Here is a 115,343-nt window from a genome sequence, read left to right on the forward strand (position 1 = left end):
AAGGTCGGCGTACATGTCGGTGATCAGTGCAAGGCACTGCCGGGGATCGGCCTGTTGTTTGAGCTGGTCGAGCTCGAACGACAGGCGCGCGATGGGCGTGCGCAGTTCGTGGGAGACCGCGTTGGTCAACTCACGCTGGTTGGCGATCAGGCTCTCGATGCGTTCGGCCATCTGGTTGAAGTGCCCGGCCAGTTCGCGCACGGTGGAGCGACGCGGCAACAGGATGCGTGAGCCGAGGTCGTTATCGCCGAAGCGCTGGGCGGCCAGGCGGATATGCTCCAGGTCGCGCCAATGCGGGCGCACCCAAAAATACAGCACGATAGCCAGGCACAGCCCGAGAAGAACATAGGCCCAGAGGTATATCTTGGGTTCTTGCGGCAGTTTGATTTCCAGCAACTGCGCGCCACCGTCGATAGGAGTGATGAACTCGCTAAAGTCACCACGCACCAACAGCGAGCCGTCGGTCAGGAGTTTTTGTTCACGCTCGGTCAGCGCCAGAGCGTCCTTTTCAATCAGCTTCAGGTGCAGCCCATAATGGCGTTGCAACTCAGCCAAGCGGGCTTGCCGCGCTTCGCCGAGCAGCGGCCGCAGTTGTTCGACCAGACCATAGGCGGGGCCGCGCAGGATCTCGCGGCTATACGTTTCGTTAGCGTCGGGCAACAACTCGTCGAACGTGTAGTTGACCAGCCAGATCGCTCCCGCCAGGCCCAGGGCCAGAATCACATACAGGCGTAGAAACAGGCGCAGCATCTAGACCTCCCACGCAAACGGATTGAACAGATAGCCCTTGCCCCAGATGGTCTTGATGCACACCGGTTCACGGGGGTTATCGTTGAGCTTGCCGCGCAGTTTGCTGATGTACACGTCGACGCTGCGGTTCAGGCCATCAAAGGCGATGCCACGCATGCGGTTGAGGATGTCATCGCGCGAGAGGATCTTGCCGGCACTGCTGGCCAGCAACCACAACAGTTCGAACTCCATGGTGGTGAGGTCGATCTTCTCGCCGCCCAGGCTGACCACCCGGCAACTGCGATCAATGACCAGGCGCCCGAACTCGATGGCGCCGCGCACCGTCGGCTCCGGCGCCTGGCGCCGTTGCAACGCTCGCAGGCGGGCCAGCAGCACCGGCGGTTTGATCGGTTTGATCACATAGTCGTCGGCGCCGGACTCCAGGCCGAGAATGTGGTCCAGGTCGTCTTCCTTGGCGGTGAGGATCACGATCGGCGTGTCGGACACCGCGCGAATCGCGCGACACACATGCAAGCCGCTCTGGCCCGGCAGCATCAGGTCGAGCACGACAATCTTGGGCTTGAAGTCAAGAAAGGCCGCCAAGGCCGCATCACCGCGATGCACCGCCCGTACCTCAAAACCGTGCTGTGCCAGAAAGTGCGCGATCAGCCCTGCCAGCTTCTCATCGTCCTCAACGAGCAATACCTTGCCCAGCCCCAGGTTTTCCATAAGTTCTCAGTGCACAACGCGGATTGAAGTGCGCGCATTATAGGTGGCAAGTTGCCCGCCGGCAGCGCTTGGCCGGCCACACGCGATGAAGCTTCATGCTTTTAAGAGTTTTTAACAAATAGCCTGCAATTTTTAACGCCGTCACCGAGCGTTGTATGCGCAGCCGTCGCCTCAGGCTGGCACGCCACTGTGAAAGCGGAACTCGACGTCGGGGGACTCGATCAGTTCCTGCTCGGCCGCCCTCACCCGCTCGATCACCTGGGCAATATCCTTGGCCTCGCCATACTGATAAGCCAGTTTCAAGTAACCCTGGTAGTGCCGCGCCTCGCTTTTGAGCAGGCCGAAGTAGAACTTGCCGAGTTCTTCGTCCAAATGTGGCACCAGCGCCTCGAAACGCTCGCAACTGCGCGCCTCGATAAAGGCGCCGACCACCAGGGTGTCCACCAGTTTGACCGGCTCGTGGCTGCGCACCACCTTGCGCAAGCCCGAGGCATAACGCCCGGCGTGCAACTGACGCAGCGCGACCTTGCGCTTCTTCATCAGGCGCATGACCTGTTCGTGATGGACCAGCTCTTCCCGGGCCAGGCGCGACATCATATTGATCAAGTCAACATGGCTGTGATACTTAGCGATCAGGCTCAAGGCAGTGCTGGCGGCCTTGAATTCGCAGTTCTTGTGGTCGATCAGCAGGGTTTCCTGATCGGCCAACGCGGCCTGGACCCAGGCGTCAGGGGTGGGGCAACCGAGGAATTCGTGGATTTCGGGCAGGTTCATCGGGCTCACGGGCAAAGGATCACAAAAGGTCGCCGATTATACCGACCACGCCGCAGACCACCAGCCACTGGCCTTGATGTGCATCAACATGACGTCTGGCGGGCAGCAACTATAGTTGTTCAACGCCCCCTTTCTGGAGAGTCCCGACCATGCAAGCCATCCGCAGCATCCTGGTGGTCCTTGAGCCCGAGCATTCGGAAAGCCTGGCCCTCAAACGCGCCAAACTGATCGCCGGGACCACCGGCGCGCGCCTGCACCTGCTGGTGTGCGACAAGAAACATGAGCATTCGGCGCTGTTGAGCCTGCTCAAGTCCGGCCTGACCGAAGACGGCTACAGCGTCACCACCGAACAGGCGTGGAATACCAGCCTGCATGAAACCATCATCGAGGTGCAGCAGGCCGAAGGCTGTGGCCTGGTGATCAAGCAGCACTACCCCGACAGCCCGCTGAAAAAGGCGCTGCTGACCCCGGCCGACTGGAAGCTGTTGCGCTACTGCCCGGTGCCGGTGCTGCTGGTCAAGACAGCAACCCCATGGAACGACGGCGTCATTCTCGCCGCCATCGATGTAGGCAATACCGACACCGAGCATCGTGCGCTGCACCACATGATCATCGACTACGGCTTCGACATCGCCAGCCTGGCCAAGGCGTCACTGCATGTCATCAGCGCCCATCCATCGCCAATGCTCTCGGCCGGCGACCCGGTGTTTCAGCTCAAGGAAACCATCGAGGCGCGTTATCGCGAGCAGTGCAAGGCATTCCAGGCCACGTTCGATATCGACGACGCCCACCTGCATATCGAAGAAGGCCCGGCGGATGTGCTGATTCCCCATGCCGCCTACACCTTGAAAGCCGCAGTGACGATCATCGGCACCGTGGCACGCACCGGGCTGACCGGCGCGCTGATCGGCAATACGGCGGAAGTGGTGCTCGATGCGCTGGAAAGCGATGTGCTGGTGCTCAAGCCCCAGGCACTGACGGATCAACTGGAAAAGCTGGCCAACAAAGCCTGATCATCAGGCGCCCAACACATCCTTGAGAAACCCCGGCGCAATATAGCGCTGGTAGTGCGCCTCGGACAGGATGAAAAACTCACGGTCGATGGCATCGCGCAGCTGCGGCAGGTTCCACTCGCGGAACTCCGGCAGCAGCACCATGCCATAGGCCTCCAGGTTGGAAATCACCCGTGCCCCGCGGGCGATCAACTGGTAGGCCCAGCAGTACTCGGACTGGTGCGGCACAAAGCGGATCTTGCGTTGCTCCAGCTGGCTGCGCAGGGTCTTGGGGTCGAAAACCTCCAGCTTGCCGGCCATGACCTGCACCAACAATTGCTCGAGCCGCAGCCACACCGCACGTTTTTCTTCTTCGTTATAGCCGTTCCACTGGATTACTTCGTGGTGGAAACGCTTGCAGCCGCGACACACGAGGTCACCGTAAACCGTGGAGCACAGGCCTACGCAGGGGGTCTTGATGGTTTGGTTGGACATGGGCGGCAACACGCAAATCAGCGAAACAGGGCGCCATGTTAGCCCTTTGTCTAAGGTTGATCACCCAGCAAACTTGGCTTGGCAACTTACGTTTAGATTTTTTTTGCCGTAGAATCATCCGGCCTTATAAGGCGCCAATAATCCGCTGGAAGCTGTTTTCAAAGCGTCACGAGCACAGTCGTTCCTTCAGAACGGTGTTGGCGATGGTCAATGACCCGGCAGGTCAAGCCAGCGCCAACCCTCATCAGCTCCGTTCTGCAGGCGTAAAACTTTGAAAGCAGCTTCTGTGAGGAATGTCGGCAGCGCTGGCTTTGCGGCCCAAAAAGCCCCCGAGCGCATGCGTGCCGTTCATTTCTGGATGAGCGTCCCGTGGGACCACTGATGAGGGTAATAACTGTGCTTGAAGCCTACCGCAAACATATCGAAGAGCGTGCAGCCCTGGGTATTGTTCCCCAGCCGCTTAATGCCGAACAAACCGCAGGCCTGGTCGAGCTGCTGAAAAATCCCCCGGCTGGCGAAGAAGAATTCCTCGTTGACCTGATCACCAACCGCATTCCACCAGGCGTTGACGAAGCTGCCTACGTCAAAGCCGGTTTCCTGTCTGCCCTGGCCAAGGGCGAAGCCACTTCTCCCCTGATCGACAAGAAACGCGCCGTTGAACTGCTTGGCACCATGCAAGGCGGCTACAACATCGTGACCCTGGTCGAGCTGCTCGACAACGCCGAACTGGCGCCTGTTGCCGCCGCTCAACTCAAGCACACCCTGCTGATGTTCGATGCGTTCCACGACGTGGCTGAAAAAGCCAAGGCCGGCAACGCACACGCCAAGGCCGTGATCCAGTCCTGGGCCGACGGCGAGTGGTTCAAGAACCGTCCGACCCTGGCCGACAAGATCAGCCTGCGCGTGTTCAAGGTCTCCGGCGAAACCAACACCGACGACCTGTCGCCTGCGCCGGACGCCTGGTCCCGCCCTGACATCCCGCTGCACGCCCTGGCCATGCTGAAAATGGCTCGCGACGGCATCGTGCCGGACGAGCAAGGCAAGACCGGCCCGATGAAGCAGATCGAAGAAATGCGCGGCCAAGGCTTCCCGATCGCCTACGTCGGTGACGTGGTCGGTACCGGTTCGTCGCGTAAATCGGCCACCAACTCCGTACTGTGGTTCTTCGGCGACGACGTTCCTTACGTGCCGAACAAGCGTGCTGGCGGTTTCTGCTTCGGCAGCAAGATCGCTCCGATCTTCTACAACACCATGGAAGATGCTGGCGCACTGCCGATCGAATTCGACGTCACCAACATGAACATGGGCGACGTGATCGACCTGTACCCGCATGCTGGCAAAGTCTGCAAGCACGGTACCGATGAAGTCCTGACCACCTTCGAAATGAAGACCCCGGTGCTGTTGGACGAAGTCCGTGCCGGCGGCCGTATCCCGCTGATCATCGGCCGTGGCCTGACCGAGAAGGCGCGTGCCGAACTGGGTCTGCCACCGTCCGACCTGTTCAAGAAGCCGGAAGCTCCGGCCGAAAGCACCAAGGGTTTCACCCTGGCGCAGAAGATGGTCGGCAAGGCATGCGGCGTGACTGGCGTTCGTCCAGGCACCTACTGCGAGCCTAAGATGACCACCGTGGGTTCCCAGGACACCACCGGTCCTATGACCCGTGACGAACTGAAAGACCTGGCGTGCCTGGGCTTCTCGACCGATCTGGTGATGCAGTCTTTCTGCCACACCGCGGCGTATCCTAAGCCGATCGACGTGACCACCCACCACACCCTGCCTGACTTCATCATGACTCGTGGCGGCGTGTCGCTGCGCCCAGGCGACGGCATCATCCACAGCTGGCTGAACCGCATGCTGCTGCCGGACACCGTCGGCACCGGTGGTGACTCCCACACCCGTTTCCCAATGGGCATTTCGTTCCCGGCCGGTTCCGGCCTGGTAGCGTTCGCCGCAGCCACTGGCGTGATGCCACTGGACATGCCGGAATCGATCCTGGTGCGCTTCAAAGGCAAAATGCAACCTGGCATCACCCTGCGTGACCTGGTTCATGCCATTCCTTACTACGCGATCCAGGCTGGCCTGCTGACCGTAGAGAAGAAAGGCAAGAAGAACGCCTTCTCCGGCCGCATCCTGGAAATCGAAGGCCTGGACAACCTGAGCATCGAACAAGCCTTCGAGCTGTCCGACGCCTCGGCTGAACGTTCGGCTGCCGGTTGCACCATCAAGCTGTCGAAAGAGTCGATCACCGAGTACCTGAACTCCAACATCACCCTGCTGCGCTGGATGATCGGCGAAGGCTACGGCGATGCACGTACCCTGGAACGTCGCGCCCAAGCGATGGAAGCCTGGGTTGCCAACCCGGAGCTGATGGTGGCCGATGCCGACGCGGAATACGCCGAAATCATCGAGATCGACCTGGCCGACATCAAGGAGCCTGTGCTCTGCGCGCCAAACGACCCGGACGACGCCCGTCTGCTGTCCAGCGTTGCTGGCGAGAAGATCGACGAAGTGTTCATCGGTTCGTGCATGACCAACATCGGTCACTTCCGCGCTGCCGGTAAACTGCTGGATCAGGTCAAGGGTCAGCTGCCAACCCGTCTGTGGCTGTCGCCGCCGACCAAGATGGACGCTCACCAACTGACCGAAGAAGGCTACTACGGCATCTACGGCAAGGCTGGCGCGCGCATGGAAATGCCGGGCTGCTCGCTGTGCATGGGTAACCAGGCACGTGTAGAACCGAATTCGACCGTCGTGTCGACTTCGACCCGTAACTTCCCGAACCGTCTGGGCGATGGCGCCAACGTCTACCTGGCTTCGGCCGAGCTGGCGTCGGTGGCTTCGATCCTGGGTCGCCTGCCGACCGTCGAGGAGTACATGGAATACGCCGCGAAGATCAACACCATGGCCAGCGATGTGTATCGCTACCTGAGTTTCGATCAGATCGCCGAGTTCCGTGAAAGCGCTGCAAACGCCAACATCCCGGTGCTGCAAGCCTAAGGGTGTGTTGATGTAAAGGACGCCGCGTATCGCAAGATACGCGGCGTTTTTTTATGCCTGGGGATGGCTGTGCAACGCCAGTTGCACCGCACCATCGACGCTCAAGCCGCTGAGCAACACCTCGGGCGCCTGGGCCTCGGGCAGCGCCTGCAAGACTTCATGGGCGTCATGGCGCACCCGCGCCAGCACCAATTGCTTGCCCTCCCCGCGCACCTGGGCAAAAAAAGCGGCCAGCGCTTCGACGCTGGTGCCGTCGAGGTCGGGGGACTCTTCCAGGCTCAACACCACCGTCTGCGCGGATGACTGACGCATCAGGCGCAGGGCGGCGCCGAGGATGCGCTCGGCATTCGCAAAAAACAGCGCCTCGCTTGGCCGTATGATCAACACGCCGGGAACGGTCAGCGCATCGGCATGGTGTTGACGGTCCACGAAGTCATGAGTGTCGCCCAGGCGCCCAAGCACCTGGATATCCGCCGCCGACATCTGGCGCAACATCAACACCACGCTGATCCCGACCGACAACAACAAGCCATCCAGCACGCCGAGCACCAGCACCGCCGCCACCGCACACACCACCAGCAAACGGTCGCGTCGCCACAGGAAGTAACGCCCCAGGGGCTGCAGGCTCAAACCCCGGCCCAGGGCATAGATGACCACCGCCGCCAACACCGGCTCCGGCGTGAGCGCAACATACGGCAGCACCGTCAACACAATCGCCAGGATCACCAGCGCCGCGACGATCCCCGCCAAACGCGAATAGGCGCCAGCCGCCTCATTCGCCGAGGTCGCCGAATACCCGGCGCCCGTCGGCATGCCGTGGAACAACCCAGACACCAGGTTGGCCGCGCCCAGCGCCAGCAAGTCGCGGTTGGACGACACCCGGTCGCCGTGCTTGAGAGCGAACGAACTGATGGACCCGTAGGACTCAGCGTACAAAATCATGACCAACGCAAACGCCAACTCGCCCAGGCGCAGCCAATCGGCAAACGGCAGTACCGGCAAATGCCCCAGCTCCAGGCGCAGGTCGATCAGGCCGATCAGCGCGACGCCGTGGGCCTGCAGGTTCAGGCCCTGGCCGGCAATAACGCCGAGCACGATCACCACCAGCCCGCCGGGTAGGCGCGGAACGCGGGCGCATAACCACAACACCAGCAAGGCCACCGCAGCCACCAGCGCGGCGGGCCAGTTCCAGTGCGGCAGCTGCTCCAGCAACTGCGGCAGGAAGCGGATCAGGTTGTTATCGGTCAGGTGGACGCCCACCACACTGGCCAGTTGCTTGAGGATGATGGTCAGCGCCAGGCCGAAGGCAAACCCACGCAACACCGGCTTGGCAATAAACGAAGTGACGCCACCGAGCTTGAACAGCCCGGCCAGCAGAAAAAACACGCCAATGATCAGCACCAGCCCGAAGGCCAGGGACAGCCTCAGCGCCGGGTCATCCCCCGCCAGGCTGGCCGTTGCCGCCGCCAACACCGCCGCTGACGACGAAGTCGCCGAGACGATCGCGAAACGGCTGGTGCCGAACAGGCCGTAGCACACCAGCCCGGCAAACAAGGCAATCACACCGGCCTGGGGCGGGAGCGCGGCAATGCTGGAATAGGCCACCGCCTCCGGCAACAGCAAACCGGCAATCGATAAGCCGGCAATTATGTCCTGGGTTCGCTTCGACGCAACGACAACGGGCGTATCGGTTTCAGTGTTCAATCGGCCCCATCCATCCTGGCTAAAAATGTGTTCCAGCTTAGCGCCCATTGCCGCGCGGCGGTTGCGCCGCGTCAGGTTTTCCGAGCGAAAAAAAGGCCGACTCGCCACGCGTGCGAATCGGCCCTGTTCGGTGCAGCGTGCGGTCAGGAGAGCAGCGAGTAAATCAGCGCAGTAATCGCCACCAGGCCGACCGCCGTGACAAACACGTTGGACGCCTGCCCGCGGTACTTGGCCATCGCCGGCACCTTGCGGATCGCGTACATCGGCATCAGGAACAGGATCGACGCAATGATCGGCCCGCCCAATGTCTCGATCATGCCAAGGATGCTCGGATTGAGCGTGGCGACGATCCAGCACACCACCAACATGAAGGCGGCGGTCATGCGGTCCAGGGTCTTCGGTGCCGGACGCCGGCCGGTTTTCGCGACCAGGCCCTTGAGGCCTTCACTGGCGCCGATGTAATGGCCCAGGAACGACTTGGCAATTGCCACGAACGCAATCAGCGGCGCGGCGAAGGCGATGGTCCGGTTGTCGAAGTGGTTGGCCAGGTACGACAGGATCGACAGGTTCTGTGCTTTCGCTTCAGCCAGTTGCGCCGGCGACAGGGTCAGCACGCAACTGAACACGAAGAACAGCACCATCGCCACCATCAACAGGTGGGCGCGCGACAGGATCTGCGAACTGCGCTCATCGGCATGCGCGCCGTACTGGCGCTTCTGGTCCACCGCAAAGGCCGAGATGATCGGCGAATGGTTGAACGAGAACACCATCACCGGAATCGCCAGCCACAAGGTGTTGAGCAACGCCGAAGGTGCCGGCACCACGTTGGCGGTGCTGAGGATGCCACCGTTCCAGTGCGGGATCAGGTACACCGCCAGGAACAGCAAGGCGACGATGAACGGGTACACCATCAGGCTCATGGCCTTGACGATCGCCTGCTCACCGCAACGCACCACGGCCAGCAGGCCGAGGATCAGCACAAACGCCAGGATCGCCCGTGGCGGCGGCATGATGTGCAACTGGTGCTCCATGAAGCTGCCGACGGTATTGGTCAGCGCCACGCTGTAGATCAGCAGGATCGGGAAAATCGCCAGGAAGTACAGCAAGGTGATCAGCGCGCCGGCCTTGACGCCGAAGTGCTCTTCGACCACGTCGGTGATGTCGGAACCTTCACGGCCGGACAGTACGAAACGCGTCAGGCCACGGTGGGCAAAGAACGTCATCGGGAAGGCCAGCAGCGCCAGGATCACCAGCGGCCAGAAGCCGCCGAGGCCAGCGTTGATAGGTAGAAACAAAGTGCCGGCACCAATCGCCGTGCCAAACAAGCCAAGCATCCAGGTGGTGTCCTGACGACTCCAGCTTGTAAGGATTACAGGTGTCGTGACATAGCGTTCGTCGACGCTATTGGCCTGATCATTCATCCGGTCGGATCTCCGCATTTCCACAGCCGGCACGAGTCAGAAAAACCTGACAGGCAGCGCCCCGGCTATAACAGGGGCGCGATTGTCCGGGATTCTTTTAAATAAGCAAAGGCTTAGCTGAGGAATGGTTAAGCGGTGCAGAGGCTCAAGGACGAGGTTGTCGGCTATTTTTTGCGCATTTGGCGTGAAGAGCCCCCTGGGTATTCGCGTGTCAGACGAGTCCCTTGTGGATGCCCGAAACATCGTCACGCCTTATAAGAAGTTGCCCGCGACGCTTGACAGCCAAACTTATGCCCCAGCATGATCGGCCATGAACCTTTTTCAGCAGCACCTCACCCGCACCACCACCACGACCGCTTCTGGCGGGTCGTGCGGTTGCTGTGGGTGCTTGAACTAGACACCTCACGGATTCAACCCAAGGCCCCGCCAGCAATGGACGGGGCCTTTTTTATTGCGCCGCCATCCGGCACGCGAAAGGAGCAACACCATGGCTGACGCCCTGCTGATCATCGATATGCAAACCGGCCTGTACGCTGGCCCGGAGCACCCCTTCGAACGCGAACGGGTGCTGCAGACCATCAACCAACTGATCGGGCGCGCGCGCCACGCCGGCGCACCGATCTTCGTCGCCCGCCACACGGGCCCGGCGGGCTCCGCGATTGCCGCGGGCAGCCCGTATTGGCAGGTGTGGCATGAGCTGGATGTCGATGAGGCGCGTGACCAGTTCTTCAACAAAACCCGGCCCAGTTGTTTCCTCGGCACCGATCTGGCGCAGCGACTGCGCGCGATGCAGCTCAATGAGCTGGTGATTGTCGGGATGAAAACCCAGTTCTGCATCGATACCACTTGCCGCGTCGCAGTCGAACTGGGGTTCTCGGTGATACTGCCCGAAGACGGCCACACCTGCATGGACACTGCAACGCTGTCGGCGGCGGCGATCATCGAACATCACAATGCCACGTTGGCCGGGGCGTTTGTGCAACGCGTGAGCGCCGCCGCGATCAGTTTCTGACAACGCAAATACCGTAGGGGGCACGCGTCGCCCCCAACACCTGCAAGCTCGGCCCTACGACGATTTTTCTGCCACGGCAAAGCGATTTTGCTGACAAATCCCGCATACTCTTGCTCTCAAAACCTTCAGGAAGAGCCGTCCGATGACAACCACTGTTCTGGTCCTGGTCGAAACCATCAACGAATACCTGCCCATCATCGAAAGCAATGACTTTCATGTGATCCTGGCACCGACGCCCGCCGAACGCGCCCAGGCCATCAAGGCCCACGGCGGGCAGATCAAGGCTGTACTGACGCGTGGCCCGCTGGGCCTGTATGCCGAAGAAATCGCCGCGCTGCCGTTGCTGGAGATCATCTGCGTGATCGGTGCCGGCTATGAGCATGTCGACCTGCAGGCGGCAAGCAACCGCGGGATCGTGGTGACCAACGGCGCCGGGGTGAACGCGCCTTCGGTGGCGGACCACGCCATGGCCTTGCTGCTGTCATTGGTGCGCGGCATTCCGCAAACGGACGCGGCAGTGCGCCACGGCGAGTGGCCCAAAGTGATGCGCCCTTCCCTGGGCGGCAAGCAACTGGGGATTCTCGGCCTCGGCGCGGTGGGCCTGGAGATCGCCAAGCGCGCCGCCCTCGGGTTCGGCATGCAGGTGAGTTACCACAACCGCCAGCCGCGCGATGACGTGGACTACATCTATTGCTCGACCGCCGTAGAGCTGGCACACACCTCGGACTTCCTGATCCTGGCCACGCCCGGCGGCCCGGGCACGCGCCACTTGATCGATCGGCATGCCCTGGATGCATTGGGGCCGAACGGCTACCTGGTGAATATCGGTCGTGGCAGCGTGGTGGTGACCGCCGACCTGGTCGCCGCCCTGGAACAGCGCCGTATCGGCGGCGCGGCACTGGATGTGTTCGACGACGAGCCCAAGGTGCCCGATGCCCTCAAGCGCCTGAGCAATACCGTGCTGACCTCCCATGTGGCCGGGCTGTCGCCGGAAGCCGCGCACGATACGGTGCAACGGGTGGCCGACAACCTGCTGGAGTACTTCGCCGGCCGGCCGGTGCTGACGCCGGTCGCCTTGCCCCCGCCCGAAAAATGACCGATCAGGCACGCTGATCATCATCCAACACGCGAACCTATTAAGCCGCCCCGACCTTGTGGCCGGGCGGCTGGGCGCATTAGATTAGCCAATAGTCCGAGGCCTTTAGAATAAGCAGAAGGGATAAGCATGGCGCTGAACGACCAATCGACCCAGATCCGCCCAGGCGAAGAACTTGATGCCAGCCTGATCGATCCCTACCTCAAGGCCCATATCCCGGGCCTGAGCGGCACGCTCAAGATCAGCCAGTTCCCCGGCGGCGCGTCCAACCTGACCTACCTGCTGGAATACCCGGGCCAGGAATTCGTGCTGCGCCGCCCGCCGTTCGGGCACAAGGCCAAATCGGCCCATGACATGGGTCGCGAGTTCCGCATTCTCAATCAGCTGAAAGACGGCTTTCCCTACTGCCCCAAGGCCTACGTGCATTGCACCGATGAATCGGTGATCGGCGCCGAGTTCTATGTGATGGAGCGCGTCAACGGCATCATCCTGCGCTCCGACCTGCCGGCCGAACTGGGCCTGGACGCGAGCAAGACCGAAGCGCTGTGCAAAAGCTTTATCGACAAGCTCGTCGAACTGCACCAAGTGGACTACAACGCCTGCGGCCTGGCCGACCTGGGCAAGCCCGAGGGGTACGTGGAACGCCAGATCCGCGGCTGGAGCGACCGCTACGAAAAAGCCCTGACCCCCGACGCACCTCGCTGGGAGGCCGTGCGCGCCTGGCTCAACGACAAGATGCCAGCCGACCATCCCACTTCCAGCATCGTGCATAACGACTACCGCTTCGACAACGTGATCCTCGACCCGCACAACCCGATGCAGATCATCGGCGTGCTGGACTGGGAGCTGACCACCCTCGGCGACCCGCTGATGGACCTGGGCAACACCCTCGCCTACTGGATCGAAGCCGCCGACCCGGCGCCCGTGCAACTGATGCGCCGCCAACCGAGCAACGCGCCGGGCATGCTCACGCGTCGCCAGTTCGTCGACTATTACGCCGAGCGCGCCGGCCTTGATATCGACAATTTCGACTTCTACTACACCTACGGCCTGTTCCGCCTTGCCGGCATCGTGCAGCAGATCTACTACCGTTTTTTCCATGGACAGACCCAGGACAAACGCTTTGCGCAGTTCATTCAGATGAACAAGCTGCTGGAGCAGATGAGCCTGAATGTCATCGGCAAATCCGCCCTCTGATCGACCGAGCCAAGACCCACAAGGAACCCCCATGTCCAAGACCAACCTGTTCGACCTCGACGGCAAGATCGCTTTTGTCTCCGGCGCCAGCCGTGGCATCGGTGAGGCCATCGCCAAATTGCTGGCCCAGCAAGGCGCCCACGTGATCGTGTCCAGCCGTAAGCTGGAAGGCTGCCAGCACGTAGCGGATGCGATCATCGCCGACGGCGGCAAGGCCACTGCAGTTGCCTGCCATATCGGTGAAATGGAGCAGATCAGCCAGGTCTTCGCCGGCATCCGCGAGCAGTTCGGCCGCCTGGACATCCTGGTCAACAACGCCGCGACCAACCCGCAATTCTGCAACGTGCTGGACACCGACCTGGGCGCCTTCCAGAAAACCGTGGACGTGAATATTCGCGGCTACTTCTTCATGTCGGTGGAAGCCGGCAAGCTGATGCGCGAAAACGGCGGCGGCAGCATCATCAACGTGGCCTCGATCAACGGCATCTCGCCGGGCGTGTTCCAGGGCATCTACTCGGTGACCAAGGCCGCGGTGATCAACATGACCAAGGTGTTCGCCAAGGAATGCGCCGAATTCGGCATCCGCTGCAACGCCCTGCTGCCGGGCCTGACCGACACCAAGTTCGCCTCGGCGCTGGTGAAGAACGACGCGATCCTGAAAATGGCCCTGGCGCAGATCCCGCTCAAGCGCGTAGCGGACCCGAGTGAGATGGCCGGCGCGGTGCTGTACCTGGCCAGCGATGCATCCAGCTACACCACCGGGGTGTCGCTGAACGTGGACGGTGGTTTCCTGTCCTGACCACATAAGCAGCACAATCCGCAGGTGGGAGCAGGCCCGCTCCCACTTTTTTTATCGCGTTGTCATACAGCCCCTTTGGAGCAAACGTCGCCAGCGAGTAGTCTTGGACCGACTCAGCCCCTCAGGAAAAACATGGAACTGCACGTGATCATCAACGGCCGCAAGGACCTGGCCGAACAGCTTTACCAGCAACTGCGCGAAGCCATCGACTCCGGCCGCCTGGCCGCCGGGGCGCAATTGCCGCCCAGCCGCCTGCTGGCCGCGCAACTGGGCGTGTCACGCAAGACCGTGTCCGACACCTACGCCACCCTGACCTACGAAGGCCTGCTGGTGGGCAAGATCGGACGCGGCACCTTCGTCAACAGCCGCACTCCGCCGACCGAACGCCTGCAAACCGCCACCGACCTGGCCTGCGCCGCCAACCTGGCGAAGTGGCAGGCACTGCCCTCGCCCATGCATCACCCCACGCGCGACAGTGCCCTGCGCTACGAGTTCCTCGGCGGCGCCACCAGCCGCCACCAATTCCCCCAGGACGAATGGCGACGCTGCACCCAGGACGCCCTGCGCCGTATTGCCCAGAACAGTGGCCTCTACAGCCAGACCGAAGGCCTGCCGGCGTTGCGCAGCGCCATCGCCGGGCACATTGCGTTTTCCCGTGGGGTCAAATGCAGCGCCGACGACATCGTGGTCACCAACGGCGCGCAGCAGGCTCTCGACCTGATCGCCCGCGTCGTGCTGGAGCCGGGCAGCATCGTCGCCATGGAAGACCCCGGCTACACCCCGGCGCGCCAGTTGTTCATGGCGATGGGGGCAAACGTCATCGGGGTGCCCGTCGACGATCAGGGCATTCAGGTCGAGCGGATCCCCGACGGTGCGCGGCTGATCTATGTGACACCGTCCCACCAGTTCCCCCTCGGCATGCCCATGAGCCAGGCACGCCGCGAAGCCTTGCTGGCCCGTGCGTTCGAGCTGGGGGCGATGGTTATCGAAGACGACTACGACAGCGAATTCCGTTACGAAGGCCGTCCCACCGACTCCCTGCAAAACATGGACACCCGAGGCGTGGTGACTTACGTCGGCACCTTCTCCAAAACCCTGCTGCCGGAGTTGCGCCTGGGCTATGCGGTACTGCCGCCAGCCCTTTATGGCGCGGTGCTCAAGGCCAAGCAATTGACCGATCAACACAGCTCCACATTGCCGCAATGGGCGTTGGCCAAGTTCATCAGCGAAGGCTATCTGCTCAAGCATATTCGCCGCTGCCACAGCGTGTATGCCGGGCGCCGCGAGCGCATCCTGCAGCGCCTGGCGGGCGACCTGGCGCCGTGGTTCGAAGCGGTGCCCACCGTGGCCGGCTTTCATATGGCGGCCCTGTGCAAGGTGCCGGTGAATATTGCGTTGTTGATGCAGCTGGCACGTCAGGTCGACGTGGGCCTGTACCCGCTCGACGTGTTTTTTCACGACACGCCGGTACGCCCGGGCCTGATCATCGGTTTCGGCGCGATCGAAACCCTGGACATCGACCCGGCCCTGGACAAGGTGCGCGACATTCTCCAGCAGATTGGCTAGAGGTTTTTCGGCTGGATTGGTCATTGGTCGGCGGGAGCACGCGGCGTAGGGTGAAGACCTCTCGAACGACTCGGAAACTCGCCATGAAACGCTCACTCGCAACCGCCCTGATACTGGCCTCGTTCAGTGCCTTCGCCCATGAACCGGTGTACAACCAGGAGTCGATCAAGGTTCTGCAAGAGCACGCCCTGAGCAACGTGCCCGGTAAGAAAACCATCATGCTGAGCGTCGATTACGCCGCGGGCCAGGCCACCGTGCCCCACAGCCATACCGGCACTGCCGTGGCTTACGTGCTGGAGGGCGCGATCACGTCGCGGGTCAACGATGAACCGGCGATCACCTACACGGCCGGCCAGTCATTCTACGAACCGGCGGGCTCGCGGCACTTCGAGTCGAGCAATGCCAGCCAGACCCGACCGGCGAAACTGCTGGTGGTGATGGTGCTGGATGACAAGGCTGAGGTGCTCACCCCTCTGGCGCACGAATAGCACCGCTGCGAGACTCAAGGGCGATTGAATCGACGGCGCAGTGCTTCGATCGGCTCGCGGCAGGCACAGCCTTCAAGATGGTCATTGACCATCCCCGTCGCCTGCATCAACGCATACATCGTGGTCGGCCCTACGTAGGTCCACCCGCGTTTCTTCAAGGCCTTCGACAAGCGCACCGAAGCCGGTGATGTCGGGTTGGCGGTCCAATACGCCAGATCCACCCGCGCCGGGCGCTCGTCTGGCGTCGGTTCGAACGACCATAGCCATTTCGCCAACGAACCGCTTTCCGCCACCAACTCGCACGCCCTGCGCGCATTGTTGAGGGTCGAGACGATCTTCGCGCGGTTGCGCACGATGCCAGGGTCAGCCATCAGGCGTTCGATATCCGCTTCGCCGTACTGCGCCACACGGCGGAAATCAAAACCGTCGAACGCCCGCCGAAAATGCTCGCGCTTGCGCAGGATGGTGATCCACGCCATGCCCGCCTGAAACCCCTCCAGGCAAATCTTCTCGTACAACTGAATATCATCCGCCACCGGCACGCCCCATTCATGGTCGTGGTAGTGCGGATATTCCGGCGCAGCGGTACGCCAACTGCAATGGGTCAGCCCTGCGTCGTTGGTGCTCAGTCCTGGTTTGTCCATCCGTCACCTCGCGTACTCAGCGGCGGATGATAAGCGAAAAAATTTGCGCCCCGTCAACCGCTCAAGCACCGCCCTCGCAGAGCAACTGGTCAGACCGCAACCGGACAAGCCGCGAAAATCACTTGTGACCTGGAAAAAACCCAGCGTAGACTGGCCACGCACTGGACTTACCGGTATGACCACAACAATTAAGCCCTGGACCCACCAGGGCACCGAATAGAGATCCCTCCCATGTTCAGATGGTGCTCGCGTTCGATTTTCCTGCAAGTCGTGATCGGTCTGATGCTCGGCATCCTCTGCGGCCTGGCCCTTCCCGAATTCTCCTCGCAACTCAAACCCCTGGGTGACGGTTTCATCAAACTGATCAAGATGTTGATTGGCCTGATCGTGTTCTGCGTGGTAGTCAGCGGTATCTCCGGCGCCGGCGACTTGAAAAAGGTCGGGCGCATCGGCCTCAAGTCGGTGATCTATTTCGAAGTGCTGACCACCGTCGCCCTGGTGATCGGCCTGCTCATGGCCTTCAGCACCGGCATCGGCAGCGGTGCGAATATCCACCTGGAGCAATTGTCCTCCGCCGGCTTGCATGAACTGGCCGACAAGGGCCAACACATCAAGGGCACCAGCCAGTTCCTGATGGACCTGATCCCCAACTCGGTGATCGGTGCGTTTGCCGACAACAACGTGCTGCAAGTGCTGCTGTTCTCGGTGCTGTTCGGCAGCGCCTTGAACCTGGTGGGTGAAGCGGCGTCGGGCATTTCGCGGCTGATCAACGAGCTGAGTCACGTGATCTTCCGCATCATGGGCATGATCGTGCGCCTGGCGCCGATCGGTGTGTTCGGCGCGATCGCCTTTACCACCAGCACCTACGGCCTGGACTCACTGCAGCACCTGGGCAGCCTGGTAGGCCTGTTCTACCTGACCTGCTTTATGTTTGTCGGGGTGATCCTCGGCCTGGTGATGCGCCTGTCCGGCCTGCGCATGCTGCCGCTGCTCAAGTACCTGCGCGAAGAGCTGCTGATCGTGATGGGTACCGCCTCCTCCGACGCGGTGCTGCCACAGATCATGCGTAAACTGGAACACTTGGGCATCGGCAGTTCCACCGTGGGCCTGGTGATTCCGACAGGCTATTCGTTCAACCTCGACGGTTTCTCGATCTATCTGACCCTGGCCATCGTGTTTATCGCCAACGCTACCGGCACACCGCTGTCGATGACCGACTTGCTGACCATCCTGCTGGTATCGTTGATCACCTCCAAGGGCGCCCATGGCATTCCGGGGTCGGCGCTGGTGATTCTGGCGGCGACACTCACGGCCATCCCGGCGATTCCGGTGGTCGGCCTGGTGCTGGTATTGGCGGTGGATTGGTTCATGGGCATCGGCCGTGCATTGACCAACCTGATCGGCAACTGCGTCGCCACCGTGGCCATTGCGCGCTGGGAAAAAGACATCGATATCCAGCGCGCCAACAAGGTACTCGCCGGCCAGCAGGGTTATGCGTTCCAGGCTAAAAAGCCGGTAGTGCCCGCGCACCAGGAGTTCTGACCCATTGGCATGAGCGACACAGATCACCAGTGGGAGGGGGCTTGCTCTCTCCCACACTTAATCGTCGCCTTTGTGGCAATTGTATTCGCAAGATCAAGGAGCAATCGACGTGGTCACCCCCTCAACCGTCGTCAATTCAGTCGTAGAAAAACTCCGCGCCTCCCTGGCGCGGGGCCAGTGGCGGCGCGGTGAAATGCTGCCCGGTCAGCGTGAACTGGCCGAACAGCTGGGCATCAGCCGCCCCAGCCTGCGTGAAGCCGTGATCGTGCTGGAAACCCTCGGCCTGGTGCGCTCGATGCCCGGCAAAGGCGTGGTGGTGCTCGAAACCCACGTCAACGAGGCGCAATCGAGCGACGCCGTGGCCGACGCCAGCCTCGAAGATATCCTGCAACTGCGCTACACCCTCGAACCGTTTATTGTCGGCCTGGTGGCCCAATCCATCAGCAGCAAAGAGGTTGGCCAACTGCGCCTGACCCTGATGGACATGCGCGAAGCCCTCGACGCTGGCGACGCCGAAGCCGGGATGAATGCCTACATTGCCTTCCACGAAGAACTGTTCGCCCTCACCTCCAACCCGATCTTCCAGAACGTGGTGCAACAAACCAGCAACGCTCTCAAACAAAGCGCACAGGTGCTGCGCAACTCCCCGGAACACCTGGCAGAACGCCTGCAGGAAAACGATGCCGTGGTGCGCGCCATCCGCAACAAGAACAGCGCCCTGGCCAGTGCCGAAATGCGCAAGCACATCCTCCAGGAAGGCCTGCGCATGGGCATTCGCTTGACCATCCCGGACGACCATCTGGGCAGTTGATTTTTGGAGACCGGCCATGACCGCCCACGCCTTGCCACGCGACCTGCCCATCACCGGCCTGCCCGCCATGTGCCTGGTGGCCGGTAAAAAGCCCTCGGTGAATGACATCTACCCACGGCTGTTCGACGCCATTCTCGAACAGCGCATCGCCCCGTCCACCCGGTTGACCGAGGAAAGCCTGGGCCAAACCTTCGGAGTGAGCCGCAGCGTGATTCGCCGGGTGTTGGCCAAGTTGTCGCACCAGCACGTGATCATCCTGCGCCCCAACCAGCGCGCCCAGGTAGCCGCACCGGATGCCCAGCAGACGCGGCAGATTCTGGAAGCGCGGCGGTTGACGGAGATCACGGTGGTACAACTGGCCTGCGCCCAGGCCACACCGATGCAGATCCGCCAGTTGCGCGAGTTGATTGCCCGCGAGCGTGATTGTATTGAACGCGACCAGCGTGGGCCGGCGATTCGCTTGTCGGGGGAGTTTCATCTGCAATTGGCGGCGATGGCGGGGAATGCGCCGTTGGCGCAGTTTCTCAACAGCCTGGTGCCGTTGACGTCGCTGATCATTGCCCAGTACGAGGCGCAAGCCAGCAGCTATTGTGCGTGGCAGGAGCATGTGGCGATTGTCGATGCCATCGAGCAACGGGCCTCTGGCATTGCGGTGAACTTGATGACCCGGCACCTGGATCACCTGGAGACCCGACTACTCAAGGCACCACTGATCCCAAGTCGATGGTGCTCACAATGAAAAAGGGGGCTTGCCCCCGATAGTGGTGGATCAGTCATACCGGTGTTGACTGATCCATCGCTATCGGGGGCAAGCCCCCTCCCACAGTTGTTTACCGCTCGATCAAACCGATGCCAGCACCGACTGACCGCTCAACGCCAGGTCCAGCAACTCACGGTTGGCCACCGCGTACATGGCGTAGTCCGTGCCGACCGCGGCACGGATTTCCACCATCATTGCGCGCCAGCGATCGGCCATGTCCTGGTGCTGCTCAAGCCACAGGGCCACGCGGGCTTCCATGTCTTGTGGCGCTTCGGCCATTTGCAGTACGGAAATGGTGATCGCCCGTTGCTGCCAGTCCACGTCGTCGCGGAAGGCTTCGCGGGCCTGGGCCTGCCAGTTGTTGGCGACCGGCAGATCGCTGATCTGCTGCAGGTACCATGGCAAGTCCAGGGCGCTGCCGACGGCGAAGTAGGCCTTGGCCACTTCGGCGGCGTCATGCCCGGTCACGTCGGCGGCTTCGATGATCGGCAGCAAGGTGTACAGGTGCGTCGTGCCTGCAACCATGCGTGCCAACAACTCCGGTACACCGGCTTCGGTGTAGGCCTGGTAACGGGTCTGCCAGCCTTCGCGGGTCGGGCCTTCGAGCAGTTCGTCGAGTTTGAGACCCAGTGCGGCCAGGTGCGGACCGAAGTGCGCGGTGTCACGCCCGGCATCCTGCTCGTTGCGACGGCTGCGCAGGAACCAGCGCGTGGCACGACGGCCCAGGCGCATCAGCTCGTCCATCAGCTCCAGTTGCACGTCGGCGGAGACCTGGTGGTCCAGGGCTTCGATCTGACGGAACCAGTGCGGGAGATGGAAAATGTCGCGCACGATCACATAGGCGCCCGCCACGTTGGCCGGGCTCATGCCGGTCGACTCTTTGAGCCGCTGCACGAAGGTGATGCCCATGTGGTTGACCAGGTCGTTGGCGATCTGGGTGCTGACGATCTCGCGCTTCAGACGGTGGCGACGCATCGCCTCGCCGAACTTGGCCACCAGGCTCGGTGGGAACGCGGTCTCCATGTCACGGGTCAGGTACTCGTCATCCGGCACCTGCGACTTGAGCAGGGCTTCCTTGAGGTCGATCTTGCTGTACGAGATCAGCACCGACAGCTCCGGACGGGTCAGGCCCTTGCCGGTGGCGGCGCGCTCGGTGAGCTGCTCCTCGGTCGGCAGGTACTCGATGGCGCGGTCCAGCTTGCCACGGCTTTCCAGGTCGCTCATCAGGCGCTTGTACTCGGCGGCACGCTCGTAGGCACGGCGTGCGGCCAGGGACAGGGCCTGGGTCTGCTTGTAGTTGTTGCCCAACACCAGGCTGCCGACTTCGTCGGTCATGCTCGCCAGCAACTGGTTGCGTTGCTTGTCGGTCATGTCGCCGGCCTGCACCACTTCGTTGAGCAGGATCTTGATGTTCACTTCGTGGTCGGAGCAGTCCACACCGCCGGCGTTGTCGATGAAGTCGGTGTTCGAACCGCCGCCATTGAGGCCGAATTCCACACGCCCCAGTTGGGTCATGCCGAGGTTACCGCCCTCGCCCACCACCTTGCAGCGCAGTTCGTTGCCGTTGACGCGCAACGCGTCGTTGGCCTTGTCGCCCACATCGGCATGGCTTTCGGTGCTGGCCTTGACGTAAGTGCCGATACCGCCGTTCCACAACAGGTCCACCGGCGCCTTGAGCAAGGCATTCAGCAGTTCGGTCGGGGTCAGTTTGTCAGCCTGGATGTCGAAGCGTTCTTTCATCTGTGGCGAGATGGCAATGCTCTTCGCGCTGCGCGAGAAGATACCGCCGCCTTCGGACATGATGCTGGTGTCGTAGTCGCTCCACGCCGAACGCGGCAGCTCGAACATGCGCTGACGCTCGACGAAGCTGGTCGCCGGGTTCGGGTTCGGGTCGATGAAGATATGCAGGTGGTTGAAGGCCGCGACCAGTTGCAGCTTGTCGGACATCAACAGGCCGTTACCGAACACGTCGCCGGCCATGTCGCCGACGCCGACCACGGTGATGCTGTCTTCCTGCACGTTGATGCCGCGCTCACGGAAGTGACGCTGCACACCGACCCACGCGCCCTTGGCGGTGATGCCCATTTTCTTGTGGTCGTAACCGGCCGAACCGCCGGAGGCGAATGCATCGCCGAGCCAGAAGCCGTAGTCGATGGCGATACCGTTGGCGATGTCGGAGAACGTCGCGGTGCCTTTGTCGGCCGCGACCACCAGGTACGGGTCATCGCCGTCATGCCGCACGACGTTGACCGGCGGCACCAGGGCGCCGTCCTTGAGGTTGTCGGTGATGTCCAACAGGCCGGAAATGAAGATGCGGTAGCAGGCGATGCCCTCGGCCGCGATCTCGTCGCGACTACCGCCCAGTGGCAAGCGGCGCGGCAGGAAGCCGCCCTTGGCGCCCACCGGCACGATCACCGAGTTCTTCACTTGCTGGGCTTTTACCAGGCCGAGCACTTCGGTGCGGAAGTCTTCTTCACGGTCGGACCAGCGCAGGCCGCCGCGCGCGACATTACCGAAGCGCAGGTGGACACCCTCGACCCGTGGCGAGTAGACGAAGATTTCAAACTTCGGCACTGGCTTGGGCAGCTCGGGAATGGCCCGCGGGTCGAACTTGAAGCTGAAGTACGCCTTGTTCTGGCCGTTGGCGTCGGTCTGGTAGAAGTTGGTGCGCAGGGTGGCCTTGATCAGGTCGAGGTAGCGACGCAGGATGCGGTCTTCGTTGAGCACCTGAACCTCGTCCAGGGCGCTGAGGATCGCTTGTTCCAGGCGTTGCTGCTTGTCTTCCAGGTCGTCGGCGGTGAGCTTGCGCGCCAGGTAGAAGCGCGTCTTGAACAACCGGGTCAACTCGCGGGCGATGTCGGTGTGGTTGTTCAGGGTGCTGGCGATGTAACCCAGGTCGAAGCCCAGGCGGATCTGTTTCATGTAGCGCGCGTAGGCACGCAGCAGCGCCACGTCGCGCCACGGCAGGCCGGCGGTGAGTACCAGGCGGTTGAACGCATCGTTCTCGGCATCGCCGTGGACGATATGCACGAACGCGTCCTGCAGGGTGTCGTTGAGCTGCTGGATATCCAGGTTCACGCCTTCGGCGGCAATGAACGCGAAATCATGGATCCAGAACTCACGGCCATTGGCATGACGCAGGCGGTACGGGAATTCACCCAGCACGCGCAGGCCGAGGTTTTCCAGGATTGGCAATACGTCGGACAGCGCCAGCGGGGTGTCGGCATGGTAGAGCTTGCAATGCAGCTCACGCTGGCCGGACACCTGGCCCAGCGGCTGATAGAAGCTCATCACCAACGGGTTGGCTTCGGTGAGGCTGAGCAAGTGCTGCATGTCGACCACCGCCGAATGCGCAGCAAAACGCTCGCGGTAGCCGGCCGGGAAGCCTTTCGGGAAGTCCGCCAGCACGTTGGTGCCGTGGGCCTCGCCGAAGCTTTCGACCACCAGGCTGGAATAGTCGTCCTGCCAGCTGCGGCAGGCCTGCACCACTTCTTTTTCCAGTTGCAGCGGGTCGATGTCCAGGCGGTTCTTCGGGTCGACCCGCAGAATCAGTTGCACACGGGCCAGCACGGACTCGGAGAAGAACGTCCAGAATTCGCAGTCCGAGGCTTTCAGGCGATCCATCAGCACTTGCTGGATCTTCTGGCGCACTTCGGTGGAATAGATATCGCGCGGCACGTAGGCCAGGCAGTAGCAGAAACGCCCGTAGGGGTCTTTGCGCAGGAACACGCGGATCTTGTTGCGTTCCTGGATCTGCACGATCGACATCACGGTGCTGAACAGCTCGTCGACCGGGGTCTGGAACAGGTCGTCACGCGGCAGTACTTCGACCACCTGCGCCAGTTCCTTGCCCAGGTGCGCCTTGGCCTGGAAGCCCGAGCGACGTTCGATTTCCGCGACCTTGCGGCGGATATAAGGAATCACCCGCACGCTTTCGCCGTACACCGACGAGGTGTACAGGCCCATGAAGCGGCATTCCTTGATGACCTTGCCGTCGGCGTCGATCTCGCGGATCGACACGTAGTCCGGATAAGCCGGGCGATGCACGCGGCTCGGGTGGGCGGCCTTGGCGAACGACAACACGGTCGGCTCGCGCAGGTAGGACACGGCGTAGTCTTCGATGCGCAGGTCGTCGGCGGTGAGGCCGGCGCGCAGCAGCTTGGTCAGACCGAGGAAGGAGCCGGCGTCATATTCGATATGACCACCGTCCGCCTCGTCACGTACCACGAACTCTTCATAGCCGAGGAAGGTGAAGTGGTTGCCCACCAGCCATTCCAGGAAGTTCTTGATCTCGGCTTGTTCTTCGCCGTCGATGCTGAACCGGCTGGCGTCGATACCGACCAGCAGTTCCTGGACCTTGGCTTTCATCGGCTCGAAATCGGCCACGGCCACGCGCACTTCGCCCAGTACCTGCTCCAGCTCTTTGCTCAACACGTTCAGTTCGGCGGCGTTGGCGCAGCGGTCGATTTCCAGGTACATCAGCGATTCTTGCTGGATGCCTTCGCCCTGGGTGCCCTTGGCCAGAATTTCCAGCAATTCGCCCTTGCTGCCACGGCGCGTGCTGAGCACGGTGGTTTGCAGGGTGTGGATGCTGTAGCCGCGGCGGTTCAGCTCGGTACGCACCGAGTCCACCAGAAATGGCAGGTCATGGTGCAGCACTTCGACCGCGGTGTGGGTCGACTGCCAGCCATGACGTTCGTAATCGGGGTTGTAGACCCGCACCTGGGGTTCGGTGTGGTCGAAGCGCTCAAGCAGGCGCCAGGCAGACAGGGTGCAACCGGCCAGGTCGGAAAGGCGACGTTGGGTCAGTTCGTCCAGGGAAATGATGCCGAAAAATTGTTCAGCGAACAGCGCCACTTGTGGCAGTGCCTGTTCACTGATGTGCTGCGCCAGTGCCGCTTGCAGTTGATGCTGGAAGTCGGCCTTGCTGGCTGCGGTGAAGAACGCCATCTGTGGTACTCCGCTTGGGCTTGTTATTGATGGAAGCGTCGCGTGTTATCCCCTTTGGGGGAGACCGTCAGCCCTGTTCGCAGGTAACGATACAAGCACCATAAACGAATCAGGGTGACAGGTGGGTGAAGCTGGACAAGACGATCAGGTCACATACAACTTCCATTGGACATACACCTTGCCAGGCGACGGTGTGACGGGCAGGTCAGGCTCCCAGCAGTGAGCACATCCGTTGCGCAGCTTAACGAGTGTAGGAAGACAGCTGCTTGCGGCGCTGCGACATATTCGGTCATCGGCTGGCAACGAAGGGTTGCACAAAGGGCAACCACACACACCGAACGACAAAAAAGCCGGTCACCGGCGCTGATTTCAAGCCAATGATAGCTAACACACGCGAAGCCCGTCGGCACATACCTACGGCACATCAAGCAAGGGACCTCAAACATCAGGGAACTTTTCCTGCGCCAACCGCCAATCAAAAAAAACACAGGGAGCGTGGTTAACCGACTGTCATCTATGCAGGCCCGTCATGATTACGCCAACAGCCCCCTCGCCCATCATTTCGCAACCCACCTCGTCACCGGATAACATCAATCCGCCGATTTCGTTCGCCGACAGCGGCGTATATTCTGCGCAATGGGATAAATATAACCAGGCGGCCCCCAGGCCACAGCCGACAGGCGTGCCGCCGTTTAGATAGTCAACCTATAAAAAAGGCAAAATCGTTGTGCTCAAGCCATGACGCACTGATGAAATTCACACCGACATAAATATGGCGGCAGTGGCAAAATCCCCCTTTTGCGGCCAATAAACCCATAGGACTGCCATGCAATTGATCACTACCAACCTGATCGCCAACCCATGTGACGAAGAAGAAGACAACATGGCCATGCTCTGCTGCCATAGCGCTAAGGGCGAGATGTTCATACTGGCCCGTTACCCGGATGAAGACGAGGTGGAGCTGACCTGGGACGACGAACCATCGACCCTCGAGGGCCTGAAGGTCACGCTGAGTGACAGCACGTTGCTGATTGAGCTGGCGGCAGGCGATGCCGATGCACTGGGCGGCAAGGATCACCTGGAGATTCTGCACAGCACCGCCCCTGAGGATATGGCTGAAGTTGAAGAAACCCTGCAGAACATTCTCAGGGGCACAGGCACTTATATCCGTGCCTGAGGCTACTGACACACAAAATTCCTACACGTTTTGCGAAAAATACCCCGCGCGCCGTTAGTCGCCGCCCCCCCCGATGCATTAAAGTAAGCCCCCCAGGCCCGGCGTTTTTTCTCGACGCTCGGGCTCATCTCTCCAGGAACCGTCATCGATGGAACATCGTGAAGCGCTGCTTGCGCTGCGAACCTTTCTTTCTACGCAGATTCTCGGCCAGGAAAAACTCATCGAGCGCCTGCTGATTGCCTTGCTTGCCGACGGCCATATGCTGGTGGAAGGCGCGCCGGGCCTGGCCAAGACCAAGGCCATCAAGGAGTTGGCCGAAGGCATCGAAGCGCAGTTCCATCGTATCCAGTTCACCCCCGACCTGTTGCCCGCCGACATCACCGGCACTGAAATCTATCGCCCCGAAACCGGCAGCTTCGTGTTCCAGCAGGGGCCGATCTTCCACAACCTGGTGCTGGCGGACGAAATCAACCGCGCCCCGGCCAAGGTGCAATCGGCCTTGCTCGAAGCCATGGCCGAGCGCCAGGTCAGTGTGGGCCGCAGTACTTACGAGCTGTCGCCGCTGTTTCTGGTGATGGCCACGCAAAACCCCATCGAGCAGGAAGGCACCTACCCGCTGCCCGAAGCCCAGCTCGACCGTTTCCTGATGCACGTCAAGATCGGCTTCCCGGACGCGGCCGTCGAGCGGCGCATCCTGCAGCAGGCCCGTGGCGAGGCGCTCAACGGTGAAACCAAGCCCGAACGCCGCGTCAGCCAGCAGGCGATCTTTGCCGCGCGCAAGGAAATCCTCGGGTTGTACATGGCCGATGCGGTGGAGGAATACCTGGTGCAATTGGTCATGGCCACGCGCACCCCGGCCAAATTCGACCCGGAAATGGCCGAGTGGATCGCCTATGGCGCCAGCCCCCGTGGCTCGATCGCCCTCGACCGCTGCGCCCGCGCTCACGCCTGGCTGGCCGGGCGAGACTTTGTCAGCCCGGAAGACATCCAGGCGGTGCTGTTCGACGTGCTGCGCCATCGCATCATTCTGTCGTTCGAAGCCGAAGCCGCCGGGATCGACCAGGACCGCGTGGTACAACGCATTCTCGACGTCGTAGCCGTCGCTTGAAATCGATGAACGCCAGCGATGGAGTGCGCGTCACGCTCAGCGAATTGATTGAGATGCGCCACCGCGTGCGTGAAGTGCAGCTGTTTTCCACGCCGAGCCAGCGCAGCCCGCTGATCGGCCTGCACCACTCCAAGCTGCGCGGGCGCGGGGTCGACTTCGACCAGGTGCGTGTCTACCAGGCCGGCGACGATGTCCGCACCATCGACTGGCGCGTGACCGCGCGCACCCAGGAACCGCACACCAAGCTGTTCCACGAAGAGCGCGAACGCCCGATTTTTATCATGGTGGAGCAAAGCTGCCGGCTGTTTTTCGGTTCGGGGCAGATGTTCAAGTCGGTGCTCGCGGCCCAGGCGGCCAGCCTGATCGGCTGGGCGGCGCTTGGGCATAACGACCGCGTCGGCGGGCTGGTCTTCGGCGACAACGAGCACTACGAAATCAAACCGCGGCGCAGCAAACAGAGCCTGCTGCAACTGCTCAACCGCCTGGTGCGGGTCAACCAGAGCCTGAGCACCGAGAGCGGCCCCGAAACCGACGCCCTGGGCCTGGCCCTGCGCCGTGGCCGTGAAGTGCTGCGCCCCGGCAGCCTGGTGATCGTGATCTGCGACGAACGCGCACTGACCGAAGGCGCCGAACAACAGCTGAGCCTGTTGTCACGCCATTGCGACCTGTTGCTGCTACCGATCTCCGACCCGCTCGACCACGCCCTGCCCGCCGCCGGGCTGCTGCGCTTTGCCGAACGCGGTGCGCAACTGGAACTGGACACGCTGAACTTCGATTTGCGCCAGGCCTACAAGGCCCAGGCCGAAGCGCGCAGCGCCCGCTGGGAACTGCTCGCGCAGAAACTGCGGGTATTGCTGATGCCCTTGAGCACCCAGAGCGAAATGGTCGAGCAACTGCGCGAATACCTCAACCCGCAACGCCCGGTTAAAAAGCAATGAGCAGCCTCGACCAACTCCAACCGCTGATCGCCCCACCGGCGATCGGCTTCTGGCCGCCTGCGCCAGGCTGGTGGCTGTTGCTGCTGGTGATCCCGCTGCTGGGCTGGGGCGTGTGGTGGCTGCGCCGTTTCCTGCCCACGCGGCGTCCCGTGTCCCGCGCCGAACAACCGCTCGACCCGCTGCGCATCGCCGCCCTGGCCGAACTGGCGCTGATGCCCAGACCCTACGACGGCGCGCCCGCCGGGGCCTGGCTGCAGCAACTCAACGGCCTGCTCAAGCGCCTGTGCCGCAACGACTACCCCTACAGCCAGAGCCACACCCTCAACGGCCGCAAATGGCTGGCGTTTCTCGATAACCGCTGCCCCGCCGCCGGCCTCACACGCTGGATGGTGCTGGTGGAAGGCGCCTATAAGCCCGAATGCAAACTCGACGACAAAGCCATCGCCGGCCTGACCCAGGCCGTCGACACCTGGATTCGCAAACATGTTTGAGTTCGCCTGGCCGTGGATCTTCGCCTTGCTGCCGTTGCCCTGGTTGATGCGCCTGGTGCTGCCGGCGGCCGACAGCGGCGAGCCCGCGCTGAAAGTCAGCTACCTCAGCGACCTCGAAGGCCTGGCGGGCCGCCGCGCACGCTCGAACCTGCCCGGCTGGCGGCAACAGGCGCCTTTCGTCGTGCTGTGGCTGCTGCTGTTGACCGCCGCCGCCCGCCCGGAATGGCTCGGCGAACCGCTGCCGATTGCCGCCAGCGGCCGCGATTTGCTGGTGGCGGTGGACGTGTCCGGCTCCATGGATTTTCCCGATATGCAGTGGGAGGACGATGACGTCAGCCGCCTGACCTTGGTCAAACACCTGCTCGGCGACTTCCTTGAAGGGCGCGAAGGCGATCGCGTCGGCCTGATCCTGTTCGGCAGCCAAGCCTACCTGCAAGCGCCGCTGACCTTCGACCGCCACACGGTACGCACCTGGCTGGATGAAGCGCGCATCGGCATCGCCGGCAAGAACACCGCCATCGGTGACGCCATCGGCCTGGCCTTGAAACGCCTGCGCCAGCGCCCGGCGCAAAGCCGCGTGCTGATCCTGGTGACTGACGGCGCCAACAACGGCGGCCGGATCGACCCACTGACCGCCGCGCGTCTGGCCGCTGAAGAAGGCGTGAAGATCTACCCGATCGGTATCGGCGCCGATCCGGAACAAACCGGTTCCCTTGGCGTGCTGGGCGTCAACCCGAGCCTGGACCTCGACGAACCGGCGCTCAAGGCCATCGCCGAGGCCACCGGCGGCCGCTACTTCCGTGCCCGCGATGGCGCAGAGTTGCAAGCGGTCAAGGAAACCCTCGACCAACTTGAACCGGTCGAACAGCAACCGACCCAGGCGCGCCCGGCCCAGGCGCTGTACAGCGGCCCCCTGGCATTGGGGCTGATCCTCAGCCTGTTGCTGGTGGTGCAGGAGCGCTGGCCGAACAACGCGCTGCAACGGCTGTTCAACAAACTGTCGACCAAGGGGCATTTTCTGCAACAGCACCCAGAATGGCGCCAGCGCCTCAAACGCCTGCGTTTGCGGAGGCGTCGATGATCGACCTGTGGCCGCACTGGTTCCGTCCCTGGTGGCTGTTGCTGCTGCCGCTGCTCGGCTGGTTGCTGTGGCAGCTGTGGCACCGGCAAAAGCGCGCCGGGCGCTGGCAGATGATCCTGCCGCCGGCGTTCCATGCCGTGCTGCTCAGCGGTGGCAATGGCCGTGAAAGCAAATCGCCGTGGGTGCTCCTCGGTATTGCCTGGCTGCTGGCAGTACTGGCCTTGCTCGGCCCCAGTTGGCAACGGGTGGAACAGACCAGCCAGAAGCCTTCCGACCCCTTGGTGGTGCTGCTCGAACTGACCCCGGAAATGCTCGCCACCGACAGTCCGCCCAGCCGCCTGGAGCAGGCACGGCGCAAGCTGTATGACTTACTGCAGGCGCGCAGCGACGCACAAACCGCCATCGTCGTGTATGCCGGCAGCGCCCACACCCTGGTGCCGCTGTCGGACGACCTGGCCACCAGCCGCAACCTGCTCGAAGCGCTACGCCCCTCGTTGATGCCCGAGCCCGGGCACCGCGCCGACCTGGCCGTGGAGAAAGCCCTCGGCCTGCTCAAGCAAGGCGGCCTCGGCCAGGGGCGTCTGCTGCTGATCGGTTCATCGCTGTCCAAGCAGGAACGCCAGGGCATCCGCTTGCTGCTGCAAGGCGGCCAGGCGCCAAGCCTGTCGATCCTCGGCATCGGTAGCCGCGAAGGCACGCCGGTAACCCTGGAGAGCGGCGAATTCCTCAAGGACGACCAAGGCGCCATCCTCGTGCCGCGCCTCGACAGCCCGACGCTCAAAGCCTTCGCCAGCGAAATGGGTGGCCGCTACCGTGCCGCGCGCCTGGACGACAAGGACCTGCGCCAACTGGGCATGCTCGACGCGCCGCAAGCCCTGCGCAACGACGGCCAACTGCTGCACCTCGACACCTGGGCCGACCAGGGTTACTGGCTGCTACTGCCGTTGTTGCTGCTGGCCGCGTGCGCCGGGCGGCGTGGCTGGTTGTTCTGCTTGCCGTTGCTGCTGCTTGGCGCACCGCAGCCCAGTTATGCCTTCGAACTCCAGGACCTGTGGCTGCGCCCCGACCAGCAAGGCCAGTACCTGCTGAAGAAAAAACGCCCCGCCGAAGCCGCCGAACGCTTCCAAGACCCGCAATGGCAAGGCGTGGCGCTGTACGAAGCGGGTAACTACGCCGAAGCCATCAAGCGTTTTGCCGAGGGCAGTGACGCCTACTCTCACTACAATCGCGGCAATGCACTGGCCAGGTCCGGTGAGCTGGAAGCAGCCATCGATGCCTACGAACAGGCGCTGGAAGCCCAGCCCGATCTGCTGCCGGCCCTGAAAAACAAGGCCCTGGTGGAAAGCCTGATACAACAACAGGCGCAGCCCGAGCCGGCCCCGCCCGCAAAAAACGAAGATGACGAAACCACCCAACCCGGCCAAACTGCGCAACCGGGCGCCAGCGCGCAAAGTGCCACGGGTGGCGAGCAATCGCCGCAAAACCAGGGCGAAGCCGGCACCGCCGATACCCAGGCCGGCGCCACGCCACAAGCGGGCGGCAATGACGTGCCGGGCAGCGAGCTGGAGGACGAGCAAACCACCACCCCGCCGTTGCGCCCCAGCGGCGCCAGCCTGGACGACGAACATCGCCAGGCCCTGGAACAATGGCTGCAGGAGATCCCGGACAACCCCGGCGAACTGCTGCGGCGCAAATTCTGGTACGAACAGCAACAGCATCAGGACAAGACTCGATGAGCCGCCGCACCACCCTTCTGCTTCTGCTCGCGTTGTCGGCAAGCCACGCCCAGGCGGCGAACCTGGTCGCCAGCGTCGACCGCAGCCGCCTCAATTCCGGGGAAACGGTGGAGCTGACGGTGGAATCCGGCGACGTCACGCAGTTCGGCAAACCCGACCTGTCGCCGCTGGAGGCGCAGTTCGAAGTCAGCGGCACGCGCCAGATCAACCAACTCACCACCCTCGGCGGCGATAACCACGCCACCACGCGCTGGATCATTACCCTGCTGCCCAAGCAAAACGGCACCGTGGTGATCCCGCCGCTGCAAGTGGGCGAATACACGACCCAGCCGATCAGCCTGCAAGTGCTGGAAACCACCAGCCAGGACACCAACGCCGAACTCGCGCCGGTGTTCGTCGAATCCAACCTCGACCAGAACACCGTGTACGTGCAGGCCCAGGCCCTGTTGACGGTACGCGTGTATCACTCGGTGTCGCTGTACGACGACAGCAGCCTCACGCCGCTGCAGATTCCCGATGCGCGCATCGAGCAACTGGGCGAATCACGCACCTACGAGAAGGTCATCAACAGCATTCGCCACGGCGTGATCGAAACCCGCTACGCGATCTACCCGCAGCACAGCGGCAGCCTGACGATTGCCGCCCAGACCTTCAGCGCGACCCTGGTGGAATCGCGCCCGCCGCAGGAGAACACGCTGCAGGGCACCAAGCCGGGCAAGCTGATCCACGTCAGCTCCGCGCCCCTCGAGCTGACGGTCAAACCCAAGCCCGAGCTGTACCCCGCCGAGGCGCCGTGGCTGCCGGCACGCAGCCTGACCCTGAGCGAAAACTGGAACCCCGAGCCGGACCACGTGCAGGTCGGCGATTCCCTGACCCGCAGCCTGACGGTCAAGGCCGAGGGCCTCTCCAGCGCACAACTGCCGGCACTGCCGAGCACCGAAATCAATGGCCTGCGCCGCTATCCGGACCAGCCGGTAGTCGGCAACCAGAACAACGACCGTGGCCTGATCGGCAGCCGAGAAGACCGCGAAGCCCTGGTGCCCACACGCGCCGGCGCGCTGGACTTGCCAGCGGTGGAAGTGGTGTGGTGGAACACCCATGAGGACCACCTCGAACGCACCCGCCTGCCCGCCCGCACGCTGCAAGTGGCGAATAACCCGAGCCTGGTGGTGGACACGCCCGCGACACCGACCGTGATCACCGCCCCCGACGATAGCCGCCTGTGGCTGTGGCAACTGAGCACCCTGCTCCTTGCCTGCACCACGTTGCTGGGTTTCGGCCTGTGGTGGCGCGCACGCCGCCAACCGGCGGTGCAACGCGCGGCACAAACCGGCCCGAGCCCGCGCACCCTACTCGACGACCTCAAGCGTGCGACCCAGGCCAACGACCCCCAGGCCACGCGCCAGGCCCTCGACGCCTGGGCCCGGCAACAACCGGAAACCCTGGCCGACATGGCGGCGCGCTTCGTGCCGCTGTCCGACGCGCTGGATGGGTTGAACGGCGCGCTGTACAGCGAAAGCGGCCATTATTGGCTGGGTGAAGAACTGTGGCGTGCGGTAAAAGCCATTCCAATGGCCGAACGCGAGCAAGACCCGACGACCGACACCACCAGCTTGCCGCCGTTGTATCCCAAATAGCCCCCCTGATACGTCACGAATCGAGAGTCGGGACGGGGGGTGGGCCAGTCAACACCGAGCAAGCGGACCCACCACGCCGATAGCGGTGTATCAGTCAATTATGATGTCGACTGACACGCCGCCATCGGGGGCAAGCCCCCTCCCACACTGGACCTGCGTCGTCTGGTCGACATAGCCCGAACCTGTCCGACCGCGCCCTGGATTGCCTGCCAGCCAAGACATAACGCGTCCCCCTGTGGGAGGGGCTTACCCCCTCCCACACTGCACCTGCGTCGTCTGGTCGACATAGCCCGAACCTGTCCTTCCGCGCCCTGGATTGCCTGCCCGCCAAGGCATAACGCACACCGCATACCCCTGTGGGAGGGGGCTTGCCCCCGATAGCGATGGGCCAGACAACACTGCTCAAGCGGACCACCACCATCGCAGGCAAACCACCTCCCACACTGGATCTGCGTCGTCTGGAGCAGCGTGTTAGCAATACAGGTAAACTCCCCTCCTTTTCATCTTCTCCACGGAGCTCGCCTTGCGTCTGTTTCACACCTCCGACTGGCACCTTGGGCAAAACCTGCATGGCCAGGAGCGCGACTTCGAACACGCCTGTTTCCTCGAGTGGCTGCTGCGCCAGCTCGGCGCGCACGCGCCGGACGTGCTGTTGATCGCCGGCGATATCTTCGACACGGTCAACCCGCCGCTCAAGGCCCAGGAGCGGCTGTACGATTTCATCATCAGCGCCCACGAACAAAACCCCAACCTCACGATTGTGATGATCGCCGGCAACCACGACTCCGGCTCGCGCATCGAACTGCCCGCGCCGTTGATGCGCCGTTTGCGCACCCATGCCCTGGGTCGGGTGTTGTGGCTCGATGACGGGCAACTGGATACCGAGCGCTTGCTGATCCCGCTGCCCGGCGCCGACGGCAAGATCGCCGCCTGGTGCCTGGCGCTGCCGTTCCTGCGCCCGGCGGAAGTCACCGGGGCGCAACTGGGCGACGATTACCTGCGCGGTATCGGCCAGGTGCATGAGTGGCTGATTGCCGCAGCCAACGCCAAACGCGAGCCCGGCCAGGCGCTGGTTGCCATCAGCCATGCACATATGGCCGGCGGTTCGGTGTCGGAAGACTCCGAGCGCAGCCTGATCATCGGCAACGCCGAAGCGCTGCCCGCCAGCCTGTTCGATGCCAGCGTCAGCTATGTCGCCCTCGGCCACCTGCACAAGCCACAACGGGTCAACGGCGAGGAGCGCATTCGCTACAGCGGTTCGCCGATCCCGTTGTCGTTTTCCGAAATCGGCTACCAACACCAGATTCTCGACGTGACGTTCGACGGCGCAACCCTGCTCAGCGTCGAACCGCGCCTGATCCCGCGCGCGGTCAACCTGCAACGCCTGGAAGCCGCACCGCTGGCCGATATCCTCAAGCAGCTCGGCGACTTGCCGGACATCGACCTGCTCGCCGAAACCCAACGCCAGCCGTGGCTGGAAGTGCGCGTGCGCCTCGACGAGCCGCAACCCGACCTGCGCCAGCAAATCGAAACCGCCCTGCAAGGCAAGGCCGTGCGCCTGGTGCGTATCGCTGCCGAGTACGCCGGCAAACGCGGCAGCGACGACACCGACAACGAGCGCTTGATCGAACTCGACCAGCTCACCCCCCAGGAGCTATTCAGCCGCGCCTGGCAGGACAACTACGGCAGTGAAGTGGATGAACAGACCTTGAAGGACTTCGCGGTGCTGCTCCAGGAAGTGCAACAGGAGGGCGAACAGCCATGAAGATCCTCGCCATCCGCCTGAAAAACCTCGCCTCCCTGGCGGGCCCGTTTGAGATCGACTTTACCGCCGAGCCCCTGGCCAGCGCCGGGTTGTTCGCGATTACCGGGCCGACCGGCGCCGGCAAAAGTACTCTGCTCGACGCGCTGTGCCTGGCGCTGTTCGGTGCCGTGCCACGCCTGGGCGATACCGGCCAGGCCAAGATGCCCGACGCCGACAGCGATATTTCCATCGGCGACCCGCGCACGTTGCTGCGACGCGGCACCGGCGGCGGGTATGCCGAGGTCGACTTTGTCGGCGTCAACGGCCGCCGCTACCGTGCGCGCTGGGAAGCCAACCGCGCCCGCGACAAAGCCAGCGGCAAGTTGCAGAACAGCCGGCAAAGCCTGATCGACCTGGACAGCGACCAGTTGCTGGCGAGCCAGAAAACCGAATACAAGACCCAGCTGGAGTTGGCCCTGGGCCTGAACTTCGAGCAGTTCACCCGCGCGGTGCTGCTGGCGCAGAGCGAGTTCAGCGCCTTCCTCAAGGCCAACGACAACGAGCGCAGCGAACTGCTGGAAAAGCTCACCGACACCGCGCTCTACACCCAACTCGGCCGTCGCGCCTTCGACAAGGCCAAGGACGCCAAGGACGCCCACAAACAGCTGCAGGACCAGGCCACCGGCGTGGAACCCCTGGCCCCGCAAGCCCGCGCCGAGCTGGACCAACAATTGGCCCATGCGCAGCAACAGTTCAAGACCGAGCAAGCCCAGCTCAAGCAGCTGGAGCTGCAGCACACCTGGCTCAAGGAACTGCGCGAATGGCAGGAGCGCAAGCTCAGTGCCGTCGAACAGTTGCAGCAAGCCCAGCAACACTGGGACAGCCAAGGCCCGCAGCGCGAGGACTTGAGCCGCCTGGAACAGTTGGCGCCGCAGCGCCATCACTTCGCGCGCCAGGCTGAGCTCGACACCTTGCTCACGCCGCTGGCCGCGCACATTCAAGCGCAGATCGAGCAGCAAACCGATCTGCATGGCCGCCAGGAGCAAGCCCTACAACAGCAGGCATCGGCCCAAACAGCGCTGGCCGCGGCCCTGCAAGCTCAGGCCGACGCCGGGCCTTTGCTGCGCCAGGCCTTCGAGGAACAAAACACCCTCGCCCACCTGAACAAGGAACTGGCCAAGCGCAACGAGGACCAGCAACAGCACGAAACGGCCTGCGCCGAAGGTCAGGCCTTGCTCAAGGGCTTGCAGGAAAAACACACCCACGTCGCCGAGCGCCTGCAACGCCTGGCCGCCGGCCTGGAACGCAGCGCCGCCCTCGCGCCGTTGAGCGAGGCCTGGAACGCCTACCGCGACCGCCTGCAACAACTGATGCTGATCGGCAATCGCCTGAACAAAGGTCAGGCCGAACTGCCGCAGCTTGAACAGCGCGCCACCGCCGCCGCCGAGAAGTTCGCCCAACAACGCGATGCCCTCGACCTGCTGTACCAGGAGGCCGGCGCCGAACCTCACGCCGTCGCCGAGCAGATCCAGTTACTCGCCAGCCTGCTGCAAGACAATCGCAAGCAGCAACGCGCCTTCGAAGACCTGACCCGGCTGTGGGACAACCAGCAACAGCTGGACCAGCAAGCCAGCGTGTTGACGCAAAAACTCGCGGACGCGCAACAACAACGCGATCAGTTGAACCAGACCGGCCTGCACACCAAAGCCGAACTCACGCGCGCCGAACAGACCCTGACGGTGACCAAGCAACTGCTGGAGCGCCAGCGCCTGGCCCGCAGTGCCAGTGTCGAGGAGTTGCGCGGGCAATTGCAGGATGACCAGCCCTGCCCGGTGTGCGGCAGCCAAGCGCATCCGTATCACCAACCCGAAGCGTTGCTGCACAGCCTCGGTCGCCACGACGAAAACGAAGAGGCGATGGCGCAGAAAGCCGTCGACAGCCTCAAGGAAAAACTCACCGAGCTGCGCGGTGAAGTCGGCGGTTTGATCGCCCAGCAAAAGGAATTCCTGCAGCAACAGGAGCAACTGGCAATCCAACAGCAAGCCCTGGCGCCGAGCCTGGACGCGCACCCGCTGGCGGCCGCGCTGTTCAATCAGGAGGCGGCCCGGCGCAGCACCTGGCTGGCCCAGCAGCTCAGTCAACTGACGCAAAACATCACCCAGGACGAGCAACGCCAAGGCGCCCTGCTCAACCTGCAACAAAACGCCGGGCGCCTGCAGCAACAGCTGCAAGCCGCCCAGGACGCCAGCCAGCAAGCCCGCCAGTTGCTGATCGACCAGCAACGCGAACTGGCCAACGACCGCGAACGCCTCGACGAAGAACTGCAGGCGTTCGCCAGCCTGTTGCCGACCGAGACACTCGAGGGCCTGCGCAGCGAACCGGCGGCGACCTTCATGCAGTTGGACCAACAGGTTGGTCAGCGCCTCGAACAGTTGGCCCATCAGCGCGATGAACTGGCCGAGCAACAAGCGCGTCAGCAGGCGATCGAGAAAGAACACACCCATCAGCAACATCGCCAGCAGCAACTCGACGCATTGCGCCAGCAGGTCAGCGAACTGGCCGCCCAGCAACACGCGGCCCAGGAAAAACTCACCCGCCTGCTCGGTGAACACCCACGCGCCGAAGACTGGCAACAGCAACTCGAACAGGCCGTGGCGCAGTCTCGGCAAAGCGAAGCCGACGCCAATCAACAGCTGCAGGACATCCGCAACGCCTTGATCCAACTGGCCGCCGACCTCAAGGCCCAGCAAGACCGCCAGCACACGCTGCACGCCGAACAGCACGCGCTCGCGACGCGCTTGGGCGAGTGGCGCGCCCTGCACCCCGACCTGGACGACGCCGGGCTCAAGCGCCTGCTGGCCTTGGACGAGGCCCATGCCAGCGCACTGCGCCAGCAACTGCACAACAGCGAAAAAGCCGTCGAGCAAGCCCGGGTTCTGCTGCAAGAGCGCGAACAACGCCTGGCCGAGCACCAGGCGTTGCACAACGGCAACCTCGACGCCGAACAACTGGACGCCCAACTGGCCACGCTCAACCAGCAACTGGCCGAGGGCGAAAAACACTGCGCCGAACTGCGCGCGCGGCAATCCGAAGACCAGCGCCGCCAGGACGCCAACCACGCCCTGGCCGAACAGATCACCAAGGCTTATGAAGAATGGCAACGCTGGGCGCGCCTCAACGCGCTGATCGGCTCGGCCACCGGCGACACCTTCCGCAAGATCGCCCAGGCCTACAACCTCGATTTGCTGGTACACCACGCCAACGTGCAACTGCGCCAACTGGTGCGCCGCTACCGCCTCAAACGCGGCGGCAGCATGCTCGGCCTGCTGGTGATGGACACGGAAATGGGCGACGAACTGCGCTCGGTGCATTCGTTGTCCGGCGGCGAGACGTTCCTCGTATCCCTGGCGCTGGCGCTGGGCCTGGCATCGATGGCCTCGAGTACCTTGAAGATCGAGTCGCTGTTTATCGACGAAGGTTTCGGCAGCCTCGACCCGGAATCCCTGCAATTGGCCATGGACGCGCTGGACGGCCTGCAAGCCCAGGGCCGCAAGGTGGCGGTGATTTCCCACGTACAGGAAATGCACGAGCGCATTCCGGTGCAGATCCAGGTCAAGCGTCAGGGCAATGGTTTGAGCACCGTGGAGGTGAAGTGAGCGAGGCGCTGCTGTACTCGTTTCGCCGTTGCCCCTACGCGATGCGCGCCCGCCTGGCCCTGCGCTATTGCGGCGTGCCGGTGCGGATTGTCGAAGTCAGCCTCAAGGCCAAGCCGGCCGAGATGCTCGCGCTGTCGCCCAAAGGCACGGTGCCGGTGTTGAGCGTCGACGGTCGGGTGATCGACGAAAGCCTGGACATCATGCGCTGGGCCCTGGCGCAAAACGATCCGCAAGACTGGTTGCTACAGGGTGATCCCGCGGTGCAGGCGCTGATTGCCGAGAATGACCTGGGCTTCAAACATCACTTGAATCACTACAAGTATGCCGAGCGCTACCCGGAGCGGCCGATGGAAGCGTATCGGGCCGACGGTGAGGTGTTTTTGCAGAAGCTGGAGGCATTGCTGGCCGACCGCGCGTATTTGCTCGCCGATCATCCAAGCCTTGCGGATATGGCTGTGGCGCCGTTTGTGCGGCAGTTTGCCCATGTCGATCGGGAGTGGTTTGCGCGCACCTCATATCGACGGGTGCAGGCGTGGTTGCAGTGGTTTCTGGACTCGCCGCTGTTTATCGCGGTGATGGCCAAGCCTGAATCTGCCTGAATCGATGTGGGAGCGGGCGCGCCGGCTCCCACAGGGCGCTCAGTACTGGGTTTTGTGATCCAGTGCGGCGTAGAAGTTGGCACTCTGTTGCAGGTATTTCTGGGTGTAGGCGCTGGTGCTGGATTGTTTGCCGATGATGTTCACGCTGGCCGCAGCTGGCAGTGCAACAGTGGCGGAAACAGCGGAGGCGGCGATGATCGAGAAGAGATTGAAGTTCATGTCGGTAACCCTTGTGTTCGTTTGGTTGAGTGGCCGGGGAGGCCTTGGAGCTCAACTTACGCCCGAGGGTTGGGCCTTAGAAATGCTTTGAAACAGTAGCTGTTATTAATCGAATTAATAAAGAGGATCAGGCCCCGACGTGCGGGGCCTGTGGCTTATTGACGCACCAGGAACTTGAGGTCGCTGGGCGCATCGATCGGTAGTTTTTGCACGGTTTTGCCGAGCAGGCCGGTGTGTGGGTCGCGTTCGACCACCACGATTTCATTGCTTTTCTGGTTGGCGATCAGCAGGAACTTGCCGCTCGGGTCCAGGCTGAACTCGCGCGGATGGTCGCCGTCCACGGAACGGCGCTGCAGTTCCTTGAGATGCGCGGTCGCCGGATCGATGCTGAATACCAGCAACTGATTGGCCGTGCCGCGATTGCTCACGTACAGGAACTTGCCATCGCTGGAAGCATGCAGCGCCGCGCCGGCCTTGTCGGACACCGGTTGCCCGGCGGCGAAGTCCACCAGTTGGGTTTGGCTGAGCGTGCCGTCGTGGTAATCGAACACCGCGACCTGAGCGCTCATCTCGGTGGTCAGCCAGGCATGCTTGCCGTCCGCGCTGAACAGCAAATGCCGCGGGCCGCTGCCCGGCGGCAAGGGCACCGATGCCGGGTTGGCCGGGGTCAGGGGCTGCTCAGGGTTGGCCTTGGGATCGTAGCGGTAGGCAAACACCTTGTCCGCGCCGAGGTCCTGCACAAACACATACTTGCCATCCGGCGCCGGCACCACCGAATGCACATGGTTGGACGCCTGGCGTTGCGGGTTGACCCGGCTCGCCGGGTGCCCGCTCAACTGCACGGGCGCCGCCAGTTTGCCTTGGGCGTCCAGCGGCAGAATCGCCAGGCTGCCGCCCGGGTCTTCAAGCACCGAATAGTTGGCGACGAACAGGTAGCGGCCATCGGCGGCCACGCTGGAATGCGTCGGCTCGCTGCCCAGGCTTTGTACCTGGTTGATCAGCGTGAGCTGATGGTTCTGCGGGTCGATGCGGTAGCTGCTGACGCGACCGACCGCGTCCTGTTGGCCGGGGCCGTTTTCATTGACGACAAACAGATGCTGCTGATCCTTGGAGACGGTCAGCCAGGACGGGTTGGCCGTTTTTGCCGCCAATACCGGCTGGCCCTGGAACCGCCCGGTGCGGCTGTCGAATTGCAGGCGATAGATCCCTTCGCTGCTGCCGGCGGTGTAGCTGCCGACCAACAGTTCATGGGTGTCGGCCGGTGCGGCCTGTGCCGACATCGCCCCGACGCTGCCCGCGATCAACAAGGGCCAGAATTTACGCATCAGCATCCGCTTCATCCTCGTCATTGTTATTGCCGGTGAAGGCATTCACGCAGACCAGGCGGTGCTCGCCCACATCACCGGTCAGCGTCCAGCTTTGCAGAGTCTCATCGAAGACCGCGGCCTGCAGCTGTTCCAGACTGAAACTCCAGCGTTTTTGCGCACGGCCATCCATGGCGATGATCAGCAGCTTTTCTTCATCCAGTGCGAACTCGAAGGCATGCAGCCCGTCGATTTCAAGCATGTCGCTGGTGGCAAGGACGGCCGTCAAAGTAGTAGTCATCACAGTCTTTCATCAGGTTCAAAGGGCTAATGATAGGCCACTTTGCCGCCAGGACCTAAAACCATAACCGGCTACCGCATCGGCGCCACACCGCGGATTACCGTGCAAGGGCACGTCTTTATTCAACGTAAAGGAATACCCATGCCAGACCGCAATCCCCCCCTCGCCGCCGACCCGCTGCGGGAAGCGCTTGAAGCCCAGTTTCTCAAGCGCCCGACACTGCGCTCAGTCACCGCGCAGATGCTGGCGCGCAACCTGGCGGAGAAATATCCGCCGTTGACACACCCCCTCGCCGACCTGCGACTGGCCGTACCCCGTGACGGTGGCGGGCGGGCGTTGCTGCCGTTGCTGGAGGTCGCGCTGAACCATCTCGCCGACGGCAGCTTTCCCGATGTGTCGACGCGCCACGGCCTGGATAGCTACTTGAGCGATGCCAGCGGCACGCGGCTCGGTTATCCGGCCAATGGCACCCACGCCTATGATCTTGACGTCATCGAAGCCGTCATTCGCGAACTGCCGTCGCTGCTGTTTATCGGCTTCCAAGACGCCATGGCCACCTATTGGGGCGAAGACAGCGACGCCGGCGGCAGCCGCTGGAAATGGCTGGCCGACGTGCTGCAAGGCACGCTGCTCGACGCCGCCGCACGCCACGCCCAACCGCTGGACATCCTCAATACCCTGGCGCGCTACCCAGACCGTGCCACCCGCGCACGCCGCCCGGCCCCCGACAACGCGATTCATGCCTATACGCTAGAGGCGCACCTGACGCGCGCAGGCAGCCTGCTCACGCTGCAAGCGAGCGACCTGCTGGTGGTGTGCCGCGAGCAGGTGTTGCTGTGCCGTCTATCCGGCGCAATCGAGACCTACCCTGACCTGGACGCCTTCGGCCAGGCCTGGGCCGACCGCCTGCAACAGTGCTTCAGCGTCGACAGCATCACCTGGCAGCAGTACGAACCCGACGGCAATATTTTCGAGGTCCAGGCCGCGCTGATCCTCAACCAGCAATTGGAGGACCTCGCCGCCCTGCAACTCCCGGCCAACAGCACGGTGCAGGCCTTGGAACAACAGTTTGCCGCCATCACCCAACCGGCGCGGTTTTTCGCCCGCGCCCGCGGTACGGCGCTGGTCACCCTGGCGTCCCTCCAGGCCGCCCTGCCCGACTGGCTGCAACGCGCCAGCGCCGCCGACCGCCTGGCTTACCGCGAATGCCTGCTTGAACAGGCCGGGATCAAGCGCCAGACCCTCGGCGATTCCGACTTCGATGGCCTGGAAAGCCTGCATAGCTATGCCGCCGAGCACTTGAACCATCAACTGTGCCTGGATCGCGCTGTCGCCCTGGGCGGCCAGCGTACCTGCAACGACGCGGCACGCGCTGCCGGCTACCGGGCCGACGAGTTGACCCTGACCTTTCATGTCGCGGTGGGCAGCCTTGCAGGTGGTTACCTCGCGCCGGTATCCATGAGCCTGGTGGACCTGGCGCTGAAGAACCTGTCGGGAAGCCCCAGAGGCCGCATGACGCTCAGCCATCGCAGCGGCCGGGCGCTCGAAGCGTGGTTGACGCCCGCCTACGTGCTGCAACTGGTCCAGCGTGTGGACATCGGCAACAACTATCCCGCCTACCTGCGCCGGGAACTGATGGGCGACACCGCCGCCGCGCGCAAACGCCAGCGGCTGTTCAACCAACAGCGGCCCCTGCACCTGAAAACCCAGGCGCTGGAGCACGCGCTCCGCGGCGAAGCCGGCCTGACCGCGCGCGGCGCGCGCTGTGTGCGGGCACTGCTCGCAACCAACCCGCTGGCACGCCGGGTCGATGGCGACGAAATTGTCATCCGCCCCCTGGCCTTTCTGCGCACGCCGGCAGCCACGGCGGACGTGGCGCAGAACATGTTCATCATCGAACCGCTCGACACCCGGCTGGGGCCGCACCTGCTGTACCGTCCGGCCTATCGCGACGCGCTGCTCGAGTTCAGCAGCCGCGAACACCTGCTGGCGGCCATTGTGCAACCCGGTGCGCTACAGGACAGCGTGCTGACCTGGCTGCCCGACCCGGCCAGGGCGATCTACAGCAACGGCGGGTTCAGCCAGCCGCACATCCTGCGCATCGGCATCGGTTCGGAGTTCGACCGGCTGCCCGAGGTGCCCAAACCCGCAGAATTGGCGCCGGCCGGCGATGCGAGCGGCGACGAAATCCTCCAAGCGCTCAACCACGGCAGCCTGATGGACTATCTGTTCGGCTGCGAAACCCGCCAGTTGCTGGACCAGGCCGAGCGCGAATCGACCTCGAATGCGCAAAGCCGCTGGGCGTTGATCCTCGAAGGCATGCAATTGGGCTTCAACACCTTGTTGATGGCCGTGCGCGGGCCCCTGGCGACGATCGGCTGGCTGATCCAGGCGACGCAAAGCCTGACCCAGGACCTGCCGGCGCTGGAGAGCCCTGACCCTACGGCGAAAGAGCTGGCGTGGGTCGACCTGCTGCTCAATATCGGCATGCTGCTGGTGCATCAAGGCCCCCTCAGCGCGCACAGTGCCAGCCCGCCGCTCGACGAACAGCCCATCACGCGCACGCCCTTCCGACGCCCGCCCGGCCTGGCGACCCGCCATGCAGCGGCGGTCGAACGCGGCGTCATCGGCCTGCCCAGCGAACCACCCGGCGGTGGCCGCACGCCGTTGGACTTCGACCATTCGTTGGCCGGCGACACCGCCGCGGCCGCGCTGCTGGAGAAACTGCGCGCCGTCAACGTGCCGTGGCCCGTGCCCGCTCCCGCGCCACTCGACACCGGGCCTCACCAAGGCTTGTACCGCATCAACGGCCTGTGGCATGCCTCGGTGGCCGGGCTGTTATTCAGGGTCAGCATCGTCCCGGGTTTTGCTGACGTGTTCATCGTTCATCCGCAAAAACCCGAACATCCCGGGATTTTGCTGAGAACCGATGGCAACGGCCATTGGTCGCTGGACCGCGGGCTCAAACTGCTGGGTGGCGGGCCCAAGCGCCTGGCCGCCTTGCGCGAAGAAAACCTGCGCAAGAAACAAGAAGTGCTCGCCCGGGTGCAAGTGCTCAGTGAAGACATGCAGCACCTGATGGCGCCATTCCAGGCAGCGAGCACGCAGATATCACCCGCCCTGGACGCCTTGGTCAAACAACGCAAAACCGCGCAGTTGGTGTGGAACCTGCTGCAAAAAGCCAGCGACCAGCAAAGGCCCGCCCTGGAAACACGGCATCAGCGCGAAACCCTCAAGCATCAGCAATTGCGCACCGAATTCCAGATTCTGCTGGAGAACCTGGAATTGCTGTTTGCCCAATCACTCGCCCCGCGCCTGGAGATGGTCAAGCTCGGCGTAGAACTGGAAAAAGTCGGCGGCGCCGGCGTGCATGTGCATGACCGCGCGAAAATCCTCAAGACGGTCTGGGACCAACAACTGTTTATCCACGAGATGCTCCTGGGCCGGTTGAATGCCATGCGTTTTTCCGGCGCGGGCGAACCCATGGCACGAATGGCGCGCCGCATGTTCGTGAATAACTTGCTCGGCGACTCGACGGTCTACGACGAATACGTGCGCAACGCCACCGAGTCAGCAAACATCCGCCAGCACATGGCCGAGGTTTCCGTTGCCATGGAAACCACCCTGGAACAGCTGGAAAACGATTCGCTGGCGGGGCGCACGATACGCCAGGAGTTGCTGGCACAGATCGAATACCCGCAGAACTTTTTCCCCGACAACCTGCGGCTCAATGCCCTCGACTACCTGGCCGTCAGCAGCGTGGAGATGACCGATGTACGCCTGCCACCGCAGGAAGAGCTGTACGTCAAACGCCTGGAGCAAACCGACCTGAGCGCGGCGCTGCTGTCTCACGTCGAAGTGCGCAGCAGCACCGAATACACCCTGGTCGAACAACGGCAGGTGTACGAGAGCGTGCTGAAAAAGTACCGCCGTTATGAAGAGGCGATCCGCGTACTCAAGGCGCTCAACCCGAGCCGCCTGCGCCAGCAGGCCGAACGTCTGCTGGCGGGCCTCGAATACGCCCAGGCGCTGGCGAACAGCGAGCTGGAATCGGTGGTGCGCAAGCAGGAAGCGTTGGAGGTGGTGCTGCCGCTGTCGAAAACCCTGCGCGCCAAGGCGCCGACAAAGCGCGTGTTCAAGACCCGCAAAAAAGAGTATTTGATCGGCGAACTCAAGCCGGCCGATGCGCAGAACGCCGAGGAGCACTTCACCCTCACCGATACGCTGACCGGTGAAGCCGTTGCCTCTTTCAACAAGCACGCGGACGGCTGGGCGACCACCGCCGAACCGCCTTCCCAAGCCCCCACGCAGCCCCCGCGAGGCCGCACGCTGGCGACCCTCAAAGGTTTGGCCCAGACGCTGATCGAACAGCGCCGCGACATTGAACGCGTCATTACCGCCGACCGGCAAAAGCTCGACTCGCCGCGCACACGCCAACAGGTCAACCCGGGCGACTGGGATGAGCTGCTCAGCGGGCACGCGGACAAGCTCACCGCGCTGGCCGAGGAAATCCAGCGCGACCACCTCGACAAACCCTCGGCCCAGGACCTGATCGATGAGTACCAGGCCCAGGCCCGCGATATGCTGCGGCTGGCGGAACGGGTGTGCAGCGAGGGCTACAAGCGTCAATGGCCGACCCAGGAGAGCCTCGAGTATCTGTGGCAACACCAGCAGATCGATATCAACCTGACCAGCCTGGCCGACCCGCAACGGCCGACCCTCAGTGGCGATTTCTTCACCGAATACGCGGTGTATGACAAAGCGAAAAAACCGCCGACGGTACTGTGGTATGCCCACTTCCATTACGCCAGCGCCGACGCCCCGCCCGCGCGCTATACCCGCGCCCATCTGAAACTGGCGGAGCAGCGCAAATACACGCAGAAGGATTTGCTCAAGCAACACGTCCAGAGCAGCTTGCGCAACCCCCAGGAGCCGGGCGCCGAGCCGATCAGGCGGATTGTCTACGTATTGATCACGCCGCCGGTGGATCAGTTGTTCCTGGCGATCGCGCCCACACCGCGCGCAAGCCGGTGAGCGCAGCGTGACGTTGCCGGTGGGGGCGCAACCGCCCCCACCGCCGCACTCAGTGGGCGAACAGCGAATTGCCTTTCTGCCCGGCCAACTTCTCCGGTTTGATCAGGAACCGCGCCAGCGCCGGCAGCAGCCACAGCGCACCGAACATGTTCCACAGCAGCATGAAGGTCAGCATCAGGCCCATGTCGGCCTGGAACTTGATCGCCGAGAAGATCCAGGTACACACGCCAATCGCCAGGCACAACCCGGTGAACAGCACCGCCTTGCCTGTGGACTTGAGCGTCTGGTAGTACGCCTCTTGCAACGGCAGGCCAGCGCGCAGGAAACTTTCCAGACGGCTGTAGATGTAAATGCCGTAGTCAACGCCGATGCCCACGCCAAGGGCCACCACCGGCAAGGTCGCGACCTTGACGCCGATGCCCATGAACGCCATCAGCGCGTTGCCCAGCACCGAGGTCAGCACCAGCGGCAGCACGATGCACAGGGTCGCCGCCCAGGAGCGGAAGGTGATCATGCACATGGTCGCCACGCACAGGTACACCAGGATCAGGATGGTCAGCTCCGACTCCTTGATCACCTCGTTGGTAGCGGCCTCGATCCCGGCGTTACCGGCGGCGAGGATGAACTCCAGGCCGTCCTTGTTGTTTTCCTTGGCGAAGTCCTGCACCGCATGCACGGCGCGGTCGAGGGTTTCGGCCTTGTGGTCGTTGAGGAACACCAGCACCGGCGCCAGGGAGCAGTTGTTGTTGTACAGGCCATCGGCGCGGGCGATGGAGTTGTTCAGCACATCCGGGTTGCGCGACAGGGTTTCCCATTTCAGGTTGCCCTCGTTCATGCCCTTGATCATCTGCTTGGACACGGTCACCAGCGAGATCGCCGACTGCACGCCCTCGGTGTTCTGCATCTTCCACATCAACTGGTCGATGGGCGCCATGGCTTCATAGCGCGAGCAGCCTTCGGCCTTGGTCTTGACCATCACCACCAGCACGTCGGAACTGGTGGAGTAGTTGCTGATGATGAAGTTGTTGTCTTTGTTGTAGCGCGAATCCGGGCGTAGCTCCGGCGCGCCCTGGTCCAAGTCGCCGATCTTGAGGTGCTGGCTGTACCAGAGGCCGCCGCTGAACGCGACCAGCGCCAGGGCGACGGAAATCGGCGCGACCTTCGGGTTGGCGAAATTCGACAGCAGGCGCCAGAACGGGTGTTCGCGATTCGCGTCTTTCTTGCTCCTGGCCACGGCGCGCTTGCTGATGCCCGCGTAGGAAATCGCCACCGGCAGCAGGATCAGGTTGGTAAACACGATCACCGCCACGCCGATGGACGCGCCGATGGCCAGTTCCCGGATCACCCCGATGTCGATGATCAGCAGGGTAATGAAACCCACCGCATCCGCCAGAATCGCGATCATCCCCGGCAGGAACAGTTGCCGGAAGGTACGCCGTGCGGCAGTCAGCGCATTGTCCGCGTCGCTCGATTGCAGGGCGATACCGTTGATCTTCTGCACGCCGTGGGAAATACCGATGGCGAAGATCAGGAACGGCACCAGCATCGAATACGGATCGAGCCCGAAGCCGAAGAAGTGCATCAAGCCAAGTTGCCAGACCACCGCCACCAGCGTCGTGCTCAACACCGCGACGGTGCTGCGCAGGCAGTTGGTGAACCACAGCAACAGCACCAGCGTGATGACGAAGGCAACGCCGAAGAACAACACGACCATCACCAGCCCGTCGATCAGGTCGCCGACCTTCTTGGCGAAACCGACGATGTGGATCTTGACGTTGGGGTTCTGCGCTTCGAACTTGGTGCGGATCTTGTCTTCCAGTTCATGGGAGAACTGCCGATAGTCCAGCGCCAGCAACTTGCCCTGGTCCTGCGGGTCCGGGTAGGACTCCAGCAGCGGGATGTCGACAATGCTCGACTTGAAGTCGTTGGACACCAGGCGCCCGACCTGGCCGGACTTGAGCACGTTGTTGCGCAGTTGATCGAGGCTTTGCGGCGAGCCGTTGTAGCTCTGCGGGATCACTTCCCCGCCGGCAAAGCCTTCCTCGGTGACTTCGGTCCAGCGCACGCTGGGGCTCCACAGCGACTTGAGGCCCGAGCGGTCGACGCCAGAGATGTAGAACACCTCGTCGTTGATCTGCCGCAGGGTCTCCATGTAGTCCTTGGTGAAGATGTCACCGTCCTTGGCCTCCACCGAGATACGCACCGTGTTGCCCAGGTTGGCCAGGTCGTTGCGGTGTTCCATCATCTTTTCGATGAAGGGGTGCTTGAGCGGGATCATCTTTTCAAAGCTGGTGGAGGGGCGAATCAACGTCGCCTGCCAGAACAGGAAAATACTCACCAGCAGGCAGATGACGATCACTGCCGGGCGGTTGTTGAAGATCAGGCGCTCAAGAAAGGTCGCTTTATCGTTGTGATGACTGCTCATTCTTTCCCCGCCTTCTTATTGTTTTGTGGGTTCGGCGCCGGTTGGCGTAGCAACACGAACACCCCCCTGCCCGACCAGAATCAAGTTGCCATTGCCCGCCGCCGTCACCGCCGAGAGTGAAATACGGTCCGGGCGATTGAATACGCTGAAGGTCTGGCCGTCGTCATGGCTGACCACCACGCTGCCGCCGTTACCGACCACCACCAGCGCGCCGTCATCGAGCAAGGTCGCCCCGGACAAGCCGAACTCCAGGGCGCCGCGCGCCGCATTCAGTTCGACCTGCTCCCAGGTGCTGCCGAAATCCGTGGAGCGGTACAGGTTGCCACGCAAGCCGTAGGCCAACAGGGTGTGCGGCTGGGCGGTGCCGATCACGCCGAACAGTGAACCCTCGTAGGGGCCTTCGAGTTTTTCCCAGGTCTGGCCGTCGTCGCTGGAGCGGAACATGCTGCCCTGCTCACCGACGATAAACAGGCCGGCGTCCTTGATCTGGGCGATGGCGTTGAGGTGGAACTGGTCTTCGTTGTCGAGGCGTTCGCTGACGTCTTCCCAGGTTTTGCCACCGTCGGTGGTTTCGATCAGCGCCCCGTAGGCGCCGACGGCCAGGCCGTGGTTGGCGTCGTTGAACCAGACGTCGAGCAACGGCGCTTCGCGCTTGAGGTCCTGGTATTGCTGGGCCCAGGTGGCGCCGCCGTCGACGCTGGCGAGGATCTGCGCATCGTGGCCGACGGCCCAGCCGTGTTTGTCATCGACAAAAAACACCGCCGTGAGCAGTTGGCGGGTGGGGACTTTGGCTTGGGTCCAGGTGCTGCCCTGGTCATCGGAATAGAGGATGTGCCCGCGATCACCGACCGCCACCAGGCGCGAGCCCGCGTGGACCACGTCGATCATCAGGCCCTTGGCGGCCTTGGGGGATTCAATTGCAAACACCGGCTGTGCGGCGGTATCGCTGGCTGCCAACAGCGGTGGCGACAACGCGGCACCGGCCAGCAACGAGAGCGCTGTGGCCAGCAACGCAACCCTGCGTGCGGCGCGTGGGCGGCAAACAACCCAACCCATGACAGGCTCACTCATAGACCTTTCTCCCATTTATTATTGTTAGGTCGTCTTACCTTCCCGGGCTCTGAAACCTGCAATCTAGAGCGCCTGGAGGAAGTAGGGGCCATCCTATCGGGCTTTCGAATCGTCTGACAATCGGCGCTACGTTATCTTTTGTTAACTGGCGGCTTTTAACCCTGCGCTGAATATAACCACATCAACTGCAATGATATCGCCGCAGAAATGAATTATTTTTTCCACATATTGAATTATGAGAATTTATATTCCATTAATAGCCTCCCTGAAAACAATAATCCAAAGGACCACGGCTATGCGCAAACTCGGAATCGGCCTGATCGGCACAGGCTTCATGGGCCGCGCCCATGCCCTGGCGTTCAATAACGCCCGCACGGTATTCGAGCTGCCGGTCAGCCTCAAGCTGGCCGCCCTGGCCGATGCCGACACCGAACGCGCCCAGCGCTGCGCCGAGGCCTGGGGATTTGCCCAGGCCCATGGCGACTGGCAAGCGCTGGTCAACGACCCCACGGTCGATGTGGTGGCGATCACCACACCGAACCATTTGCACTACCCCATGGCCATGGCCGCGCTCGCGGCGGGCAAGGCGGTGTACTGCGAAAAACCGCTGGCGGTCAGCCTGGCGCAGGCCGACGCCATGCGCCACGCCGCGAGTGCGGCGGGCGTGGTGACGCGGGTCGGCTACAACTACCAGCACAACCCGATGATCGGGTGGGCAAAGCAGATCATCGCCAACGGCGAATTGGGCGAAATCATCAGTTTCCAGGGTGAGTTCAGCGAAGACTTCATGGCCGACCCGGCGTCACCCTGGTCATGGCGCTGTGACGTGGAACATGCCGGTGGCGCCCTGGCAGACCTGGGCAGCCACTTGCTGTCGATGGCACGCTATCTGGTGGGCGATGTGGTCAGCGTGTGCGCCGATACGCAGACCGTGCATGCACAGCGCCCCGCCGTCAAAGGCGGCGACACACTCAAGTCGATTGCCGTGGACGATCAGGTACACGCCCTGCTGCGTTTCGCCAACGGCGCGCGCGGCACGGTGAGCAGCAGTTGGCTCAAGCACGGTTACAAGAACCACCTGGCGTTTGAGATCAGCGGGACGCAAGGCACGTTGGCCTTCGATCAGGAGCGCTTGAACGAACTGCGCCTGTGCCGCAAGGGCCAGGACGGCTTCCAACGCCTGCTGGCCGGCCCCGCCCTGCCCGGCTACGCGGCGTTCAGCCCGGCCGCCGGCCATCAGTTGGGCTACAACGAATTGAAGACGCTGGAAGTGCACGAGTTGATTCTGGCAGTGACCGGCCAGGGCGCGGAGGGCAGCGACTTCGAGGCGGCGTGGGCGGTCGAGCGGCTGGCGACGGCGATTCGCGTGGCGGCTCGCGAACAACGCTGGGTCAATGTGAACTCGGTCTGAAATGTGGGAGGGGGCTTGCCCCCGATGGCGGTGGATCAGTCGATAGGCTCGGTGACTTCAACTCCGCTATCGGGGGCAAGCCCCCTCCCACATTTAGATCACCTAGAGATTCAAGTTAACGCAGCGCGCGGCGCAGCACCTTGCCCACCGTGGTCTTGGGCACCTCGGCGGTTTCCTTGGGCGGCGTGGGCGGTCGAGCGGCTGGCGACGGCGATTCGGGTGGCGGCTCGCGAACAACGCTGGGTCAATGTGAACTCGGTCTGAAATGTGGGAAGGGGCTTGCCCCCGATGGCGGTGGATCAGTCGATAGGCTCGGTGACTTCAACTCCGCTATCGGGGGCAAGCCCCCTCCCACATTTAGATCACCTAGAGATTCAAGTTAACGCAGCGCGCGGCGCAGTACCTTGCCCATCGTGGTCTTGGGCAGTTCGGCGGTTTCCTTGGGCGGCGTGGGCGCTCAAGCGGCTGGCGACGGCGATTCGCGTGGCGGCTCGCGAACAACGCTGGGTCAATGTGAACTCGGTCTGAAATGTGGGAGGGGGCTTGCCCCCGATGGCGGTGGATCAGTCGATAGGCTCGGTGACTTCAACTCCGCTATCGGGGGCAAGCCCCCTCCCACATTTAGATCACCTAGAGATTCAAGTTAACGCAGCGCGCGGCGCAGCACCTTGCCCACCGTGGTCTTGGGCAGCTCGGCGGTTTCCTTGGGCCGCGTGGGCGGTCGAGCGGCTGGCGACGGCGATTCGGGTGGCGGCTCGCGAACAACGCTGGGTCAATGTGAACTCGGTCTGAAATGTGGGAGGGGGCTTGCCCCCGATGGCGGTGGATCAGTCGATAGGCTCGGTGACTTCAACTCCGCTATCGGGGGCAAGCCCCCTCCCACATTTAGATCACCTAGAGATTCAAGTTAACGCAGCGCGCGGCGCAGTACCTTGCCCACCGTGGTCTTGGGCCGCTCGGCGGTTTCCTTGGGCCGCGTGGGCGGTCGAGCGGCTGGCGACGGCGATTCGCGTGGCGGCTCGCGAACAACGCTGGGTCAATGTGAACTCGGTCTGAAATGTGGGAGGGGGCTTGCCCCCGATGGCGGTGGATCAGTCGATAGGCTCGGTGACTTCAACTCCGCTATCGGGGGCAAGCCCCCTCCCACATTTAGATCACCTAGAGATTCAAGTTAGCGCAGCGCGCGGCGCAGCACCTTGCCCACTGTGGTCTTGGGCAGCTCGGCGGTTTCCTTGGGCCGCGTGGGCGGTCGAGCGGCTGGCGACGGCGATTCGGGTGGCGGCTCGAGAACAACGCTGGGTCAATGTGAACTCGCTCTGAAATGTGGGAGGGGGCTTGCCCCCGATGGCGGTGGATCAGTCGATAGGCTCGGTGACTTCAACTCCGTTATCGGGGGCAAGCCCCCTCCCACTTTTAGATCACCTAGAGATTCAAGTTAGCGCAGCGCGCGGCGCAGCACCTTGCCCACTGTGGTCTTGGGCAGCTCGGCGGTTTCCTTGGGCCGCGTGGGCGGTCGAGCGGCTGGCGACGGCGATTCGCGTGGCGGCTCAAGAACAGCGCTGGGTCAATGTGAACTCGGTCTGAAATGTGGGAGGGGGCTTGCCCCCGATGGCGGTGGATCAGTCGATAGGCTCGGTGACTTCAACTCCGCTATCGGGGGCAAGCCCCCTCCCACATTTAGATCATCTAGAGATTCAAGTTAACGCAGCGCGCGGCGCAGCACCTTGCCCACCGTGGTCTTGGGCACCTCGGCGGTTTCCTTGGGCGGCGTGGGCGGTCGAGCGGCTGGCGACGGCGATTCGCGTGGCGGCTCGAGAACAACGCTGGGTCAATGTGAACTCGCTCTGAAATGTGGGAGGGGGCTTGCCCCCGATGGCGGTGGATCAGTCGATAGGCTCGGTGACTTCAACTCCGCTATCGGGGGCAAGCCCCCTCCCACATTTAGATCACCTAGAGATTCAAGTTAACGCAGCGCGCGGCGCAGCACCTTGCCCACTGTGGTCTTGGGCAGCTCGGCGGTTTCCTTGGGCGGCGTGGGCGCTCAAGCGGCTGGCGACGGCGATTCGGGTGGCGGCTCGCGAACAGCGCTGGGTCAATGTGAACTCGGTCTGAAATGTGGGAGGGGGCTTGCCCCCGATGGCGGTGGATCAGTCGATAGGCTCGGTGACTTCAACTCCGCTATCGGGGGCAAGCCCCCGATGGCGGTGGATCAGTCGATAGGCTCGGTGACTTCAACTCCGCTATCGGGGGCAAGCCCCCGATGGCGGTGGATCAGTCGATAGGCTCGGTGACTTCAACTCCGCTATCGGGGGCAAGCCCCCTCCCACTTTTAGATCACCTAGAGATTCAAGTTAGCGCAGCGCGCGGCGCAGCACCTTGCCCACTGTGGTCTTGGGCAGCTCGGTGCTGCGAAACTCCACGTACCTGGGCACTTTGTACCCCGTCAGGTATTCCCGGCAATGGGCCAGGATCTGTTCCTGGGTCAGGTTCGGGTCTTTGCGCACCACGATGATCTTCACCCTCTCGCCGGTCACGCCATCTTCCACACCGATTGCCGCCACTTCAGCAACGCCGGGGTGCAGCGCCACCACGTCTTCGATTTCATTGGGGTACACGTTGAAGCCCGAGACCAGGATCAGGTCCTTCTTGCGGTCGACCAGGCGGATATAACCGCGCGTATCCATCACCCCGATATCGCCGGTCGACAGCCAACCCTCGGCATCCAGCACCTCGGCGGTTTCCTTGGGCCGCTTCCAGTAGCCCTGCATCACCTGCGGGCCGCGCACTTGCAATTCGCCCTGCTCGCCGAGGTCGGCCAATTCGCCGTCTTCGCGCATGAAACGCACCCAGGTCGACGGCAAGGGCACGCCGATGCTGCCGGTGAATTCCATCTCGCGCATGCGGGAAATGTCGATGGGGCTGATGCTCACCACCGGCGAACATTCGGTCAGCCCGTAGCCTTCGATGATCGGCAGCCCGGTGACTTCCTTCCAGCGCTTGGCCACCGCCGTGTGCGTGGCCATGCCACCGGCAATCACCATGCGCAGGTCGGAAAAGTCCCGCGCACAGAACTCCTGGTTCTCCAGCAAGCCGTTAAACAACGTGTTGACCCCGGCAATCCCGTTGAAGCGCTCCTTGCGCAGGATCATCTGCACGCGCTTCACGTCCCGTGGGTTGGCGATCAGGATGTTGCGCCCGCCCAGGCACATGAACATCAGGCAGTTCACCGTCAGCGAAAAGATGTGATACAGCGGCAACAAGGTGACGTTGGTTTCCTGCTTGTCCTGGTCCAATTGGTTGCCGACCCAGGCCTTGGCTTGCAGCAGGTTGGCGATGATGTTGCGATGGCTGAGCATCACGCCCTTGGCGTCACCCGTGGTGCCGCCGGTGTATTGCAGGAAGGCCAGGTCGTCGAGGTGCATGTCCACCGGGAAATGGGTATGCGCCCTTCCTTGCTTGAGCGCCTGATTGAAGCGTACCGAACCGCGCAGGTTGAACCTCGGCACCTGTTTCTGCACGCGGCGCAGGATGAAGTTCATCGCCGCGCCCTTGAAGGTGCCGAGCAAGTCGCCGATGGCCGCCACCACCACGCGCTTGACGCTGCTGCCGGGCATGGCTTTTTCCAGGGTGTGGGCGAAGTTCTCGAAGATCACCACCGTCTCCGCGCCGCTGTCCTTGAGCAAATGCTTGAGTTCATGGGCGGTGTACAGCGGGTTGACGTTGACCACCACCGCACCGGCCAGGATCGTTCCCAGCAGGCAGATCGGGTACTGCAAGCAGTTGGGCATCATCAGCGCCACGCGGTCGCCGGTCTTCACACCCTGGCCTTGCAACCAGGCGGCAAACGCGATGCCCTGCATGTGCCAGTCGGCATAGGTCATTTCGGTGCCGATGCTGACGTAGGCCACCCGTTCGCGGAATTTTTCCAGGTGCTCCAGGAACACCTCGCGCAGCGACGGGTAGTCCTCGATACCGGCATCGATGTCCGCCGGGACGCCAGGCAGGTAGGCGTTCAACCAGATGCGTTCGGTGTGTTCCAGGCTGATAGCGTTCATGGCAATTTCCTTGTTGTTGTTTTGGATAGCGCTACTTTTCGACGATGGCGGTAATGCCCAGCCCGCCCGCCGCGCAGATCGAAATCAGGCCGCGCCCGCCGCCACGCTCGTGGATCGCCTTGGCCAACGCCGCCAATTGCCGGCCCCCGGTGGCGGCGAAGGGATGCCCGCAGCCCAGGGAGCCGCCGTTGACGTTCATCTTAGCGCGGTCGATGGTGCCCAGCGGTGCGTCCAGCCCCAGCCGTTCGCGACAGTAGTCGGCGTCTTCCCAGGCCTTGAGCGTGCAGAGCACCTGGGCGGCGAACGCTTCGTGGATCTCGAAGAAATCGAAGTCGGCAAAGCCCAGGCCCTCACGCTTGAGCATGCGCGGCACGGCATAGGCCGGCGCCATCAGCAGGCCTTCGCTGCCGTCGACAAAGTTCACCGCCGCGGTCTCGCCGGTGCGCAGGTAGGCCAACACCGGCCAGCCGTGTTCGGCGGCCCACGCTTCACTGGCCAACAGCACCACGGAGGCGCCGTCGGTCAGCGGTGTGGAGTTGCCCGCCGTGAGCGTGCCGTTCTGGCGGTCGTAGGCCGGGGACAGGCTGGCGAGCTTCTCCAGGCTGGTGTCGGCGCGCAGGTTGTTGTCCCGCGCCAGGCCGCGATAGGGGCTGATCAGGTCGTCGAAGAAACCGCGTTGATAGGCGGCATCCAGGCGCTGGTGGCTGCTGAGGGTCAATTCATCCTGGGCCAGCCGCTTGATCTGCCAGCGCTTGGCCATTTCTTCGCAGTGCTCGCCCATCGACAGACCGGTGCGCGGTTCGCCATTGCGCGGCAGCAGCGGCTTGAAGAACATCGACGGACGCACCTTCAGCAGCGCCTTCACCTTGTCGCCCATGGCCTTGGCGCGATTGGCCGCAAGCAAGGTGTGGCGCAGCGCTTCATTGAGGCCGATGGGCGCGTCGGACGTGGTGTCGGCGCCACCGGCGATGCCCACGTCGATCTGGCCGAGGGCGATCTTGTTCGCCACCAGCAAGGCCGCTTCCAGGCCCGTGCCGCAGGCTTGTTGCAAGTCGTAGGCCGGGGTTTGCGCAGACAGCGTGGTCGATAACAGCGACTCACGCGCCAGGTTGAAATCCCGCGAGTGCTTGATCACCGCGCCCGCGGCGAACTCGCCCAGGCGCTGGCCATGCAGGTTGTAGCGGTCGACCAGGCCTTGCAGCGCGGCCACCAGCAAATCCTGGTTACTGTCGTGGGCGTACACCGTGTTGGAGCGGGCAAACGGAATGCGGTTGCCGCCGATGATCGCCACGCGGCGGGTCGGGGCCGGGTTGAAGCTGTAGTCATTCATTTAAGACGCTCGTTCCAGATAAAAAGCCCGCGCATGTGCGGTTTGTCACCGGCGAAATTGCGCACTTCGAACTCACGCCGCGGGCCGCTCACGGGGCGGCGCCACAGCGCGACCTGGCCGGGCAGGAAGATCGGCAGCTTGAAGTCGCAGTGCGCTTGCGCCTGATCCAGGCCGCCCGGCGGTTGCTCGGCGGCCAATGCGCGGCCCAATGTCCACATGCCGTGGGCGATGGCGCGGCGAAAGCCAAAGAGTTTTGCGCCGATCAGCGAGGTATGAATCGGGTTGAAATCCCCCGAGACCTTGGCAAACCGCCGGCCCAGGTCAGCGGGCAGCACCCAGCGCTGGGTGCGCAACAGGCCTTCTTCCTGCAAGGGCAGCACGTCCGCCCATGGCTCACCCACCGGGTTTTTCACGTCGCGCCGCAGGTACAGGCTGTCGCTTTCCCACAGCAGCGTGTCCGCACCGTAGGCCCGGGTGGCGATGCTCAGCGCCTGGCCCTTGGGGTGCGCCACCCAACGCTCGCAATACACCTCCAGGCGCAGGGCCTGGCCTGCGTGCAAGCGCTGGTGCTGACGAATGCGATTGGCCAGGTGGACCATGCCGCTGGCCGGGTACGGGAAACTCGGCCGGGTCAGCAGCATCAGGTGCAACGGGAACGCCAGCACCTGCGGGTAGGACAGCGGCATGCCCTGCTCATGCCGGAAACCACAGGCGCGGCCATACGCGGCGATGCCGGTGGCCGACAATTCCACCGCCGAACGCACCAGGCGCGCCTTGGGCAACTCAGGCGCGCCGTCGAGCTTGGGTTTGCGCAAGGCGCGCAGGCCGTCCAGCAACAACTGGGGCTGCGACGGCGGCGGGTCGATGATCTGCGTCATGTAGTCCATGGCTCAAGCTCCCAGCAGGCTTTGGCCGCACACGCGCACGACTTGGCCGTTGACGCCGCCGGACGCCGGGTGGGCCAGCCAGGCGATGGTCTCGGCCACGTCGATCGGCTGGCCGCCCTGGGACAGCGAATTCATGCGCCGCCCGGCTTCGCGGATCAGCAGCGGGATCTTCGCGGTCATCTGGGTTTCGATGAACCCCGGCGCCACCGCGTTCACCGTGACCTGCTGCGCCGCCGCCAGCGGTGCCAGACCGTGGACCAGGCCGATCACCCCGGCTTTGGAAGTGGCGTAGTTGCTTTGCCCGAGGTTGCCGGCGATGCCGGAAATCGACGACACACAGACGATACGCCCGCCCGGGTTCAGGCCCTGGCATTCCAGCAGCGCATGGCTCAGTTGCAGCGGCGCTTGCAGGTTGACCGCCAGCACACTGCGCCACGCCGCTTCGGTCATCTTGGTGATGGTCTTGTCGCGGGTGATCCCGGCGTTATGCACCACCACGTCGAAGGCGCCGGATTGGCTGACATGGGCCTGCAACAGCGAGGCCGCATCTGCTGCGGTAATGTCCAGTGGCAACGCCGAGCCACCGACGCTGGCGGCGGCATGTTGCAGCGCGTCCTCGGCTTGGGGCACATCCACGCACACCACATGGGCGCCGTCGCGGGCCAATACCTGGGCAATCGCCAAGCCGATGCCACGGGAGGCACCGGTAACCAGCGCGCGGCGGCCGGCGAAGGGGGTGTCCCAGTTGACCGTGACAGGGCCGTCCAGCGGTTTTTCCAGGCGCACCACTTGCCCCGACACATAGGCCGAACGACGCGACAGAAAGAAGCGCAGGCTGCTCTCCAGGGCGTCTTCGGCCCCCGGTGCGACGTAGATCAATTGCACGGTGATCGCCCGGCGCAGTTCCTTGGCCAGCGAACGCACCAACCCTTCGAGGGCGCGCTGGGCGATGGCCTGGGGCAAATCCCGACAGTCTTCGGGAGCAGTGCCGAGCACCACCACGCGGCCATGCTGGGCGAGGCGCTTGGCGTTGGCGTGGAAAAATACGTAGAGCTCATCGAGCTGCTGCAGGTCGACGACGCCAGTGGCATCGAACACCGCGCCCTGCACCTTGACCGTAGACGGCGCCTTGAGGGTCGCTGCAGTGGCGGCGACCGTGTCGGTGGCGCTGAAAATCTGTTGCACTTGCACAGCCAGGCGCCCTGCCCCGGCGACGATCACCGGGTTGGCCAGGCCTTGCTGGCCACGGCGATGACGTTGCAGCAGCAACGGTTGCGGCAGGCCGATGGCCTGGGCCAGGCGTCGGCCCCAGGGAGAATTGACGAACGATAGGTAGCTGTCACTCATATAAACATCCACTCACGATACGGTATCGGTATGAACGCCCGAGCCATGTAGGCGCGTTCATTCAGTGCCACTCAATTGACCGAAGCATTCTCGCCCTGGCTGGTACGACGCTGGGTAGATGGTTGCAACACGTGCTTACGCTGCTGCAACGCCTCGAGCAGACCGAAGTCCTGCGGGAAGTCGTCGACCTGGATACCGTGGTCGGCATATTCCACATAGCGCGCGAGCAAGGCGTCTTCATCGCTGCTGATCAAGTCCAGCGCCCGCGCCTTGACGCGCCAGGCGGCAAAGGCCGTGGCGGCGATCGGCATCGGTTCGAGCAAGCCCTGTTTGATCGCAGGCTTGAGCCGTGCTTCGATCAGCTCCACCTGCGGCAACAGGCGGAAAGCCAATTCGCCGTAGGCCAGCTTGTCGATTTCCGGACGTGGGATATAGGAATTGGCCAGCAAGCGCTCACGGGTTTCGCCGGAGGTCTGCACCACATCCGCCACCTGGGCCAACAGCCGGTCCGAGGGTTTACGCAGGGGAATACCGAACGGAAAACTCAAGCCGCGCACCACCGCCGCAGCGGCTTTCGACGGATAGTTATCGAGTGTTTCGGCGAGGGCTTCATGGGCGCGCAGCAACGCATCCTGGGCCGACCAATGCACCAGCGGCAAATCCGCCTGGGGCCGGCCGTCATCTTCAAAGCGCTTGAGCACGCAGGACAAGATGTACAACTGCGAAAGAATATCGCCCAGGCGCCCGGTGATACTTTCCTTGCGCTTGAGCGCACCGCCGAGCACACCCATCGAAACGTCCGAGATCAAAGCCAACACCACCGACAGTCGATTGGCCTGACGGTAGTAGGACGCCAACGCCGGCTCGGTCTTGGCGGGTGCGGAAATCAGGCGCCCGCCAGTGAGCGAATGCACTGCGGCGCGCACCGTATTGGCCAGCACAAAGCTCACATGGCCGAACATTGCGCTGTCAAACGCTTCAAGCGCCTTGCGCCGATCGGGGTTGCGCGCCGCTTCCATCTCGCGCAACACATAGGGATGGCAACGGATCAGGCCCTGGCCAAAGATGATCAGGCAGCGGGTCATGATGTTCGCGCCTTCTACCGTGATCGCAATCGGGCTTTGTTGATAAGCACGGGCCAGGAAGTTGTTGGGGCCCATGCAGATGCCCTTGCCGGCGACGATGTCCATGCCGTCGTTGACGATCACCCGCGCGCGCTCGGTGACGTGGTATTTGGCGATGGCGGAGATCACCGAAGGTTTCTCGCCGGCATCCAGCGATGCCACCGACACCTTGCGCACCGCGTCGCAGGCATACAAATGCCCGGCCATGCGCGCCAACGGGGCTTGCACGCCTTCGAACTTGCCGATGGGCAGGCCGAACTGTTTGCGCATCGCCGCATAGGCGCTGGTGCCGCGTACTGCGACCTTGCCCAGGCCGACGTTGGCCGACGGCAAGGAAATCGCCCGACCGGCCGCCAGGCATTCCATCAGCATGCGCCAGCCGTTGCCGACCTGTTCGCGGCCGCCGATGACCCACTCCAGGGGAATGAACACATCCTTGCCGGTGGTAGGACCGTTCTGAAACACCGCGTTGAGCGGCCAGTGCCGACGACCGCTGTTCACGCCCGGATGGGAGGTTGGGATCAACGCGCAAGTGATGCCCAGCGAACCCGGCTGGCCGAGCAGACCGTCCGGGTCTTGCGCACGAAACGCCAGGCCAAGCACTGTGGCAATCGGGCCAAGGGTGATGTAGCGCTTGTCCCAGGTCACGTTGAAACCCAGCACTTCCTCGCCTTCGTGCAGGCCTTTGCAGACGATGCCCAGGTCCGGAATCGCCCCGGCGTCGGAACCGGCATACGGGCTGGTCAGCGCGAAACACGGGATGTCTTCGCCACGCGCCAGGCGCGGCAGGTAGTAATTACGCTGGGCATCGGTGCCGTAATGCAGCAGCAATTCCGCCGGGCCCAGGGAGTTGGGCACCATCACCGAAATCGCCGCCGCCGAGCAGCGTGTCGACAGCTTCATCACCACTTGCGAATGCGCGTAGTGGGAGAAGCCTTTGCCGCCGTACTGCTTGGGAATGATCATGCCAAGGAAACCGGCGTCCTTGGTGTACTGCCAGCCCTCGGGGGACATGTCTTGCCAGACCTGGGTGGTTTCCCAGTCGTTGGCGATGTCGCACAGGGTTTCGACTTCGTTGTCGAGGAAGGCTTGTTCCTCGGCACTCAGGCTGGCCGGCGCGGCTTGCAGCAGGCGCTGCCAGTCGGGTCGGCCGCTGAACAGTTCGGCATCCCACCACACAGTGCCAGACTCGATGGCCGCGCGCTCGGTGTCGGACATTGCCGGCATAACTGTACGAAACAGGCTCAGAGCCTTGCTGGTCAACAGGCTGCGGCGCAGCGGTTTGATTGTCATCAGCAACGCCGGCAACACCACCAGCAGCGCCACGACGGTGGTGCCGAAAACGGCGACCACGTTGAACAGGTAGCCGGCCGCCAGCCAGGCCAGGCCAGCGCCCAGCCAGTGGACAGCGGCGGCTTGTCGATACGCCAGGGCAATCGCGGCTGCGAAACCCACCAATAACCAGATCACCATGGGGATACCTCTACTCGATTCAGGGCGTAGCAAACGCTGGCGCAGATCGATATGAACTGCGGCGTAGGGCAACACTACAAATTTGGAAAGCCAGATTCAAATTATGTTTTGAAATTTTTATTTAACTCCTGGGCAAAAAAATACTGGGCTGAGCACGTCAGCCTGGGTCACGAATACGAAAATCGGAATAGGTCACATGGCGACCCGTAAATGAGGGCAAACAGCAGGAAGAAGGCATTCAGATGCGCTTAGTGCCTTCCTCCATAGCCCTCGATATCTGTTAAAACTTGTAGGTGGCCGATACGCTGACCACATCGCCTGACGACTCAGCCTTGCCGTCCAGGCTGGCGCCACCCAAGCGGTCAACGTTTTTGGTTTTCAGCTTCACTTCCTGCACGAACTGATGGGAATACGCCAAGTCAAGACTCAAGCCCTTTACAGCCTTTACCTCGTAACCCGCACCGAACGACAAGAACGTACGATCACCATCCGGGATACGGGGGTCACGGGTCGAGTTGCGGGTTGGTGTCTGGTCAAGGGCCACACCGGCACGCAGCGTCAGTTCATCGGTGGCACGGAAGTCGCCGCCGAGGGAGTACATCCAGGAGTCCTTGTAGTTGTAGGGGATTGAGACGATGGTGATATCGCCGGACTTGAGCGTGAGGTCCTTGAACGACGACCACTGCGTCCAGTTCACACTTGCGCCCAAGGTGAATCGGTCATTGAACTGATGCACCCAGTCAAAGCCCGCAGTCGCGGGAATATCCAGTTGGGTACTGGCATGTGCGCCATCCGGGTACAACGCCAGCCCAGGATAAGCCGACCCAACCAGCGTGCCAGTGCCAGTGAACGGGTTCGGTTGAGTCATCAGGGCATAGCTGTACGAGTCTGAACGAATGTTGTACTTGCCCGTCATCTTGTTCTTGATCTTGGCGTGATAGTTCAGGCCCAAGGTGTCTTGGTCAGTGGGTTTCCAGGTAATACCGGTAAACCAGCCGGTGGAGATATTGTCGACCTTGACCCGTATCAGCGCGCCTCCGACACCTGCCGGCAAGTCAATACTGCCCAGTAATGGGTCCTGGGAGTTGGCAGCCGCCGCCAACAAATCGATGTTCTGACTCACAAACCCTTTACTGTGTTGAACAATAAGCCCACCGCCGATGGCGAACTGATCATTGACTTTGAACGAAAGCGAACCGGTCAATCCCACGGTTTCGATCTTGGTGTCTACAGCAAAATCGCGAAGTTTGGAGTCTTCGTCCCAAGTTGAGCGCATCCCTTGTGGCACCACTTGGCTCAAGCCAAAAGCGAATCGGTCCCCCAGGGGCATCACCATGAACCCGGTCGGCAACCAGGCAGTGAAACCACCCTCGCCACCATCATTGTTGTTGACCGTTGGCGATGAAAGGTCAGGGAAACCATCCGCACCTATTGGACTGTTCGAGACAGGGTTACCCAGATAATCATTAGCCGCGCCCTTATATTTGATTTTGATGCGCGCGTAGTCGACCGTCATTTGTGCGACGTTCTGGTCCACAAACGCCATCGCGGCGGGGTTGTTGTACGCCGAACTGGGGTCATTTTTGAACAACGAACCACCCCCGAACGCTCTCCCCCAGCCGGGAGCACCATAAGTTGGAGTTGAAAAGCCACCGGCCTGAACAGAGCCGGCCACGATCAAGCTGCTCAGAAGAGCAAACCCAGCGGTCACCCGCACCTGTTGTTTCTTATTATTCATGCTCCAATCCTTATTATTATCTGCCGCTCTACGCGTTGCCTTTGCGTCACCGCCCGGTAGGTGCCCGGTAAAAGGCACCCACTTTCTACGGGTGATCAGCCCTTTATGGAGTTACTGCATCAAGGAACAATGGTCAGACTTGGCGCCGTCACAGTCAGAGACTGCACAACGCAGTTCGGACTAGTGCCGGATGTGTGGCCAGTCAACGTCTGGTTGTTTGCGGTCAATGCGTGAGTACTGTTGTTCCAAGTCACGTTGATAGTGTCAGGGCCGCAATCAGTTAGCGGAATCAGTGGCTTGGTGATGGTGTAGCCAACGTTGGTTACTGTGCCGCCCGAAAGACTAGTGGCAGTCAATACCCAGCCAGGGGTGGGGATATTCTTCAGTACCGGCAAATCGCAAAGCCCCCCACCGGTGAGCTTCGCGTCGTTGATGGTCGCCACGCCAGATGTAACGTTCCCTTTAAAGGTAATACCGCAAGTCACTGCAGCACCAAATGAAGATGGCGACTTCACTACAATAGTACCGCTGGAGGTACTGAAAGCTCCATCTGGGCTAATGCTGACAGCATTAGCCATCGAGGCCGCACCCATGCACACGGCCAAAGCAGACAACGACACGAGAGTTTTCAAACTTTTCATTATTTTTCCTCACATGTTATGGCGAGTCATTCGCCAGGGGTAATGGCCATGAACGAGAGGTCACGGAGAAACTGCAGAACTTCCCTTTCCAGCCAAATTTCAATTCAATTACCACTGCAACTATCGGATATATCTATTCGACAACTTTGAAGTTGGCCGGCATCTTGATCGACACCGTCTTGATCTTGCAGTCTTCGCCAATCGGCACATTGACGGCTTCCAACTTGCCGGTGGCGTTATCCCAGGTGCCGTCGGCCGTGGAAGGGCCGCACTTGCCGCCCAGGCCGAAGGCGTGGACGTCCACGCTGATCTTCGACATCGAGCCGCTTTGGGTGTCTTTGGCCACCAAGATCCACGGCAGGTTGATCGCTTCGACCCGGCTGCACTTGAGGCCGCCGTCGAATTCGACCTTGTCGACATTGACGGACGAACCGTCGGCGGCAACCTTGCCCGCCACCTTGATGGTGCAGTCGGCACTGATCAGCTTGCCTTTGGAAAAACTGATGGGCCCTTGGGCAGTAAACGCACTACCGGCAGGTTCAATGCGGGCAGCCTGGGCTTGCTGATAGACAATCAGACCCAATGCCGCCAATAAGATATGGGCGGTGAACTTGGCAGGTGTTTGCATGGTGAACGTCCTTCCCTTGCTTTTATTTTTGTGGGGTCAAACAACTCTCTTGCAATGAAATCGATAAACGCTGGGCGATAAGAAACCGCGCGAGACAAAGATCCCGAGCACGCCAGGTAACTTTTTCAGTTCATCTCAGAACGTTTTGCTATTGCCGCCGTATTGTTTCAGATAGTGCAAACGCTTGGACGGTTGAAGATTGGTCAGGGTGATATCCCCGGCATAATGCCTGAGCACCCGATGGTCCATCCGTCGTCGCCACAAATATGGCACGTAAGCCCAGACAATCATGCTTGCATAACCGTAGGGAAGTTGCGGCGATTCATCGAAGTGACGCAACGATTGATAACTGCGCGTCGGATTGGCGTGATGATCGGAGTGCCGTTGCAGTTGGAACAGAAAGATATTGGTCACGATCCGGTTACTGTTCCACGAGTGTCGCGGCGAGCAACGCTCATAACGGCCGTTGGGCAACTTCTGGCGTTTAAGGCCGTAGTGTTCGACGTAGTTCACCACTTCCAGCAGCGAGAAACCGTAGATGCCCTGGATGATCAGGAACGGAATCACCGCCGCCCCCAACCAGGCAATCATCGCGCCCCACAACACCACGCTGTACAGCCAGGCGCTGAGCACGGCGTTTTTCCAGTGCCAGGCCGGCAGGCCGAGTTTGCGCAGGCGTTCGCGCTCCAGGTTCCACGCCGAGCGTGCGCTGAACCACACCGAGCGCGGCAGGAAAGCCCAGAAACTTTCCCCCAGCCGCGAGCTGGCCGGATCTTCCGGGGTGGCGACACGGACGTGATGACCCCGGTTGTGTTCGGTATAGAAGTGCCCGTAGAACGTTGGCGCCAAAGTGACTTTGGCCAGGAATACTTCCAGCGGCTTGGGTTTGTGCCCCAGCTCGTGGGCGGTGTTGATCGCGATGCCAGTCGCCGCACCCGTGGACATGGCCATGCCCAGGTACGTGAAGGCACTGACCTGGCCGTGCAGTTGGGTGCGCGAGGTGAGATAGGCGGCCGTTTTCGCCAGCCAGCTCGAAGGTTCCAGCGCGGCGGTGGCCTGGAGCAAACCGCCGTTGATGATCCAGTCGATACCCCCGGCAGCCAGCCAACCGGTGATCACCACCGAAGCGATGACGAACAGCACGCCGGTGTAGATGATCCAGCGGTAGTAGCGTTGCGATTCGAGGTGGTTGACGGCGGACTCGGGCGGGTTACTCACGTCTTCGCCCAACAGGCCATCGATCAGCGGGATGAGGCCGAAGATCACCAATACGCCAACCCACCACAGTTGTTGCACGCCGCTGGTGATTGCCAGTGTGCCGGCGAGTAAAGGCGTTGCCAGGGGCAGGATGCCGAGCCACCACAGGTGGCGTTTGCCGTCGGCCCAGACCTGCGGGGTGGCCAGAGTCTGATTCATGGCAACCTCCGGACGAGGCAGGTGCAAAACAGGTTCGAGGAGCGCGGAAGGCTCCGGGAAATCAACCATGCGATAAAAGACGTTTTTTTCATTGTTATTCGCTCTTAGGCATTTCAAAAATCATTTCAAAACAAACATTGAAATATTTTTTTAAATAAATAACGCGGAATCGTTAGGTCGTCAACTAGTTTATCGAGCCCTTTTTTGCGTGACCGAGCAGTCTCTTTTTCAGCTGGCTGGTCAGGTGTCTAGAGCGCGCATTGACGCCGTTGTGCCGCGACTCGGATGGCCCGATTATTTGTTCGCCAGGGCCAACGGTGGATGCAGGACGGTGGTGTTTTGCGGTGATCGGGCCCGTTTGGCCACCTGTTCCACCACCGCCACAACACGCTCCGTCGCGGTGATCGGCAACATATGGCCGCGCCCCTCCACCAGTTGCAGCTTGAGGCCGGGCACCCGGCTCGCGAGGGCCTGGCCGTGCTTTTGAAAGTCCAGCACCTTGTCCTTTGCGCCGTAGATCAGGCCGATGGGCAGGGTCAGTTGCGGGTAGCGCTTGACCATGCCCGGCAGGTGATCGTTGACCTGGTTGATCTCGGTGGAGGCCGCATAGAAGTTGGCCGGGCGCATGCCGAGCAGCCCGCCGCCGCGTGTGGCGAAGTCCGCTGGTGCAGGATCGGGGGCGAACACGCCCTTGACCACCGAGCCTTTGGTCAGCAGGCCGATCGGCATCGTCAGCGTGTGCGACAGCCAGCGACGCAGCCACGCCGGGCGCACCGCCAATGACAGGAACACCAGCGGCAACAGGCGCTGGGGATGGGTCAGCGGTGCCACCAGGATCAACCCGGAGACCGCATGGGGATGGTCGAGGGCCAGCGCCAGGGCCACCGCGCCGCCGAGGGAATGCCCCAGCACCAGCGGTCGATCCAGGCCCAGCGCCTGGATAAAAGCCGCGATTTGCCGGGCCTGGGCCGGCAGGTCCGCCGCCGTGCCGGGATGCCGGGTCGAATAGCCCGAGCCAGGCCGGTCAAGCGTGATGACCCGGAAATGCTCGCGCAACTGCCCCGACAAGGCGTAGGTCAGGTTGCGACTGCTGCCCATCAGCCCGTGAATCATCACCAGCGGTGGGCCCTTGCCCTCGTCGAGATAATGAAAGCGCTCGCCATCGACGTCCACAAAGCGCCCGTTACTTGGAACGGCCGCTTCGATGCGCCGTGTCATCCAGGCACTGAAGCCCCATGCCACCACGCTCGCACCGACCAGCACACCCGCAGCGATAACCCATTCGACAACCATAGCTCGGTCCTCTGCTTCCCTGCTGCCGACCGCCCGACCGGAATTGATCAAGGCCTCAGCCATCGCCCACACCCTGGACCTAAACTTCGTGCATACCGTCGCACATAAGGAGCCAGGGACTAGCCTAGGCGATATTTTCAGGTAGATTATTTAAAATCTTTTTTAAAATAAGTAATTCAATTTTCCTTTGCAATGGTGTTCTATCTAAAAAGACAAAACAAAAACAGGAGCACATCCGATGCCCACGCAGGCCCGCCTATGAATGCCCACAGTGATTCCATCGACATCGCCATCATCGGCTCAGGCTTCGCCGGCCTGTGCATGGCGATCAAGCTCAAGGAAGCCGGCTTTAGCGACTTCTTTATCGCCGAACAGGCCGAGACACTCGGCGGCACCTGGCGCGACAACCACTACCCTGGCTGCGCCTGCGATGTGCAGTCCCACGTCTATTCGTTTTCGTTTGCGCCCAACCCGGACTGGACCCGCCAATTCGCCGCGCAAGCGGAGATCCGCGCCTACCTGGAGCAATGCGCCCGACGTTTCGCGCTGGCGCCGTATCTGCGCTTCGGCATGGGCCTGCAACGTGCGGTGTTTGATGAGCAGCAACAACGCTGGCAACTGAGCTTCAGCAACGGGCGCCAGGTCAGCGCGCGGGTGCTGGTGTCGGGCATGGGCGGCTTGTCGCGCCCGGCGCTGCCGGATATCCCGGGGCTGGACAGCTTCAAGGGCCAGCGCTTTCACTCCCAGCAGTGGGACCACGCCTATGCCCTGAAGGGCAAGCGCGTGGCGGTGATCGGCACCGGCGCCAGTGCCATTCAGTTCGTGCCGCAGATTGCGCCGCAGGTCGCCCATTTGGACCTGTTCCAGCGCACCCCGCCATGGATCATGCCCAAGCCCGACCGAGCGATTTCCCGCGTTGAGCGCTGGGCATTCAAGCACCTGCCCTTCACCCAACGGCTGGTGCGCGGCGCCTTGTATTGGGCGCTGGAAGGCCGCGTGGTGGGCTTTGCCCGGCACCCACGGCTGATGAAAATGGTGCAGAAAGTCGCCCTGCGCCACTTGCACAAACACGTCACCCGCCCTGCCCTGCGCAAGGCGCTGACGCCGGACTACACCCTCGGCTGCAAGCGCGTGCTGATCTCCAACGACTATTACCCAGCGTTGTCGCGCAGCAATGTGCAGGTGGTGACCGACAGCGTGCTGCGCATCGAAGCCGATGGCGTGATCACCGCCGACGGCGTCAAGCACCCGGCCGATTGCCTGATCTTCGGCACCGGGTTCCAGGCCACCGACCCGCTGCCCCGCGACTGCATCATCGGGCGTCACGGCGTCGACCTGATGGACGCCTGGCACGACGGCGCCCATGCCTACAAAGGCAGCACGGTGCCGGGCTACCCGAACCTGTTCCTGATCATCGGCCCCAACACCGGCCTGGGGCATAACTCGATGATCCTGATGATCGAAGCCCAGGTCGCTTACATCCTCGATGCGCTGCAACAAATGCAGCGCCACCGCATTGCCACGGTGGAGGTCAAACCCGCGGTGGAACAAGCCTACAACCACCAATTGCAGGACAAACTCACGCGCACCATCTGGAACACCGGCGGCTGCCGGAGCTGGTACCTCGACCCTCGCACTGGCAAGAACACCACCCTGTGGCCCGGCTCGACCTGGCGCTTCAAGCAGATCACCCGGCATTTTGCACTCAAGGATTATGTCGCCAGCATGGCACCGATTGACGCGGCGCCCCGCGCAATGGCCGCGCCACATTCCACCGCAGAAGGGAGCCTGTCATGAAGTCATTCAACGGCCGCGTGGCGGCGATCACCGGCGCGGCATCCGGCATGGGCCGCGCATTGGCCCTGGCCCTGGCGCGCGAAGGTTGCCACCTGGCGCTGGCGGACAAGAACAGCCAAGGCCTGGACCAGACCGTGGCGTTGATTCAAACCGCCACCCTGGCGCCGGTGCGGGTGACCACCCAGGTGCTGGATGTGTCCGACCGGCACGCCATGCAAGACTGGGCGGCGCGCTGCGCTGCCGAGCACGGCCAGGTCAACCTGATCTTCAACAACGCCGGAGTGGCGCTGTCGAGCACCGTCGAAGGCGTGGACTACAGCGATCTGGAATGGATCATCGGCATCAACTTCTGGGGCGTGGTGTACGGGACCAAGGCCTTCCTGCCATATCTCAAGGCCAGCGGCGACGGCCATGTGGTCAACACGTCCAGCGTGTTCGGGCTGTTTGCCCAGCCCGGCATGAGCGGCTACAACGCCAGCAAATTCGCGGTGCGCGGCTTTACCGAAGCCCTGCGCCAGGAGTTGGACCTGCAACGTTGCGGCGTTTCGGCCAGTTGTGTCCACCCCGGCGGCATCCGCACCGATATCTGCCGTAGCAGCCGCATCGACGCCAACATGACCGGCTTTTTGATCCACAGCGAACAGCAGGCCCGCGCCGATTTCGAAAAGCTGTTCATCACCGACGCCGACCAGGCCGCCAAAGTGATCCTGCAGGGCGTGCGCAAGAATAAACGCCGCGTGCTCATCGGCCGCGATGCGTATGTTCTCGACCTGCTCACCCGCTGCCTGCCGGCGGCCTATCAAGCGCTGGTGGTGTTCGCCAGCAAGCGCATGGCCCCCAAACGCCCAACGCCGCTGTTTGACAGCAACGACGAGAGCCGTCTCTGAACAGGAGCAAGCCCCATGCTACCGATCCGTCGCGATATCCGCTTTGCCTTGCCGGCCGAACGCATCAAGGACTGGCACGAACAAGGTCCGTTCATCACGCATTTTTTCAATGCGTTGTCGCTGCTGTTTCCCCAGGGCGAGCTGTTTTTCATGGACAGCGTGCGCCACTACCGCCAACGCATCGATGACCCGGCGCTGAAACAGGAGATCCAGGGTTTTATCGGCCAGGAGGCCATGCACAGCCGCGAACACCTCGCCTATAACGACTTGCTGCAAGCCGCAGGCCTGCCGGCACATCGCCTGGACCGGCGCCTGAAATTCTTCCTCGACCTGCAGAAAAAACACCTGCCGCCGGCGTTCAACCTGGCGGTGACCATCGCCCTGGAGCATTACACCGCGATGCTCGCGGAAATCCTCCTGAGCGACCCTTCGCGCTTCGGCGATTCACTCAAGGGTTACCAGCAGATGTGGTACTGGCATGCCCTCGAAGAAACCGAGCACAAGGCGGTGGCGTTTGACGTGTGGAGCCGCGTGATCAAGCCGGGCCCCCTGCGCTACCTGCTGCGCACCGGGAGCATGCTGACCACGACGCTGCTCTTCTGGCTGGTGGTGTTCGACTTCCACCTGCGCCTGCTGATTGCCGACCGCAAGGCCGGCGGGCATGTGCAAGGGTTCTGGCGCATGCTCAAGTTTTTGTATGGACCCAAGGGCGTGTTCCCGCGGATGCTGCGGCCGTGGCTGCACTACTTCAAGCCGGGCTTTCATCCGTGGGACCACGACAACCGTGCACGCCTGGCGAGGATCGAGGGCTTGGTCGAAGAGATCGAACAGACCCAGCGCGAATACCAATCGGCCCAGGCCTAGACCCGCCGCGCACGCAACCTGGTACAGCACCACGGCCACCGTGATCGCCGTGGGTGCTCGGGTCGGCGTCGAGGCGCACCCCGCTGACGCCGAATAACACACAGAGCGCCCTCGCGGCCGGCGCGCAGCCCCTCGAAGACAGGGCCGGGAACACACCGGCCACCGCCACACATGACCAGGCACGGCGCGAAAAGCCGTTGCGGTCGCCCAGTTGATTTTTCAGGTTCCTCAGCACGCTCATGTGCGCGCTTGCGCTTTAGCGACGGAACTTTCTGATAAGAAGCAGCCCCTAAGCCTGTTTCAAGATGTAATATCTGCGACTTTTTCAGGGTTCCCGGATCGCGCAGCAAGGGAAACACGCTGAAATCGCCAGCAGCAAGGAGCTTGGCTTGAGATGCAACACAAACGGTCTAATACTATGCACCCACTGATGTTTAACGCACTGCTGTGGTTATGTGGGGTTGCCTTGCTCTACCTGGCCAAGGCGGTTATGGAGCTGTTTTTAGGGCCGATCAGCGAAACCTGGATCGACCTGACACTGGTGCTGACCGCGTACCTGTTACTTTTCGTCCTCGACCCCATACGCACCCGGATAAACCGCCGCATGCGCAAACGCGCCCGGCGTAGACAGGCTTGCCAAGACGCCGGCGCAGATGCCTGACTTTTTTTCGAGGAACCCACCTGTGTCCCAACCCGGCGATACCCATCAACTCGCGCTGGACCGATTTCTGCAGGCACACCCGGATGTCCTCACCCAACTGGACACTCTGAACCCGCTGGCCGCCCAGGCCAAAGGCGAAACCCTTGCGCAATACCGCGCCGAACGCCTGCATGAGGCGTTCGAAGCCGAAGCCGAGCGCCTGGGGCTATTTGCCTGGGAGCTGACCCTCAAGCTGACGGCCGAATCCGCCCAGGCATTCGAAGCGCAACGCCTCGAAGTGCATAAGGAAGTGGCGCAGATGGCGGGGATGAGTTGGGACGAATACTGCGAGTTGCATGGCGTGAGCGACTGACGCGGCACGCCCCATGCTGGTTTTATCGCCTCACACCATCGCCAACGGATGCTTGCGCTTGGGCGCTCCGAACACCCGGTCGATGGCGTCGAGGTCGTGTTCGTCCAGCACCAGTTGCGCGGCGGCGGCGTTGAGCCGCACATGCTCTAGCGTGACGGCCTTGGGGATGGCGATCATCCCGTCCTGACGCACTACCCAGGCCAGCGCGACCTGCGCGGGCGTCGCCTGATGCCGATGGGCGATCTGCTTGAGGGTCGGGCTGGACAGTAATTCGCCGCCTTGCGCGATCGGACAGTAAGCCATCAACGGCAAGTGATGTTGTTGCCACCACGGCAGCAGGTCGAATTCGATGCCGCGCTCCTGGATGTTGTAGAGCACCTGGTTGGTCGCGCAGGCCGGTGACGCAAGTTCCTGCAGGTCGGCCACATCGAAGTTGGAAACACCCCAGCGGCCGATCTTGCCGGCTTCGCGCAAGCGCTCGAACGCCTCGACGGTTTCTGCCAGCGGGTACTGACCGCGCCAGTGCAGCAGGTACAGGTCAATGTAATCGGTGCCCAGGCGCTGGAGGCTGGCATCGCACGCGCGCGGTACGCCCCGGCGGCTGGCGTTGCGGGGGTAGACCTTGCTCACCAGGAACACCTGCTCGCGCTTGCCGCGAATGGCCTCGCCGACCACGCTTTCGGCGCCGCCTTCGCCGTACATTTCGGCGGTGTCGATCAAGGTCATGCCCTCGTCGATACCGCACTGCAACGCCGCGACTTCGGCGCGGCGCCGCTCCGGGTCTTCGCCCATGCGCCAGGTACCCTGGCCGATGACAGGGACCGGAACACCGGCCAGATCGATGGTTCGCATGACAACCTCCTGATGCGTTCGCGGGTTAACAGTGTGGCATTCACCGGACAAACGGGTTCAATCGAAGTATGGTTGCCTTTTGCCAAATCGCCGGAAGGGCCTGCAATGCTGTTTGTCGTGATGCTCGGGGGCAAGCACCCACGGGCCAGGATCGAAGTCCATGACGTGGTATTCGCCGTGGCGGATACGCTGGAAGCCACCTACCCACAGTTACGCGATGCCTGGTTTGGCAGCCCCAAGGGCGTGCATATCGATTCGTGGATGGCGGTCGATGGCGTCGACGGTTGGAAAGTCGAACTCAGCCACCTGGCGCCCCAGGCCGGCGCGCAGCGCCTGTACTTCATCAACCTGGGCGGCTATGAGACCAACCGCTTTGGCGAGGCGCATCACTACCTGCTGGTGGTTGCCCGCGACAAAAAGGAAGCGACGGGCAAAGGCAAGCAACAACTGCTGCGTCACTGGTCACAGGCCCACACCGACGGCGTGCTGGACATCGACGACTGCCTGCCCATCGATCTGGCCGACGGCCGTTACCTTCACCTCGTCCAAGCCCCGCACCGGCCGGTGCTCCAGCAGAACGACTACATTGTGCTGGCGTGAACCGGCTTTACCCGCTCCGCCGACGCTCAACCGTCGGCACCGGATGAACCGCTGCCGAAACTCGATTTACCCTATGGGCACATAGACGATGCCCTGCATGATCGGCTCCACGCTCCCGGTCAACACCACGCCGCCCTGCCCGTCCCACTGCACGGTGACTGTGCCGCCGTCGCATTGCACCTCGACGCGGTCGTCGAGCAAGCCGCGGCGAATCCCATTCACCACCGCGCCGCAGCAGCACGAGCCGGACCCGAGCGGCACGCCGCCGCCGCGCTCCCAGATCCGCAGGCGAATATGCCCACGATCGATGACCTGGACAAAATGCACATTGGTCCTGGCGGGGAACAGCACGTGGGTTTCCAGGGCCGGGCCCAGGGTTGCCACGTCGACAGCGCCGAGGTCCGCGACAAAGAAGGTGCAATGGGGGTTGCCCATGCTGCACGCCGCCGGGTCGCCTTCGAGGGGCAAGTACAGTGTGTCCATCGACTCGGCCAGCGGCACCGCGGCCCAGGCCAGCGATGGCGCGCCCATATTCACCGACACCCGCTGCCCCGACTCACGCACACAGGTCAGCAAACCGCGGTCGGTACGCAGCACGATGGAATCGGTGCCGGCTTCATGCATCAGCCGCTCGGCTACACCGCGCGTGGCGCTGCCGCAGGTTTGCAGCGGCGTGCCATTGGGGTTCCAGAATTTGATCCGTGCGGCAGCGTCTGCGCAATCAAGCACCACCGCCAACTGATTGAAGCCGATGCCGGTGTGACGATTGCCGAGACGGCGAGCGACCTGCGCGCTGATCGGATCATCCAGACCACGGCGATCAATGATGAGGAAGTCGTCGCCATGGGCGTGCATCTTCACGAAAGACAGCGTCATGGCGTGTTCTGTGAGCGGTGACAAATCAGAGCACGCTCCCCATGGCTTTCATCAACAAGGGGTCGCGCCCGTAGATATCGGGCGCATACACCAACTCGCCCTGGCGATCCACTTCCACGGTCCAGTACCCGAGCAACACCGGCACCGGCGTCGCCAGGCGGAATTCATGGGTCACGCCGGTGGCCAGCAATTCATCGGTACGAACGCGCTCCGCCGGGCTCACCAGCAGGTCGCGCAGCAGCAACGGTTGTTCGACCCGCACACAACCCGAGCTGAACGCACGCGGGCCTTTGGTGAACAGCGGTTGGCTGGGCGTGTCGTGCAGGTACACCGAGTACGGGTTGGGGAAACGCAGCACGATCTTGCCCAGCGGGTTGCGCGGGCCGGCTTCCTGGCGCAGCAGGATGTTGCCGGGGCGGGCCCAGTCGATGTGTTCGGGGGCCAGCGGGCGCCCTTCGGGATCGAGCACTTGCAGGTTCTGCTGGCGCAGGTATTCGGGGTTGAGGCGGATGGCCGGGAGTTTGTCCTCGCGCATGATGGTGGGCGGCACGGTCCAGGTCGGGTTGAGGGTCAACCGGTTGATGCGTGATTTGAGCAGCGGTGTCTGGCGTTCGGCGCGGCCGACCTGCAAGCGGGTTTGCCACACCGGGATGCCACTCTGATAGACACTCAATTGCGCGGCGGCGACGTTGACCACCACGCCTTCAGGCTCCAGGTCCTGGCTCAGCCAGCGGAAGCGCTCCAGGTTGATACGCAACTGTTCGCGGCGCACCGCCGGGCTGATGTTGAGTTCGGCCACGGTGCCGGCGCCGATCACGCCGTCGGATTGCAATGAGTGACCGACCTGGAAGGCCTTGACCGCCTTGACCAGTTCGTCGCGGTACAGCTTGCCGTTGTCCTTGGGTTCGCTGGCGAGATAACCACCACGGTAGAGGCGCCGCGCCAGTTCCGGCACGCGCGGGTCTTCCATGCCGGGGCGCAACAGCGGCCCGCCGGCGACCGCGTCCCAATGCGGTAATGGCTGCTTACGCAACGTGGAATAGACGTTGCGCAGGCTGCGGTATAAATCCGTGCTGGGCCGGGCCTGGTCGAAGGCTTGCGCCATGTCGTGCAGCCCGGTGGCGGCGAAGGCCAGCACCTCGGTATCCAGGTCGCGGGTGGGCGGCTGGAAATGCCACAGCGGTTCGAAGCGCGATTGCTGCAGGCGTCCGTAATGCAAATCCTGCAGGGCTTGCAGGTACTGTTCGCTGCTGCCGATATCGCTGCACAGCACGTTGTCCGTGGCGTTCGCCGGGGGCAGGCTATAGTGGGTGGGGTCCAGGCCGTCGTCGGCCAGCATCAGCAACTGCGCTTGCAGTGCCTGGCGGCGTTCGGCGACCCACAGCGGCACATCGCCCTGCTGCCGATAGAACGCCTGCAGACGCGCCAATGTCGCCGCGTCGATGCGCGACGCAAGGCTGGGGCACACGCTGGGCAACTGCGCGAGGGCCTGTTGGACCGGGCTGGCTGGAATCACCGGTAACGTGCCCATCGGTACTTCGTCGGCTGTAGCGACCAGCGGTGCAACGAGCAAGCAAATGCTCAAGTAACATGCGTGTTTTTTGAACAATAGCTTTGCTCCAATCCACAGTGGGGGGATGTACTGTAGATGCTGACTTTTATGTGCCGCCTCGGCCTGATGACCTTGACCGTGGCTACGCTGAGCACCGTTGTGCTCGCCGCCGACGGCAACCCTGTTTCCTTGTATAGCAGCCTGGCGCGCTCGGCTCCAGAACTCAATCCCACTGTACTCAAAAGCGCGCTGAACGCGGTGCAGTGCGCGGTCAATAATGGTGAAGAGCGTTCCGAGCGCCTGGCCGTGATTGACTATTCCCAGCCTTCGACCGCTCGTCGGCTATGGATTTTCGATTTACGCAAAAAGACCCTGGTGCTGCGCGACCTGGTGGCCCACGGTGCGAAGTCCGGGGAAAACTTCGCCACCCAGTTCTCCAATCGTGAAGGCAGCCACCAGTCCAGCCTGGGCCTGTTCCGTACCCAGGAAAGTTACCTGGGCACCCATGGCTATTCGTTGCGCATGGACGGCCTGGAGCCGGGCTTCAATGATCAGGCGCGCGACCGTGCCCTGGTGATTCACGCCGCCGACTACGTCAACCCGTTGTGGAGCAAGCGCGAAGGCCGTATCGGCCGCAGCCAGGGCTGCCCGGCGGTGCGTCCGCAGGTGGCGCGCCAGGTGGTGGACAAACTCAAGGATGGGCAGTTCATGTTCTCGTGGTACCCGGACCAGCGCTGGCTGAAGTCTTCGACCTACCTCAACTGCAAACCCCAACAGGTGGCGAGTAGTCGTACAATCCGTGGCGGTTAGCCTGTCCCCACCGATAAAGAGAGCGTCGCATGCTTCTACATAAGTCCACCTGGATCGAGATCGGGCAGTTTCTGGAGCGCAGCCGCACGGTGGTGATCCCGATCGGCTCGAATGAGCAACACGGCCCCACCGGCCTGCTGGGCACCGACTGGATGTGCCCGGAAATCATCGCCCACCAAGCGCAGCTACACGCAGACATCCTGATCGGCCCGACCTTCAATATCGGCATGGCCCAGCACCACCTGGGTTTTCCCGGCACCATTTCACTGCGCCCTTCCACCTTTATTGCCGCGATTGGCGACTGGGTGCGTTCGCTGGCCGGGCATGGTTTCGAGAAGATCCTGTTTCTCAATGGCCATGGCGGCAACATCGCCACGATCGAAGCGGCGTTTTCCGAGCTGTATGCCGCCGCCAGCTTCGCCCGCCAACCGGCCGGGTTTGCGCTGAAGCTGGTGAACTGGTGGGATCTGGAAGGCGTCAACGAGTTGGCTCACCGGCAGTTCCCGGTCGGCCACGGCAGCCATGCCACGCCGTCGGAAATTGCCGTGACGCAGTGGGCTTATCCGGAGTCGATCAAGTCTGCCGATTATTCGCCGCAGATCGCCAACACCGGACCGATCCGTGAAGCGTTGGACTTCCGCGCGCGCTTCCCCGACGGGCGCATGGGCTCGGACCCGGCCCTGGCGACCGTGGAGAAAGGCGCTGAATTGGTGGCATTGGCGGCTCAAGGGTTGGTCAAGGTTGTCGACAGCTTCAGCCACGAAGCAACCCCTTGAGCCAACCCTCGCGCCCACCGAGTTAGGGGTGGCCTGCGGTTACTTGCACTCTTGCGCCGTCAATTCCAGGCGCGACGGCGTGATGGTCGACGCGAGCGGCTTGCGCTCATACAGGAACACCTTGGTGCCGTCCTGGCTCTTGTAGGCCTCCAGTACATCATCGGCGGCAACCTTGCTGGTCAACACCACCTTGGCGTGGCGCGAATTCTGCGTCACGGTCGAGGTGAGGTTGTGTTTTTCAAGCTTGGGCAACACGCATTGCATATAACCTTCGGGGGTCTTGGCGGTATGCAGGGTCAATGTCGGCGCATTCGGAGCGGAAACACAACCGGCCAGTAACAAAGAAGCGACAGCCAGGGCCGGGGCAAAAAAAGAGCGCATAGAAATCCTGAATATATAAAAGGAAAAGTTCACATCAACCCGCTCGGACTAATGCCTTGAGCGACGCATCAAATTGTTTCAAGGCATCGAGCTGTACATCGCGCTGCTGCTCGATCTGCGCGGCAATCTCCGGGGCCGCCTTGTCATGCGTCCACACCGACGGCACTTGCTTATGCACCGAGCCTTCGGCCTTGGCGATGTACTGCAGGTCCGCGTCATAGAAGCGCGCGATAAAATGCGCTTCGACCAGGTCGTTACGCGGGGTCAACAGTTGGTTATGGGTGTCGAGCATCACCACCACATCGGGGTGAGCCTGCACGAGCGCATCCAGCGTGTCGTAAACGGTCACCGACAAAAACGTGCCTTGCAACGAATTCATCAACCAGTCAATCGCCAACTCCGGGTCGGAACTGTTGACGAACGCCGCCCGGATGCGCCCATCAAGGGCATCTCTGGCGCCATTCAAGGCTGTGGCGTGGTAGCGTTCAAGGTAGCTGAGGTTGTCGACCGTGTTTTCACTGTACAGCACCCCCACTGACTGCTCGTGCCGCAGCGAGTCTACGCTAGCGCCGAGTGACAGCAAATGGCCTGCACGCAGTTCATCGGCGATTACCGGGTTGATCATGACCACAGTGCTCATCATCAGGGTCATTAAAGCCAGTTGAATAAACGTCCTCATCGCGCGATTTCCTTGAACTGCGTCTTGATGGGGAGATTTTCCGCCTTTGTGGAAAAAACAGAACTTGCAATCTCTGATGCTGACTATTATCTGAATCAATAGTGCTTACATAAAATCTATAAGGACCACGCTATGAAACCCCACCAGAAAACCTTCGACCGCATCCGCGAAGCCGTATTGCCGGATTTTCGCGATCGGGTCGCCGATTACCTGGTTGTCTATGAAGATGTGCTGCTGGACGAGGCCGCCGACCCGGACCAGGCCTACGCCATCGCCCAGCAATTGCTCGGTTACCTGCGCGGTTTGAACACCACCCGCGTGCTGGGCATGGCGGACTGGGAAGAGCTGGACCGACGCGTCGCGCAGGAATGGCCTAAAGCGCGGGCCTTGGCAGATTGACCCATTCCTGCACTGATGGCCGCTGCCATTGGCGCTGCGCATAGCTCACCAAGTCGGCCGGCATAGGGTCGCCGTTGAGGATCAGGCGGTTGAGCATCACCGCCAGGTCCACATCGGCAATTGACCACTCCCCGAACAAGTACGCCGGATTCCCCGCCAACAGCACCTGCGCCGCACTGATCAAGCGATGGGCGGCAGCTTCGGCCAATGGCGACAACGGCGGCATCTTCTGCCCATAGAACACCACCAACGTCGAACGCTCCTGGCGAATCGGCAGCAAATCGCTGCGCAACCACGCCTGGACCTGCCGCGCCCGCGCCCGCAGCTTCGGATCGGCCGGGTACACCGCCGTTCCGGGGTAGGCCTCATCGAGGTATTCGCTGATCGCCGAGGACTCCGACAGGGAGAAATCGCCGTCCACCAGCGTCGGCACGCGTTGGGTCATGGACAGTTGGGCAAAGCCCGCCGTCTGGTGTTGCGCGGCGTCGAGGTCGAGGGGCACGGTGTCGAACGCCAGGCCTTTTTCGCGCAGGGTGACGAACACCGACATCGCGTAGGGGCTGGTGAACAGCGAATCAACGTAGAGGCGCAGCGCAGCTTGGTTCATGGTGGATCTCCTTGAGTGAAACCCCACGCTACGAGATCGGCGGCGATAAAGACAATGCGCAGTTTTTATGGGGGCATTCCCCGGCGGAATAGCGCCTCAACCGGCAAACCCGCCCTGCTCCAGAAAGGCCCGTTCCGCCTCCGTGGTCGTCCTGGCCAGCACCTCATTGCGGTGGGGAAAGCGCCCGAAACGTTCGATGATCCGCGCGTGTTCCTTGGCCCAGCGGTAAGTGTTGGCATCCAACTGCTGGTTGAGGAGCAGGGAGCGTTGCTGGTCTTGCGCGTCTTCGGAATGTTCAAACGGCAGATAGCAAAACGCACGCAATGCCGGTTCGACCAATTGATCCAGCCCAGCATCCACCATGCGCCGCGCATACAGGCGCGCCAACGGGTCCGTGGCAAACATATGCGCCGTGCCGCGAAACGCGTTGCGCGGGTACTGATCGAGCAGGATCAGCAAGGCCAGCGCACCTTGCGCCGAGTCCAGCCAGCCCTCCAGCTCACGCCGCGCCGCTTGCAGATGAGTTGCGTTGAAGGTGTCGCGAAACACCGCGTCGAACGCGGCGTCCTTGGCGAACCAACGCTTGGGGCCGGCCTGCGTCCAGAAATCGACGACGGCGTGCGGGGTGTCGTTGTGTGGTTTGCTCATGATCAGCCTCTCCCGATGCCAGGCGCGAACCTGTTCGCTCTCGATGACTTCGCGCAGCGGCGCGCGCATACGTTATAGGATAACATCCGTTTTCCATCCTGCCCTTGTGATCCACGCCCATGACCGACGCTGCTCCCCTGCGCCAACGCCTGCTTTCCATCGACGCCCTGCGCGGCCTGGTGATCCTGTTCATGCTGCTGGACCACGTGCGCGAAACCTTCCTGCTGCACCGTCAGGTCAGCGACCCGATGAGCCTCGATAGCACCGAGCCCGCGCTGTTTATCAGCCGTACCCTCGCCCACCTGTGTGCGCCGGTGTTTGTGTTGCTCACCGGGCTGTCCGCCTGGTTGTACGGGCAAAAATACCAGGGCCGTGGCGATGTGTCGGCCTTTCTGTTCAAGCGCGGGCTGTTCTTGATCGTGCTGGAGTTCAGCCTGGTCAACTTTGCCTGGACCTTCCAACTGCCGCCCAGCGTCATCTACCTGCAGGTGATCTGGGCGATTGGCCTGAGCATGATCGCCCTCGCCGCGCTGCTGTGGTTGCCGCGCCCGCTGCTGATCAGCTTGGCACTGGTTATCATGGCCGGGCATAACCTGCTGGACGCGCTGCACTTCGCTCCAGGGACAGCGCTGCAGACTGTGTGGGCGCTCCTGCATGAGCGTAGTTGGATTGAGGTGTCCGATCACCTGCGATTGCGCATCACGTACCCGGTGTTGCCATGGATCGGTGTGATCGCGCTGGGTTACGGCCTGGGCCCATGGTTTGCCACGGCCATGGCGCCGGCCCTGCGCCAGCGTTACCTGTTGCGGGCGGGGCTCGGTGCGTTGCTGGGATTCGTGGTGTTGCGGGCGGCCAATGGCTATGGCGAGCAGCCGTGGCACGCGTATGACAGCGGCGTGCTGACGTTGATGAGCTTTTTCAATGTCACCAAGTATCCGCCGTCGCTGTTGTTCCTCGCGTTGACGCTGGGCATTGGCCTGTTATTGCTGCTGGCGCTTGAACGCGTGGGGCAGCGGCGCTGGATCGGCGTGCTCGCGGTATTCGGCGCAGCCCCGATGTTCTTTTATCTGTTGCACCTGTATGTGCTGAAGATGCTCTATGTCGCGTGCGTGGCGCTGTTGGGCCTCAACCATGGCGCCTACTTCGGCTTCGACGATGTTGGCGCGGTATGGCTGGTCGCGCTGCTCTTGCCGATGGCGCTGTATTGGCCGGTGCGCTGGTTTGCCGGGCTGAAGGCGCGGCGGCGGGATGTGGCGTGGCTTAAATACCTGTGACCGGTCACTGCGCCTGCGGTGAAAGGGCGCAAGCGCCCTCCCACCTTGTCAGGCCGTGTTACGCCAGTTCGGCGCGCAGTTGCCGCGCCGCCGCGACCATATGGATCAGGGCCGCTTCCGTCTCCGGCCAGCCGCGCGTTTTCAAGCCGCAGTCGGGGTTCACCCACAAGCGTTCTGCCGGAATGCGTTTGGCGGCCTTGCGCAGCAGGTTGGCCATTTCCGAGGCGTCCGGCACCCGTGGCGAGTGGATGTCATAGACGCCCGGGCCGATGTCGTTCGGGTAGGCGAAAGCTTCGAACGCGTCCAGCAGTTCCATGTCCGAGCGCGAGGTTTCGATGGTGATCACGTCGGCATCCATCGCCGCGATGGACTCGATCACATCGTTGAACTCGCTGTAGCACATGTGCGTATGGATCTGGGTTTCGTCACGCACGCCGCAGGCGCACAGGCGGAACACTTCGGTGGCCCAGTCCAGGTAGTGCTGCCACTGCGCCTGGCGCAACGGCAAGCCTTCACGGAACGCGGCTTCATCGATCTGCACGATCTGGATGCCGGCGGCTTCCAGGTCGACCACTTCGTCACGGATCGCCAGGGCGAGTTGACGCGCCTGCACTTCACGGCTCACGTCTTCACGCGGGAAGGACCACATCAGCATGGTCACCGGGCCGGTCAGCATGCCTTTCATCACCTTGCGGGTGAGGCCTTGGGCGTAGCGGATCCACGCCACGGTCATCGCCTGCGGGCGGCTCAGGTCGCCGAAAATCACCGCCGGTTTCACACAGCGTGAACCGTAGCTCTGCACCCAGCCGAAGCGGGTGAAGGCGTAGCCGTCCAATTGCTCGGCGAAGTACTCGACCATGTCATTACGCTCGGCTTCACCATGCACCAACACGTCCAGGCCGAGGTTTTCCTGCACCTCAACGGCGTGACGAATCTCGCTGTGCATCGCCTCGACGTATTCGGCTTCGCTCAACTTGCCTTGTTTGTAGGACTGACGCGCCAGGCGGATCGACGCGGTTTGTGGGAACGAACCGATGGTGGTGGTCGGGAACAGCGGCAACTTGAGACCGGCGCGTTGTGTCTCGATGCGCTGGGCAAACGGCGACTGGCGCTGGCTGTCCTGAGCGGTGATCGCCGCCACGCGGGCTTGCACCGCCGGTTTATGAATGCGCGGCGATGCGGCACGGGCCGCCTGTACGGCGCGGCTTTCGGCGAGTGCGGCGAGCACGTTCGGCGCGTCGGGCTGGTCGACGGCCTGGGCCAGCACGGCCACTTCGGCGCACTTCTGGACGGCGAACGCCAGCCAGCTTTTCAACTCGTTATCGAGCTGGTCTTCACGGCCCAGGTCGACCGGGCTGTGTAACAACGAGCAGGACGGCGCCACCCACAGACGCTCGCCCAATTTTTCATGGGCGTGCCGCAAGGTGGCCAGGGCATTGTCCAGGTCGCAACGCCAGACGTTACGCCCGTTGACGACCCCAAGGGACAACACCTTGTAGGCCGGCAGGCGGTCGAGAATGGTCGGGTACTGCTCCGGTGCGCGCACCAGGTCGATGTGCAGGCCATCCACCGGCAGGTTGGCGGCCAGGCCGAGGTTTTCTTCCAGGCCACCGAAGTAAGTCGCGACCAGCTTTTTCAGCGGGTCACGCTGGATCAGGTTGTAGGCACGCTCGAAGGCGTTTTTCCAGGCTTGCGGCAGGTCGAGTACCAGAATCGGCTCGTCGATCTGCACCCACTCCACGCCCAGGTCAGCCAGGCGCTGGAAGATCTGGCCGTACAGGGGCAGCAGGCGGTCGAGCAGCTCGAGTTTGTCGAAATCGCCGCCCTTGGCCTTGCCCAGCCACAGGTAGGTCAGCGGGCCGATCACCACAGGTTTGACGGTGTGCCCCAGGTCAAGCGCCTCCTTGACCTCGTCGAAGAGCTGGTCCCAGCCGAGGTGGAAGTGCTGGTCGACGCTGAACTCAGGCACCAGGTAGTGGTAGTTGGTGTCGAACCATTTGGTCATTTCCTGGGCGTGCGCCCCGCCGCAGCAATTGTCACTGACGCCACGCGCCATGCCGAACAAGGTCTGCAAGGTGGCTTTGCCATCGGCCGGGCGGAAACGCTCAGGGATCACACCGAACATCAGCGAATGGGTGAGTACCTGGTCGTACCAGGCAAAATCACCGACGGGCAACAGCTCGATGCCAGCCTGTTTTTGCAAGGCCCAATGCGCCTTGCGTAAATCGCGGCCGACAGCGTGCAGGCCGGCTTCGTCGAGTTCGCCCTTCCAAAACGCTTCCTGCGCTTTTTTCAGTTCACGATCGCGTCCAATGCGCGGAAATCCGAGGGAATGAGCGACTGCCATGACTTACAACTCCACTGTAGGTAGTAATGGCAGCCATTGTCGGCAGATGACGATAGTGAGACAAACTCATTTTATTCCTGATGATCACAAGATCTACTCATGTTAATACCGCGTTCACGGCGCCTGAACACCTGACCCTTGTAGGAGCGAGCTTGCTCGCGAAAAACCCAAGTGCGCCGCGTACCGTCAGGCAGCCCGCATGATCGTTGGCGTTCTTCGCGAGCAAACTCGCTCCTACAGGCTGTTACATCAATGGAATCGAATAACTCACGAACAGCCGATTCTGATCCTGGTCCCGCGCGACCTCACTGCGCGACATACCGTTGCGCCAGCCGAACCCGACGTTCTTGAAGGTGCCGCTCTGCACCACATAATCCAACGAGATATCCCGTTCCCACTCGCTGGCGTTGTTCCCGCTGGCGGTGAGGATATGGTCGCCTTTCAAATACATCATCGACGCCTTCAAGCCCGGCATGCCCAACGCCGCGAAGTCATAGGCGTACTGCGCAAAGGCCGTGCGTTCGCCGGCCTGGATAAAGGTTTGCACTGTCCGGTCGGTGTAGAGGTACAGGCTGGAGCCGCCCTCCCCTTTGTTCACTAGGCCGCCCTGGTTGAGTTGGGCAAAGTTGCTGTCATCGGACACTTGCTGGTAACCGGCAGTAATCGCGTGAGACCCCAGGGAGTAGATGAAGGCCGCACTCCAGGTGTTGTTGTCGATTTCACCGCTGCCGTTTTTGGTATAGCCGCTGAACTTGTAGCCTTCGGCGCGCCCGGCGGCGCTGCTGTTTTTGCCGTCGGAGGTGGTCTTGAAGTAACGCAGGTCGGTTTTCAACGAACCGTAGTCGCCCAGCGGCAATACATGAATCAAGCCGGCAAAGTGTTGTTGGTAATAGTCTTCGAGGTTGGCGTAGTAGTACTGGACCATCAGGTCCTTGGTCAGTTGGTAGTCGGCACCGGCGTAGGTGAATTTATTGCTTTCCTGGGTGCCGCCCGCCGCCGCCAGGCCGCTGCGGTCGCTGGAGCCGCGCCCGGTGGTGTGTTGAAGCTGACCGCCGATCAAGGTCAGGTTGTCGATGTCTTTGCTGGTGACCTGCCCGCCTTCGAACGATTGCGGCAACAGGCGGCCATCGTTGCTCACCAGAATCGGCAGGTTCGGGCGCAGGTAGCCGTAGCGCGCTTCTGTCTTGGCGAAGCGTGCCTTGGCGGTGGCGCCGCCGCGAGCCCAGTTGTCCACGGCCTTGCCGTCGTCGGTTGGGATCATCGAGCTGCCCACATGGCGGCCGGCGCTGCTGTCGAGGGTCATGCCAAGCATGCCGACCGCGTCCAGGCCAAAGCCGACGGTGCCGTCGGTGAAGCCCGATTGGTAATTGAGTATGAACGCCTGGCCCCACTCTTCAGTCTTCGACGGTGCGGCGCTGCCGTCACGGTTGTCGTTGTTGAAGTAGAAGTTGCGCATGCTCAAGTTGGCTTTGCTGTCGCTCAAGAAATCGGCCGACGCCAGGGGGCTCAGGGCGATGCCCAGGCTGCCGGTCAATAGGCTTAATACATTCAAAGTAGCTTTCATCAGGACGAACTCCGGCGCGGAATCCAAGTTCCGGGCGCTAAAAATGGACAGCAGGAAGCACACGGCCACACGTGAGTTGGCCGTTGCGTTAACTAACGTTCAGTTACTTGGTTGGGTGAAGTGAACCTCCGTAAAACCTCAGTCAATCAATCCATGAGCGTCATAAAACGGATATGGCCCCGGGTAGTCCCCGAATACGCCGTTGTGGCTGACCAACCCTTGTTGCGCATCCCAGCGATGCAACAAGTAACCCGCCGGTTCCAGGTTGAAATGCGCCGGTGCGGCGTCTTGCAGGTCCAGCACGATCTGATGGGACGTGCCAGGGCATACACAGCTCAAACTGCCGCCGAAACGCCGCTGCATCGACCGGTGCAAATGCCCGCACAGCAAGCGTTCCACCTGCGGGTGGCGCGCCACGATGGTTTCGAGGGCGGCGGCATTGATAAAGTGCTCGCGGTCCATATGGCCGATGCCGCTGATAAACGGCGGGTGATGCAGGATCAGCACGGTCGGCGCTTGCGGACGCAGTGCCAACTGTTGGTCGAGCCACTGCAACTGGCTGTCCAGCAGTTGGCCGCCATGGCCGCCGGGGATGGTGGAATCGAGGCCGATCAGGCGCAGGGGGTGGGCGTCGACCACCCAATCCAACGGGCCCGCCGCCGAACTCGGCAAGTAGGTGTGATCGCGGAACGCATCCAGCAACGGCCCGCGCGTGTCATGGTTGCCGGGCACCAGGTAGCAAGGCATCTGCAGGCGCGCCAGTTCAGGGTGCAGCACGGCGTATTCATCGGCGCGGCCGAAGTCCACCAAGTCGCCGCTGATCACCACGATATCGGGGCGTGGGTGGCTGGCGTTCAGATGGTCGACGGCACGGCGCAGCGCGCCCAAGGTGTCGACCACGCCGTAAGTCAGGCGCTGGCCGGCTTTAAGGTGCAGATCGCTGATCTGCGCAACAAGAAACGGACGGTTCACAAGGCAACTCTCACGCATTCAGGGTGAACAACATGTGCGGCGCGATGGCCAAGGCAATTGGCGCGCCGACGGCGTACAGCTGGTTGTCGCTGCTGTCGACCAGCAACGGTTGCGGGCCGCCCACATCCACCAGCAGGCGGCTTTGCGCGCCCTGGAAAAACTGCGCCAGCAGATGGCCGTGCAGATGCCCTTCGTGTTCCATCACCCGCAAGTGTTCGGGGCGGCAGTACACGGTGCCGGGCAACTGCGCTGCATGCCACGGCAATTCGCCGCCGCAGACTTTCAAACCATGGGGCGACGGCTCAATGACCTGGAAGGCATTCAGGTTGCCGACAAAGCCTGCGACGAAGGCGTTGGCCGGCTTCTGGTAGATGTCCCGCGGGCTGGCCAGTTGCGCGACGCGGCCGTGTTCCATCACCAGGATGCGATCCCCCAGGGCCATGGCTTCGCCCTGGTCGTGGGTGACAAACACCGAGGTGATACCGAGGCCGCGCAACAGTTGATTCAACTCACTGCGCAGGCGCTCACGCAATTGCGCATCGAGGGCGGCCAGGGGTTCGTCCAGCAACAGCACCTTGGGGCGCGGCGCCAACGCACGGGCCAAGGCCACGCGCTGGCGTTGCCCACCCGACAGTTCATGAATGCTGCGCTTGCCGTGGTGTTGCAAACCGACCAGTTCCAGCAGTTCCTCGCAGCGCTTGTTGCGCTCCGCTGGCGACACGCCGCGAATCTTCAGGCCATAGACGATATTCCCGGCCACATCCAGGTTGGGAAACAGCGCATAGTTCTGGAACACCATGCCCACATCGCGGCGCTCGATGGGCAGGCGCGTGACGTCCTGGTCGCCGAAGAACACCTGGCCCACATCCGGGCGCTCCAGGCCGGCGATCAAGCGCAACGTCGTGGTTTTGCCACAACCGGACGGGCCGAGGATGGCCAGGGTTTCGCCGCCTTCGACGGTCAGGTCCAAGTCATGCACGGCGACGGTGCCGTCGGCGAACGCCTTGCGGCAACCTTGCAGGCGGATAGTGATAGCGGTCATCGACGCTCTCCACGGGACAAACGAGCACTGATGGCCTGCAACGCAATCAGCAGCGGCACGATCATCAGCAAAAAGATAAGGGTGTAGGCGCTGGCGATTTCCAGGCGCGCCGAGGCGTAGCTGTCGGCCAGGCCCACCGGCAGGGTCTTGGTCATGGGCGTATGCAGCATCCAGGTCAGGTTGAATTCACCCAGCGACAAGGTGACCACCATCAGCACACCGGCGAGAATGCCCGCCCGGCAGTTGGGCACCACCACGCTGAAAAAGCGCTTGATGGGACCTGCCCCCAGGCTCGCCGCCGCCTCCTCCAGCACCGGCAGTTGCTGGCGTTGCATCACCGCCATCACCGGGCGCACCAGGAACGGCAAGGTGAACAGCACATGGCCGACCAAAATGAACAGCCAACTGCTGCGAAACGCGCCGAACTGGCCGTAGGTCAAGAGTAAGGCCAGCGCGCTGGCCAGCCCCGGCATCGCCACCGGCAGCACCATCAGTTCCTCGAAGGCGCGGCTGAAGCGATTGTTCATGCACACCAGGGCGTAGGCCGCCGGCACGCCGATCACGCAGACGCACACCGCGCAGGCCAGGGCCAGTTGCAGCGACAACCACACCGTCGGCGAATAGGCCTGCCAGACCTGAATCAACCAATCGAAGGTCAAGCCACTGGACAGGCCCACAAAGAAATTGCGCGTGAGCCCAGCCAGCAACGACATCAACACCGGCACCAACATGAAGGCGCACACCAGCAGGGTAAACAGCAGTTGCATCACGAACAGCGATGAGCGCTTCACAGGACGGTCCCCGCGTTTTTCACCCAGCGCCGGGTGAGCAGCAACACTGCCCAGGTCAGCGCGCCCAACACCACGGAAAGCGCCGCGGCGACGGCAAAGTTGGCGTAGTTGGTGAACACGTTGTAGATCGCCACCGGGGTCACGTTCAGCCGCGTGCCCAAGGTGAACGCCGTACCGAAGGCGCCCATGGACGTGGCAAAGCAGATCGCCCCGCAGGACGCCAACGCCGGTGCCAGGCCCGGCACGATCACATCGCACACCACGCGCCAATGCCCTGCGCCCAACGAGTGCGCGGCTTCTTCCAGGCTGCGGTCGAGGCTTTCGCAGGCGGCCATCACCGTGAGGATCACCCGCGGGATCGAGAAGTACAGATAGCCGATAAACAACCCGGCCAGCGAGTAAGCGAAGATCCAGCGCTCACCGGCCAACTGCAGCCCCAGGGACGCCAGCAGGCCCTGGCGCCCGGCCAACAGGATCACCAAAAAGCCCACCACGACACCCGGGAATGCCAACGGAAACGTCAGCAACGCAACCAGCGCCGAACGCCCGAAGAACTGCTGGCGCGCCAGGAATACTCCGCTGATGCCGCCGATCAGTAACGCCACAAGTGTGACGAACACCGCAAGCGCACAGGTTTGCGCCAGGCTGCCTAGATACTGCGCGCTGCTGAGGACCTGCCAGTAACCGCTGCCGTTGCTGTCGCGGCTCTCGGCGCCGAGCACCATCAGGTGCGCCAGCGGCAACAGCCAGAACGCGAGCAGCACCGCAAAGGCCGGGGCCAGGGCCCAGGCGGTATGTCTTGCCGATGCGGCCACTTACTTGACCTCGTTCAGGTAACGAGCGGCAAAGGCTTCCTGCACGGCGGCCATTTTCTGGTAGTCCACCACGCCGGCGCGGGCGTAATCGCTGTCGGGCAGGAACTGCGCGGCGACTTCGGCCGGCATCTGCACCGGGCGTATCGGGCGCAGGTAAGCCTTCGCCCACAGCGCCTGGCCGGCATCGGACAGCACGAAATCCAGCACTTTTTCGCCATTGGCGCGGTGCGGTGCGTTGGCCACCAGGCTCATCACGTAGGGCACGCTGATGCTGCCTTCCTGGGGAATCACGAACGCGACGTTGGCGTTGTCTTTGTAGCGTGCGCGGTAGGCGTTGAAGTCGTAGTCCACCAGGATCGGCAACTCACCGGACAACACCCGCGCATAGGCGGTTTGCTTGGGCACGATGGGAGCGTTTTTCGCCAGTTTCTGGAAGTAGTCGATGGCCGGGGCGAAGTTGTCCAGGTCGCCGCCCAGGGCGCGGTTGATTGCCACCGCCGACACGTAGCCGACGAAAGCGCTGGACGGGTCGAGGTAGCCGACCATGCCTTTGTATTCAGGCTTGAGCAGGTCGGCCCAGCTTTGCGGCACCGGCAAGCCACCCAGCGCATCGACGTTGACCATGATGCCCAAGGTGCCGGAGTGGATCGCGAACCAGTGGCCGGTCGGGTCTTTCAAGCCGGCGGGAATCTGCTCCCAGCCTTTGGGTTTGTAGCCATCGACCACCTCGGCCTTTTGCGCCTGCAGGCCGAAGGTCACGCCGTAATACACTACGTCGGCCACCGGAGCGGCTTTCTCCGCCACCAACTGCGCCAGGGACTGGCCGGAGTTCTTGTTGTCCAGCGGCACCTGCACGCCAGTGCTGGCGGCGATGGCCTTGAGCTGGGTGCCCCAGTCGGCCCAGTCCGGCGGGCAGTTGTAGCAAATCGCCGTGTCGGCGGCCTGGGCCAGGCTGGCCATGCCGCACAGCAGCACGGCGGCCAGGGTTTTACTGAATACGCGCATCAAGGGTCTCCTCATGGGGTTGAGTGCTTTCACCCGGCCGGATATGGCAAGGCAGGCAATGGGAAATCGGGGCGTTGCCGGCGATCTGCGCCAGCAACTGGTCAATCACGGTGCTGGCGAGCAAGGCGATGGGCTGCACCACGCTGCACAGCGTCGGGTGCATCTGGGTGCCGAGGGCGATGCCGTCGAAACCCATCACTGACAGTTGCTCGGGTACGTTCCAGGCGTTGCGGCGCAGCTCGGCGATCAGGCTGATCGCCAGGAAGTCGTTGGAACACACCAGCGCGGTCGGGGCATCAGGGCCGTTGAGAAACGGAGCGATGGCGGCGAATTCGGCCTGGGTATGGGCCGGCATTTCGATCACCGGGCGGGGTTGGAGGCCATGCTCTTTCATCCCATCGCAATAACCGGCGTAACGCAGACGTGCGCGGTCGGACTGCAACGCGGGGCCGGCGACCATGCTGATGCGCCGATGCCCCGCTTCGAGCAAATAGCGCGTTGCCTGGGCCATACCGGCGCGGTTGTCGACGGACACCGCGCTGTAGTCGGGGTTGCTCGGTTGGTGGTAGGCGAGCACGAACGGCGTCTGCTCGGTAGCCAGGCTGTGTAGCACGCTGTTGCTTTCGGCATCCGTCACCGTCAGCACCAGACCGTCGACGCGCTGGCGCAGCAACTCTTCCACCACAATGCTTTCGCGCTCACTGCTGTAGTCGGTGGTTGCCAGCAACAGGCTGTAGCCGCGCAAACGGGCCGCTCGCTCCATGGCCTGCAATTGCTCGGCGAAGACCGGGTTGAGCAGATTGGGCACCACCACGCCGATCAGGTTGGTGGTTTGCAGGCGCAGTTGGCGACCGAGCAAGTTAGGCCGAAAACCCAGCTCGCGGGCAGCGGCGAACACCTGTTCGCGGGTCGCCGGGCGTACCTGGTCGGGAGAGGCAAAGGTGCGGGCAGCGGTCGCACGGGAGACCCCGGCCAGCCGTGCAACGTCTTTCAAATCAGTCATGGTCACTCGCTTGAGATCGATCTCATTGGCGAGGACATTAGCGGCGCAATGTGGCAGGAACGTGGTGGACAGATGACGGTTTGATGTCAGCGCCCTGGACACACCGCGATCCGAATGTGGGAGGGGGCTTGCCCCCGATGGCGGTGGATCAGCTGGCCTATCGGGCGTCTGACACAACGCTATCGGGGGCAAGCCCCCTCCCACATTGGGTCGATGCATGCCGTTGGAGAGTCATATTCCGGGGCTATGCTTGGAAACCCGACGCGCAAAATCCGCCCGCTAACCTTTCGATCTGCTCCAAGTGCGGGCACAATGCGTGTCCTTTTTTGGCAGGCACCGCCGCAGGCTCTCAAAAATGATCAAAACGCCGTACTACCTCATCGATAAACAGAAACTTCTGATCAACATGCAGAAGATTGCTTACGTGCGCGAACAGTCCGGCGCCAAAGCGTTGCTGGCGCTCAAGTGCTTTGCCACCTGGTCGGTGTTTGACCTGATGCAGCAATACATGGACGGCACCACGTCGTCGTCGCTGTATGAATTGAAGCTCGGTCGCCAGAAATTCCAAGGCGAGGCGCACGCCTACAGCGTGGCCTGGGCCGACGATGAAATCGAAGAGATGCTGGAAAACTGCGACAAGATCATCTTCAACTCCATCAGCCAACTGCAGCGTTTTGCCGAACGTAGCGAAGGCAAGACCCGCGGCCTGCGCGTCAACCCGCAGGTGAGCAGTTCGGATTACCTGCTGGCCGACCCGGCGCGTCCGTTCAGCCGCCTGGGCGAATGGGACCCGGTGAAGATCGAAGGCGTGATCGAGCAGATCTCCGGTTTCATGTTCCACAACAACTGCGAAAACGACGACTTCAGCCTGTTCGACAAGATGCTCGGCACCATCGAAGAACGCTTCGGCGCGCTGCTGCACAAGGTCGAGTGGGTCAGCCTCGGCGGCGGCATCCATTTCACCGGTGAAGACTATGCCGTGGACGCATTCTGTGCGCGCTTGAAGGCGTTCTCCGAGAAGTACGGCGTGCAGGTGTACCTGGAACCCGGCGAAGCGGCGATCACCAACAGCGCCTCGCTGGAAGTCACCGTGCTCGACACGCTGTACAACGGCAAACACCTGGCCGTGGTCGACAGTTCCATCGAAGCCCACCTGCTGGACCTGCTGATCTACCGCCTCAATGCCAAGCTGGCGCCGAGCACGGGTGAACACACCTACATGGTGTGCGGCAAATCCTGCCTGGCCGGGGACATTTTCGGCGAGTATCAATTTGATCGTCCGTTGGCCATCGGCGATCGGCTGTCGTTCATCGACACCGCGGGCTACACCATGGTCAAGAAAAACTGGTTCAACGGCCTGAAAATGCCGTCCATCGTAGTGAAACAACTCGACGGTACAGTCGAGGTGGTTCGTGAATTTGGTTACGACGACTACCTGTCCAGCCTTTCGTAAGCTGGCGGATAAAGGAGAGATAAAGCAATTGAAAAAGAACGTTCTTATCATTGGTGCAGGAGGTGTCGCCAAGGTGGTGGCCCACAAGTGTGCGCAGCACAACGACGAACTCGGTCGTATTGCTATTGCGTCGCGCAACATCTCCAAATGCCAGGCCATCATCGACAGCGTCAAGGCCAAGGGTAGCCTCAAAGTACCCGCCGACATCCAAGCCTTCGCGCTGAACGCCCTGGACGTGGAAGCGACCAAGGCCCTGATCCGCGAGACACAATCGCAGATCGTCATCAACGTCGGCTCCGCCTTCCTCAACATGTCGGTGCTGCGTGCCTGCATCGATACCGGCGTGGCTTACCTCGACACCGCCATCCACGAAGAGCCGGGCAAGATCTGCGAGACCCCTCCGTGGTACGGCAACTACGAATGGAACCACCTGGAAGAGTGCAAACAGAAGAACATCACCGCCATCCTTGGCGTGGGCTTCGACCCGGGTGTCGTCAACGCGTATGCCGCGCTGGCGCAGCAACAGCATTTCGACCGCATTGATTCGATCGACATTCTCGACGTCAATGCCGGCTCCCATGGCAAATACTTCGCCACCAATTTCGACCCGGAAATCAACTTCCGCGAATTCACCGGACAGGTGTGGAGCTGGCAGAACAGCCAGTGGACCAGCAACACCATGTTCGAAGTCAAACGTACCGACGACCTACCTGTGGTCGGTTCGCAGAACCTGTACCTGACCGGCCACGATGAAGTTCACTCGCTGTCGAAAAACCTCGACGTGCCCAACGTGCGTTTCTGGATGAGCTTCGGCGAGCATTACATCAACGTGTTCACCGTGCTGAACAGCCTCGGCCTGCTCTCCGAAAAGCCGGTCACCACCGCCGAAGGCCTGCAAGTGGTGCCGTTGAAAGTGGTCAAGGCCGTGCTGCCCGACCCGTCTTCGCTCGCCCCCGGCTACACCGGCAAGACCTGCATCGGCGACCTGGTCAAAGGCACCAAGGACGGCCAGCCGCGCGAGGTGTTCATCTACAACGTGGCCGATCATGAAGAAGCCTACGCCGAGACCGACAGCCAGGGCATCTCCTACACCGCCGGCGTGCCGCCGGTCGCCGCTGCGCTGCTGGTAGCGCGTGGTGAGTGGGATGTGAAGCGCATGGCCAACGTCGAGGAACTGCCGGCTGAGCCGTTCCTGAAAGCGCTGGACGTGATGGGCCTGCCGACTCGGATCAAAGACGAGCACGGCGATCGGGCCTGGGATGCGATTGCCTGATAGGCGATAGCAGACCGAACCAAAATGTGGGAGGGGGCTTGCCCCCGATAGCGGTAGATCAGTCACAGCTGTATTGACTGACACACTGTAATCGGGGGCAAGCCTCCTCCCACATTTGGATTCGTGATGCTTCCTGCACACACGGGAGCGGCCTCAAAACACCGACCACCCAATCCGCTCACTCAACAATTCCAACGCCTTGATCCCCGCCAGCGAATTCCCCGCCGCGTTCAACTCCGGCGACCACACGCACACCGTGAACTGCCCCGGCACCACCGCGACAATACCGCCGCCGACCCCGCTCTTGCCCGGCAAACCCACGCGATAGGCGAAGTTCCCCGCCTCGTCATATAGCCCGCTGGTGGCCATGATCGAGTTGACCTGCTTGGTCTGGCGCGCGGTCAGGATCTGCTCGCCGTTGTGGGCACTCACCCCCTCGTTGGCCAGGAAACTGAACGCCCTGGCCAGGTCCAGGCAGCTCATCTGCAACGCGCAGTAGTTGAAGTAGCTGTGGAGCACCGCGTCGACGTCGTTATGGAAGTTGCCGAACGACTTCATCAGGTAGGCCATGGCCGCGTTGCGTGCGCCGTGTTGCGCTTCCGATTCGGCGACGACGCTGTTGACCAGGATCTGCGGGTTGCCCGACAGGCGCCGCACAAAGTCGCGCATCGACAGAATCGGCACGGCAAAGCGTGACTGGTTGATATCGCAGATCACCAGCGCGCCGGCATTGATAAAGGGGTTGCGCGGGCGGCCGCGTTCGAATTCCAGCTGCACCAGGGAGTTGAACGGTTGCCCCGAGGGCTCGTGGCCCAGGCGCTCCCAGATGGTTTCGCCGCCGTGGTCGATGGCTTGCACCAGGCTGAACACCTTGGAAATACTCTGCACCGAGAACAGGGTATCGGCATCTCCGGCGCAGTAGGCTGCGCCGTCGTTGCCGTACACGGCGATCCCCAGTTGATCGGCGGGCACGTCGGCCAGCGCGGGAATGTAGTCGGCGACGTTGCCGAGGCCGATCAGTGGACGAACTTCGTCGAGAATCGACTCCAACAGCGCCTGCATGTCTTGTCCTGTCATCGTTCTTTGAATCAGTGGTAAGCGGGGCGCGGAGGATACTTCAATGCGCTCGGCAGTCCCACTGGCGGGAGGCGGTGTATGGCTTAGAAATACGTCACATCCGACACCTGCTCATCCAGCACATCCCGCGCCAGCGCCCACGCCTGGTCATTGGACGCCACCATCAGCAGCGGATAACCCCAGGCATTGCCAAACGTCGCGGCGAACGGCTTGAGTGCCCGGCGCTTGGCCGCGCAGGGCTCCACCTGGATCATGCCTTTGACATACGCACGCAGGGCCTGCCGGTGTGTCTTCATCCAGTGCGAGGCGTGCCCGCGCTCTTCGTAGGAGTGCGCGTGATTCAGTTCGTCCAAGGCTTTTTCATACAGCAACACAAAAGATTGCTGACGTGCCAGCAGGCCTTCGAACATCACGAAGCTGTCCTGCGACCCGCCTTCATTCGGCGCATCAAAAACGATCTTCACCACGGGAAATGCTGAACTGTCGAGTCGCATGGCAGAGTTCCTTAATGAGAGGGAGTCTCACTATAAGGCTGGCGAAGCTGGACGGCATTGCACAGAATAGCCAGAATGTTTCGCAATTCAGCCAAGCTGCGAGCTCACCATGAAACGCCATCGCCTGGACCTGCATGATCCGTTGTTAGCCAAGGATGCCGATCTGGTCCCGCGTGCGGTGGTGGCCGTGAGCGCGACCAGTACGTCCGAGCGTTGGGAGCACGTTCAGCACACCCACCGCAAAGGCCAGTTGATGTACACGCTGCGCGGGGTGATTCATTGCGAAATCGAGGCCGGCATCTGGATTGTGCCGCGCCAGTGTGCGCTGTGGATTCCCGGCGGCATGCCCCACGCCGCGCGTGGCGCCGGCGAAGCTGAGTTGTATTGCCTGCTGATCGACCCGGAGGCTGCCGGCGCCCTGCCCTCGCAATGCTGCACCCTGTCGGTATCCGGCCTGTTGCATGAGTTGATCAGCAAGGCGGTGAGCTTCCCGCAGTTGTACGACGTGAACAGTGCGCAGGGGCGTTTGATCGACACGCTTTTGGACGAGCTGGCCCAGGCGCCCATCGAAGGCCTGCACCTGCCGATGCCCCAGGACCCGAGGCTGCGTCGCCTGGCCGACAGCCTGCTGGCCAACCCCGGCGACAAGGCCACGCTCGGCCAGTGGGCGGCGCGCATCGGCATGAGCGAGCGCAGCATGACGCGCTTGTTGCTGGAGGAGTCAGGCCTGAGCTTCGGCCGCTGGCGTCGGCAGTTGCATGTGATCCTGTCGTTGCAACGACTGGCCAGGGGCGAAAGCGTGCAGCGGGTCGCCCTGGACTTGGGCTATGAAAATGCCAGCGGTTTTATCACCATGTTCCGCAAGGCCGTGGGCCAGCCGCCAGCGCGTTACCTGGCGGGCCGCGTCGGGGTGTCGACGTCAACCGAGGCCCCGGCGGCCATCGCATTGCACTCGCTCCAGGCGCCCGATCAGCGCTGAACCGGAATGCGGATATCACCGTCCCGGCACTGGGTTTTCACGCTCTTGGGGCAGCCGGCAAAACGCAGTTCCTTGCTCAGACACACGCGCACTTCGGACAGCACCTTGCCCTTGCAGATCACCGCCACGCCATGGTTGCCCATGGCCGGGTTACTCTCGCGAAAGAGCGCCTCGATCTCCCGTGCCTCCAGGTAACCCGGCACGTTGAACGGCTGCAATTGCTGCGGGATCTGCACCGTGGCCAAGGCCGCATCGGTGGCTTGCAGGTAACGCGTGGCTTCCAGGCCGCTGCAGGTGCCATGTTTGGACCATTCATGCTTGAGCAATGCCTGCGTGGGGAATATCAACGCGCCTTTGGCCAACTCATCCGCCGACAGCCGCGACTGCGTATCGCACGACGCCGGCCAGCCACCCCGCGCGTATTGCGGCCATAGCCCATGCAATACAAACCCGTAGCCTTTGCCGCTGCATTGCTCGTTGTTCGGGTGCGCCAGGCAGAACGTCGGCGACCACGACAGCGACAGCACATAAAAATCAAAGTCCCCCGCCGGCCGTTGCTCACGTGGCGCCGCCTGCGTCGCCATGCTTGCCAGTACCCACCCCACGGCCAGCCAGGCTGCCTTGTATTTCATCCGTCTGTTCCTTGAAAAAAATAAGCCCGCATTGTGAGTGCAGGCCAGGGTCCGGCGAAAGTGGTGAATGCAACGCCGGCGCCAGGAAAACTACTCAGGATGATAGGGATTGCGTTGCAGCACCTTGTCCAGAATCCGGTCGGTCTTCAATGCCTCGATCGCCAGCGAGGGGTGCTCGGCTTCGCCGCGAATATGGGCGTTCATGCCCAGCACATGGTGCCACTGGATATGCGTGTGGCAAGGCACCTCCAGCACTTCGTCGACCGCCCCTTCAAGCCGCAACGGCTGGTCGTCGAACACCGCAAACGTGATCCGCCCCAGAGTGCCGATCAGCTCGACGCGATCTTCACGGCGGTCCGCGACAAAGTTCCAGCAGCCCATGCCCAGCGCGCCGGAGCTGAAAGTCCAGCAGGCGGTCACCGCGTCTTCCGCCGCATACTGTCCGGCCTGTCGCGCGCTAAACCCGGCAACCTCGACAATGTCGCCGGCCAGGTACTGGAACAGATCAAAGCCGTGGCTGGCCAGGTCGGCAAAGTAGCCGCCGCCGGCAATGGCCGGGTCGGTGCGCCAATTGGCGGCACTGGTGTCTTCGATGGCTGGCGGCTTGCACAGGGACCAGGTCAGGTGACGCAGTTGGCCGATGCGTCCATCGCGCAACCAGTCGCGCACTTGCTGGAAGCGCGGCAGCGAGCGGCGATAGTAGGACACAAACAAATGCAGCCCGGCACGTTCGAAGGTGCGCTGCATCAATGCACCCTGCTCGGCATTCAGCGCCATGGGTTTTTCGACACAACAGTGCTTGCCGGCGGCCGCGACCATCAGGCTGTATTCGAGGTGGCTGTCGGGCGGTGTAGCGATGTACACCGCGTCCACCTCAGGGTCGTTGATCAATGCCTGGGCGTCGGTATAGAAACGACCAATGCCGTGGCGTGCCGCATAATCGCGCACAGCCTCCTCGCGGCGCCCCATCACGGCCACCAGGGCCGAACCTGGCGCTTTGTAGAAAGCAGGTCCACTCTTTAACTCAGTGACGCTGCCACAGCCGATCATGCCCCAACGTACCGTCTTCATCTGCTCCCCTCGTGCGTTGTCGTCAATCGACCAGTATCTATATCCTCACGCAGATGCGCCACCACCACCCAGCATGACATTTGCATTACACTTTTATGACAGACATCTCGCTGCGGGGCACAGACGATGAAAATACGCGCAACGGTGATTTGCGAACACGAGGGGCATATCCTCTTCGTGCGCAAAGCCAGATCGAAATGGGCGTTGCCGGGCGGTAAGGTCGAACGCGATGAGCGCCCGGTCGGCGCCGCCGAACGGGAGCTGGAAGAAGAAACCGGGTTGAACGTCGACGGACTGCTGTACCTGCAGGAATTGAAAGCGCGCGACACGCTGCACCATGTGTTCGAGGCATCGGTGGTGAACATCGCGCAAGCACGGCCGTGCAACGAAATCATCGATTGCCGCTGGCACGCCTACAGTGCGATGGACGAGCTGGACACTACCGATACCACCCGGCACATCGTCAAATCCTTTCTGCGACGCCTGTAGTTCCGCGCTCTGTCCGGCGACCTGTGCAGATTCTGCGTCAGGGCGCTTCACTCGAATGTGCTCAGGCAGGTTATCGACTTGCTCGCCACCGAAATCGGTAATCTCATCCAGCGAGTTGGATGGAACAGTGTGATGCTCGAGTTTGCCGAGAACATCGACGAGTTGCTCGTACCAAGCCAAGCACAATGGTCGGATGCGCGCGGAGCTTGTTGATGCCGACAACAAATCCCAGGCAAAAAAAATCCCAAGTAGCTGATGGAAACTTGGGATTTAAAAAATGCATAAACCGTGGGAGGTGAACGCCCGGCTATAGTACCGATTGCCTAATTCCGTAACAAGATGGTTTTAATCCTTTCGTCGGAATAAAACAATCGTAAGTCCTTCAATAACCACACATTTATCAAGGTATGGAGGTATATAAGTGCCACTTTTTGGTGCAAATACCATCGCGACTTTGAAGTATTATTTCCCTTTATAAAGAAGGGTTATCAATCGATCTCGGCGTCAGACTTTTCGATGACTGTCCGCTCAACTGTTTGCACGTATCGCTAAGTTCAATCCTGTTTGCCGAGGCGGCACTGGCCACGCGCTCCACTTGCCTGCAGAGAGCCAGGTACTCGACGGTCTGTTCACGCTGGCGGTCGACTTTGGCATTGAGTTGTACGAAATAGATCCCCAGCAACACCGCAACGCACAACACCGCGACTGCGAAGTAGCGCAAGCTGTCGGGCGACCGGGGCTCCGGAGGGGTCATCATTTTAATGCGCCCTGCTCTTCTGGCAGCGAACGTCGGCGATCAGGAACAGCGCGGCGACATCATCCGACGTCGCCCCGGGAAAAAGCGTTTGCATACCAACCTCCTCAATGACGGGGGCAATTGTATGCAAATAGAAACACTGAGATTGTCGTGGATTTGTAAACCGCGCTGCTCGACCAGCAAGAAGCGCCTTATTTGCGCGCCACTTTGTAGCGCACGCAATCCTGATAGAAACTCTGGCGAATCGCCTCGGGCTTGAGCCGTGAACGGCTGTCATAGGTCTGCTCGGTGATGCCCATGGCCATCATCCGCATCCATGACTTGTTGAACTTGATGGTCTGGATCTTCTGCCGCGCGGCATACAGTGAAACGCCCGACAGCTTGAGTTCCTGTGCCCTGGCGGCCGTACCCGCGCCCCAACTGCACATGTACTTGTCGCCCTCGCGCAACTCCCGCGCCTGTACGGCAGCCGCGCCGCCGGCCAGGGAACAGGCGATCAGCATGATTCCTACATTGCGCATTTGCTTCCTCACCTAACCAGCTGAAAATAAAAGCGATTCTGGCGAGAATTTTGTTACAAAGGGGCCACTAAATTGCCTTATCGCACGGATTGAAGGATCGCCACAACGCGGGCTCAACTCGCCGGCCGATATCTGGAAACCGGGCGGCAAGACGAGTGGTTTTATTTGCGCGAACGATGACGGGCGGTCTCGCAATCGGTCGGATCGACTTTTTGGGTAGCCCTTTCAATTGCTTTTTCGCGGGATTTTCCCTGGGCGTGTCAGCCCCTTCTGATTTTTCCAGCCGTTCGTCCAGCGTCTTTTTTCCGCGGCAGACTCCGACGTCTTACCCTTTGCCGAGACGTCACGGATGACTAACGCTTCCCACATTGCCTTTATCACACCTGAGCTGGATGGCGTGCATCAACGCCGGGCCGAGTATCCCCAGCAGGTCAACGCCGGGTATGGCGCACTGGATTCGCTGAGGCTGACCGATGCCGCACTGGACGGGCTCCTGCCGTTCGAATGGACGCGGTGCTATCACCCCCGTGCGGTGGATGTGGACTGCGGATTGGGGGTTGGCTGGAGCCACTCGCTGGCGCATCGGCTGACGCTGACAGACGCCTCGGCGGTGTGGATCGACCATGAGCACCGATCGACCGCCCTGCCCTTGCCGACCGAGACGCGACCGACAACCGGCAATCGCCAGGCCGACGCCGCGATCTACCGGGGGGCGCGGTCGGATGAGCTGGTGCTGTGCCAGGCATCGCGCTTCTACCACTTCTGCCACGGTGTGCTGACCGCGATCAGCGATGCCTACGGCAACCGGCTGCGAATTGTCCGCGATGTGTTGGGGCACATTGAACGCCTGGATAACGGTGTCGGTCGCTCGCTGTTTTTCCGTTATGAGCGCGGCCGCTTGGTGGCCCTCGATTACCAGGTTCAGCGGCCCGAGGGCGGTGCGGCAGGGGATTGGATGACCGAACAGACCGTGGTTTCCTACACCTATGACGACATTGGAAGACTGGTTTCGGCGACCAATGCCGTAGGGGAAAGCGAGACCTATCGGTACGACGAGCAACACTTGATCCTTGAACGCCAGTTAGCCGGCGGCGCGCGCTTCTTTTGGGCTTGGGAACGGGCTGGCAAGGCGGCGCGATGTGTCCGGCATTGGGCGAGTTTCTTGCAGATGGACACGCGGTATGCCTGGGGGGACGACGGTAGCGTGACCCTTCACAACGCCGATGGGAGCCAGGCAACCTATGTTCGGGCACGGCGGGTGCAGCGGGTGGGTCCGGATGGCGCCAAGCATTTCAGATCCTATGACGACAAGGGCCGTCTCACAGTCGAGCAAGACCCCCTCGGCGCGGTAACGGCGTATCAGTACGACGACGCTGGATGCTTGGTCGCTTTTTTTCCGGGGGAAGATGAGCCAATGTCCTACGAGTATGACAATGGACTCTTAAGAGTTGTACGTCGTGGCCAGGCAGTTTGGAACTACGCACATAACGACCAAGGCAATGTCATCCGTCAGACCGACCCCGATGGCAACGTTACCGACTATAGCTACAACCAGTATGGCCAACTGATCGGGGTTTGGTTTCCCGACCATAGCTGCCTGCGGCGGTGGTGGAATGAGCGTGGGCAGTTGCTTGAAGAACACTGGCCAAACGGCAGTGTGAAGCGCTATCGCTATGACGATCTCGGGCGGAGGGTGGCGCAGGAGGACAAGCATGGGGTGGCGACCCAGTACCAGTGGGACGGTGTCGGACGATTGGTTCGTGTGGTCATGCCCGGCGGTGGCACGCGGGAATACAGCTACAACCCCTACGGAAGAATCACCGCCGAACGCGATGAACTGGGGCACGTCACTCGCTACGAATACACCGACGGTCTGCCCCTGATCAGCCGGCGCATCAATGCGGACGGCACCCAGGTCAACTACCGCTACGACCACGTGCGATTGTTGCTCGCCGAAATCGAAAACGAAGTCGGCGAAATCTACCGCTTCGACTATCACCCCAACGGCCGGCTCCAGCAGGAAATCGACTTCGACGGCCGACGCACCGCCTATGCCTACGACCTCAACGGTCAGCTGCTGGAAAAAACCGCACACGGCACCGACGGAAGTCAGCTCGTCACCCGTTACCGGCGAGACCACGCCGGCCGGTTGGTCAGGAAAACCCTGCCCGATGGCGGCATTGTTGAATATACCTACGACCGCCAGGGCAACCTCCTCAGCGTCGACGACGGCTACCGCCCGCTTACCTACGAATACGACCCGCAAAACCGCCTGATCGCCGAACACCAGGGCTGGGGCACACTCCGTTATGGCTACGACGCCTGCGGCCGACTCAAATACCTGCGCCTGCCGGACAACAACCAGCTAGGGTTCAACCATGACAAGGGCGGCCACCTTGCGACCGTTGAACTCAATGGCGCGCTGTTGACGTCTCACCTGTTCGACGCCGGCCGAGAACACCAACGCGCCCAAGGCAAACTGCTCAGCAGTTACCAATACGATGAGCATGCACGCCTGTTCAACCATGGCATCTGCGATATCGAAGGCACTCGCTACCGCCGCCAGTACAGCTACGACAAAGCCGGCAACCTCAGGTACTTGCTCGACACCCGCAAAGGCGAGCACCGCTACCACTACGACACGCTAAACCGCCTGGTCCGCGCTGATCATTCCCAGGCCCCACAGGAACGCTTCGCCTACACGCCGGCGGGTAACCGTCTGACGCTCCAGGATGACCGCCACTACGACTACGACGCCTTTGGCAATCTCATCCGCGAACGGCGTGGCCAGGCCCACTCTGTCGTTACCGAATACCGCTACGACTGCCAGCAGCGTCTGATCGGCCTCACCCGCCCCAACGGCCAAACTGTCCACTACCGCTACGACCCGTTTGGTCGCCGCATCAGCAAAACCGTCGCCGGCACGACCACCGAGTTTTTCTGGCAAGGCGACAGACTGATCGCCGAGCACCACGCGCAACGGCATCGCAGCTACGTCTACGAACCCGACAGTGTCCGCCCACTGGCCCTGCTGGAAGGCTTCGGCCCACAGCACACCACGCCTTTCCACTACCAACTGGATCACCTTGGCACCGCGCAGGAACTCACCACGCCCGACGGCGAAATCGTGTGGTCCGCGCACTACCGCGCCGATGGCCGGATCACACGATTGGACGTCGAAAAAATCGAAAACCCGCTGCGCTTCCAAGGTCAATACTTCGACCGGGAAAGCGGGCTGCACTACCATCGCCACCGCTACTACGATCCGGATAACGGTCGCTGCCTGACAGGTGGGCAGGATCAACGCCTATCGGTAAGCGCCCAAATCCACGGGGCGGGTCTGCAGGCGGGTGAAAGCTCGCTGCGCGATCAGGCGATCAACTCCACGCCACCACCAACAACCCGGCGCCCAACAACAGGCACAACGGCGAATAAAAATACGTATCCCACCGTGCAAACCGCGAACCACCGACCTTTTTGAAAAAACCCACCAGCTCCGAATCGCCGATTGCCCTGGCAAACATGATCACGGCAATCGCGCTGATGCCCCATTGCAATGCGCCATGGGACACCGGCGAAAAATACAGCCCGGCCCGCAGGCAAACGAGCAAGGCGATTGCCACCAGGCCCATCGCCACCAGCAAGGTGCCCAATGCCGAAGGCTTGAACGCCAGGCGGGGGCCGCTGGCGAATTCGCCGGGAAGTTGAGGGATGGCGGCGAGGCTGCCGAGCTTGCCACCGGCGGCCCAGTACAAATGCACCATGCTGACAAAGGTGAAAATACCGACGATCCATCGTGCGACGATAAAGCTCATGGCGGCCTCTCCCGGAATTTGTGCGAAGTAGGATAGTCCCCCTGAGATTTTTTGCAGGCATTTCGTCGGCGGCCGATGGTAAAGTGCCACCCCATGAAAATCACCCGTGCCGACCGCTCGCTCATTGCCTGGATGCTCTACTGCAGCGTCCTGTTCAATGTGTTCGCGTGCAGCATTGGTCATGGTCAGATGGTGGGCATGCAGCTCAACGGCATCGGCGGGCAGTTCTGTACCGTCGACCCGCGCACCCAGGCGCCCAAGCCGTCCACCCCCGCCGATGAAAGCCTGCCGACGCTGTCCAAGGCGTTTGGTTGCCCGCTGTGCTCGACCGGCGGCATGGGCCCGGCGCTGAACTCCAGCCTCAACGTCGCGGTGTTGCCGCAACCCCACGCACCGCCGCCGGCTATCGTACTGGCGGCTGACATTCCTGCCCGCTTCACCTGGCCCACGGCCCACCCACGGGCGCCTCCCGCCCTCGCCTGATCCTCGCGCTTTCTGATCTGCACTGACACCGTTTCCGTAAGGAAGTACGGGCGACTGTGCGTTGTTTTCAAGCAGGTTTTTCAGGATTCAAGCATGAAACATTTACCTCTGTTGGCAGGCCTGTTCGGCTGTCTGCCAGTCTGTGCCTGGGCGCTCGAACTGGCCCCGACCACCATCGATGGCGAACCCTCCCACGAACCCGGCCTGGCCCTGGACCAGTCCAGCGGCGTGGCGTCGCGGCTGGGGTTGAGCGTGCGCGAAACGCCCGCCTCGGTGGCGATCGCCAACCGCAATGACATCGAGCGCCATGGCGCCAAGACGTTCCGGGATGCAGCCAATACCTTGCCCGGTGTCAACGCCAGCGCACCGCCGGGGTTTGGGGGTTTTGTCTCGTATCGTGGGTTTACCAGCAGCCAGATCACCCAGATGTTCAACGGCATCAACGTCGCCACCGGCCTGGCCCGGCCGGTGGATGCGTGGATCTATGATCGGGTGGAACTGGTCGGCGGCCCCTCATCCTTGATCAACGGCGCAGGCTCCGTGGGCGGTTCGCTGAACTACGTGACCAAGCTGGCCACCCGCGAAGAACAGGCCGCCGAAGGCCAACTGACCTACGGCAGCTACGACACCGCCGGCATGGCATTCGGTCTGAACCACGCGCTGACCGACCCCAGCGCCGACGTGCAGCATTACGCACGCCTGGACGTCAGCCGCAACACCAACCACAGCTACATCGACCGCGACCAGCGCGACGCCTGGAGCGTAGCGTTTTCCCTGCTCAGCGACCTTACCCCCAACCTGTCCCATACCCTGGCCCTGGAATACCAGGACGAACATGAAGACAGCCCGTACTGGGGCACGCCGGTGCTGAACCCCAAGGCCGGCGAGCTGAAGATCGATAAACACAACCGTTTCAACAATTACAACGTCGCCGACGGTCGTTACGAACAGCGCACGCTCTGGGCGCGTTCGATCATCGACTACCGGATCAACGACAGCACCACACTGAAAAACACCCTGTATCACCTGGACAGCCAGCGCGATTACCGCAACCTGGAGACCTACCAGTACAACGCCGACAACAGCGCGGTGAACCGCTCGACCGCGTACCAGGTGCGTCATCAGGGTGAGCAGAACGGCAACCAGTTCGAGTTGCGCCACGACGACCGCGTCTTCGGCCTCGCCACCACCTGGTCCGGCGGCTTCGAATACAAGGTCAACAGCACGACCAACAGCCCGCTGAGAGCCGCAGGCAACAGCACGGTCGATCCTGACCATTACGACCCGGGGTACTTTTACGACATCCCAGGCACCCGACCGGGCTTTATCAGCGACAAGACCAACGAGGTCACCACCAAAGCGCTGTTCGTGGAAAATCGCCTGGGCCTGACCGATAAACTGACATTGCTGACGGGCCTGCGCTACGACGCTATCGACCTGGATGTCACCAACCATGGCGCGATAACCGCCAGCAGTCCACGGCACTTCACGCGCAGTTGGGAGCCGGTGACCGGGCGCGCGGGCCTGACCTACCAGTTCATCCCGACGGCCAACGTGTACGTGCAATACAGCACGGCCGCCGAACAGCCGAGTACCACCACCCAGGTATTCGACGTATCGACCGGCAAACAGTGGGAGGTGGGCAGCAAATTCGATTACCTGGACGGTCGCGGTTCGGCCACCGTCGCGGCTTACAAAATCGAGCGCAAGGACTTTGCCGTCACCGACCCGCTGGACCCCACCAACAGCATCCCGGTAGGCGCACAGTCGTCCAAGGGCATTGAGTTGGCCAGTTCGTTGCGCATCACACCGCGACTACTCGCCGAAGGCAACTTCGCCTGGGTGGACGCCGAGTACGACGAGTTCAACGAAAAAATCGCCAGCGGCGCGGTGGTCTCGCGCAAGGGCAATACGCCGACCAATGTGCCCAAGCGCGTCGGCAACCTGTGGCTGACCTATGATTTTTCCGAGGATTGGCAAGGCGGCGTGGATGCGCGGTATGTGGCCCAGGTGTATGCGGATAACGCCAACACCCAGACAGTGCCGGCCTACACCCTGTTCGGCACATTCCTGCGCTACAAGGTGGACGCCCACACCTCGGTGACCGGCCGCGTGCGCAACCTGACCAACGAGGTGTATGCCGAATTTGCCCATGTGTCGCCGGCGTATTACCTGGGGTCGCCGCGCACGTTTGAAGTGGCGGTGCAAACCCGCTTCTGAGCCTGGAATGCTAGCCAATGTGAAAGCGGGCACACGCTGACAAGCCCGCTTCCACATTCTTGCCCCGCGTTCTGCCGCAGGATGGGACGCTATTTCAGGCTGGCTTCAACCTTCTGTGCCACATCCTCCGTCAACCAGGCCTTCCACACATCAGGATGCGCCTTGAGGAACGCCAGCGCGACGTCGCGTGGCGCGGTGTGATTCTCGCTCATGGTCGCCAAGGCTTTGTTCAGCGGCTCGATCGGGAACTCGACTTTCTCGAAGAACCCGACAATCTGCGGATGTTCTTTCTGGAACGGCGTGGACACGCCGATACTCAACTTGGACGCCAAAGACCGTGTCGGCTTCGGATCGGGATTGTCCGCATCCGTCAGCGTCTTCCACGCCTCGGCATCGAACGCCGGCTCTTCCAGCTGGATCAATTTGTAGCGCCCCATCAAGGGCGTCGGCGACCAGTAATAGAACAGCACTGGCTTACCGCGACGAATCGAGGAAGTTATCTCGGCATCCAACGCCGCCCCCGAGCCACTGCGGAAGTTCACATAGCTGTCGTCCAGGCCGTAGGCCTTGAGTTTCTGCTTGTTGACCACTTCCGAAGTCCAGCCAATGGGGCTGTTGAGAAAGCGCCCTTTGCCTGGGGATTCGGGGTCCTTGAACACGTCCTTGTAACGTGCCAGGTCCGCGACACTTTTGAGGTCTGGTGCCAGGGGCTTAAGGCCTTTGGCGGGGTCGCCCTTGACCACGTACTCCGGCACCCACCAGCCTTCGGTGGCGCCCTTGACCGTATCGCCCACCCCGGCCACCTTGCCTTCGGCCTCGGCCTTGACCCACACCGGACTGCGGCCTGCCCATTCTTCGCCGATCACCTGGATGTCATTCTTCGCCAGTGCGGTTTCCAGGGTGATGGTGGTGCCGGGCAAGGTGTCGGTGGGCAGGTCATAGCCCTTCTCGACGATATAGCGCAGCACTTCGGTGATCAGACTGCCACTTTCCCAGTTCAGGTCGGCAAAATGCACAGGCGCCTGTGCAGCCGAAACCGGCAACGAAGCCACCGACAGACTCAGGCTCGCCAGGGACGCCGCCAACAGGGATCTCAATCCTTTCATGCCTTTGCACCTCACGTGTTCGCTGCAATAACGGACGGCTTGGCCGCCACTGCGCGAAGCCTCTGAATAGTTAAGTCAACTCAACTGTAGTAGAGGTTCCGGGAGATAAAGGCTGTTTGCTGTACGAGCGGGTTATTCGCTGGCCTTGAAGGTCACCAGTTCACCCTTGCGCCACTTGGCGGCCTTGCCGGTCACGGCCTTGAGGGTTTTGGTCAAGCCTTCCTGCAATTGTTCGTTGGCGGCAAACACCAGCATCACGCTGTGACCTTCCTTGAACACAATGCCCTGGCCTTCGGCCGAGGAAACAAAGGCATAGTCGCCCAAGCCATACACCGTCAACTTGATATCGCGGAACTTCAATTCAAACTTGCCACCTTCGCGACTGGGCAATACCGCGGCACGAAAATGATCACCGACCTTGAGTTCAAGGCGTTGTTTGTCATCCACGACCAATGCCGATTCTGTATCGATCTCGGCGATATAGATGCCTTCCGGTGTCTGTTCAGTGATGTAAACAAAACGGGATTGAAACTGCTTGACCAACTTTGCGCGCAAATCACCCAGCACGAATAACGCGTGCATATCCAGATTACTGACTGCCAAGGAAACGCCCCCAGATCAAAAAAAGCACTGTCCGCCGGAACGGGCAGCACAAAAAAGCGGCCATACCGGCACGCTGACACAACGCATTGATTAAAAACCCTGAAAAAACGCCCCTGCGGTGCCGTAAGACTAATACAGGCATACACGACGAGCCTTATGCAGGCCATCGATCTTCACAGCAAATCACAGGTTTAACAGCCCGAGAAGACGGGTCGACCAGCTTCAGAGAATAACCCAATTAAAAAGCGCAGTTTCCGACAACCTGCACAAAACAAAACACCTGGAATGGAACCGAGTACCGATTGCCGACGACAATATTAAAACAGCAACACGGGTCAAAACCACCCGTTCCGCTGCTGGCGGGCCAACCAGATCGATCGACAGGAGCTGACCATGCAACGACGTCAACACAACGCTACGTCTTCCAGCACTCACTCATCCTATCAAGACGAGCGCCAATACTACTGCTTGCACAGCCATGATGGGTACTCAAACTCCGTGCTTTATCAAGTTGTACCAGCCGGACGCAACTTCTTTCATATTCTGGAAGTCACCAGCGGCAGGATCAAAGGCTTTCGCAGCAACCATATCCGCGCCTGCGAACTGGCAAAAACCCTCGAGGCCGCCCTGCACGCCCCGCACGGCGGGATCGTTTCGTCACCTGGATGACTTTACCGCGCCGTCGCCCCTCAACAACTGCCATACTGGCCCGTCCATTGAAGTTTGCCCCGTGCGGGTCAGGTTTCATCAGTGCAGTTACCTTGAAGGGAAGGTTATACGTGACGGAATTTGATATTGGCGAATTTTTTATCCATGGCGAAGCCAAGGAAGTAGACGGAGAATTCCAAGCAGTTATCGTAATGCGTGCCAAGCCCCCCTTGACCACGATCACAATGCACCAAGTGGAAAAAGATCGTTGGTTCAAGACCGCGGACGCCGCCGCCGTCGCGGCAAAAGAAGCCGCCAGGGCCCTCAAGACAGCGGTGGACTCAGGGGCGTTGACCTCCTGAGAATCCGATAGAACTCTACTGCGCGACAAGCCTCCGATGCATACCCCCCCCAAAACCGGCATGGAGAACGATATGGATGCGCCAGTACCAACCCTTGAAACCCTGTTTGATCAACTGGGCCTGGATTCCACCCCGAAGGACATCGACGCGTTTATCGCTGCCCATCCTTTGGCCGACGACGTCAAGCTGATCGACGCGCCCTTCTGGACGCCCCAGCAGGCTCAGTTTCTCAAGGAAGAACTTCGGGAAGACGCTGAATGGGCGATGGCCGTGGATGAACTGAACCAGCGTCTGCACCAAGCGCAATAACGCCCCTCAATGCAGGCTGTCTGACTGTTCCATGCGCAACAGCGCTTGCCAGGCGGCCCTGCACTCCTCGGCTTCATCACGGCTGGCGAAGACGGTGCCACGCTGCTCACCGTTGAGCAGCACGACCCAACAAGCCTTCTGACCCAGCGCACGCAGGGTTTCGGGTACGCCACTGCCAATCATCACAGCGACATCGACTTTGTTTTGCATGGAGCTTCTCCGCAACAATCGTTAGCTAACTAACAACGGCGGCCATGCTACGTTTTTCCTACCCTCAGAAAAAGCTATCCCCTGGATAGCTCTATTGCGCAAACAGCAACAATCTCTAGTGCCTGGCCTTCGTGCCTTCGGGTTTATAGCCCAGGCGCAACCCGCCCCAATGCCGGCCCTTGACCATGATCGGCACCGACAAGTCGTGCATCAACTCACCGGTATCGCGGGTGTAGGTCTGCAACAGTACCGCTTGCTGATGGCTGCCACAGCGAATCCCGGTACGGTCGTCGAACTTGCGCTTGGTGCGATTCTGTAACGCATCCACCTGTACATCGCCGGTCAAGGGTTGGGAAAACGCCTTGTTGTGTGTCGGCACATACCCCTGTTGCGTACAGGCGATGGCAAATACCAAACCTTCGTGTCGCGGCAGCAGCGCCTCTTGAATCGCCGGCAAAACCTGATCGGTGTAGCTGTCAAAACGCGTGTGGTACTTGCTGGGGTGGGTGTTGGGGATCGCCGCGTAGTTGCGGTCGAACAGATCCTCCAGGCTGACGCGGCTTTGCAGTACATCGGCCTCGAACTGTTCGGCGATGCGGCTCGCGCCTTCGCGGGCGAGGTCGTAGACGCGCTGGTGATAGTCATCCAGCCCGACGGCGGCCAAGCGTTCGCTGATGGTTTCGGCCTGCCCTTCCATTTGCACGGCGGCATCGGCCAGTTGACGGGTTTGCTCGTCGCTCACCGTCAGGTCGCTGCGCATTTGCTCCACGGCATGGAACAGGCTGTCGAGTTGCGCCCGATTGGTCTCGGTGCCTTGGGCGATTTCGTTGACCTGCCCTTCGACATCCGCGGCCAGGCTGGCGATGTTCTGCAGTTGCTCACCGGCGTGCTCCACCTGCTCCACGCCGGTGTGCAGGTCCGCCGACAGTTGGCGAATCTGCTCCACCACCTGGCCGGTGCGTTGCTGGATATCGGCCACCATCACCCCGACTTCCTCGGTGGCGGTAGCGGTACGGCCGGCCAGCCCGCGGACTTCATCGGCCACCACGGCAAACCCGCGCCCATGCTCGCCGGCACGCGCGGCTTCGATGGCGGCGTTCAAGGCCAGCAGGTTGGTCTGGCTGGCGATGGACTGGATCACCAGGGTCACCCGCTGGATTTCCTCGCTGCGCTGGCTCAGGGCTTCAATCATCTCGCGGCTGGCATTCGCGCGCTGGCTGAGTTGGTGCATGCGGGTGATCGACTGGGCCAGCACTTCGCGGCCCTCGGTACTGCGCTGATGCGCCTGGCTGGCGGCGCCCAGCGCCTGGTGACTGAGTTGGGAGGTGACTTGTTCGGTGCCGATCATCACTTCGGCGCTGTTGACGATCTGCTGGGCAGCGCTCAACTGCGACTGCAGGCGCGCAGCCAGTTGCTTGACCGAATAGGCCACGCCGGCCGCCGACAATGCGTTATGGCTGGTGGTATAGGACAGGTCGCGGGTCAGGTCGCCAATCGCATCGACCGCTTCGGACGGCGCCGCGCTGGGCGTGCGTTTTTTCAGACGGGGCAGCCAGATCACCAGCAAGGCCAGTGTCAGGCAGAGATAAATCGGCAGGCTGGCAAACGCAAGGCCGAGCAGGACCAGCACCACGGCGGTGCTCTGCAAAAGCGGCGTCAGCCAGCCGGGCAACCCGCGCACCACCGCGTGCGGTGGCACTGCTGCGCCCATCAGAGATCCGTCTCCAGCCATCTTCGTCACCCCACTGCTTGTCATTATTGTCTCTGCATTAAACGCCACTATCAGGCCATTATCTATGGGCCTTTAGTGGGGGAGCTTGCAACAGATCAATATAGCGGGCGTAACGGATATTTTCCCTGGGGAGCGCAGTACTCGCCCCCCAGCTTCAGCGCATCAGGCTTGACGCTGGTGCTTGTCGATCTGCTCGTGGCGCTCTTGCGCTTCGATGCAGTACTTGGTGGTCGGGCTGATCAGCAGGCGCTTGAGGCCGATAGGCTCGCCGCTGTCATCGCACCAGCCAAAGGAATCTTCCTTGATGCGCTCCAGTGCGCGCTCCAGTTGCGGCAGCATGCGCTGGTCGCGATCAATGGCATTCACCAACCAGGTGCGCTCTTCTTCCACGGAGGCGGCATCCGCCGGGTCGGCCGGGGTGTCCAGGCTCTCAATGGCGATGCGGTTCTGTTCAATGCGCTCGTGGTGTTCCACTTTCATGTCTTGCAGCAACTGCTCGAAAAAAGCGTGCTGTTCGGCATTCATGTAGTCATCCGCCGGCATGGCCAGCAACTTTTCCTTTGTCATTGATTTCTCTATAAAAAATACGTGCATTAAGGCGAATAAGGGAGCGTTCCGGTCAACCTCTGCAGGTCTCGGAAAGGCGCCATCCATTCCAAGCGCCACCCGGCACTCAATTTACGAGGGGCGGCAGTCTAAGGCCGACTTGAGGGCGCAGCAACTGAAAAGACAGGCATTTTTTCCAAGATAACCCCCAAAGGCACCAGGACGGGCTTGGCGAATGGTCATCGGAGTGCGTTTATAGCAAGAAATTCAGTGTTGTGGAGCTATATAGAAGACAAACGGTTGGATCTGACGAATACAGGCCTGAATGTGGGAGGGGGCAGGCCCCTCCCACATTTTGCACTGCGTCAGCGTTTTAGCTTGCGCTTGTTGCGATATTGGTCGATCACCACCGCCGCCACGATAATCAGGCCCTTGATGATGTCCTGGATATACGCGTCGACCCCGACAAAGGTAAACCCGCTGGCCATCACCCCAAGGATCAGCGCGCCGATCACGGTGCCGGTGATGCGCCCTACTCCGCCGGCCAGGCTGGTGCCGCCGATCACCGCGGCGGCAATCGCATCCAGTTCGTAGGACATGCCCATGCCGGCCTGGCCGGTGGCGGCACGCGCCGAGGCCACCACACCGGCCAGGCCCGCCAGGAGCCCGGCGATGCTGTAGACGATGATCAGGTGGCGCTTGACGTTGATCCCCGAGGTGCGCGCCGCCTGCATATTGCCGCCGATGGCGTAGGTGTACTTACCGTACTTGGTGTAGCGCAGGGCGATATGGAAGATCACCGCCACCACCAGAAAGATGATCACCGGCATCGCGCCATGCCCGATGGCCGTGTAGGAATCCGAGAGCATGCTCACTGGCTGGCCTTCGGTGTAGTAACGCGCCAGGCCACGGGCCGACACCATCATCCCCAGCGTTGCGATAAACGGCGGGATACCGGTCACCGCGATAATGCTGCCGTTGATCGCGCCCGCCAGCAGCCCCACGCCGAGCCCCGCCACCACTGGAATCCACACCGGCAGGTCGGTCAGGGACGGAAACACCGCACGGGAAAAATCAGATGTTTGCGCAAGACTGGCAGCGATCATCGCCGATAACGCCAAGACCGAGCCGGAAGACAAGTCGATCCCGGTGGTGATGATCACCTGGGTCACACCGATGGCCAGCAGGCCGATGATCGACACTTGCAGGATCATCAGCACCAGACGCTGGGAGTTCATCAGGAAGCTCTGGTCTCGCACGATCCAGCCAAACAGCTCAAACACCAGGCCGATGCCGATCAGCACCAGGAAGATGCTCAGCTCGGTGGGCAAGCGCCGACGGTGCTTGACCGCTGCCGTGGCAGGCTTGTTGTCTGTTATTGCGTTCATAGCCAATCACCTTTTTATTCTATGGCGCAGGCCAACCGCAGGCCCGCGCGGCTGTTCGTCAGTGGACCGCGGTCATACCGGAGGCCAGCTGCATGACTTTTTCCTGGGTCGCGTCTGCACGGTCCAGGGTGCCCATCAGTTCGCCTTCATGCATCACCATCACCCGGTCGCTCATACCCAGCACTTCAGGCAGCTCCGAGGAAATCATGATCACCGCCATGCCCTCGCTGGCGAGGAACGCAATCAAACGGTAGATCTCGGCCTTGGCGCCGACATCGATGCCACGGGTCGGTTCGTCGAGGATCAGCAGGCGCGGGTTGGTCATCAGCCAGCGCGCCAGCAGGGCTTTCTGCTGATTGCCGCCGGACAAGGTGTCGATGCATTGCTCCAGGGACGGGGTTTTCACCCGCAGCTTCTTGCACATGTCTTCGCACAGCGCACGCAGGGCTTTCTGCTGGATAAACCCGTTGCCCGAGTAATGCGGCAACACGGCCATTTCCATGTTTTCCAGGACCGACAGGCACGGGAACAGCCCGCTGAGCTTGCGGTCTTCGGTCAACAGCGCAAAGCCTTTGTCGATGGCCATGTGCGGGTCGGTGATACGCAGCGCCTTGCCATCGAGGGTTATCTGCCCGCGAGTGCTTGGGCTGATGCCGAAAAGGGTTTCCGCCACGTTGGTGCGGCCCGAGCCCATCAGCCCGGCGATGCCGAGGATCTCGCCGGCATGCAGGTCGAACGAGACGTTGTTGAACACGCCGTCCAGGCCCAGGTCGCGCACCGACAGCAGCAACTCGCCGATGGGCGTTTCGCGCACCGGGAACAACTGGCTCAGTTCACGGCCGACCATCATCGAGATCAGGCTGTCGCTGTTCATGCTGTCGGCGCGCTGCAGGCCGATGTACTGGCCGTCGCGAAACACCGCCACTTCATCGGCGATGGCGAACACTTCATTCATCTTGTGCGTGATGTAGACGATGCCTTTGCCCTGGGCCTTGAGGTCGGCAATGATCGAAAACAGGTGGGCGACTTCCTTCTCGGTGATGGCGGACGTCGGCTCATCCATGATCAGGATGTCGGAATCGTAGGACACCGCCTTGGCAATCTCGACCATCTGCCGCTCGGCGATGCTCAGGTTGCCCACCTGCTCCTCGGGGTCGAGGTTGATGCGCAGGCGGGCGAGCAATTGGGCGGTGCAGCGGTGCATTTCGCGGTGGTTGACCATGCACAGGCTGTTGAGCTGCTCGCGGCCGATCCAGATATTCTCGGCGATGCTCATGTGCGGCATCAGGTTGAGTTCCTGGTGGATCATCGCGATCCCGGCCTTTTGCGCGGCCAGCGGCGTCTCAAACACAATCGGCTTGCCGCGCAGGCGGATTTCCCCGGCGTCGGGCTGGTAGATGCCGGCGATGATTTTCATCAGGGTCGACTTGCCCGCGCCGTTCTCGCCCATCAGCGCCAGCACCGAGCCTGGGCGCACACGCAGTTGTACATCGGCCAGGGCCACCACACCGGGAAAGCCTTTGCTGATGTTGAGGATTTCCAGCAGGTACGGTTCTTCCAGCAGCGACGGCTGGATACCGGGCGGCTGCGAGACAGTGGCTTGAGCAAGCATAGGGCGGTACTCCATCGACAGGGCGGGCACGACCGCCCTGCCGGCTTATTGTTGTGATGTAAGGGCTACTTGAAGTCTTTGACGTTGTCCGGGGTGATCAGCTTGAACGGGATGACAATGTTCTGCTCGATCGCTTCCTTCTTCGCCATCTTGCGCGCCGCCTCCACCGAGCCGACTGCCTGGCCCTTGGCATCCTGGAACACCGACACGGTCATTTCACCCTTGGTGATCGCATTCAAGCCGTCCGGCGTGCCGTCGACCCCCGCAATCAAGACGCTGCCCGGCTTGGTGCCGGCCGATTTCAACGCCATGGCCGCGCCAATCGCCATTTCATCGTTGTTGGCCAGCACGGCATTGAATTCGCGGCCCTGGGTCAACCAGTCGTTGACCAGGGTCATCCCGCGGTCACGCAGCCAGATGCCGGTCTGTTCCTGCTCGATCTTGATCTGCGGGTACTTGGCCAGGACTTCTTTGATGCCCTTGGTCCGGTTGGTGGTGGAGTTGTTCGCCAGGTCACCGAGCAGGATCACCACCTTGCCCTTGCCCCCCAGTTTTTCGGCGATGTACTGCATTTGCAGCCTGCCGGCCTCTTCATCATCGGAGGTCACGGCCGCCACGCCTTTGGGCAGGTCTTTCTGATCAGGTCGGCGGTTGACATAGACCAGCGGAATACCCGCCTCGAGCGCTGACTTGCTGATCCGCGCCGTGGACGCCGTGTCCACCGGGTTGACGATGATCGCGTCGACCTTCTGGCTGATGAAGTTCTCGACCTGGCTCAATTGCTTGACCACGTCGGCGCGCGCGTCTTCGAACTGCAGTTGCACGCCATCGCCCTTGGGGTAGGCCTTGGCTTGCTTGTCCATGTACTCACGCACATTGGTCAGGTAGGTGTCATCGAACTGCGACATGCTCACGCCGATCTTCAGATCGGCAGCCATGGCAAAACCGCTGGCCAGCAGCAGGGACAACGCCAGCGCGGTAAAACGGATCGGGGTCTTCATGAACGGTCTGTCTCCACTTTCTTGTTGGTTTTTTGGACGTTGCGTTTTTCAGAGCGAGGATGACGGCAGGCGGACGAGCGGTGCTCCCGGAATGCAGCACACCAGGGCGCCTTGGTTTTCGACGCACAGCACGTTGAGGAAGGAGAAGTAAAACGGCCGGGTGCGGGGCAGACCGCGTGGCGCAAGGGCTGGGCGTAAAACTCGCAGTACAGCGTTGAAGATTTTCATCTGACGGTACCTGGTTGTTTTTGATCTTGTTTTTGTTGAGTCGTCGGGATCGAGTCCGGAACGTACTTTATGCAACCTGGAAAAGACTTTATTGGAAAATAATTTCTATATCAACCTGTTTTAGAATTTTATTCTATTTTTGTCGAAACCACCTGCTGGCGCTCGGCGCTCAGGCGTGCGGCGTCCAATATCCTTGTGGTTTCCAGCGCC

General features: G+C 62.0%; 96 protein-coding genes and 1 pseudogene (2 of these 97 running past the window's edge). 43 read left to right on the plus strand and 54 right to left on the minus strand.

Going from position 1 to position 115,343, the window contains the following annotated elements:
* The 3 genes from PverR02_RS17365 to miaE all read right to left on the minus strand — a co-directional run.
* Window positions 1-750 carry the 5' portion of an ATP-binding protein gene (locus tag PverR02_RS17365; RefSeq protein ID WP_079444012.1) on the minus strand. It extends 525 nt beyond the left edge of the window, so the window shows 750 of its 1,275 coding nt (coding positions 1-750); its start codon is at window positions 748-750; its stop codon lies beyond the left edge, outside the window.
* Window positions 751-1,458, minus strand: coding sequence for a winged helix-turn-helix domain-containing protein (locus PverR02_RS17370; protein WP_017846464.1), 708 nt, complete (start codon window positions 1,456-1,458; stop codon window positions 751-753).
* Between the two features lie 171 nt (window positions 1,459-1,629).
* Window positions 1,630-2,232, minus strand: a complete 603-nt coding sequence (miaE, locus tag PverR02_RS17375; RefSeq protein WP_017846465.1) for a tRNA-(ms[2]io[6]A)-hydroxylase — start codon at window positions 2,230-2,232, stop codon at window positions 1,630-1,632.
* A gap of 149 nt (window positions 2,233-2,381) precedes the next feature.
* Here miaE and PverR02_RS17380 point away from each other — a divergent pair, with 149 nt between their 5' ends.
* Window positions 2,382-3,245: a universal stress protein gene (locus PverR02_RS17380; RefSeq protein ID WP_017846466.1), complete on the plus strand. Its 864-nt coding sequence runs from the start codon at window positions 2,382-2,384 to the stop codon at window positions 3,243-3,245.
* A gap of 3 nt (window positions 3,246-3,248) precedes the next feature.
* Here PverR02_RS17380 and PverR02_RS17385 read toward each other — a convergent pair whose 3' ends face one another.
* Window positions 3,249-3,719, minus strand: coding sequence for a DUF1289 domain-containing protein (locus PverR02_RS17385; protein WP_079444013.1), 471 nt, complete (start codon window positions 3,717-3,719; stop codon window positions 3,249-3,251).
* 396 nt (window positions 3,720-4,115) lie between these two features.
* Between PverR02_RS17385 and acnB the strand changes: the two genes are divergently transcribed.
* The gene (gene acnB, locus PverR02_RS17390) at window positions 4,116-6,716 is read left to right on the plus strand and encodes a bifunctional aconitate hydratase 2/2-methylisocitrate dehydratase (protein ID WP_017846468.1); all 2,601 of its coding nucleotides are present in this window, start codon (window positions 4,116-4,118) and stop codon (window positions 6,714-6,716) included.
* Between the two features lie 51 nt (window positions 6,717-6,767).
* Here the strand turns inward: acnB and PverR02_RS17395 are convergent, their stop codons facing one another.
* Both PverR02_RS17395 and PverR02_RS17400 read right to left on the minus strand, forming a co-directional pair.
* Window positions 6,768-8,420, minus strand: a complete 1,653-nt coding sequence (locus tag PverR02_RS17395) for a SulP family inorganic anion transporter (protein ID WP_079444014.1) — start codon at window positions 8,418-8,420, stop codon at window positions 6,768-6,770.
* A gap of 143 nt (window positions 8,421-8,563) precedes the next feature.
* On the minus strand, window positions 8,564-9,841 hold the full coding sequence (locus PverR02_RS17400) for a serine/threonine transporter (RefSeq protein WP_026139960.1): 1,278 nt from the start codon (window positions 9,839-9,841) through the stop codon (window positions 8,564-8,566).
* A gap of 487 nt (window positions 9,842-10,328) precedes the next feature.
* Here PverR02_RS17400 and PverR02_RS17405 point away from each other — a divergent pair, with 487 nt between their 5' ends.
* The 6 genes from PverR02_RS17405 (at window position 10,329) to PverR02_RS17430 (ending at window position 15,999) form a co-directional block, all read left to right on the plus strand.
* Entirely contained in the window at window positions 10,329-10,853 is a 525-nt protein-coding gene (locus PverR02_RS17405) for a cysteine hydrolase family protein (protein ID WP_017846471.1), read from the plus strand.
* Window positions 10,854-10,995: 142 nt separating this feature from the next.
* Window positions 10,996-11,949 (plus strand): 2-hydroxyacid dehydrogenase, encoded by a 954-nt coding sequence (locus PverR02_RS17410; protein ID WP_017846472.1) that lies wholly within the window; start codon window positions 10,996-10,998, stop codon window positions 11,947-11,949.
* 129 nt (window positions 11,950-12,078) lie between these two features.
* Window positions 12,079-13,146, plus strand: coding sequence for a phosphotransferase family protein (locus tag PverR02_RS17415; RefSeq protein WP_079444015.1), 1,068 nt, complete (start codon window positions 12,079-12,081; stop codon window positions 13,144-13,146).
* A gap of 31 nt (window positions 13,147-13,177) precedes the next feature.
* Window positions 13,178-13,945 carry an SDR family oxidoreductase gene (locus PverR02_RS17420; RefSeq protein WP_017846474.1) on the plus strand — a complete coding sequence of 256 codons (768 nt, stop codon included), beginning with the start codon at window positions 13,178-13,180 and terminating at the stop codon, window positions 13,943-13,945.
* A gap of 132 nt (window positions 13,946-14,077) precedes the next feature.
* On the plus strand, window positions 14,078-15,511 hold the full coding sequence (pdxR, locus tag PverR02_RS17425; protein ID WP_046490964.1) for a MocR-like pyridoxine biosynthesis transcription factor PdxR: 1,434 nt from the start codon (window positions 14,078-14,080) through the stop codon (window positions 15,509-15,511).
* Window positions 15,512-15,594: 83 nt separating this feature from the next.
* Window positions 15,595-15,999, plus strand: coding sequence for a cupin domain-containing protein (locus tag PverR02_RS17430; RefSeq protein WP_017846476.1), 405 nt, complete (start codon window positions 15,595-15,597; stop codon window positions 15,997-15,999).
* A 14-nt stretch (window positions 16,000-16,013) separates the two neighbouring features.
* On the opposite strand, the gene PverR02_RS17435 is transcribed toward PverR02_RS17430, so the two are convergent.
* Window positions 16,014-16,643 carry a DNA-3-methyladenine glycosylase I gene (locus tag PverR02_RS17435; protein WP_079444016.1) on the minus strand — a complete coding sequence of 210 codons (630 nt, stop codon included), beginning with the start codon at window positions 16,641-16,643 and terminating at the stop codon, window positions 16,014-16,016.
* Between the two features lie 216 nt (window positions 16,644-16,859).
* On the opposite strand from PverR02_RS17435, the gene PverR02_RS17440 reads away from it, so the two are divergent.
* From PverR02_RS17440 to PverR02_RS17450, 3 genes are all read left to right on the plus strand, one after another.
* Window positions 16,860-18,185: a C4-dicarboxylate transporter DctA gene (locus tag PverR02_RS17440; protein ID WP_173677810.1), complete on the plus strand. Its 1,326-nt coding sequence runs from the start codon at window positions 16,860-16,862 to the stop codon at window positions 18,183-18,185.
* Window positions 18,186-18,294: 109 nt separating this feature from the next.
* The gene (locus PverR02_RS17445; RefSeq protein WP_017846479.1) at window positions 18,295-18,996 is read left to right on the plus strand and encodes a FadR/GntR family transcriptional regulator; all 702 of its coding nucleotides are present in this window, start codon (window positions 18,295-18,297) and stop codon (window positions 18,994-18,996) included.
* A gap of 16 nt (window positions 18,997-19,012) precedes the next feature.
* A complete protein-coding gene (locus PverR02_RS17450; protein WP_079444017.1) occupies window positions 19,013-19,735 on the plus strand; it encodes a GntR family transcriptional regulator in 723 nt (240 codons plus the stop codon).
* A gap of 102 nt (window positions 19,736-19,837) precedes the next feature.
* On the opposite strand, the gene PverR02_RS17455 is transcribed toward PverR02_RS17450, so the two are convergent.
* Window positions 19,838-24,706, minus strand: coding sequence for an NAD-glutamate dehydrogenase (locus PverR02_RS17455; RefSeq protein WP_079444018.1), 4,869 nt, complete (start codon window positions 24,704-24,706; stop codon window positions 19,838-19,840).
* Window positions 24,707-25,532: 826 nt separating this feature from the next.
* Here PverR02_RS17455 and PverR02_RS17460 point away from each other — a divergent pair.
* The 10 genes from PverR02_RS17460 to PverR02_RS17505 all read left to right on the plus strand — a co-directional run bounded on the left by PverR02_RS17460 (window position 25,533) and on the right by PverR02_RS17505 (window position 38,873).
* Entirely contained in the window at window positions 25,533-25,883 is a 351-nt protein-coding gene (locus PverR02_RS17460; RefSeq protein ID WP_079444019.1) for a hypothetical protein, read from the plus strand.
* A gap of 148 nt (window positions 25,884-26,031) precedes the next feature.
* On the plus strand, window positions 26,032-26,991 hold the full coding sequence (locus PverR02_RS17465) for an AAA family ATPase (protein ID WP_003218556.1): 960 nt from the start codon (window positions 26,032-26,034) through the stop codon (window positions 26,989-26,991).
* A gap of 5 nt (window positions 26,992-26,996) precedes the next feature.
* Entirely contained in the window at window positions 26,997-27,929 is a 933-nt protein-coding gene (locus tag PverR02_RS17470) for a DUF58 domain-containing protein (protein ID WP_017846483.1), read from the plus strand.
* Complete coding sequence (locus PverR02_RS17475; protein WP_017846484.1) at window positions 27,926-28,420, plus strand: DUF4381 domain-containing protein; 495 nt, start codon at window positions 27,926-27,928, stop codon at window positions 28,418-28,420. Before PverR02_RS17470 ends, PverR02_RS17475 begins: the two co-directional genes overlap by 4 nt.
* Complete coding sequence (locus tag PverR02_RS17480) at window positions 28,413-29,501, plus strand: vWA domain-containing protein (RefSeq protein ID WP_079444020.1); 1,089 nt, start codon at window positions 28,413-28,415, stop codon at window positions 29,499-29,501. The genes PverR02_RS17475 and PverR02_RS17480 overlap by 8 nt, the downstream gene beginning before the upstream one ends.
* On the plus strand, window positions 29,498-31,237 hold the full coding sequence (locus tag PverR02_RS17485) for a tetratricopeptide repeat protein (protein WP_046383654.1): 1,740 nt from the start codon (window positions 29,498-29,500) through the stop codon (window positions 31,235-31,237). Before PverR02_RS17480 ends, PverR02_RS17485 begins: the two co-directional genes overlap by 4 nt.
* Complete coding sequence (locus PverR02_RS17490; protein ID WP_046383655.1) at window positions 31,234-32,874, plus strand: BatD family protein; 1,641 nt, start codon at window positions 31,234-31,236, stop codon at window positions 32,872-32,874. The genes PverR02_RS17485 and PverR02_RS17490 overlap by 4 nt, the downstream gene beginning before the upstream one ends.
* A gap of 523 nt (window positions 32,875-33,397) precedes the next feature.
* Window positions 33,398-34,639, plus strand: a complete 1,242-nt coding sequence (locus tag PverR02_RS17495) for an exonuclease SbcCD subunit D C-terminal domain-containing protein (RefSeq protein WP_046490942.1) — start codon at window positions 33,398-33,400, stop codon at window positions 34,637-34,639.
* Window positions 34,636-38,274, plus strand: a complete 3,639-nt coding sequence (locus PverR02_RS17500; RefSeq protein WP_079444021.1) for an AAA family ATPase — start codon at window positions 34,636-34,638, stop codon at window positions 38,272-38,274. The genes PverR02_RS17495 and PverR02_RS17500 overlap by 4 nt, the downstream gene beginning before the upstream one ends.
* A complete protein-coding gene (locus PverR02_RS17505; protein WP_079444022.1) occupies window positions 38,271-38,873 on the plus strand; it encodes a glutathione S-transferase in 603 nt (200 codons plus the stop codon). The genes PverR02_RS17500 and PverR02_RS17505 overlap by 4 nt, the downstream gene beginning before the upstream one ends.
* Before the next feature lie 39 nt (window positions 38,874-38,912).
* Here the strand turns inward: PverR02_RS17505 and PverR02_RS17510 are convergent, their stop codons facing one another.
* The 3 genes from PverR02_RS17510 to PverR02_RS17520 all read right to left on the minus strand — a co-directional run bounded on the left by PverR02_RS17510 (window position 38,913) and on the right by PverR02_RS17520 (window position 40,697).
* Window positions 38,913-39,092: a hypothetical protein gene (locus PverR02_RS17510; protein WP_046383659.1), complete on the minus strand. Its 180-nt coding sequence runs from the start codon at window positions 39,090-39,092 to the stop codon at window positions 38,913-38,915.
* Between the two features lie 155 nt (window positions 39,093-39,247).
* Entirely contained in the window at window positions 39,248-40,423 is a 1,176-nt protein-coding gene (locus PverR02_RS17515; protein WP_079444023.1) for a lactonase family protein, read from the minus strand.
* Window positions 40,410-40,697: a DUF5629 family protein gene (locus PverR02_RS17520; protein WP_079444024.1), complete on the minus strand. Its 288-nt coding sequence runs from the start codon at window positions 40,695-40,697 to the stop codon at window positions 40,410-40,412. The genes PverR02_RS17515 and PverR02_RS17520 overlap by 14 nt, the downstream gene beginning before the upstream one ends.
* Before the next feature lie 141 nt (window positions 40,698-40,838).
* Between PverR02_RS17520 and PverR02_RS17525 the strand changes: the two genes are divergently transcribed.
* The gene (locus tag PverR02_RS17525; RefSeq protein WP_079444025.1) at window positions 40,839-45,731 is read left to right on the plus strand and encodes a DUF6543 domain-containing protein; all 4,893 of its coding nucleotides are present in this window, start codon (window positions 40,839-40,841) and stop codon (window positions 45,729-45,731) included.
* A gap of 49 nt (window positions 45,732-45,780) precedes the next feature.
* Here the strand turns inward: PverR02_RS17525 and PverR02_RS17530 are convergent, their stop codons facing one another.
* Together PverR02_RS17530 and PverR02_RS17535 are read right to left on the minus strand one after the other, a co-directional pair.
* Window positions 45,781-48,156: an efflux RND transporter permease subunit gene (locus PverR02_RS17530; RefSeq protein WP_017846495.1), complete on the minus strand. Its 2,376-nt coding sequence runs from the start codon at window positions 48,154-48,156 to the stop codon at window positions 45,781-45,783.
* 15 nt (window positions 48,157-48,171) lie between these two features.
* Entirely contained in the window at window positions 48,172-49,212 is a 1,041-nt protein-coding gene (locus tag PverR02_RS17535) for a WD40/YVTN/BNR-like repeat-containing protein (RefSeq protein WP_169865359.1), read from the minus strand.
* Window positions 49,213-49,522: 310 nt separating this feature from the next.
* Here PverR02_RS17535 and PverR02_RS17540 point away from each other — a divergent pair, with 310 nt between their 5' ends.
* Window positions 49,523-50,638 carry a Gfo/Idh/MocA family protein gene (locus PverR02_RS17540; protein ID WP_079444026.1) on the plus strand — a complete coding sequence of 372 codons (1,116 nt, stop codon included), beginning with the start codon at window positions 49,523-49,525 and terminating at the stop codon, window positions 50,636-50,638.
* A gap of 2,351 nt (window positions 50,639-52,989) precedes the next feature.
* On the opposite strand, the gene PverR02_RS17545 is transcribed toward PverR02_RS17540, so the two are convergent.
* From PverR02_RS17545 to PverR02_RS17590, 10 genes are all read right to left on the minus strand, one after another.
* A complete protein-coding gene (locus PverR02_RS17545; protein ID WP_079444027.1) occupies window positions 52,990-54,693 on the minus strand; it encodes an AMP-binding protein in 1,704 nt (567 codons plus the stop codon).
* A 31-nt stretch (window positions 54,694-54,724) separates the two neighbouring features.
* Window positions 54,725-56,023: an acetyl-CoA C-acetyltransferase gene (locus PverR02_RS17550; RefSeq protein ID WP_017846499.1), complete on the minus strand. Its 1,299-nt coding sequence runs from the start codon at window positions 56,021-56,023 to the stop codon at window positions 54,725-54,727.
* The gene (locus PverR02_RS17555; RefSeq protein WP_079444028.1) at window positions 56,020-56,910 is read right to left on the minus strand and encodes a MaoC/PaaZ C-terminal domain-containing protein; all 891 of its coding nucleotides are present in this window, start codon (window positions 56,908-56,910) and stop codon (window positions 56,020-56,022) included. The genes PverR02_RS17550 and PverR02_RS17555 overlap by 4 nt, the downstream gene beginning before the upstream one ends.
* A gap of 3 nt (window positions 56,911-56,913) precedes the next feature.
* Window positions 56,914-58,257, minus strand: coding sequence for a 3-oxoacyl-ACP reductase (locus tag PverR02_RS17560; protein WP_079444029.1), 1,344 nt, complete (start codon window positions 58,255-58,257; stop codon window positions 56,914-56,916).
* A 71-nt stretch (window positions 58,258-58,328) separates the two neighbouring features.
* Window positions 58,329-60,854: an acyl-CoA dehydrogenase gene (locus tag PverR02_RS17565; protein ID WP_079444030.1), complete on the minus strand. Its 2,526-nt coding sequence runs from the start codon at window positions 60,852-60,854 to the stop codon at window positions 58,329-58,331.
* Window positions 60,855-61,134: 280 nt separating this feature from the next.
* Entirely contained in the window at window positions 61,135-62,592 is a 1,458-nt protein-coding gene (locus PverR02_RS17570) for an outer membrane protein transport protein (RefSeq protein ID WP_026139961.1), read from the minus strand.
* A gap of 119 nt (window positions 62,593-62,711) precedes the next feature.
* A complete protein-coding gene (gene praB / locus PverR02_RS17575; protein ID WP_079444031.1) occupies window positions 62,712-63,233 on the minus strand; it encodes an alkane oxidation protein activator PraB in 522 nt (173 codons plus the stop codon).
* Window positions 63,234-63,366: 133 nt separating this feature from the next.
* Window positions 63,367-63,861, minus strand: a complete 495-nt coding sequence (praA, locus tag PverR02_RS17580; RefSeq protein ID WP_017846505.1) for an alkane oxidation protein activator PraA — start codon at window positions 63,859-63,861, stop codon at window positions 63,367-63,369.
* Window positions 63,862-63,996: 135 nt separating this feature from the next.
* Window positions 63,997-65,277, minus strand: a complete 1,281-nt coding sequence (locus tag PverR02_RS17585; protein ID WP_046383671.1) for an alkane 1-monooxygenase — start codon at window positions 65,275-65,277, stop codon at window positions 63,997-63,999.
* 294 nt (window positions 65,278-65,571) lie between these two features.
* Complete coding sequence (locus tag PverR02_RS17590) at window positions 65,572-66,570, minus strand: alpha/beta fold hydrolase (protein ID WP_174630483.1); 999 nt, start codon at window positions 66,568-66,570, stop codon at window positions 65,572-65,574.
* A 258-nt stretch (window positions 66,571-66,828) separates the two neighbouring features.
* Here PverR02_RS17590 and PverR02_RS17595 point away from each other — a divergent pair, with 258 nt between their 5' ends.
* The 5 genes from PverR02_RS17595 (at window position 66,829) to PverR02_RS17615 (ending at window position 71,131) form a co-directional block, all read left to right on the plus strand.
* On the plus strand, window positions 66,829-68,367 hold the full coding sequence (locus PverR02_RS17595) for a flavin-containing monooxygenase (protein WP_079444033.1): 1,539 nt from the start codon (window positions 66,829-66,831) through the stop codon (window positions 68,365-68,367).
* Window positions 68,364-69,254: an SDR family NAD(P)-dependent oxidoreductase gene (locus PverR02_RS17600; protein WP_017846509.1), complete on the plus strand. Its 891-nt coding sequence runs from the start codon at window positions 68,364-68,366 to the stop codon at window positions 69,252-69,254. The genes PverR02_RS17595 and PverR02_RS17600 overlap by 4 nt, the downstream gene beginning before the upstream one ends.
* 15 nt (window positions 69,255-69,269) lie before the next feature.
* On the plus strand, window positions 69,270-70,118 hold the full coding sequence (locus tag PverR02_RS17605) for a metal-dependent hydrolase (RefSeq protein WP_079444034.1): 849 nt from the start codon (window positions 69,270-69,272) through the stop codon (window positions 70,116-70,118).
* A 418-nt stretch (window positions 70,119-70,536) separates the two neighbouring features.
* The gene (locus tag PverR02_RS17610; RefSeq protein ID WP_390898375.1) at window positions 70,537-70,779 is read left to right on the plus strand and encodes a hypothetical protein; all 243 of its coding nucleotides are present in this window, start codon (window positions 70,537-70,539) and stop codon (window positions 70,777-70,779) included.
* A gap of 22 nt (window positions 70,780-70,801) precedes the next feature.
* Window positions 70,802-71,131, plus strand: a complete 330-nt coding sequence (locus PverR02_RS17615; protein ID WP_079444036.1) for a DUF6388 family protein — start codon at window positions 70,802-70,804, stop codon at window positions 71,129-71,131.
* Between the two features lie 30 nt (window positions 71,132-71,161).
* Here PverR02_RS17615 and PverR02_RS17620 read toward each other — a convergent pair whose 3' ends face one another.
* Window positions 71,162-71,983, minus strand: a complete 822-nt coding sequence (locus tag PverR02_RS17620; RefSeq protein ID WP_079444037.1) for an aldo/keto reductase — start codon at window positions 71,981-71,983, stop codon at window positions 71,162-71,164.
* 105 nt (window positions 71,984-72,088) lie between these two features.
* Here PverR02_RS17620 and PverR02_RS17625 point away from each other — a divergent pair, with 105 nt between their 5' ends.
* Window positions 72,089-72,583 carry a DUF1543 domain-containing protein gene (locus tag PverR02_RS17625; protein ID WP_057004674.1) on the plus strand — a complete coding sequence of 165 codons (495 nt, stop codon included), beginning with the start codon at window positions 72,089-72,091 and terminating at the stop codon, window positions 72,581-72,583.
* 66 nt (window positions 72,584-72,649) lie between these two features.
* Here PverR02_RS17625 and dapF read toward each other — a convergent pair whose 3' ends face one another.
* Window positions 72,650-73,459 carry a diaminopimelate epimerase gene (gene dapF, locus PverR02_RS17630; protein WP_079444038.1) on the minus strand — a complete coding sequence of 270 codons (810 nt, stop codon included), beginning with the start codon at window positions 73,457-73,459 and terminating at the stop codon, window positions 72,650-72,652.
* Between the two features lie 25 nt (window positions 73,460-73,484).
* A complete protein-coding gene (locus tag PverR02_RS17635) occupies window positions 73,485-75,068 on the minus strand; it encodes a L,D-transpeptidase family protein (RefSeq protein ID WP_079444039.1) in 1,584 nt (527 codons plus the stop codon).
* Between the two features lie 39 nt (window positions 75,069-75,107).
* On the opposite strand from PverR02_RS17635, the gene PverR02_RS17640 reads away from it, so the two are divergent.
* Window positions 75,108-75,821 carry a murein L,D-transpeptidase catalytic domain family protein gene (locus PverR02_RS17640; RefSeq protein ID WP_017846517.1) on the plus strand — a complete coding sequence of 238 codons (714 nt, stop codon included), beginning with the start codon at window positions 75,108-75,110 and terminating at the stop codon, window positions 75,819-75,821.
* A gap of 29 nt (window positions 75,822-75,850) precedes the next feature.
* Window positions 75,851-76,597, plus strand: coding sequence for a creatininase family protein (locus PverR02_RS17645; protein WP_017846518.1), 747 nt, complete (start codon window positions 75,851-75,853; stop codon window positions 76,595-76,597).
* A gap of 39 nt (window positions 76,598-76,636) precedes the next feature.
* Here PverR02_RS17645 and PverR02_RS17650 read toward each other — a convergent pair whose 3' ends face one another.
* Together PverR02_RS17650 and PverR02_RS17655 are read right to left on the minus strand one after the other, a co-directional pair.
* Window positions 76,637-76,978, minus strand: a complete 342-nt coding sequence (locus PverR02_RS17650; RefSeq protein WP_046383680.1) for a hypothetical protein — start codon at window positions 76,976-76,978, stop codon at window positions 76,637-76,639.
* Between the two features lie 34 nt (window positions 76,979-77,012).
* The gene (locus tag PverR02_RS17655; protein ID WP_026139963.1) at window positions 77,013-77,657 is read right to left on the minus strand and encodes a hypothetical protein; all 645 of its coding nucleotides are present in this window, start codon (window positions 77,655-77,657) and stop codon (window positions 77,013-77,015) included.
* Between the two features lie 132 nt (window positions 77,658-77,789).
* Between PverR02_RS17655 and PverR02_RS17660 the strand changes: the two genes are divergently transcribed.
* Window positions 77,790-78,056, plus strand: a complete 267-nt coding sequence (locus PverR02_RS17660) for a hypothetical protein (RefSeq protein WP_017846521.1) — start codon at window positions 77,790-77,792, stop codon at window positions 78,054-78,056.
* On the opposite strand, the gene yfcF is transcribed toward PverR02_RS17660, so the two are convergent.
* The gene (gene yfcF, locus PverR02_RS17665; protein WP_079444040.1) at window positions 78,031-78,663 is read right to left on the minus strand and encodes a glutathione transferase; all 633 of its coding nucleotides are present in this window, start codon (window positions 78,661-78,663) and stop codon (window positions 78,031-78,033) included. The two genes, PverR02_RS17660 and yfcF, sit on opposite strands and share 26 nt — an antisense overlap.
* 96 nt (window positions 78,664-78,759) lie before the next feature.
* Complete coding sequence (locus tag PverR02_RS17670; RefSeq protein ID WP_079445019.1) at window positions 78,760-79,311, minus strand: DUF924 family protein; 552 nt, start codon at window positions 79,309-79,311, stop codon at window positions 78,760-78,762.
* Between the two features lie 119 nt (window positions 79,312-79,430).
* Between PverR02_RS17670 and PverR02_RS17675 the strand changes: the two genes are divergently transcribed.
* Entirely contained in the window at window positions 79,431-80,585 is a 1,155-nt protein-coding gene (locus PverR02_RS17675) for a DUF1624 domain-containing protein (RefSeq protein WP_079444041.1), read from the plus strand.
* Window positions 80,586-80,643: 58 nt separating this feature from the next.
* On the opposite strand, the gene metE is transcribed toward PverR02_RS17675, so the two are convergent.
* From metE to PverR02_RS17715, 8 genes are all read right to left on the minus strand, one after another.
* Window positions 80,644-82,932 (minus strand): 5-methyltetrahydropteroyltriglutamate--homocysteine S-methyltransferase, encoded by a 2,289-nt coding sequence (gene metE / locus PverR02_RS17680; protein ID WP_017846525.1) that lies wholly within the window; start codon window positions 82,930-82,932, stop codon window positions 80,644-80,646.
* A gap of 244 nt (window positions 82,933-83,176) precedes the next feature.
* The gene (locus PverR02_RS17685; protein WP_079444042.1) at window positions 83,177-84,496 is read right to left on the minus strand and encodes an OprD family porin; all 1,320 of its coding nucleotides are present in this window, start codon (window positions 84,494-84,496) and stop codon (window positions 83,177-83,179) included.
* Window positions 84,497-84,634: 138 nt separating this feature from the next.
* Complete coding sequence (locus tag PverR02_RS17690; protein ID WP_079444043.1) at window positions 84,635-85,468, minus strand: phosphodiesterase; 834 nt, start codon at window positions 85,466-85,468, stop codon at window positions 84,635-84,637.
* A 10-nt stretch (window positions 85,469-85,478) separates the two neighbouring features.
* The gene (locus PverR02_RS17695; protein ID WP_046484481.1) at window positions 85,479-86,510 is read right to left on the minus strand and encodes an ABC transporter ATP-binding protein; all 1,032 of its coding nucleotides are present in this window, start codon (window positions 86,508-86,510) and stop codon (window positions 85,479-85,481) included.
* Window positions 86,507-87,301, minus strand: coding sequence for an ABC transporter permease (locus tag PverR02_RS17700; RefSeq protein ID WP_017846529.1), 795 nt, complete (start codon window positions 87,299-87,301; stop codon window positions 86,507-86,509). The genes PverR02_RS17695 and PverR02_RS17700 overlap by 4 nt, the downstream gene beginning before the upstream one ends.
* On the minus strand, window positions 87,298-88,116 hold the full coding sequence (locus tag PverR02_RS17705; protein WP_017846530.1) for an ABC transporter permease: 819 nt from the start codon (window positions 88,114-88,116) through the stop codon (window positions 87,298-87,300). The genes PverR02_RS17700 and PverR02_RS17705 overlap by 4 nt, the downstream gene beginning before the upstream one ends.
* Entirely contained in the window at window positions 88,117-89,121 is a 1,005-nt protein-coding gene (locus tag PverR02_RS17710; RefSeq protein ID WP_017846531.1) for an ABC transporter substrate-binding protein, read from the minus strand.
* Window positions 89,105-90,124 (minus strand): LacI family DNA-binding transcriptional regulator, encoded by a 1,020-nt coding sequence (locus tag PverR02_RS17715; protein WP_046383687.1) that lies wholly within the window; start codon window positions 90,122-90,124, stop codon window positions 89,105-89,107. The genes PverR02_RS17710 and PverR02_RS17715 overlap by 17 nt, the downstream gene beginning before the upstream one ends.
* A 355-nt stretch (window positions 90,125-90,479) precedes the next feature.
* On the opposite strand from PverR02_RS17715, the gene PverR02_RS17720 reads away from it, so the two are divergent.
* Complete coding sequence (locus tag PverR02_RS17720; protein ID WP_079444044.1) at window positions 90,480-91,577, plus strand: carboxynorspermidine decarboxylase; 1,098 nt, start codon at window positions 90,480-90,482, stop codon at window positions 91,575-91,577.
* A gap of 28 nt (window positions 91,578-91,605) precedes the next feature.
* Window positions 91,606-92,850, plus strand: a complete 1,245-nt coding sequence (locus PverR02_RS17725; protein ID WP_017846534.1) for a saccharopine dehydrogenase family protein — start codon at window positions 91,606-91,608, stop codon at window positions 92,848-92,850.
* 153 nt (window positions 92,851-93,003) lie between these two features.
* On the opposite strand, the gene glsB is transcribed toward PverR02_RS17725, so the two are convergent.
* Window positions 93,004-93,912: a glutaminase B gene (glsB, locus tag PverR02_RS17730; RefSeq protein WP_079444045.1), complete on the minus strand. Its 909-nt coding sequence runs from the start codon at window positions 93,910-93,912 to the stop codon at window positions 93,004-93,006.
* 98 nt (window positions 93,913-94,010) lie between these two features.
* The gene (locus PverR02_RS17735; RefSeq protein WP_079444046.1) at window positions 94,011-94,421 is read right to left on the minus strand and encodes a hypothetical protein; all 411 of its coding nucleotides are present in this window, start codon (window positions 94,419-94,421) and stop codon (window positions 94,011-94,013) included.
* 109 nt (window positions 94,422-94,530) lie between these two features.
* Between PverR02_RS17735 and PverR02_RS17740 the strand changes: the two genes are divergently transcribed.
* A complete protein-coding gene (locus PverR02_RS17740; RefSeq protein ID WP_057004683.1) occupies window positions 94,531-95,400 on the plus strand; it encodes an AraC family transcriptional regulator in 870 nt (289 codons plus the stop codon).
* On the opposite strand, the gene PverR02_RS17745 is transcribed toward PverR02_RS17740, so the two are convergent.
* Both PverR02_RS17745 and PverR02_RS17750 read right to left on the minus strand, forming a co-directional pair.
* Window positions 95,391-96,032, minus strand: a complete 642-nt coding sequence (locus tag PverR02_RS17745; protein WP_046383691.1) for a ribonuclease T2 family protein — start codon at window positions 96,030-96,032, stop codon at window positions 95,391-95,393. The two genes, PverR02_RS17740 and PverR02_RS17745, sit on opposite strands and share 10 nt — an antisense overlap.
* Window positions 96,033-96,122: 90 nt before the next feature.
* Window positions 96,123-97,103, minus strand: a complete 981-nt coding sequence (locus PverR02_RS17750) for a Gfo/Idh/MocA family protein (protein ID WP_079444047.1) — start codon at window positions 97,101-97,103, stop codon at window positions 96,123-96,125.
* A 126-nt stretch (window positions 97,104-97,229) separates the two neighbouring features.
* Here PverR02_RS17750 and PverR02_RS17755 point away from each other — a divergent pair, with 126 nt between their 5' ends.
* On the plus strand, window positions 97,230-97,592 hold the full coding sequence (locus PverR02_RS17755) for an NUDIX hydrolase (RefSeq protein ID WP_046383693.1): 363 nt from the start codon (window positions 97,230-97,232) through the stop codon (window positions 97,590-97,592).
* Between the two features lie 948 nt (window positions 97,593-98,540).
* Here the strand turns inward: PverR02_RS17755 and PverR02_RS17765 are convergent.
* Complete coding sequence (locus tag PverR02_RS17765; protein WP_026139966.1) at window positions 98,541-98,870, minus strand: hypothetical protein; 330 nt, start codon at window positions 98,868-98,870, stop codon at window positions 98,541-98,543.
* Window positions 98,871-99,330: 460 nt separating this feature from the next.
* Here PverR02_RS17765 and PverR02_RS17770 point away from each other — a divergent pair.
* Window positions 99,331-102,159: pseudogene (locus PverR02_RS17770) on the plus strand (DUF6531 domain-containing protein); the annotation flags it as partial.
* A gap of 88 nt (window positions 102,160-102,247) precedes the next feature.
* On the opposite strand, the gene PverR02_RS17775 reads toward PverR02_RS17770, so the two are convergent.
* The gene (locus PverR02_RS17775; RefSeq protein ID WP_046383694.1) at window positions 102,248-102,685 is read right to left on the minus strand and encodes a DUF3995 domain-containing protein; all 438 of its coding nucleotides are present in this window, start codon (window positions 102,683-102,685) and stop codon (window positions 102,248-102,250) included.
* 93 nt (window positions 102,686-102,778) lie between these two features.
* Between PverR02_RS17775 and PverR02_RS17780 the strand changes: the two genes are divergently transcribed.
* Both PverR02_RS17780 and PverR02_RS17785 read left to right on the plus strand, forming a co-directional pair.
* Window positions 102,779-103,168 carry a DUF2946 domain-containing protein gene (locus PverR02_RS17780; protein WP_046383695.1) on the plus strand — a complete coding sequence of 130 codons (390 nt, stop codon included), beginning with the start codon at window positions 102,779-102,781 and terminating at the stop codon, window positions 103,166-103,168.
* Between the two features lie 93 nt (window positions 103,169-103,261).
* Complete coding sequence (locus PverR02_RS17785) at window positions 103,262-105,388, plus strand: TonB-dependent receptor (RefSeq protein WP_046383696.1); 2,127 nt, start codon at window positions 103,262-103,264, stop codon at window positions 105,386-105,388.
* Between the two features lie 89 nt (window positions 105,389-105,477).
* Here the strand turns inward: PverR02_RS17785 and PverR02_RS17790 are convergent, their stop codons facing one another.
* Both PverR02_RS17790 and PverR02_RS17795 read right to left on the minus strand, forming a co-directional pair.
* On the minus strand, window positions 105,478-106,494 hold the full coding sequence (locus tag PverR02_RS17790; RefSeq protein WP_046383697.1) for an ABC transporter substrate-binding protein: 1,017 nt from the start codon (window positions 106,492-106,494) through the stop codon (window positions 105,478-105,480).
* Window positions 106,495-106,626: 132 nt separating this feature from the next.
* Window positions 106,627-107,076, minus strand: a complete 450-nt coding sequence (locus PverR02_RS17795) for a hypothetical protein (protein ID WP_017846547.1) — start codon at window positions 107,074-107,076, stop codon at window positions 106,627-106,629.
* A gap of 414 nt (window positions 107,077-107,490) precedes the next feature.
* Between PverR02_RS17795 and PverR02_RS31920 the strand changes: the two genes are divergently transcribed.
* The 3 genes from PverR02_RS31920 (at window position 107,491) to PverR02_RS17805 (ending at window position 108,416) form a co-directional block, all read left to right on the plus strand.
* The gene (locus PverR02_RS31920) at window positions 107,491-107,766 is read left to right on the plus strand and encodes a hypothetical protein (protein WP_081610137.1); all 276 of its coding nucleotides are present in this window, start codon (window positions 107,491-107,493) and stop codon (window positions 107,764-107,766) included.
* Between the two features lie 110 nt (window positions 107,767-107,876).
* A complete protein-coding gene (locus PverR02_RS17800) occupies window positions 107,877-108,107 on the plus strand; it encodes a hypothetical protein (protein ID WP_017846549.1) in 231 nt (76 codons plus the stop codon).
* A gap of 72 nt (window positions 108,108-108,179) precedes the next feature.
* Window positions 108,180-108,416, plus strand: coding sequence for a DUF2789 domain-containing protein (locus PverR02_RS17805; RefSeq protein WP_017846550.1), 237 nt, complete (start codon window positions 108,180-108,182; stop codon window positions 108,414-108,416).
* 6 nt (window positions 108,417-108,422) lie between these two features.
* Here the strand turns inward: PverR02_RS17805 and PverR02_RS17810 are convergent, their stop codons facing one another.
* From PverR02_RS17810 to PverR02_RS17845, 8 genes are all read right to left on the minus strand, one after another.
* Complete coding sequence (locus PverR02_RS17810) at window positions 108,423-108,626, minus strand: hypothetical protein (RefSeq protein ID WP_017846551.1); 204 nt, start codon at window positions 108,624-108,626, stop codon at window positions 108,423-108,425.
* Window positions 108,627-108,741: 115 nt separating this feature from the next.
* Window positions 108,742-110,382: a methyl-accepting chemotaxis protein gene (locus tag PverR02_RS17815; RefSeq protein ID WP_407691828.1), complete on the minus strand. Its 1,641-nt coding sequence runs from the start codon at window positions 110,380-110,382 to the stop codon at window positions 108,742-108,744.
* Between the two features lie 138 nt (window positions 110,383-110,520).
* Entirely contained in the window at window positions 110,521-110,925 is a 405-nt protein-coding gene (locus tag PverR02_RS17820; RefSeq protein WP_010564800.1) for a TraR/DksA family transcriptional regulator, read from the minus strand.
* 344 nt (window positions 110,926-111,269) lie between these two features.
* Window positions 111,270-112,292, minus strand: a complete 1,023-nt coding sequence (locus tag PverR02_RS17825; protein WP_017846553.1) for an ABC transporter permease — start codon at window positions 112,290-112,292, stop codon at window positions 111,270-111,272.
* Window positions 112,293-112,350: 58 nt separating this feature from the next.
* The gene (locus tag PverR02_RS17830) at window positions 112,351-113,904 is read right to left on the minus strand and encodes a sugar ABC transporter ATP-binding protein (RefSeq protein ID WP_079444049.1); all 1,554 of its coding nucleotides are present in this window, start codon (window positions 113,902-113,904) and stop codon (window positions 112,351-112,353) included.
* Between the two features lie 65 nt (window positions 113,905-113,969).
* Entirely contained in the window at window positions 113,970-114,905 is a 936-nt protein-coding gene (locus PverR02_RS17835) for a sugar ABC transporter substrate-binding protein (protein WP_017846555.1), read from the minus strand.
* Window positions 114,906-114,953: 48 nt separating this feature from the next.
* Window positions 114,954-115,133, minus strand: coding sequence for a hypothetical protein (locus PverR02_RS17840; protein ID WP_079444050.1), 180 nt, complete (start codon window positions 115,131-115,133; stop codon window positions 114,954-114,956).
* 128 nt (window positions 115,134-115,261) lie between these two features.
* Window positions 115,262-115,343 carry the end of a Gfo/Idh/MocA family protein gene (locus tag PverR02_RS17845; RefSeq protein ID WP_057004688.1) on the minus strand. 947 nt of this gene lie beyond the right edge of the window, so only the last 82 of its 1,029 coding nucleotides appear in the window; the start codon falls outside the window, past its right edge; the stop codon is at window positions 115,262-115,264.

The organism is Pseudomonas veronii (assembly GCF_002028325.1).
Taxonomy (GTDB): Bacteria; Pseudomonadota; Gammaproteobacteria; order Pseudomonadales; family Pseudomonadaceae; genus Aquipseudomonas; species Aquipseudomonas veronii.

Excerpts from the sequence above, each read along its gene's own strand:
- PverR02_RS17370 (WP_017846464.1), bottom strand. The coding sequence starts at position 1,458 with ATGGAAAACCTGGGGCTGGGCAAGGTATTGCTCGTTGAGGACGATGAG.
- miaE (WP_017846465.1), bottom strand. The coding sequence starts at position 2,232 with ATGAACCTGCCCGAAATCCACGAATTCCTCGGTTGCCCCACCCCTGAC.
- PverR02_RS17380 (WP_017846466.1), top strand. The coding sequence starts at position 2,382 with ATGCAAGCCATCCGCAGCATCCTGGTGGTCCTTGAGCCCGAGCATTCG.
- PverR02_RS17385 (WP_079444013.1), bottom strand. The coding sequence starts at position 3,719 with ATGTCCAACCAAACCATCAAGACCCCCTGCGTAGGCCTGTGCTCCACG.
- PverR02_RS17400 (WP_026139960.1), bottom strand. The coding sequence starts at position 9,841 with ATGAATGATCAGGCCAATAGCGTCGACGAACGCTATGTCACGACACCT.
- PverR02_RS17405 (WP_017846471.1), top strand. The coding sequence starts at position 10,329 with ATGGCTGACGCCCTGCTGATCATCGATATGCAAACCGGCCTGTACGCT.
- PverR02_RS17410 (WP_017846472.1), top strand. The coding sequence starts at position 10,996 with ATGACAACCACTGTTCTGGTCCTGGTCGAAACCATCAACGAATACCTG.
- PverR02_RS17415 (WP_079444015.1), top strand. The coding sequence starts at position 12,079 with ATGGCGCTGAACGACCAATCGACCCAGATCCGCCCAGGCGAAGAACTT.
- PverR02_RS17420 (WP_017846474.1), top strand. The coding sequence starts at position 13,178 with ATGTCCAAGACCAACCTGTTCGACCTCGACGGCAAGATCGCTTTTGTC.
- pdxR (WP_046490964.1), top strand. The coding sequence starts at position 14,078 with ATGGAACTGCACGTGATCATCAACGGCCGCAAGGACCTGGCCGAACAG.
- PverR02_RS17430 (WP_017846476.1), top strand. The coding sequence starts at position 15,595 with ATGAAACGCTCACTCGCAACCGCCCTGATACTGGCCTCGTTCAGTGCC.
- PverR02_RS17435 (WP_079444016.1), bottom strand. The coding sequence starts at position 16,643 with ATGGACAAACCAGGACTGAGCACCAACGACGCAGGGCTGACCCATTGC.
- PverR02_RS17450 (WP_079444017.1), top strand. The coding sequence starts at position 19,013 with ATGACCGCCCACGCCTTGCCACGCGACCTGCCCATCACCGGCCTGCCC.
- PverR02_RS17455 (WP_079444018.1), bottom strand. The coding sequence starts at position 24,706 with ATGGCGTTCTTCACCGCAGCCAGCAAGGCCGACTTCCAGCATCAACTG.
- PverR02_RS17460 (WP_079444019.1), top strand. The coding sequence starts at position 25,533 with ATGCAATTGATCACTACCAACCTGATCGCCAACCCATGTGACGAAGAA.
- PverR02_RS17465 (WP_003218556.1), top strand. The coding sequence starts at position 26,032 with ATGGAACATCGTGAAGCGCTGCTTGCGCTGCGAACCTTTCTTTCTACG.
- PverR02_RS17470 (WP_017846483.1), top strand. The coding sequence starts at position 26,997 with ATGAACGCCAGCGATGGAGTGCGCGTCACGCTCAGCGAATTGATTGAG.
- PverR02_RS17475 (WP_017846484.1), top strand. The coding sequence starts at position 27,926 with ATGAGCAGCCTCGACCAACTCCAACCGCTGATCGCCCCACCGGCGATC.
- PverR02_RS17480 (WP_079444020.1), top strand. The coding sequence starts at position 28,413 with ATGTTTGAGTTCGCCTGGCCGTGGATCTTCGCCTTGCTGCCGTTGCCC.
- PverR02_RS17485 (WP_046383654.1), top strand. The coding sequence starts at position 29,498 with ATGATCGACCTGTGGCCGCACTGGTTCCGTCCCTGGTGGCTGTTGCTG.
- PverR02_RS17490 (WP_046383655.1), top strand. The coding sequence starts at position 31,234 with ATGAGCCGCCGCACCACCCTTCTGCTTCTGCTCGCGTTGTCGGCAAGC.
- PverR02_RS17500 (WP_079444021.1), top strand. The coding sequence starts at position 34,636 with ATGAAGATCCTCGCCATCCGCCTGAAAAACCTCGCCTCCCTGGCGGGC.
- PverR02_RS17510 (WP_046383659.1), bottom strand. The coding sequence starts at position 39,092 with ATGAACTTCAATCTCTTCTCGATCATCGCCGCCTCCGCTGTTTCCGCC.
- PverR02_RS17515 (WP_079444023.1), bottom strand. The coding sequence starts at position 40,423 with ATGCTGATGCGTAAATTCTGGCCCTTGTTGATCGCGGGCAGCGTCGGG.
- PverR02_RS17520 (WP_079444024.1), bottom strand. The coding sequence starts at position 40,697 with ATGACTACTACTTTGACGGCCGTCCTTGCCACCAGCGACATGCTTGAA.
- PverR02_RS17525 (WP_079444025.1), top strand. The coding sequence starts at position 40,839 with ATGCCAGACCGCAATCCCCCCCTCGCCGCCGACCCGCTGCGGGAAGCG.
- PverR02_RS17530 (WP_017846495.1), bottom strand. The coding sequence starts at position 48,156 with ATGAGCAGTCATCACAACGATAAAGCGACCTTTCTTGAGCGCCTGATC.
- PverR02_RS17535 (WP_169865359.1), bottom strand. The coding sequence starts at position 49,212 with ATGGGTTGGGTTGTTTGCCGCCCACGCGCCGCACGCAGGGTTGCGTTG.
- PverR02_RS17540 (WP_079444026.1), top strand. The coding sequence starts at position 49,523 with ATGCGCAAACTCGGAATCGGCCTGATCGGCACAGGCTTCATGGGCCGC.
- PverR02_RS17545 (WP_079444027.1), bottom strand. The coding sequence starts at position 54,693 with ATGAACGCTATCAGCCTGGAACACACCGAACGCATCTGGTTGAACGCC.
- PverR02_RS17550 (WP_017846499.1), bottom strand. The coding sequence starts at position 56,023 with ATGAATGACTACAGCTTCAACCCGGCCCCGACCCGCCGCGTGGCGATC.
- PverR02_RS17555 (WP_079444028.1), bottom strand. The coding sequence starts at position 56,910 with ATGGACTACATGACGCAGATCATCGACCCGCCGCCGTCGCAGCCCCAG.
- PverR02_RS17560 (WP_079444029.1), bottom strand. The coding sequence starts at position 58,257 with ATGAGTGACAGCTACCTATCGTTCGTCAATTCTCCCTGGGGCCGACGC.
- PverR02_RS17565 (WP_079444030.1), bottom strand. The coding sequence starts at position 60,854 with ATGGTGATCTGGTTATTGGTGGGTTTCGCAGCCGCGATTGCCCTGGCG.
- PverR02_RS17570 (WP_026139961.1), bottom strand. The coding sequence starts at position 62,592 with ATGAATAATAAGAAACAACAGGTGCGGGTGACCGCTGGGTTTGCTCTT.
- praB (WP_079444031.1), bottom strand. The coding sequence starts at position 63,233 with ATGAAAAGTTTGAAAACTCTCGTGTCGTTGTCTGCTTTGGCCGTGTGC.
- praA (WP_017846505.1), bottom strand. The coding sequence starts at position 63,861 with ATGCAAACACCTGCCAAGTTCACCGCCCATATCTTATTGGCGGCATTG.
- PverR02_RS17585 (WP_046383671.1), bottom strand. The coding sequence starts at position 65,277 with ATGAATCAGACTCTGGCCACCCCGCAGGTCTGGGCCGACGGCAAACGC.
- PverR02_RS17590 (WP_174630483.1), bottom strand. The coding sequence starts at position 66,570 with ATGGTTGTCGAATGGGTTATCGCTGCGGGTGTGCTGGTCGGTGCGAGC.
- PverR02_RS17595 (WP_079444033.1), top strand. The coding sequence starts at position 66,829 with ATGAATGCCCACAGTGATTCCATCGACATCGCCATCATCGGCTCAGGC.
- PverR02_RS17600 (WP_017846509.1), top strand. The coding sequence starts at position 68,364 with ATGAAGTCATTCAACGGCCGCGTGGCGGCGATCACCGGCGCGGCATCC.
- PverR02_RS17605 (WP_079444034.1), top strand. The coding sequence starts at position 69,270 with ATGCTACCGATCCGTCGCGATATCCGCTTTGCCTTGCCGGCCGAACGC.
- PverR02_RS17610 (WP_390898375.1), top strand. The coding sequence starts at position 70,537 with ATGCACCCACTGATGTTTAACGCACTGCTGTGGTTATGTGGGGTTGCC.
- PverR02_RS17620 (WP_079444037.1), bottom strand. The coding sequence starts at position 71,983 with ATGCGAACCATCGATCTGGCCGGTGTTCCGGTCCCTGTCATCGGCCAG.
- PverR02_RS17625 (WP_057004674.1), top strand. The coding sequence starts at position 72,089 with ATGCTGTTTGTCGTGATGCTCGGGGGCAAGCACCCACGGGCCAGGATC.
- dapF (WP_079444038.1), bottom strand. The coding sequence starts at position 73,459 with ATGACGCTGTCTTTCGTGAAGATGCACGCCCATGGCGACGACTTCCTC.
- PverR02_RS17640 (WP_017846517.1), top strand. The coding sequence starts at position 75,108 with ATGCTGACTTTTATGTGCCGCCTCGGCCTGATGACCTTGACCGTGGCT.
- PverR02_RS17645 (WP_017846518.1), top strand. The coding sequence starts at position 75,851 with ATGCTTCTACATAAGTCCACCTGGATCGAGATCGGGCAGTTTCTGGAG.
- PverR02_RS17650 (WP_046383680.1), bottom strand. The coding sequence starts at position 76,978 with ATGCGCTCTTTTTTTGCCCCGGCCCTGGCTGTCGCTTCTTTGTTACTG.
- PverR02_RS17655 (WP_026139963.1), bottom strand. The coding sequence starts at position 77,657 with ATGAGGACGTTTATTCAACTGGCTTTAATGACCCTGATGATGAGCACT.
- PverR02_RS17660 (WP_017846521.1), top strand. The coding sequence starts at position 77,790 with ATGAAACCCCACCAGAAAACCTTCGACCGCATCCGCGAAGCCGTATTG.
- yfcF (WP_079444040.1), bottom strand. The coding sequence starts at position 78,663 with ATGAACCAAGCTGCGCTGCGCCTCTACGTTGATTCGCTGTTCACCAGC.
- PverR02_RS17670 (WP_079445019.1), bottom strand. The coding sequence starts at position 79,311 with ATGAGCAAACCACACAACGACACCCCGCACGCCGTCGTCGATTTCTGG.
- PverR02_RS17675 (WP_079444041.1), top strand. The coding sequence starts at position 79,431 with ATGACCGACGCTGCTCCCCTGCGCCAACGCCTGCTTTCCATCGACGCC.
- metE (WP_017846525.1), bottom strand. The coding sequence starts at position 82,932 with ATGGCAGTCGCTCATTCCCTCGGATTTCCGCGCATTGGACGCGATCGT.
- PverR02_RS17685 (WP_079444042.1), bottom strand. The coding sequence starts at position 84,496 with ATGAAAGCTACTTTGAATGTATTAAGCCTATTGACCGGCAGCCTGGGC.
- PverR02_RS17695 (WP_046484481.1), bottom strand. The coding sequence starts at position 86,510 with ATGACCGCTATCACTATCCGCCTGCAAGGTTGCCGCAAGGCGTTCGCC.
- PverR02_RS17710 (WP_017846531.1), bottom strand. The coding sequence starts at position 89,121 with ATGCGCGTATTCAGTAAAACCCTGGCCGCCGTGCTGCTGTGCGGCATG.
- PverR02_RS17715 (WP_046383687.1), bottom strand. The coding sequence starts at position 90,124 with ATGACTGATTTGAAAGACGTTGCACGGCTGGCCGGGGTCTCCCGTGCG.
- PverR02_RS17720 (WP_079444044.1), top strand. The coding sequence starts at position 90,480 with ATGATCAAAACGCCGTACTACCTCATCGATAAACAGAAACTTCTGATC.
- glsB (WP_079444045.1), bottom strand. The coding sequence starts at position 93,912 with ATGCAGGCGCTGTTGGAGTCGATTCTCGACGAAGTTCGTCCACTGATC.
- PverR02_RS17735 (WP_079444046.1), bottom strand. The coding sequence starts at position 94,421 with ATGCGACTCGACAGTTCAGCATTTCCCGTGGTGAAGATCGTTTTTGAT.
- PverR02_RS17740 (WP_057004683.1), top strand. The coding sequence starts at position 94,531 with ATGAAACGCCATCGCCTGGACCTGCATGATCCGTTGTTAGCCAAGGAT.
- PverR02_RS17745 (WP_046383691.1), bottom strand. The coding sequence starts at position 96,032 with ATGAAATACAAGGCAGCCTGGCTGGCCGTGGGGTGGGTACTGGCAAGC.
- PverR02_RS17750 (WP_079444047.1), bottom strand. The coding sequence starts at position 97,103 with ATGAAGACGGTACGTTGGGGCATGATCGGCTGTGGCAGCGTCACTGAG.
- PverR02_RS17755 (WP_046383693.1), top strand. The coding sequence starts at position 97,230 with ATGAAAATACGCGCAACGGTGATTTGCGAACACGAGGGGCATATCCTC.
- PverR02_RS17765 (WP_026139966.1), bottom strand. The coding sequence starts at position 98,870 with ATGCGCAATGTAGGAATCATGCTGATCGCCTGTTCCCTGGCCGGCGGC.
- PverR02_RS17775 (WP_046383694.1), bottom strand. The coding sequence starts at position 102,685 with ATGAGCTTTATCGTCGCACGATGGATCGTCGGTATTTTCACCTTTGTC.
- PverR02_RS17780 (WP_046383695.1), top strand. The coding sequence starts at position 102,779 with ATGAAAATCACCCGTGCCGACCGCTCGCTCATTGCCTGGATGCTCTAC.
- PverR02_RS17785 (WP_046383696.1), top strand. The coding sequence starts at position 103,262 with ATGAAACATTTACCTCTGTTGGCAGGCCTGTTCGGCTGTCTGCCAGTC.
- PverR02_RS17790 (WP_046383697.1), bottom strand. The coding sequence starts at position 106,494 with ATGAAAGGATTGAGATCCCTGTTGGCGGCGTCCCTGGCGAGCCTGAGT.
- PverR02_RS17795 (WP_017846547.1), bottom strand. The coding sequence starts at position 107,076 with ATGCACGCGTTATTCGTGCTGGGTGATTTGCGCGCAAAGTTGGTCAAG.
- PverR02_RS31920 (WP_081610137.1), top strand. The coding sequence starts at position 107,491 with ATGCAACGACGTCAACACAACGCTACGTCTTCCAGCACTCACTCATCC.
- PverR02_RS17805 (WP_017846550.1), top strand. The coding sequence starts at position 108,180 with ATGGATGCGCCAGTACCAACCCTTGAAACCCTGTTTGATCAACTGGGC.
- PverR02_RS17810 (WP_017846551.1), bottom strand. The coding sequence starts at position 108,626 with ATGCAAAACAAAGTCGATGTCGCTGTGATGATTGGCAGTGGCGTACCC.
- PverR02_RS17815 (WP_407691828.1), bottom strand. The coding sequence starts at position 110,382 with ATGACAAGCAGTGGGGTGACGAAGATGGCTGGAGACGGATCTCTGATG.
- PverR02_RS17820 (WP_010564800.1), bottom strand. The coding sequence starts at position 110,925 with ATGACAAAGGAAAAGTTGCTGGCCATGCCGGCGGATGACTACATGAAT.
- PverR02_RS17825 (WP_017846553.1), bottom strand. The coding sequence starts at position 112,292 with ATGAACGCAATAACAGACAACAAGCCTGCCACGGCAGCGGTCAAGCAC.
- PverR02_RS17830 (WP_079444049.1), bottom strand. The coding sequence starts at position 113,904 with ATGCTTGCTCAAGCCACTGTCTCGCAGCCGCCCGGTATCCAGCCGTCG.
- PverR02_RS17835 (WP_017846555.1), bottom strand. The coding sequence starts at position 114,905 with ATGAAGACCCCGATCCGTTTTACCGCGCTGGCGTTGTCCCTGCTGCTG.
- PverR02_RS17840 (WP_079444050.1), bottom strand. The coding sequence starts at position 115,133 with ATGAAAATCTTCAACGCTGTACTGCGAGTTTTACGCCCAGCCCTTGCG.